Annotated in this window: 97 protein-coding genes and 1 riboswitch (2 of these 98 running past the window's edge); of the genes, 43 read left to right on the forward strand and 54 right to left on the reverse strand. The window is 61.0% G+C overall.

Annotation, left to right across the window (positions count from 1 at the left end; all coding sequences use genetic code 11):
- Both cysT and cysP read right to left on the reverse strand, forming a co-directional pair.
- Positions 1-251, reverse strand: the start of a protein-coding gene (gene cysT, locus QTL96_RS10490) for a sulfate ABC transporter permease subunit CysT (protein ID WP_112943251.1). It extends 571 nt beyond the left edge of the window; only the first 251 of its 822 coding nucleotides appear in the window; the start codon lies at positions 249-251; the stop codon falls past the left edge of the window.
- A 105-nt stretch (positions 252-356) separates the two neighbouring features.
- Complete coding sequence (cysP, locus tag QTL96_RS10495) at positions 357-1,343, reverse strand: thiosulfate ABC transporter substrate-binding protein CysP (protein ID WP_112943252.1); 987 nt, start codon at positions 1,341-1,343, stop codon at positions 357-359.
- 299 nt (positions 1,344-1,642) lie between these two features.
- Positions 1,643-1,753, forward strand: a riboswitch (TPP riboswitch).
- Between cysP and QTL96_RS10500 the strand changes: the two genes are divergently transcribed.
- From QTL96_RS10500 to QTL96_RS10540, 9 genes are all read left to right on the forward strand, one after another.
- Positions 1,746-2,354 (forward strand): YkoF family thiamine/hydroxymethylpyrimidine-binding protein, encoded by a 609-nt coding sequence (locus tag QTL96_RS10500; protein WP_289727703.1) that lies wholly within the window; start codon positions 1,746-1,748, stop codon positions 2,352-2,354. Its footprint overlaps the riboswitch before it by 8 nt.
- Before the next feature lie 33 nt (positions 2,355-2,387).
- The gene (locus QTL96_RS10505; protein WP_112943254.1) at positions 2,388-3,212 is read left to right on the forward strand and encodes an ABC transporter permease; all 825 of its coding nucleotides are present in this window, start codon (positions 2,388-2,390) and stop codon (positions 3,210-3,212) included.
- A complete protein-coding gene (locus QTL96_RS10510) occupies positions 3,209-3,997 on the forward strand; it encodes an ABC transporter ATP-binding protein (protein ID WP_289727704.1) in 789 nt (262 codons plus the stop codon). Before QTL96_RS10505 ends, QTL96_RS10510 begins: the two co-directional genes overlap by 4 nt.
- Positions 3,994-5,034 (forward strand): ABC transporter substrate-binding protein, encoded by a 1,041-nt coding sequence (locus QTL96_RS10515; RefSeq protein WP_289727705.1) that lies wholly within the window; start codon positions 3,994-3,996, stop codon positions 5,032-5,034. Before QTL96_RS10510 ends, QTL96_RS10515 begins: the two co-directional genes overlap by 4 nt.
- 442 nt (positions 5,035-5,476) lie before the next feature.
- Positions 5,477-10,987 carry a glutamate synthase-related protein gene (locus QTL96_RS10520; RefSeq protein ID WP_289727706.1) on the forward strand — a complete coding sequence of 1,837 codons (5,511 nt, stop codon included), beginning with the start codon at positions 5,477-5,479 and terminating at the stop codon, positions 10,985-10,987.
- Between the two features lie 2 nt (positions 10,988-10,989).
- Complete coding sequence (locus QTL96_RS10525; RefSeq protein ID WP_289727888.1) at positions 10,990-12,759, forward strand: sulfite reductase subunit alpha; 1,770 nt, start codon at positions 10,990-10,992, stop codon at positions 12,757-12,759.
- A gap of 254 nt (positions 12,760-13,013) precedes the next feature.
- Entirely contained in the window at positions 13,014-13,217 is a 204-nt protein-coding gene (locus QTL96_RS10530; protein ID WP_112819834.1) for a hypothetical protein, read from the forward strand.
- Between the two features lie 167 nt (positions 13,218-13,384).
- On the forward strand, positions 13,385-13,609 hold the full coding sequence (locus QTL96_RS10535) for a hypothetical protein (protein WP_113009115.1): 225 nt from the start codon (positions 13,385-13,387) through the stop codon (positions 13,607-13,609).
- 325 nt (positions 13,610-13,934) lie between these two features.
- A complete protein-coding gene (locus tag QTL96_RS10540) occupies positions 13,935-14,195 on the forward strand; it encodes a DUF982 domain-containing protein (RefSeq protein ID WP_289727707.1) in 261 nt (86 codons plus the stop codon).
- A gap of 14 nt (positions 14,196-14,209) precedes the next feature.
- On the opposite strand, the gene QTL96_RS10545 is transcribed toward QTL96_RS10540, so the two are convergent.
- The 4 genes from QTL96_RS10545 to QTL96_RS10560 all read right to left on the reverse strand — a co-directional run bounded on the left by QTL96_RS10545 (position 14,210) and on the right by QTL96_RS10560 (position 19,690).
- Complete coding sequence (locus tag QTL96_RS10545; RefSeq protein ID WP_289727708.1) at positions 14,210-14,629, reverse strand: hypothetical protein; 420 nt, start codon at positions 14,627-14,629, stop codon at positions 14,210-14,212.
- Positions 14,630-14,679: 50 nt separating this feature from the next.
- A complete protein-coding gene (locus tag QTL96_RS10550) occupies positions 14,680-15,174 on the reverse strand; it encodes a histidine kinase (protein ID WP_289727709.1) in 495 nt (164 codons plus the stop codon).
- A gap of 179 nt (positions 15,175-15,353) precedes the next feature.
- Positions 15,354-18,506, reverse strand: a complete 3,153-nt coding sequence (locus tag QTL96_RS10555; protein ID WP_112943263.1) for an efflux RND transporter permease subunit — start codon at positions 18,504-18,506, stop codon at positions 15,354-15,356.
- Complete coding sequence (locus QTL96_RS10560) at positions 18,506-19,690, reverse strand: efflux RND transporter periplasmic adaptor subunit (RefSeq protein ID WP_289727710.1); 1,185 nt, start codon at positions 19,688-19,690, stop codon at positions 18,506-18,508. Before QTL96_RS10560 ends, QTL96_RS10555 begins: the two co-directional genes overlap by 1 nt.
- 714 nt (positions 19,691-20,404) lie before the next feature.
- Here QTL96_RS10560 and bcsN point away from each other — a divergent pair.
- The 7 genes from bcsN (at position 20,405) to QTL96_RS10595 (ending at position 30,724) form a co-directional block, all read left to right on the forward strand.
- Positions 20,405-21,397, forward strand: a complete 993-nt coding sequence (bcsN, locus tag QTL96_RS10565) for a cellulose biosynthesis protein BcsN (RefSeq protein WP_289727889.1) — start codon at positions 20,405-20,407, stop codon at positions 21,395-21,397.
- Between the two features lie 59 nt (positions 21,398-21,456).
- Entirely contained in the window at positions 21,457-23,646 is a 2,190-nt protein-coding gene (gene bcsA, locus QTL96_RS10570) for a UDP-forming cellulose synthase catalytic subunit (protein WP_112943266.1), read from the forward strand.
- Positions 23,646-26,222 (forward strand): cellulose biosynthesis cyclic di-GMP-binding regulatory protein BcsB, encoded by a 2,577-nt coding sequence (locus tag QTL96_RS10575; RefSeq protein ID WP_112943267.1) that lies wholly within the window; start codon positions 23,646-23,648, stop codon positions 26,220-26,222. Before bcsA ends, QTL96_RS10575 begins: the two co-directional genes overlap by 1 nt.
- Entirely contained in the window at positions 26,219-27,271 is a 1,053-nt protein-coding gene (locus QTL96_RS10580) for a glycosyl hydrolase family 8 (RefSeq protein ID WP_112943268.1), read from the forward strand. The genes QTL96_RS10575 and QTL96_RS10580 overlap by 4 nt, the downstream gene beginning before the upstream one ends.
- Positions 27,268-29,631 carry a cellulose synthase gene (locus QTL96_RS10585; RefSeq protein ID WP_289727890.1) on the forward strand — a complete coding sequence of 788 codons (2,364 nt, stop codon included), beginning with the start codon at positions 27,268-27,270 and terminating at the stop codon, positions 29,629-29,631. The genes QTL96_RS10580 and QTL96_RS10585 overlap by 4 nt, the downstream gene beginning before the upstream one ends.
- Positions 29,632-29,758: 127 nt before the next feature.
- A complete protein-coding gene (locus QTL96_RS10590; RefSeq protein ID WP_165936891.1) occupies positions 29,759-29,926 on the forward strand; it encodes a hypothetical protein in 168 nt (55 codons plus the stop codon).
- Between the two features lie 129 nt (positions 29,927-30,055).
- Positions 30,056-30,724, forward strand: a complete 669-nt coding sequence (locus tag QTL96_RS10595) for an HAD-IA family hydrolase (protein WP_354669128.1) — start codon at positions 30,056-30,058, stop codon at positions 30,722-30,724.
- 70 nt (positions 30,725-30,794) lie between these two features.
- On the opposite strand, the gene QTL96_RS10600 is transcribed toward QTL96_RS10595, so the two are convergent.
- The 6 genes from QTL96_RS10600 to QTL96_RS10625 form a co-directional block, all read right to left on the reverse strand.
- Entirely contained in the window at positions 30,795-32,120 is a 1,326-nt protein-coding gene (locus QTL96_RS10600; protein WP_026282913.1) for an extracellular solute-binding protein, read from the reverse strand.
- A gap of 82 nt (positions 32,121-32,202) precedes the next feature.
- A complete protein-coding gene (locus tag QTL96_RS10605) occupies positions 32,203-33,054 on the reverse strand; it encodes a carbohydrate ABC transporter permease (protein WP_018898041.1) in 852 nt (283 codons plus the stop codon).
- Positions 33,051-33,986, reverse strand: coding sequence for a sugar ABC transporter permease (locus QTL96_RS10610; RefSeq protein ID WP_289727711.1), 936 nt, complete (start codon positions 33,984-33,986; stop codon positions 33,051-33,053). The genes QTL96_RS10605 and QTL96_RS10610 overlap by 4 nt, the downstream gene beginning before the upstream one ends.
- Positions 33,979-35,079: a sn-glycerol-3-phosphate ABC transporter ATP-binding protein UgpC gene (ugpC, locus tag QTL96_RS10615; protein WP_112943271.1), complete on the reverse strand. Its 1,101-nt coding sequence runs from the start codon at positions 35,077-35,079 to the stop codon at positions 33,979-33,981. Before ugpC (QTL96_RS10615) ends, QTL96_RS10610 begins: the two co-directional genes overlap by 8 nt.
- Positions 35,080-35,326: 247 nt before the next feature.
- The gene (locus tag QTL96_RS10620) at positions 35,327-36,838 is read right to left on the reverse strand and encodes an alpha-N-arabinofuranosidase (protein ID WP_113168168.1); all 1,512 of its coding nucleotides are present in this window, start codon (positions 36,836-36,838) and stop codon (positions 35,327-35,329) included.
- Positions 36,839-36,945: 107 nt separating this feature from the next.
- Positions 36,946-37,872 (reverse strand): helix-turn-helix domain-containing protein, encoded by a 927-nt coding sequence (locus QTL96_RS10625; protein WP_112819868.1) that lies wholly within the window; start codon positions 37,870-37,872, stop codon positions 36,946-36,948.
- A gap of 193 nt (positions 37,873-38,065) precedes the next feature.
- Here QTL96_RS10625 and QTL96_RS10630 point away from each other — a divergent pair, with 193 nt between their 5' ends.
- Positions 38,066-38,431 (forward strand): hypothetical protein, encoded by a 366-nt coding sequence (locus QTL96_RS10630; RefSeq protein ID WP_289727712.1) that lies wholly within the window; start codon positions 38,066-38,068, stop codon positions 38,429-38,431.
- A 58-nt stretch (positions 38,432-38,489) separates the two neighbouring features.
- Here QTL96_RS10630 and QTL96_RS10635 read toward each other — a convergent pair whose 3' ends face one another.
- The 6 genes from QTL96_RS10635 to QTL96_RS10660 all read right to left on the reverse strand — a co-directional run bounded on the left by QTL96_RS10635 (position 38,490) and on the right by QTL96_RS10660 (position 47,494).
- Positions 38,490-39,860: an alpha-glucosidase/alpha-galactosidase gene (locus QTL96_RS10635; protein ID WP_112820139.1), complete on the reverse strand. Its 1,371-nt coding sequence runs from the start codon at positions 39,858-39,860 to the stop codon at positions 38,490-38,492.
- Positions 39,861-39,881: 21 nt separating this feature from the next.
- Positions 39,882-41,549, reverse strand: a complete 1,668-nt coding sequence (locus QTL96_RS10640; protein WP_289727713.1) for an ABC transporter ATP-binding protein — start codon at positions 41,547-41,549, stop codon at positions 39,882-39,884.
- Positions 41,550-41,563: 14 nt separating this feature from the next.
- Positions 41,564-42,697, reverse strand: a complete 1,134-nt coding sequence (locus QTL96_RS10645; protein ID WP_289727714.1) for an ABC transporter permease — start codon at positions 42,695-42,697, stop codon at positions 41,564-41,566.
- 1 nt (position 42,698) lies between these two features.
- Positions 42,699-43,706 (reverse strand): ABC transporter permease, encoded by a 1,008-nt coding sequence (locus QTL96_RS10650; protein ID WP_113168170.1) that lies wholly within the window; start codon positions 43,704-43,706, stop codon positions 42,699-42,701.
- Between the two features lie 108 nt (positions 43,707-43,814).
- Positions 43,815-45,902 (reverse strand): ABC transporter substrate-binding protein, encoded by a 2,088-nt coding sequence (locus QTL96_RS10655; RefSeq protein ID WP_113168171.1) that lies wholly within the window; start codon positions 45,900-45,902, stop codon positions 43,815-43,817.
- A 125-nt stretch (positions 45,903-46,027) separates the two neighbouring features.
- Complete coding sequence (locus tag QTL96_RS10660; protein WP_289727715.1) at positions 46,028-47,494, reverse strand: alpha-glucosidase/alpha-galactosidase; 1,467 nt, start codon at positions 47,492-47,494, stop codon at positions 46,028-46,030.
- Between the two features lie 201 nt (positions 47,495-47,695).
- Here QTL96_RS10660 and QTL96_RS10665 point away from each other — a divergent pair, with 201 nt between their 5' ends.
- A complete protein-coding gene (locus QTL96_RS10665) occupies positions 47,696-48,586 on the forward strand; it encodes an AraC family transcriptional regulator (protein ID WP_113168173.1) in 891 nt (296 codons plus the stop codon).
- Positions 48,587-48,602: 16 nt separating this feature from the next.
- Here QTL96_RS10665 and QTL96_RS10670 read toward each other — a convergent pair whose 3' ends face one another.
- Both QTL96_RS10670 and QTL96_RS10675 read right to left on the reverse strand, forming a co-directional pair.
- A complete protein-coding gene (locus QTL96_RS10670) occupies positions 48,603-49,046 on the reverse strand; it encodes a YbaN family protein (protein WP_289727716.1) in 444 nt (147 codons plus the stop codon).
- A gap of 85 nt (positions 49,047-49,131) precedes the next feature.
- Entirely contained in the window at positions 49,132-51,210 is a 2,079-nt protein-coding gene (locus tag QTL96_RS10675) for an FUSC family protein (protein ID WP_289727717.1), read from the reverse strand.
- Between the two features lie 149 nt (positions 51,211-51,359).
- Between QTL96_RS10675 and QTL96_RS10680 the strand changes: the two genes are divergently transcribed.
- The 4 genes from QTL96_RS10680 to QTL96_RS10695 all read left to right on the forward strand — a co-directional run bounded on the left by QTL96_RS10680 (position 51,360) and on the right by QTL96_RS10695 (position 56,974).
- A complete protein-coding gene (locus QTL96_RS10680; RefSeq protein ID WP_289727718.1) occupies positions 51,360-51,821 on the forward strand; it encodes a MarR family transcriptional regulator in 462 nt (153 codons plus the stop codon).
- A 338-nt stretch (positions 51,822-52,159) separates the two neighbouring features.
- Entirely contained in the window at positions 52,160-53,461 is a 1,302-nt protein-coding gene (locus tag QTL96_RS10685) for an HlyD family efflux transporter periplasmic adaptor subunit (RefSeq protein WP_289727719.1), read from the forward strand.
- A gap of 64 nt (positions 53,462-53,525) precedes the next feature.
- Positions 53,526-54,827: a hypothetical protein gene (locus QTL96_RS10690; protein ID WP_289727720.1), complete on the forward strand. Its 1,302-nt coding sequence runs from the start codon at positions 53,526-53,528 to the stop codon at positions 54,825-54,827.
- Positions 54,812-56,974, forward strand: a complete 2,163-nt coding sequence (locus QTL96_RS10695; RefSeq protein WP_289727721.1) for a glycosyltransferase — start codon at positions 54,812-54,814, stop codon at positions 56,972-56,974. Before QTL96_RS10690 ends, QTL96_RS10695 begins: the two co-directional genes overlap by 16 nt.
- 84 nt (positions 56,975-57,058) lie before the next feature.
- On the opposite strand, the gene QTL96_RS10700 is transcribed toward QTL96_RS10695, so the two are convergent.
- From QTL96_RS10700 to QTL96_RS10725, 6 genes are all read right to left on the reverse strand, one after another.
- The gene (locus QTL96_RS10700) at positions 57,059-58,081 is read right to left on the reverse strand and encodes an LLM class flavin-dependent oxidoreductase (RefSeq protein WP_113198607.1); all 1,023 of its coding nucleotides are present in this window, start codon (positions 58,079-58,081) and stop codon (positions 57,059-57,061) included.
- A gap of 628 nt (positions 58,082-58,709) precedes the next feature.
- Entirely contained in the window at positions 58,710-60,326 is a 1,617-nt protein-coding gene (locus QTL96_RS10705; protein WP_289727722.1) for an FGGY-family carbohydrate kinase, read from the reverse strand.
- 61 nt (positions 60,327-60,387) lie between these two features.
- Positions 60,388-61,116, reverse strand: a complete 729-nt coding sequence (locus QTL96_RS10710) for an SDR family oxidoreductase (protein WP_112943285.1) — start codon at positions 61,114-61,116, stop codon at positions 60,388-60,390.
- A 22-nt stretch (positions 61,117-61,138) separates the two neighbouring features.
- The gene (locus tag QTL96_RS10715) at positions 61,139-62,401 is read right to left on the reverse strand and encodes a sugar ABC transporter permease (RefSeq protein WP_112819898.1); all 1,263 of its coding nucleotides are present in this window, start codon (positions 62,399-62,401) and stop codon (positions 61,139-61,141) included.
- Complete coding sequence (locus QTL96_RS10720; RefSeq protein WP_289727723.1) at positions 62,398-63,219, reverse strand: ATP-binding cassette domain-containing protein; 822 nt, start codon at positions 63,217-63,219, stop codon at positions 62,398-62,400. Before QTL96_RS10720 ends, QTL96_RS10715 begins: the two co-directional genes overlap by 4 nt.
- Positions 63,220-63,288: 69 nt before the next feature.
- Positions 63,289-64,335 (reverse strand): sugar ABC transporter substrate-binding protein, encoded by a 1,047-nt coding sequence (locus QTL96_RS10725; RefSeq protein ID WP_112943287.1) that lies wholly within the window; start codon positions 64,333-64,335, stop codon positions 63,289-63,291.
- A gap of 263 nt (positions 64,336-64,598) precedes the next feature.
- On the opposite strand from QTL96_RS10725, the gene QTL96_RS10730 reads away from it, so the two are divergent.
- Entirely contained in the window at positions 64,599-65,609 is a 1,011-nt protein-coding gene (locus QTL96_RS10730; protein WP_113198604.1) for a LacI family DNA-binding transcriptional regulator, read from the forward strand.
- 79 nt (positions 65,610-65,688) lie between these two features.
- On the opposite strand, the gene mnhG is transcribed toward QTL96_RS10730, so the two are convergent.
- The 6 genes from mnhG to QTL96_RS10760 are packed head-to-tail and all read right to left on the reverse strand — an operon-like array spanning position 65,689 to position 71,650.
- Positions 65,689-66,045 carry a monovalent cation/H(+) antiporter subunit G gene (gene mnhG, locus QTL96_RS10735; RefSeq protein ID WP_183794294.1) on the reverse strand — a complete coding sequence of 119 codons (357 nt, stop codon included), beginning with the start codon at positions 66,043-66,045 and terminating at the stop codon, positions 65,689-65,691.
- The gene (locus tag QTL96_RS10740) at positions 66,042-66,323 is read right to left on the reverse strand and encodes a K+/H+ antiporter subunit F (protein ID WP_112819904.1); all 282 of its coding nucleotides are present in this window, start codon (positions 66,321-66,323) and stop codon (positions 66,042-66,044) included. The genes mnhG and QTL96_RS10740 overlap by 4 nt, the downstream gene beginning before the upstream one ends.
- Positions 66,320-66,796 carry a Na+/H+ antiporter subunit E gene (locus QTL96_RS10745; RefSeq protein ID WP_112943288.1) on the reverse strand — a complete coding sequence of 159 codons (477 nt, stop codon included), beginning with the start codon at positions 66,794-66,796 and terminating at the stop codon, positions 66,320-66,322. Before QTL96_RS10745 ends, QTL96_RS10740 begins: the two co-directional genes overlap by 4 nt.
- Positions 66,796-68,415 (reverse strand): monovalent cation/H+ antiporter subunit D, encoded by a 1,620-nt coding sequence (locus QTL96_RS10750; protein ID WP_289727724.1) that lies wholly within the window; start codon positions 68,413-68,415, stop codon positions 66,796-66,798. Before QTL96_RS10750 ends, QTL96_RS10745 begins: the two co-directional genes overlap by 1 nt.
- A complete protein-coding gene (locus QTL96_RS10755; protein WP_112943290.1) occupies positions 68,412-68,747 on the reverse strand; it encodes a Na+/H+ antiporter subunit C in 336 nt (111 codons plus the stop codon). The genes QTL96_RS10750 and QTL96_RS10755 overlap by 4 nt, the downstream gene beginning before the upstream one ends.
- Positions 68,747-71,650, reverse strand: coding sequence for a monovalent cation/H+ antiporter subunit A (locus QTL96_RS10760; RefSeq protein WP_113198602.1), 2,904 nt, complete (start codon positions 71,648-71,650; stop codon positions 68,747-68,749). The genes QTL96_RS10755 and QTL96_RS10760 overlap by 1 nt, the downstream gene beginning before the upstream one ends.
- A 139-nt stretch (positions 71,651-71,789) precedes the next feature.
- On the opposite strand from QTL96_RS10760, the gene QTL96_RS10765 reads away from it, so the two are divergent.
- Positions 71,790-72,047: a helix-turn-helix transcriptional regulator gene (locus QTL96_RS10765; RefSeq protein ID WP_112819912.1), complete on the forward strand. Its 258-nt coding sequence runs from the start codon at positions 71,790-71,792 to the stop codon at positions 72,045-72,047.
- Positions 72,048-72,098: 51 nt separating this feature from the next.
- Here the strand turns inward: QTL96_RS10765 and ugpC (QTL96_RS10770) are convergent, their stop codons facing one another.
- The 18 genes from ugpC (QTL96_RS10770) to QTL96_RS10855 all read right to left on the reverse strand — a co-directional run bounded on the left by ugpC (QTL96_RS10770) (position 72,099) and on the right by QTL96_RS10855 (position 90,750).
- Positions 72,099-73,169: a sn-glycerol-3-phosphate ABC transporter ATP-binding protein UgpC gene (gene ugpC / locus QTL96_RS10770; protein ID WP_289727725.1), complete on the reverse strand. Its 1,071-nt coding sequence runs from the start codon at positions 73,167-73,169 to the stop codon at positions 72,099-72,101.
- 11 nt (positions 73,170-73,180) lie between these two features.
- Positions 73,181-75,271, reverse strand: a complete 2,091-nt coding sequence (locus QTL96_RS10775; RefSeq protein WP_289727726.1) for an ADP-ribosylglycohydrolase family protein — start codon at positions 75,269-75,271, stop codon at positions 73,181-73,183.
- Positions 75,272-75,284: 13 nt separating this feature from the next.
- Positions 75,285-76,118: a carbohydrate ABC transporter permease gene (locus tag QTL96_RS10780; RefSeq protein ID WP_047511710.1), complete on the reverse strand. Its 834-nt coding sequence runs from the start codon at positions 76,116-76,118 to the stop codon at positions 75,285-75,287.
- Complete coding sequence (locus QTL96_RS10785) at positions 76,115-76,960, reverse strand: sugar ABC transporter permease (protein ID WP_289727727.1); 846 nt, start codon at positions 76,958-76,960, stop codon at positions 76,115-76,117. The genes QTL96_RS10780 and QTL96_RS10785 overlap by 4 nt, the downstream gene beginning before the upstream one ends.
- A gap of 98 nt (positions 76,961-77,058) precedes the next feature.
- Positions 77,059-78,369, reverse strand: a complete 1,311-nt coding sequence (locus QTL96_RS10790) for an extracellular solute-binding protein (protein WP_112820151.1) — start codon at positions 78,367-78,369, stop codon at positions 77,059-77,061.
- Positions 78,370-78,394: 25 nt separating this feature from the next.
- On the reverse strand, positions 78,395-79,423 hold the full coding sequence (locus QTL96_RS10795) for a LacI family DNA-binding transcriptional regulator (RefSeq protein ID WP_289727728.1): 1,029 nt from the start codon (positions 79,421-79,423) through the stop codon (positions 78,395-78,397).
- A gap of 521 nt (positions 79,424-79,944) precedes the next feature.
- A complete protein-coding gene (locus QTL96_RS10800) occupies positions 79,945-80,091 on the reverse strand; it encodes a DUF1127 domain-containing protein (RefSeq protein ID WP_113198688.1) in 147 nt (48 codons plus the stop codon).
- Positions 80,092-80,218: 127 nt separating this feature from the next.
- Positions 80,219-81,187, reverse strand: a complete 969-nt coding sequence (locus QTL96_RS10805; RefSeq protein ID WP_112943295.1) for a 3'-5' exonuclease — start codon at positions 81,185-81,187, stop codon at positions 80,219-80,221.
- A gap of 193 nt (positions 81,188-81,380) precedes the next feature.
- On the reverse strand, positions 81,381-83,060 hold the full coding sequence (locus QTL96_RS10810; protein ID WP_112943296.1) for an iron ABC transporter permease: 1,680 nt from the start codon (positions 83,058-83,060) through the stop codon (positions 81,381-81,383).
- A gap of 11 nt (positions 83,061-83,071) precedes the next feature.
- Complete coding sequence (locus QTL96_RS10815) at positions 83,072-84,034, reverse strand: ABC transporter substrate-binding protein (RefSeq protein WP_289727729.1); 963 nt, start codon at positions 84,032-84,034, stop codon at positions 83,072-83,074.
- 28 nt (positions 84,035-84,062) lie between these two features.
- A complete protein-coding gene (locus QTL96_RS10820; protein ID WP_289727730.1) occupies positions 84,063-85,136 on the reverse strand; it encodes an ABC transporter ATP-binding protein in 1,074 nt (357 codons plus the stop codon).
- Between the two features lie 193 nt (positions 85,137-85,329).
- The gene (gene pqqE, locus QTL96_RS10825; RefSeq protein WP_289727731.1) at positions 85,330-86,391 is read right to left on the reverse strand and encodes a pyrroloquinoline quinone biosynthesis protein PqqE; all 1,062 of its coding nucleotides are present in this window, start codon (positions 86,389-86,391) and stop codon (positions 85,330-85,332) included.
- A 65-nt stretch (positions 86,392-86,456) separates the two neighbouring features.
- The gene (pqqD, locus tag QTL96_RS10830) at positions 86,457-86,750 is read right to left on the reverse strand and encodes a pyrroloquinoline quinone biosynthesis peptide chaperone PqqD (protein WP_289727732.1); all 294 of its coding nucleotides are present in this window, start codon (positions 86,748-86,750) and stop codon (positions 86,457-86,459) included.
- The gene (gene pqqC, locus QTL96_RS10835) at positions 86,750-87,511 is read right to left on the reverse strand and encodes a pyrroloquinoline-quinone synthase PqqC (protein ID WP_018896844.1); all 762 of its coding nucleotides are present in this window, start codon (positions 87,509-87,511) and stop codon (positions 86,750-86,752) included. Before pqqC ends, pqqD begins: the two co-directional genes overlap by 1 nt.
- Complete coding sequence (gene pqqB / locus QTL96_RS10840; protein ID WP_289727733.1) at positions 87,504-88,418, reverse strand: pyrroloquinoline quinone biosynthesis protein PqqB; 915 nt, start codon at positions 88,416-88,418, stop codon at positions 87,504-87,506. The genes pqqC and pqqB overlap by 8 nt, the downstream gene beginning before the upstream one ends.
- 44 nt (positions 88,419-88,462) lie before the next feature.
- Positions 88,463-88,558: a pyrroloquinoline quinone precursor peptide PqqA gene (gene pqqA, locus QTL96_RS10845; protein WP_018896842.1), complete on the reverse strand. Its 96-nt coding sequence runs from the start codon at positions 88,556-88,558 to the stop codon at positions 88,463-88,465.
- Between the two features lie 145 nt (positions 88,559-88,703).
- Entirely contained in the window at positions 88,704-89,534 is an 831-nt protein-coding gene (locus tag QTL96_RS10850; protein ID WP_113009087.1) for an aldo/keto reductase, read from the reverse strand.
- A 22-nt stretch (positions 89,535-89,556) separates the two neighbouring features.
- Complete coding sequence (locus QTL96_RS10855) at positions 89,557-90,750, reverse strand: MFS transporter (RefSeq protein ID WP_113009086.1); 1,194 nt, start codon at positions 90,748-90,750, stop codon at positions 89,557-89,559.
- 130 nt (positions 90,751-90,880) lie between these two features.
- Here QTL96_RS10855 and QTL96_RS10860 point away from each other — a divergent pair, with 130 nt between their 5' ends.
- Positions 90,881-91,774: a LysR family transcriptional regulator gene (locus QTL96_RS10860; protein ID WP_112819939.1), complete on the forward strand. Its 894-nt coding sequence runs from the start codon at positions 90,881-90,883 to the stop codon at positions 91,772-91,774.
- Between the two features lie 75 nt (positions 91,775-91,849).
- Here QTL96_RS10860 and QTL96_RS10865 read toward each other — a convergent pair whose 3' ends face one another.
- Positions 91,850-92,839: an aldo/keto reductase gene (locus QTL96_RS10865; RefSeq protein WP_112943300.1), complete on the reverse strand. Its 990-nt coding sequence runs from the start codon at positions 92,837-92,839 to the stop codon at positions 91,850-91,852.
- Between the two features lie 356 nt (positions 92,840-93,195).
- Between QTL96_RS10865 and QTL96_RS10870 the strand changes: the two genes are divergently transcribed.
- Positions 93,196-93,483 (forward strand): hypothetical protein, encoded by a 288-nt coding sequence (locus tag QTL96_RS10870; RefSeq protein WP_112819943.1) that lies wholly within the window; start codon positions 93,196-93,198, stop codon positions 93,481-93,483.
- A 34-nt stretch (positions 93,484-93,517) separates the two neighbouring features.
- Here QTL96_RS10870 and QTL96_RS10875 read toward each other — a convergent pair whose 3' ends face one another.
- Positions 93,518-94,423, reverse strand: coding sequence for a LysR family transcriptional regulator (locus QTL96_RS10875; RefSeq protein ID WP_112943301.1), 906 nt, complete (start codon positions 94,421-94,423; stop codon positions 93,518-93,520).
- Between the two features lie 366 nt (positions 94,424-94,789).
- Between QTL96_RS10875 and QTL96_RS10880 the strand changes: the two genes are divergently transcribed.
- The 3 genes from QTL96_RS10880 to QTL96_RS10890 are packed head-to-tail and all read left to right on the forward strand — an operon-like array spanning position 94,790 to position 98,386.
- Positions 94,790-96,160 (forward strand): cytochrome c, encoded by a 1,371-nt coding sequence (locus tag QTL96_RS10880; RefSeq protein WP_289727734.1) that lies wholly within the window; start codon positions 94,790-94,792, stop codon positions 96,158-96,160.
- A 50-nt stretch (positions 96,161-96,210) separates the two neighbouring features.
- Complete coding sequence (locus QTL96_RS10885; RefSeq protein WP_112819947.1) at positions 96,211-96,738, forward strand: sugar dehydrogenase complex small subunit; 528 nt, start codon at positions 96,211-96,213, stop codon at positions 96,736-96,738.
- Between the two features lie 13 nt (positions 96,739-96,751).
- Positions 96,752-98,386: a GMC family oxidoreductase gene (locus tag QTL96_RS10890; RefSeq protein ID WP_289727735.1), complete on the forward strand. Its 1,635-nt coding sequence runs from the start codon at positions 96,752-96,754 to the stop codon at positions 98,384-98,386.
- A 117-nt stretch (positions 98,387-98,503) separates the two neighbouring features.
- Here QTL96_RS10890 and QTL96_RS10895 read toward each other — a convergent pair whose 3' ends face one another.
- Entirely contained in the window at positions 98,504-99,214 is a 711-nt protein-coding gene (locus QTL96_RS10895) for a transcriptional regulator NanR (protein WP_018896831.1), read from the reverse strand.
- A 190-nt stretch (positions 99,215-99,404) separates the two neighbouring features.
- On the opposite strand from QTL96_RS10895, the gene oiaX reads away from it, so the two are divergent.
- From oiaX to dhaL, 13 genes are all read left to right on the forward strand, one after another.
- The gene (gene oiaX / locus QTL96_RS10900) at positions 99,405-100,664 is read left to right on the forward strand and encodes a 3-oxo-isoapionate-4-phosphate decarboxylase OiaX (protein WP_289727736.1); all 1,260 of its coding nucleotides are present in this window, start codon (positions 99,405-99,407) and stop codon (positions 100,662-100,664) included.
- A 4-nt stretch (positions 100,665-100,668) separates the two neighbouring features.
- Complete coding sequence (locus QTL96_RS10905; RefSeq protein ID WP_113168189.1) at positions 100,669-102,003, forward strand: four-carbon acid sugar kinase family protein; 1,335 nt, start codon at positions 100,669-100,671, stop codon at positions 102,001-102,003.
- Between the two features lie 2 nt (positions 102,004-102,005).
- Positions 102,006-102,764 (forward strand): triose-phosphate isomerase, encoded by a 759-nt coding sequence (locus tag QTL96_RS10910; protein WP_289727737.1) that lies wholly within the window; start codon positions 102,006-102,008, stop codon positions 102,762-102,764.
- Positions 102,765-102,819: 55 nt separating this feature from the next.
- Positions 102,820-103,257: an RpiB/LacA/LacB family sugar-phosphate isomerase gene (locus tag QTL96_RS10915; protein ID WP_018896827.1), complete on the forward strand. Its 438-nt coding sequence runs from the start codon at positions 102,820-102,822 to the stop codon at positions 103,255-103,257.
- Between the two features lie 76 nt (positions 103,258-103,333).
- A complete protein-coding gene (locus QTL96_RS10920) occupies positions 103,334-104,161 on the forward strand; it encodes a phosphogluconate dehydrogenase C-terminal domain-containing protein (RefSeq protein WP_112943306.1) in 828 nt (275 codons plus the stop codon).
- Between the two features lie 76 nt (positions 104,162-104,237).
- Positions 104,238-105,179, forward strand: a complete 942-nt coding sequence (locus QTL96_RS10925) for a D-ribose ABC transporter substrate-binding protein (protein ID WP_018896825.1) — start codon at positions 104,238-104,240, stop codon at positions 105,177-105,179.
- Between the two features lie 84 nt (positions 105,180-105,263).
- On the forward strand, positions 105,264-105,908 hold the full coding sequence (locus QTL96_RS10930) for a DUF2291 domain-containing protein (RefSeq protein ID WP_112943307.1): 645 nt from the start codon (positions 105,264-105,266) through the stop codon (positions 105,906-105,908).
- A gap of 2 nt (positions 105,909-105,910) precedes the next feature.
- Positions 105,911-107,455 (forward strand): sugar ABC transporter ATP-binding protein, encoded by a 1,545-nt coding sequence (locus QTL96_RS10935; protein WP_112435306.1) that lies wholly within the window; start codon positions 105,911-105,913, stop codon positions 107,453-107,455.
- Positions 107,452-108,516: an ABC transporter permease gene (locus QTL96_RS10940; protein ID WP_018896822.1), complete on the forward strand. Its 1,065-nt coding sequence runs from the start codon at positions 107,452-107,454 to the stop codon at positions 108,514-108,516. The genes QTL96_RS10935 and QTL96_RS10940 overlap by 4 nt, the downstream gene beginning before the upstream one ends.
- Positions 108,517-108,519: 3 nt before the next feature.
- Positions 108,520-109,554 carry a Gfo/Idh/MocA family oxidoreductase gene (locus tag QTL96_RS10945; RefSeq protein WP_289727738.1) on the forward strand — a complete coding sequence of 345 codons (1,035 nt, stop codon included), beginning with the start codon at positions 108,520-108,522 and terminating at the stop codon, positions 109,552-109,554.
- On the forward strand, positions 109,551-111,428 hold the full coding sequence (locus tag QTL96_RS10950; protein ID WP_289727739.1) for a hypothetical protein: 1,878 nt from the start codon (positions 109,551-109,553) through the stop codon (positions 111,426-111,428). The genes QTL96_RS10945 and QTL96_RS10950 overlap by 4 nt, the downstream gene beginning before the upstream one ends.
- 58 nt (positions 111,429-111,486) lie before the next feature.
- Complete coding sequence (locus QTL96_RS10955; protein ID WP_289727740.1) at positions 111,487-112,503, forward strand: dihydroxyacetone kinase subunit DhaK; 1,017 nt, start codon at positions 111,487-111,489, stop codon at positions 112,501-112,503.
- A complete protein-coding gene (gene dhaL, locus QTL96_RS10960; RefSeq protein ID WP_289727741.1) occupies positions 112,503-113,147 on the forward strand; it encodes a dihydroxyacetone kinase subunit DhaL in 645 nt (214 codons plus the stop codon). The genes QTL96_RS10955 and dhaL overlap by 1 nt, the downstream gene beginning before the upstream one ends.
- 27 nt (positions 113,148-113,174) lie before the next feature.
- Here the strand turns inward: dhaL and QTL96_RS10965 are convergent, their stop codons facing one another.
- On the reverse strand, positions 113,175-114,374 hold the full coding sequence (locus QTL96_RS10965; RefSeq protein ID WP_112943311.1) for an ROK family transcriptional regulator: 1,200 nt from the start codon (positions 114,372-114,374) through the stop codon (positions 113,175-113,177).
- Positions 114,375-114,606: 232 nt separating this feature from the next.
- On the opposite strand from QTL96_RS10965, the gene QTL96_RS10970 reads away from it, so the two are divergent.
- Positions 114,607-115,343, forward strand: partial view of an extracellular solute-binding protein gene (locus QTL96_RS10970; protein WP_289727742.1) — the 5' portion only. The gene runs 502 nt beyond the window's last position; the window shows 737 of its 1,239 coding nt (coding positions 1-737); it begins with the start codon at positions 114,607-114,609; its stop codon lies beyond the right edge, outside the window.

Consider the following 115,343-nt stretch of genomic DNA (forward strand, 5'->3'; position numbering starts at 1 on the left):
TAGCGCGTCAGCACCCAGGCAAGCGCGAAGCCGAAAAACAAGTTGAAGATCGTGGCGCCGAGCGCGGAAAACACCGTCACCCGGTAGCTGGCCAGCGCGCGCGAGGATGACACGATGCGCCAGTAGTCCTCTGGCCCAAGGCTTGCGGCCTTGAACACCAGGGCAGCCAGAGGCAAGACGACGATAAGGCCGACATAGAGAAGGGTCACACCCAGCGACAGGCGTAATCCGGGCAGGACATTGCGTCTCAAGCGGTCATTCCCTGTTTCATAAGTCCTGCTCTATAAGCACGATGACGAAAGTGGCCCGGCAGGCAAAGGCCAGCCGGGCCAAGCGATGTGATATCCAGTTAGTGCTTACCGGCTGCCATAAAGCTTGTCGAGAATTCCGCCGGAGGCGAAGTGTTCCTTCTGGATCTTTTCCCAGCCGCCGAACGTATCGTCGACATTTACGAGACGGATCGCTGGAAACTGATCTTTGAACTCGCCGATCACCTTCTCATCGCGAACGCGATGGCCGAACTGCGCGGCAATCCGCTGGCCTTCCTCGGTGTAGAGGAAGTCGAGATAGGACTTCGCAAGCGTCTCGGTGCCATGCTTGGCGGCGACCTTGTCGACCACAGCGACAGGAAACTCGGCAAGCAGGCTGACGGACGGGATCACGCCCTGAACCTTGTCGGAACCGTACTGCTTCTCGATGCCGCGCGTCTCCGCTTCGAAGGTGATCAAGACATCGCCGGTCTCGCGCTCGACGAAGGTCGTCGTGGACGCGCGGCCGCCGGTGTCGAAGACCGGCACGTTGTCGAAGATCTTGGTGATGTAGGCTTCGATCTTACCTTCGTCGCCCTTGTAGGCTTCCTTGGCCCAGGCATAGGCGGCGAGATAGGTGTAGCGCGCATTGCCCGATGTCTTGGGGTTCGGGAAGACCGCATGCACGTCGTCACGCGCTAGATCGTCCCAGTCCTTGATGTTCTTCGGGTTGCCGGCGCGCACCAGAAAGGATGGAAAGGAGTAGAATGGCGAAGCGTTGTTCGGGAAAGCCTTGGTCCAATCCTTGGAGACGAAACCGTTCTTTGCCAGGAAATCGATGTCCGTCGACTGGTTGAAGGTGACGACGTCGGCTTCCAGCCCTTCAATGATCGAGCGCGCCTGCTTGGAAGTGCCGGCATGCGATTGATCGATGGTCACACCGGGATGCTGCTTGATGAAGGCTTCGTTCTCGGAGGCGAAAAGCTCGCGCGAGACGTCATAGGATGCGTTCAGAAGCTTCGTAGGCTCTTCGGCACGGACCTGAACGGAAAAGAGGGCGGCAAGCGCTGTGCCGAGAATGAGAAGGCGTTTCATCTATCGCTCCGGTGTTTTGCTGTGCGGTGAAACTAATCGCAAGGCGACCTGATCGCGAGGAACCACCGCCCCCGGTTGCGGACCGGCTTAGAAATTCTGTCCTTTTTTCGCCATATTTCGCGTCGGTTTTACTTCATCGACGTTCCGCCCTTCTCGCGACGTTTTCCTAAGCCTCTGCCAATAAAACGCTTTTCGAGTATCGGGCACTTGAGCCTGCCGCATGACGATCGGCGGGGGGGGGCATGGCTCAACGGCCCAATACATAGCCCTTGCGCTCGGTCAGGCTTTGGCGTATCACCCCGGCATCACAGGGGTGCTCCGTAATGCCGGGGCTGAGATACGGTCGCATGATCGTGGACCCTCAAGCTGATCTGGATAATGCCAGCGGAGCGAGGTAGAGCGATGTTTTCCGGCGCGCAGATTTCACTATATCCCATGACCGACGATTTCGTCGGTGTCATCACCCATGCGCTTTCTGCGCTCGATCCCCATCGTGACAGACTGCGGATCGAGACGGACGACATTTCGACGCTGATCATCGGCACGCCCGACGTCGTCTTCGCCGCCATGCGCGATCTGTTTGCGGCAGCCGCCAGCAGCGGCAAGCATTGCGTCCTGCACGCGACCATTTCGCGCGGCTGCCCCGGCGAGCCTGACGATCCGATCTGCCAGACGCCCGAACTGACCGGCCCCATGGCGCCGCTTGATGAGCGCAAGGCCCGCGCACACCAGGCGGTCAAGGACGCGCCTGTTATCGGCCAGGAAACGGCCGCGCAGTTTTCGCTCTATACGCTCGGGATCGACGGCCACATGGACGAGATTTACGGCTGCATCGACTTCCTGAAGAATTCCGGTGTCTTCGAGAAATCGAAGAACTTCTGCACGAAGCTGCGCGGCGACACCGGTGCGGTTTTCGCGACCGTGCATGAGGCGCTGGTGCGGTTTGGCCCGCCGGCGGGCCATGTGACGATCGACCTTACCGTCGCGGCAAACAGCCCGTCCAAGCGCTAAGCGCCGACCCAGGCTCGCCCAAACGGTTGCTCCATGTCGATATCACGCCCGCCTTCACGGCAGGTCTTTCACGGCCTGCAACACAACATCCGCTCCGCTCTGAGCCGGGCCCTGCCGGCAATCGCGGCCGTCTGCCTTTTGGTGGCAGCTTGGGAGGCCTATGTCCGCCTGTCAGGCATCTCGCCCACGACCTTGCCCGCGCCGTCCCGCGTGCTTGCGCAGACCTTCCAGTCCCGGCAGGCCCTGTTCGACAATACGCTCCCGACATTGAGGGCCACGCTTGCCGGTTTCGGCTGCTCGCTTGCGGGCGCCTTCACCCTGTCGGTGCTGATCGACTTCTGCAAGTCCCTGCGTCGCGCACTGTTTCCGCTCTTCATCATCAGCCAGACGCTGCCGCTGGTCGCCATCGCGCCGTTGATCGTTCTGTGGTTCGGCTTCGGCCTGATGCCGAAGATCCTGCTGGTCGCGCTCGTTACCTTCTTCCCGATTCTGGTGGCGCTTTGCCAGGGCTATCAATCGACCGAGGACGAGCTGCAGCAACTGGTTGCCTCGATGGGCGCGCCGCGCTGGAAGCAGTTCCTGCTTACCCGCCTGCCGTCCGCCCTGCCCTTTTTCTTCGCTGGGCTGCGTATATCCATCACCTACGCCGTCGTCGGCGCGATCTTCGCGGAATACGCGGGTGCTGCCAAAGGGCTCGGCATCTACATGCTGAACGCCAAGAACAATTTCCGACCCGACCTGGTACTGGCCGCAGTGTTCGTCAGCGCCGCGCTGACCCTCACGCTGTTTTCCCTCACCGTCATCGCCGAACACCTAGCCATGCCATGGGCGAGACGCGGAAAGGGAAGCGGCCGATGACCGTGCTGCGCTTGGAACTCGATCACATCACCTGCCGCTACGACGAAACCCCAGTGCTGTCGGACATCTCTCTGACAGTCAAACCCGGCGAATTCGTCTCCATTCTCGGGCCCTCGGGCTCTGGAAAATCCACGCTGTTCAAGCTGCTCACCGGCGCTCGCAAACCCGATGGCGGCAGCATGCGCTTCGACGGCCATATGCTAAACGGAACAATCCGCCCCTTTGCCTTCATGCCACAGCGCGACGCTCTGATGCCATGGCGACGCATAGTCGACAACACCACGCTCGGTCTCGAGGTTAAAGGCATACACCGCGCCGAGGCGCGCCGGCGGGTGCTGCCGCTGTTTTCCGAGTTCGGCCTCGACGGCTTCGAGCAACATTATCCGGCGGAGTTGTCCGGCGGCATGCGGCAGCGCGCGGCACTGCTGCGCACCGTGGTCCAGGACAAGCCGATGCTGTTGCTCGACGAACCGTTCGGCGCGCTCGACGCATTGACACGCGCGGGCATGCAGCGCTGGCTGGAAGAGATGTGGTCGCAGCATGACTGGACCGCGATGCTCGTCACCCATGATGTGCGCGAAGCGGTCTATCTCTCCGACCGCATCTATATCTTTTCGCCCCGCCCGGCCTGCGTTATCCGCGAGATCACCGTCGATCTCCCACGCCCGCGCATACTGGACGGCGCGGCGCGTGCGCGCGCGACCGAGATCGAGGCCGACATTCTCAACACGCTCTTCAATGCCCCGAACGACGCCACAAGGACCAACTTGGAGGAACCACGATGAAAAACGCGATGCTGACCCGCCGCGCAGCCTTGGCTTCGGCCGCAGGGCTTGCTCTGACGCTGCCAATATCGCCGCTTCTGTCGAAGCCGGCCCGCAGCGAGGAGAAGCGCCCTGTCAAGGTCGCCCTGGACTGGACGCCGAATACCAACCACATCGGCCTCTTCGTGGCCCGCGACAAGGGATTTTACCGCGATGCGGGCCTCGACGTGGAGATCCTGCCCTACACGGACACTTCGGCAGGTACGCTCGTCGCCAACCATGTCGCTGATTTCGGAATTGTCGGCACCATCGGCCTCATGGCCCAGCGCACGGCAGACGCCGATCTGGTGGCGACCTACGCCGTCGTCCAGACAGAGACCGGACGTCTCGTCTTCAATGCCGATCGCGACGACATTCGCAGCCCCAAAGATCTCGACGGCAAGACCTATGGCGGCTTCGGCAGCGCCTGGGAGAACGCGCTGATCGGCTCGCTCATCCGCCATGACGGCGGCAAGGGCGAATTCGAGACCGTGACGCTCGGCACCTCCGCCTATCAGGCGCTCGCCAACGGCAGCGTCGATTTCACGCTTGAGGTTTACACCTGGGAGGGCGTGCAGGCGGAACTCGAGGGGATGAAGCAACGCGCCTTTCGCTACTCCGATTATGGCGTTCCGGACGAGCACACGACGCTACTTGCCTCCAGCCAGGCATTTCTGGACGAGAAGCCGGACCTCGCCCGCGCCTTCCTGGGGGCGACGCGCAAGGGCTTCGAGTTCGCGGTGGATCATCCCGACGACGCGGTCGAGCTCATGATCGCGGCCAATAGCGACGCACTGACCAATCCCGCGTTGGTCAAGGCCTCGTTGAAGGCGCTAATCGACGGACACTACTTCCGCACACCGGATGGCATCACCGGCCGCATCGATCCGGCCAAGATGACGGCGATCGGCGACTATCTCTTCAAGTCGAAAATACTGAAGGATGCCAATGGCAAGGCGCTTACAGCAGCGCCGGATTTCGCACAGTATTTTAGCAATATCCCACTCGACGCTGCATGATTTAGAAATTGACCAGAAGGCTTTCGCGAGATCTCGCGGCAGAACCTTCACTGTATAGAAAGAGGCGGCGTTTTTGAAACGTCGCTTCTTTTTGTTTCACCTGCCGGTGCCGCAGGCAAGCAGGCCGTGAGGAAAATCACGCCCATGTTGGAGTCAAACTTGACTCCGATGATCAAGATAAGTAAGCAATGCTGACGTAATGAGAGGTCAGCCATCGGCGACCGTTACGTGGGTCGATTTTGACGATGACAGCACGCGGCAATAGCAAAGTGACGGTCCTCACGGCAGCGATTGCGCAGCCGGCCGCCACGCGTGCGTCCACGCATACCGCCAATAAAAAACGCCTTTAAATCGCCAGCGGAGGAGCGTGCCAGGTCACCTGCGGCTCCGCCTGCGGGACTGAAACGACACGCGCCAAGGCGCGACCAAGGGAGACGGGCAGATGAGCGCACAAGATCGGGTTACTGGCCTCTACGACATCAGTGAAGACAAGAGCAGCTGTGGTGTCGGCTTCATTACCCGCAAGGACGGCGTTCAGACCCACGACGTGCTGAAGAGGGGCCACGAGGCGCTCTGCGCCGTCCCGCATCGTGGCGGCATGTCGGCGGAGGGCGTCGGCGATGGCGCCGGCATCTCTGTTGATCTCTCCCTCTCCTTCTTCCGCGGCCTCACCGGCAAGCAGGATCTCGCAGCCGGTCGTTTCGGCGTCGGCAACTTCTTCCTCCCAAATAACCCGAATGAGCACCAGCGCGCGGCCGATATCATCGGGGCGGCGTTGGCCGATGAGGGCTTACCCGTGCTTCTCGTTCGGGACGTACCTGTTGACAATGACGCGATCCGCCCGATCGCCATGCGCTACCAGCTGCCGATCCGCCAATGGGTGTTCGCAGCTCCTAAGACGGCGAAGACGCCGGCCGAATTCGACTGGCGCATCCACAAGGCACTGCTTGCCATCGAAGCCGTTGCCTATACCGATCCGGCTCTGGCCGGCTTTTATCCCCTGTCGCTCAGCGCCCGCACCCAGGTCTTCAAGGGTCGGCTGAACTCCAACGAAGTTCTGCCCTACTTCCGCGACCTCGTGGATCCCGCGCACGAAATCCACACCATGTATTTCCACACACGCTTTTCCACCAACACCGACCCGCACCCGTCCATGGCCCAGCCCTTCCGGCTGATGGCCCATAATGGCGAACTGAATACCGACAAGAAGAACCGCCTCTCCGAGGCCGCAATCGCGCTCGCCCGCAATTCCGCGATCATCCGCCCGAAGGGCCAGTCCGACAGCTGCCGTCTCGATCAGACCCTGCAGAGCCGCGTCATGGAAGACGGCCTCGACCTCGTCACCGCCGTCGTCTCAATGATGCCACCGGCCTGGGAGAACGACGACACGCTGTCTAAGGACGTCAGGGCAATGTTCGAGTATTTCTCGCTATACGAGGAGAAGAACGACGGCCCGGCCGCGTTGATCTTCGGCAACGGCACGATCGTCGGCGCCAGGCTCGATCGGCTCGGCCTGCGGCCACTGCGCACCGTCGAGACATCCGACTATCTCTGCGTCATGTCTGAAGCGGGCCAGATCGCCTTTCCGCCCGAGACTGTTCTCCGGCGTGGCCGGATCGAGGCCGGCGGCATGCTCTACTTCGACCACGCGGCCGGCCGATCCTTCTCGACACCGGAAGCGCTCGAGATGCTGGCGGCGCAGCGCGACTACAAAACGCTTCTCACCGAGGCCCGCATCCGCCTCGAGGACCTGCCCGAAGTCCCAGCCGACCAGCAGGGATCCCCACTCCGCTACAATGGCGATCTCGAGCGTCATCAGCGTTACGTCGCCTATTCCCACAATCAGGAAAGCTTCAAGTTTCTGATGGATCCGATGCTGGCGACGGGTGCCGAGAAGATCTCGGCAATGGGCTACGGCAATGCGATCAACGCCCTTTCCGACCAGGAAGGCGGCGTCGCCAAGTATTTCTCGCAACGTTTTGCCCAGGTCACCAACCCGCCGCTCGACAGCATCCGCGAAGCCGACGGCATGACCCTTCGCGTCGCGCTTGGCGCCAAGCCGAACATCGGCGCCAAAGCCGCCCGGCAGATCGTCGTGCGCTCGCCGATCCTTACCCATCTCGACATGCTGAAGATCCGCGAGCAGCGCGAGACGCCGTTGCGCCGCTTCGAGATGCTCTACACGCCCGTTGCCGGCGATCCCAAGGCCAACGAGCAGGCGCTGGAGGACGCGATCTCCAGGTTGTGCGACGCGGTGGAGGCCTTCGCGGCCGAAGAGGGCGGCATCGCCGTCGTCACCGATCGCCATGTGGCGCGCGACCGCGCGGCCCTGCCGATGATCATCGTCATCTCCGCGCTTAACCAGCGTCTGATCGAGACCGGCCTTCGCCTGCGGGTCTCTATCATCGCAGAGAGCGGCCAGATCTCCTCGTCTCATCATATTGCCGCTGCGCTTGGCTTCGGTGCCTCCGCCGTTTATCCGCTCGGCGTTCAGTTCCGGGCCGAGGAGAAGTTCGGCTCCGACGCCGACAAGGCGTTCAAGCGCTTCGCCAAGGCGGCGGAAAAGTCGCTGATGAAGACGATGGGCAAGGTTGGTCTTTGCACGGCCGAAAGCTACATCGCCGGTGAATTCTTCGAGCCCAACTTCCTCGACACCAACGATCCCGTGCTGCGCCGCTATTTCCCGAATGTGAAGACCCCTGTTGGTGGCGTGAACTTCACCGTCATCGCTCAGGCGGTGTGCGACTGGCACATGCGGGCGCTCACAGTCACCGGTGAAAACGCTATCCCGCTGCTCGGTCTCTTCAAGGAGCGCGCCGAGGGCGCCGGTCACTCCTACGGCACGACCGCGGTGCGTGGGTTCGTCGACATGACCGAGGAGAAGATTGATTTCGAGCGGATGGCCAGCGACACCGACCAGTCCGAATTCTTTCGGCTCCTGCCGCTCAACCGGCTGGAAGATGCCTTCGGCCTCAACGATGCCGCCTATTACAGCACCAGCTTCGAAAAGCTGACACCCGAGGCGATCGACCGCTTCGAGATCACGCCCGGCTACCGCGCCTTCGCCCGCATGATGATGGAAGAGCGCATGAGGCGCCCAGCGGCATTGCGAGATGTGCTGGATCTGCCCGCCGATGTCAGCTTTTGCAGCAATGCCGAGGATTTCAGGCGCGAGATGGGCCGATTTTCCCGCATTGGGAACAACGCTTTCATGGTGCGCGGCCTTGCCTGCGAACGGACCGGTAACGACGAGTTCCGGCTGCGGTTGACGGCCTCCAATGGCGGCCAGCTGACGCTGCTTTCTGCGCTTGCACAATCGCTGGTGAAGCGCTTCGAAAGCGACATCGTCGGCCACTGGCTGGAAGCCGGCGCTCTTGCCGTACAGGCGACAGGACAAGCCCGCGACTACCTCTCGCTGCTGCGCACCGCGCCCGCCAGCATTCCGCTTTGCGACGTCCAGAACGCAAGCGAGATCACGCCGCTGCTTGCCTCGGGCGCCATGAGCCACGGCGCGCTCGTGGCCGCCGCTCATGAAGCGGTCGCCCACGGCACCAACATGGCAGGCGGCATGTCAAACTCCGGCGAAGGCGGTGAGCATCTGTCGCGCTACGGCACGATCCGCGCGTCCAAGATCAAGCAGTTCGCCTCAGGGCGCTTCGGCATATGGGCGGGTTATCTCGCCGATCCGATGCTGGAGGAGATCGAGATCAAGATCGGCCAGGGGGCCAAGCCCGGCGAAGGCGGCCAGCTGCCCTCGCCCAAGGTGACCGTTGAGATCGCGGCCGCCCGTGGCGGCACGCCCGGCGTCGAGCTCGTCTCGCCTCCCCCTCATCACGACACCTATTCGATCGAGGATCTGGCGCAACTCATCCATGATGCGAAGGCGGCGCGCGTGCGTGTTGTCGTCAAGCTCGTCTCGTCGGAAGGGATCGGCACGATCGCCGTCGGCGTCGCCAAGGCAGGCGCCGACGTCATCAATGTCGCCGGCAATACCGGCGGCACGGGTGCCGCTGCCGTCACCAGCCTGAAATACACCGGACGCGCCGCCGAGATCGGCATCGCCGAGGTTCACCAGGCGCTTTGCGCCAATGGCTTGCGCGAAAAGGTCACGCTGCGTTGCTCGGGCGCGCACCAGACGGCCAGCGACGTCATCAAGTCTGCTTTGCTTGGAGGCGACAGCTTCGAGTTCGGCACCACCGCGCTGATGATGCTGAAGTGCGTCATGGCGAAGAACTGCAACATCAAGTGCCCGGCCGGGCTGACCACCAACCAGGAGGTCTTCAACGGCGATCCGAGGGCGCTTGCGCAGTATCTGCTCAACATCGCCCACGAGACCCGCGAGCTCCTGGCATCGCTCGGCCTGCCGTCGCTGCGCCAGGCGCGCGGGCGTTCCGACCTCCTTCATCTCCTCGATCACCCCTCGAGCGTCGGGCAGCTTGACCTCCGCGCGATGCTTTGCGTGGTCGAGGAGGTGAAGATTACCGACCCCGTCTATATGGAGAAGGACTACGCCGTCGATGATGGCTTCCTCGAGCTCGTGCAGTCGGCGTTGATCGAAAACGGGAAGGCGACCGTCGAACTCGGCGGCAACCGCTTCCTCAACAACTGCAACAAGAGCGTCGGCGGGCAGCTGGCGGTCGATATCGAGCGGATGCTGAACTACGAGATCGATGCCGCCACGGCAGCCACCCTGCCGGCCGTTCGCCGGGACGAGCGCGGCCGCCGCTTCCTCGAGCCCGGATCGGTCAATATCGCGACCTCGGGTTCGGCCGGGCAATCCTACGGCACGTTCTGCAATGACGGCATGGTGCTCACCCATACCGGCACCTGCAATGACGGCGTTGGCAAGAGTGCCTGCGGTGGCACCATCGTCGTCAAGTCGCCGGGCGGCGGCTCCGACGAGGCGGGCGGCAACGTGCTGATCGGCAACTTCGCGCTCTTCGGCGCCACCGGCGGCCGCACCTTCGTGGAAGGCCAGGCCGGGGACCGTTTTGCCGTCCGCAATTCCGGCGCGACATCAGTTGTCGAGGGCGTCGGCGACTTCTGCTGCGAATACATGACGAATGGCGCGGTTCTCAACCTCGGAAGCTTCGGCAAGGGCTTCGGCAATGGCATGAGCGGCGGCTTCGTCTATCAGTACGACCCCTATGGCGATCTGCCGAAGAAGGTCAGTCACGACTCGATCCTGCTCGGCTCGATTTCCGACAAAGGCGATGAAGCGGCAATCCATCGCCAAGCCGTGCACATGCTGCTCACCTGGCACCTGACTGCGACCGGCTCGTCCAAGGCGCGCTGGCTCTTGGAGAACTGGGAGAGCGAACAGCACAATTTCGTCTATGGCATGCCACGGGCGCTGCTGTTGTACCAGGATAGCGACGCGATCCTGAAGGCAAAGGCACGCAAGGAGCTGATCGAGGAACTGGCCTCGGCGCTGGCTGCCCATCAGGTCCGCAAGTTCAAGCTGGCCTACCGCGACCGCAAGCCGGTGCTCAACGGCCGGGTGCCCGGCTACGGGGAGACTGACACGGACGAGATGTTCGCGCTTCTCAACAATTACACCGTGCTTTCCATGGCGCAGGGGCTGGCGATGGCGCGTGTGCCCAACGCACTCGGACCATCCGAGCCAGCCGTAGAGAAGGCTGTGCGAAACCTCATCCTGACGGAGGATTTCGCCCTGATGAGCAAGCTGATGCGGCACGCACGCGACGCTATAGATGGCCACAGCGACGAACAGCTGTCGGTGATGATCGCCGCCAAGCGGCTCGCCGACTACAAGGAGGCGCTGGCGCGCCGCAACATCCTGTCGATGGATAGCCCCGGCACCTACGGCTGGATCATCCACCAGCATGCCCGCAACATCGAAAGGATCAGGCGCCTGCCGAGCTTCGAGGAGCTGTTCGCCAAGCGCGCCGTCTCCGACCTGACGACATCTGCCAGAACAAGCCGAGTGTGACGATGAAAGTGCCCTATGTCCCCGCAGACGCCCCCTTCAATGGCGACCAGCGCGCCTGGCTTTCCGGCTTCCTGGCTGGCCTCCACTCTCGCCTGGCAATGGATGGTGACGGCAGCAACGCTCTCGCGTCCGCGCCGCAGCAGCAGGCCTCAAACCTGCTGCATATCCTCTATGGCACGCTGACAGGCAATGCCGAAGGTGTCGCCATGGATGCGGCAACAGCTGCCCGCGCTGCCGGGATGCAGCCGGTGGTCGAGGCGCTCGATGATATCGACATGGCTCGCTTCGCGACGATGAAGCGGGTGATCGTGGTGGTCTCCACCTATGGCGAAGGCGAGATGCCGGATAATGCGCAACTCTTCTGGGAGGCGCTCTCGGCGGATAGCGCGCCGAGGCTGGAGGCGATGAATTTCGGCGTGCTGGCGCTCGGCGACACCGGCTATGATGGCTTCTGCCAGGCGGGCAAGCTGATCGATACCAGGCTGGAGCAACTCGGCGCCCGCCGGATGGCGGACCGCCTGGATTGCGACGTGGATTACGAGGATGCCGCATCGGCCTGGGTGGGCGAGACCCTGCCGGTCGCGGCAGCGATCGACGGCGGAGCCGCAGAGCCGGCGGAACTGGCCGAAGCGACGGCCCTGCCTGTCCGCGAGAAGTCGCAATGGAACAGGAAGTCGCCCTATCCCGCGACCCTTGCCCTCAACCGGTTGCTTTCGGGCGCCCGATCCGCAAAGGAGATCCGGCATTTCGAGTTCGATCTTGGCGATAGCGGATTGGTTTACGAAGCTGGCGATGCGCTGGGCGTCATGCCAGTAAACAATCCGGCCCTTGTTTCGGCCATTCTGGAGCGCTTGGGTGCCGACGCGGAAGCGGCCGTTTCCGGCCTCGCCCAGCCCCTGGGCCGAGAGTTGACGACCAGCTTCGAGATTTCCACGCCTTCGCGCGAGTTGATCGCGGAGATCGAAAGGCGCGCCAGCCACGAAGAGCTCAGCCATATCCTGCGCCATGGGGACAGGCAAGCGCTGGAGAACTGGCTGTGGGGCAAGGACAGTCTCGACCTCCTGCAATTGCTCCCCGAGAACGCGATGAGCGCCGCCGATTTCGTCGGTCTGCTGAAGCCGCTGCAGCACCGCGCCTACTCGATCTCCTCGAGCCCGCTTGCTGCCGAGGGACGGGTGCACCTGACCGTTGCCAGCGTGCGCTACACCACCAACGGCCGCGAGCATGGCGGGGTCTGCTCGACCTATCTGGCGGATCGAACAGAAGGCGATCTGGCCGGCATCTTCGTGTCGCAGAACAAGGCATTCCGCGTTCCCTCGGATGATTCTACCCCTGTTATCATGGTCGGCCCCGGCACTGGCATCGCCCCGTTCCGGGCCTTCCTGCAGGAGCGGCTGGCGTGCGGCGCGACGGGTCGGAACTGGCTATTCTTCGGCGACCAACACCGGGCGGACGATTTCATCTACGAAGAGGAGCTTGCTGCGATGAGCAGCGCCGGGCTGCTGACGCGGCTCGATCTGGCCTTTTCCCGCGACCAGCAGGAAAAGATCTACGTGCAGACCCGCATGCGCGAGAACGGCAAGGCGCTCTACGCGTGGCTGGAAGAGGGCGGGCACTTCTATGTTTGCGGCGATGCAACCAGAATGGCGCGCGACGTGGATCACGCCCTGCACGACATCATTGCCGTCCACGGCGGCCATTCCGCTGATGCCGCGACGACCTACGTCAACGAATTGAAGCGACAGAAGCGATACGTTCGCGACGTCTACTAGGGCCGGGACCGACTGGGCCCGTCACAATCCGAACATGCCATAGAGCGGTCGAAAACATCGGCCGCTCGAACGCGTTAATCAACACGGACCAAGTGCCGGGTAGGAAAACGTGAGCGTTCGTGCTCTCTTGGCACGGCGCGGTGTCATTTCGGCACGCTACTGGCTATAGTTTATTGGATATTAAGAACGTTGAACGAGACTCGCCTAGCCGTGACAGCGAAGCATGTAAATCGATGCAGGCAAGAATCGCTTGCATGAATGGCATGGCGGAAAACATGGAACATGAAGGTTTCGATTTACCGTTCCTCCTCAAGGAGATTGATATCCTTGCGGATGAACTCAGCAAGCTGCCCCCTTCGATGGACAGGACAGCGCTGGAACTTAGGCTGGCACAGATGCGCCAGATCGTTGAACTGCGACACAAGCGCCGCAGCATGAAGAACCTCGATCCCAACTGACGGTTCGACTGTTATCATGTGGTACACTCGCCTGCCGTGGATGTGGCAAGCGAATGCCCCGCTACCTACTCGTGACATGAGCGCGCTGTCGCCCGTATTGAGGATTGTGCTTCGAAATCCCCGGCAAAGAGGCTACTAAGCGCGCAAACCAACGAGAGGAATTGGCCATGGAACCGGAAACCGTAACGATCGACAACCGCAACGACTTCTCGCTTTGGGCGATCGAGCGCGCCAAGCTGATTGTCAGCGAACAGGGAACGGCGCTCGCGCTTGCGGCGCGAGACATGGGTGACACGGAGATCGGCCAGGCTGGCAACGCGCTCGGCCAAGCGATTGCCGACGCTATGCTGGAAGTTTTCGATGGGCTGATGAACGGCGTTGTCGAGGAATAGCAGGCCCGCAGTTGTTCTGCTGACCTGACAATGTGCAAGAATGAGCACTCGATATTCTTTGGGAACTTTTCTGCAGCTGGGGGGTTTTATCTGCGCAACGTATTGAAATCCGCGTTGCTGGATCAGCAAGCCCAATGCAGTCCAACCAAAAAGCCCGGTGCAGCCCCTCGCACCGGGTTTTTCACGTCCGCAGACAACTGCACCACGTGCACCCACGCTTGATGCATTAAGAACATGCTATATATTAAGAGCGCGCTGGCAGCCCCACACGGGCTATCGCCAACAAAATGCGCTTCGAGGGGTAGAAAGCGTTGGACACGAGACCATGGACGATCCCTGTTTTGGTCGCCTGCCGTCGTACCGGCGCCGTTTACACGGTCACCAGTTTACTCGTGAGGCGCTCAAAATGCTTTTTACCGCCTGGCCGGTCGCAGAGGGCAAGGCCTACTTTTCCGCCCTGGAAGTGTGCGACGGCGTCGCGATCGGCAAGGCATCGCCGGAAGATGCGCGCCTCGCCTTTATCGCCGCGGCCGATGAGGCCAAGGTGCCTTATGACGTGGTGCCCGCCGCACCGGTCCCGCTATAACCGCTTCAGCGCGCTCACTCCTCGACGCCTTCCTCGAACGTGTAGGACGCGCACATTTCGTCGGAGCTTTTCGGCGCATGATGACCGGTAAACACCGCGATAGCGGCCAAGCCATCTCCGGCGGACCAATCCACGACATAGGTGACCGGCCCGGATCCACAGAGACGATTACCGTTCAGTAACTCGGGGTCGGAAGGATCGGCCACTCGATAGACTGAAGCCGGTACACGCTCGCCATCGACGATGAAGTGATCGGCGACCAGATTGGAGAACGACAGCTCGTCACCCGTTTCAAAGGTGATGCTGAAGTCGTCCATCGAGATGTCGCCGGTGACCGACATGGCCGTGTTGCTGACGGCCTTGTACGCGTCGGCCCATGACGGGCTCGCGGCCGACAGCATGGAAAAAATAAGACAGGATTTGAAGAAGCGCACGGTGACCTCGGGAGCAAAGGCAGGCACGGTAGAGCCGTGCCCGCGCGATATTACTCGGCTGCTGGTTTCAGGGAGCTGATGATCGCCTGGAGTTCAGGCCCATGTGCCTCCTGTGTCCCCTGCGATCCCCAATAGGTGATGACGAGCAGCTTGCCTGGTTTCGGTGAGAGCAGCGAGAGGCCGATATTGACGGCGCCGTCATTGTCGGTGCCGGTCCAGTCGAAGTTGGTCATGTCCATGCCGTTGATCGGCTCGTCGGACTTCTTCTGTGTCGAGCCGTCAACCTTCACGCCGTTCTTTTCAAGAAAGGCGATGGCGTCGTCGATGACCTTGTCCGTGCTCTTCTCGTCGGCGACGTCGATCGAGAGATAGATGGCCGAGTCATCGGACGTCGCCTGGATGCCGGTTTCGGTTTCCTCGGGTTCCCAGCTGTCGGGAATGGCGATTTGCGCGATGGGCTCGTCGCTCGGGAATGCAAGCGTCTTGGCCTGACTGACGCCGGGTATGAGGGCGGCAAGAAGCGCCCCGACGATAATCGTCTTCATGTAAGGTCCCTGGGGGTTAGAGAACATGTGTGCGGGTGCATATTAGCGTTGCGACGTTAAGAAGATCCGCACGCAGTCGCAGCGAGTCCGCTCCACCCCAGAAATGGTTTAGGCCCAGAAACAGTTCGGGCCGGCGTGGACATCATGTCCGCGCCGACCCGTTGTTCGAAAGATCGACTTTACTCGCCGGGAACGATCGACGCGCTGTTGCCGTGAGCCGCTTGCAGGCTATCCGCAGGCTTCGGCGCCTTCCAGGCGATCAGGCGGTAGAACATCGGAATGAAGAAGGTCGCGATGAACGTTGCCGCGAGCATGCCTCCGATAACGCCCGTACCGATGGCGTGACGGCTGGCCGAGCCCGCACCCGTGCTGACGGCCAGCGGCACGACACCCAGGATGAATGCCAGCGACGTCATGACGATCGGGCGGAAACGCAGGCGGGCGGCTTCGATCGCAGCCTCGCCGGCCGTCAGTCCCTCCTGGCGCTTCAAAACGGCAAACTCGACGATGAGGATGGCGTTCTTGGCGGCCAGACCGATCAGCGTGACCATACCGATCTGGAAGTAGACGTCGTTTGTCAGCCCGCGCAGCATCGTTGCTAGCAACGCACCAAAGAGCGCGAACGGGATGGCGGTTATAACTGCCAACGGCAGCGTCCACTTCTCGTACTGCGCGGCAAGGATCAGGAACACCATGATAATGCCGAAGAGCATAGCTTGCGTTCCAGCGCCCCCCGTTGCCAGTTCCTGGTAGGCCGAGCCTGTCCAGGCGATCTGGTAGCTCGCGGGCAAGGTCTCGTTGGCAACCTCCTGCAATGCGCGGATGGCGTCACCCGACGTATAGCCGGGAGCCGGGTTACCGGTGACTTTGGCCGAGTTGAACGCGTTGAAGCGTTCGACCTGGTCCGGACCGATAATGCGGGTAACCTTCACCAGCGCATCCAGCGGGATCATGTTGCCATTGGTCGAGCGGACGAACACTTGGCGGAGATCGTCAGGCGATTGGCGGAAAGCCGATTCCGACTGCAGATTGACCTGATAGTTGCGGCCGTAGAGTGTGAAGTCGTTGACATAGAGGCTACCGAACGTCGCCTGCATGGCATCGAAGACCGTGTTGATCGGCACGTCGAGCGCCTTTGCCTTCTCGCGATCGAGATCCGCGTGGTATTGCGGAACGCTAGCATCGAAAGTGGTGCGCACGGCAGTCAGCTCGGGGCGCTTGGAAGCCGCAGCCACGAGAGCATTGGCCTGTTCGGCAAGGTTCGCGATACCGTTGCCGCCACGGTCCTGAACATAGGCTTCGAAGCCACCCGTGGTGCTCAAGCCCTGGATCGGCGGTGGATTGAAGGCGAGAACCATCCCGTCCTTGATGCCGCTATTGGCACCGATGATCGGCCCGGCCATGTTTCGGGCGTCCAGGGCCGCCGTCGTGCGCTCCTTCCAGTCATCGAGAATGATGAAGGAGACACCGGCACTGCTCTTGATGCCGCCGGCGAGGATATCGAAGCCGGAAACCGCAAAGACGTCATGAACGCCCTCGAGCCTGGAGGTGTTTTCGACCACCTGGTTCATGACAGCTTCGGTGCGCGGAAGCGCTGCGGCCGGTGGCAAGATTGCGATCTGCAGTACCCAGCCCTGGTCTTCGTCGGGAACGAGCGATCCCGGAATGGAGTAGAAGAGATAGCCTGTCGCACCGAGCAAGGCGCCGACCAGCACAAGTCCGATGGCAAAACGCTTGACAAAGAAGCGAACTCCCGCCGTGTAGCCCGACGTCAAGCGCTCAAAGGCGCGATTGAAGACGCGGAACGGCAGCGCCGGTTCGTGATGACCTGGCTTCAGGATCAGGCCACAGAGAGCGGGCGTCAGCGTCAGAGCGACGATGCCCGATAGGATCACGGAGATCGCGATCGTGACGGCGAACTGCTTGTACATCTGGCCCGCAAGCCCGCCCATGAAGGAGACGGGGATAAAGACCGAGCAGAGCACGAGCACGATGGCAACGACCGGTCCGGTCACTTCGCCCATTGCCTTGATCGCCGCGTCTTTGGGGGACAACTTGTCCACCGTCATCAAGCGTTCAACATTCTCGAGAACCACGATCGCGTCATCCACGACGATACCGATCGCCAGCACCAGGCCGAAGAGTGTCAAGAGGTTGATCGAGAACCCAAGCAGGTACATGCCCGCGAAGGTACCAATGATCGAGATCGGAACTGCGATCACCGGGATGAGCGTCGCTCGCCAGTTCTGCAGGAACAGGAACACCACGATGACGACAAGCGCGATCGCTTCGAAGAAGGTGTGGATGACTTCCTCGATCGAGACCTGAATGAACTTCGTCGTATCGTAGGGGATGCGATAGTCAATCCCATCGGGGAAGGACTTCTTCAGTTCCGCCAGGCGCGTTGAGAGCTCGTGCATCGTGTTTAGCGCGTTGGCGCCCGGCTGCAAGTAGATCGCGATCGGAACTGCCGGCGTACCGTTGAGGCTGCTCTGCACCGCGTAGCTTTTGGTGCCAAGTTCGATGCGTGCTACATCCTTCAACCTGAGCGTCGCCGCGTTGCTGGTCGAGCGCAGGATGATGTTTCCGAAGGCTTCCGGATCCGTCAAGCGGCCTTGTGTCGAGACGCTGTAGGTGAAGGGCTGGCCGGTTGCGCTCGGTTGATCTCCAAAACGACCGGCGGCGAACTGCGAGTTCTGTTCCTGGATGGCTGTCGACACGTCGCTCGGCGTTAGGCCGTACTGCGCCATCTTGTCCGGCCGCAGCCAGACGCGCATCGAATAGTCGATATCACCCAGAACGTTGACGTCGCCAATGCCGGGAAGACGCTTCAGGTCGTCGATGACGTTCAAGAGCGCGTAGTTGCCGACATAGGCGCGGTCATATTGCGCGTTGTTGGAGAACATCGCCACGAAGGCAAGAATGGAATTCGAGCGCTTAGCGACAACGACACCCTGACGGGTGACTTCCTGCGGCAAGGTCGAGGTCGCACGCTGGACACGATTGTTGACATTGATCGCGGCCTGGTCCGGGTCGGTGCCGAGCGCGAATGTCACCGTGATCTGCATGGTGCCGCTGTTGGAGTTCGTCGATTGCATGTAGAGCATGTTTTCGACGCCGTTGATTTGTTGCTCGAGCGGCGCCGCAACGGTCTGTGCGACCGTCTCGGCGCTGGCGCCGGGATAGCTCGCAGTCACAACGACCTGCGGCGGTACAAGCTCGGGATACTGTGCAATCGGCAGGGCCCGCAGGGCCAAAAGACCCGCCAGAACAATGACGATGGAAATGACCGCCGCGAAGACCGGACGGTCGATAAAGAACCTATTACCCATCAGTTTGACGCCGTCTCTTTCGTATCCTTGCCACCGTCGGCCGCGGCGGCTTCAGCCGTCGCGTTGACGGCCGAACCCGGCCGCACCTTGATGACGCCCTCGGTAATCAGCTGGTCACCGGCCTCGAGACCCGAGTTGACGATCCAGTTGCTGCCGACTTTCTGGCCGAGTGTAACCGCATTGATCTTTGCCTTGCCGTCCTTGCCGACGGTGTAGACGAATTGACCCTGCGGCCCCTGCAACAGCGCCACCTCGGGGATGACGATCGCGTCATCGGCGGTCACGCCGCTTACTGTGGCGCGTACGAACTGGCCGGGGATCAGCTGGCGATCCGGATTGTCGATGATCGCACGGGCTTGGATAGTGCCCGTGTTGACGTCAACGGTCGCGGACGTGAAGTCGACAACGCCTTCGTGGTCGTAGGTCGAACCGTCGCCGAATGTCAGCTTGACGCGCAGCTTCTGTTCCTGGCCCTTGCTCTTCATCAGATCGATGAGATGGCGGACTTCGCGCGCCTCGGAATCCGAGAAAGAGAAGTTGACGTAGACAGGGTCCAGCTGGGTGATGTTGGTCAGCAAGCTTGAATCAGTGCTGATCAGGCTGCCTTCGGACATCTGCTCAAGGCTCGTGATGCCGCTGATCGGAGCAGTCACCTTGGTATAGCCGAGATTGAGCCCGGCGGTCGTGACCTGGGCCTGAGCGGAGGCGACGGCCGCCTCGGCGAGCTCGCGCGCCGAAATCGCATCATCGCGGCTCTTTTGGCTGCCGACATTCTGGTCAAAGAGACTGATGTTGCGCTTCTCCTCGCGGATGCCCTGACTGAGCTGCGCCTGCGCCTGTTTGAGCCCGGCCTGTGCCTGCATCAGTGCGGCTTCATAGGGCGCGGGATCGATGAGAAATAGTACATCGCCCGCCTTGACCTGGGCGCCCTCGACGAAGTTGCGCTTCAACAGGATGCCGCTCACGCGGGCGCGGACCTCCGTCTGGCGAAACGCCGAGACACGCGCGGCGTATTCGTAGCTCAGCGGCACAGAGCTGGCGGCAACTTTCACGGTCGTAACGGACGGAGGAGGCGGGGAAGCAGCCTGCTGGGCCATTGCCACGGAGGACATCAATATTGATACAGCCGCCACAAGCACGCCGCTGCGAACGGTGGAAAAACGCCGCTGATTTTTATTTTGCACTATATTCGCCTTTACTTGGGCTCGGTTCACCGAGCAACCTTAATTCCCTCCTCCCCTTGGCTCCTCCGCCAAGCTTTATTCCGGTTTGAAAATTGGCCAGCGAGGTTCCACCCGCAAGCAATCAAACGAATTTCGCTTGTCGCCCGCCTTGCCTCGAAGAACCTGCGCACATCGATAAGGAAACAGCCAGCACTTTGCCTTTGCTTCCAGTTTATTCTTTTATATCCCGTATTTAACCGCCGACCGGAGCGGAGCTCGGTCTAGCCTCTACCTAACAGCTCGGTCCGAACATGTTAAGATGCCCAAATCAGCATAGGGCTATAAAGCTCGTTCATGAATGGCTTGCTGTTGACAGCAGACACGGTTTCGCCGGGAGGCTCCCGGGGTCGTCAAATAGAAGTCTTCCCATCATAAACCTACTCTAAAGCATCTTCTCATCTTCGTTATTAGCCAGGTCTAATTTCGTTGGCGCTGCGCAGCGAAAGGCCGAGCATAGCCGCTTGGGAGGCGACCTATCGACGCAAGCAACTTTTTGTGTTCACTCTCCACCGCCATCACTCCGATGACGCGCAAATTAACGATTGGTTAACCATATCCGTCGTTTAGAATGCTTAACGGCCGTCTGGTCGTTGATTCGAAGTCCGGGCGCCAAAATTGCGCCGGATACAGGGAAATACGATTGCGGCGATCGGAAACATGGGTTTGCTAAGATTGATGGCCCTTGCTGGGTTGGCTGGTCTTGCTGCCAGCTGCACATCGACTGGAAATATCAGACAACCGAGCGCCGCTGAAACGATTGCGAGCGAGAAGGCGCTTGTCCTGCCGCCACCCGGCGGGCCATCGATCGTGAGCGTAGTAGAGCAGAAGCGTGGCAACGGCGTAGATCAGTCCATCTCGCTGTTCACCTCGTCATCTGTTCCAGGCCAAAATTTCCTGAAGGTGCAGTTTCTCGGCGGGCGCGGCGAAAACCCTGGTGCCGGCAACTCATCGTATAAAATGGTCAATGAGACCGCCATTGGACGAGAGATGGCTGCCTCCATCCCCGGCGTGCGAATGGCGCGATCGGCGACCTTCCTGCAAAACAGCTACGGCCCCTTCGGCTACGCCTCCGGCACCAGCCGCAGCGGCGATACCTGCGTCTATGGATGGCAGCAGATCCGCTCCAGCCGCTCCGACCAGACACAGGCCCGCAATTTCGGCATGATCCAGGTTCGCCTGCGCCTGTGTGATGCACGCGCGACCGAACGCCAGTTGCTGGGTGTGATGTACGGATATACCGTTATCGGCACGTTCAACGGCGAAATCTGGAACCCTTACGGCATGACGCAAGGGGGCGACCCCACCATCGGGCGGCCGGGAAACCCGATCTATCCCGACGAAGGCGGTTATCGCTCCACACCGATGCCGATTGGCTACGAACCGGCGCCGACGCAGACCTTCTCGCGCCCAGCGCCGGTGCGCCGCGCAGCGGTTCGCCCTGCCGCCACGGCGCCGGCGGCGCCGACTTTGCCGCCGGCGATCGGCCCGCGCGTGCCGGGACCCGACCTTTCCGAAAACGTGCCACAGGCTCCGATGGGTGCACCCACGTTGCCCAATGCGTCCGCGCGCCAGCACGCCTCGCAACAGACGATGACAGCGACCGGCGTGAACGTGCCGTCGCCGGAATGCATCGGCAACACGGCGGCAAGTGCCGCCTGCCAGAGATGACGATCAGCTAGGCCGGCACAGGAAACGGTGCCCGGCGCAATGCCTTTGAAGGAAAGCCGATGCATAAGGCCCGCAGCATCTTGATCTGGGCAGTGGTTGCGATCTGTGTGGTCGCACTGGTGACCCTGCCGGTGAATTTGCAGGCGCAGCTGATCGCCAGCATTACCGTGGTCGCCGTGATGGCGATCATCAAGGGCTTGAAGGGTGAAGGCACATGGCGCCTGATCGCGCTCGCCTTCGGTACGGCGATCGTCATGCGCTATGTCTATTGGCGAACGACCAACACATTGCCCCCGGTTAACCAGCCTGAAAACTTCATTCCCGGCCTGCTGCTCTATCTCGCGGAAATGTATAGCGTCGCCATGCTGGCGCTCAGCCTCTTCATCGTCGCGACACCCTTGCCGCCTCGTCCTTCGCGCGTGGGAAAGCTCCAGCGTTTTCCGCACGTCGACGTCTTCGTGCCCACCTATAACGAAGATTCCCACCTTCTCGCCAACACACTCTCGGCCGCCAAGGCGATGGACTATCCGGCGGACAAGCTGACCGTCTGGCTGCTTGACGACGGCGGGACCGTGCAGAAGCGCAACTCGAACAAGCTGCTCGAGGCGCAGGCAGCCGTCGCGCGCCACAACGAACTCAAGCAGCTCTGCGAGGAAATCGGCGTCCGCTATCTCACGCGCGAACGCAACGAGCATGCGAAAGCCGGCAATCTGAACAATGGTATGCAGCATTCGACCGGCGAACTGATCGCGGTTTTCGACGCCGACCACGCACCTGCGCGCGACTTCCTGCTTGAGACCGTCGGCTATTTCGACGACGATCCGAAGCTTTTCCTGGTCCAGACGCCGCACTTCTTCATCAATCCCGATCCGCTGGAGCGCAATCTGCGCACCTTCGACAACATGCCGAGCGAGAACGAGATGTTCTACGGCATCATCCAGCGCGGGCTCGACAAATGGAACGCGGCCTTCTTCTGCGGCTCTGCGGCGGTTCTCAGCCGCAAGGCGCTGGAATCGCAGAACGGTTTCAGCGGCATCAGCATCACCGAAGACTGCGAGACAGCACTTGCACTTCACGGAAGCGGCTGGAACAGCATTTATGTCGACAAGCCGCTGATTGCCGGCCTGCAGCCGGCGACGTTTGCGAGCTTCATCGGCCAGCGCAGCCGCTGGGCGCAGGGCATGATGCAGATCCTCAGGTTCCGCTTTCCGCTGCTCAAGCGCGGGCTGACGATCCCGCAGCGCTTCTGCTACATGTCGTCGACGCTCTTCTGGCTGTTCCCCTTCCCGCGCACGGTCTTCCTGTTTGCGCCGCTGTTCTATCTCTTCTTCGACCTGGAAATCTTCACCGCCTCCGGCGGCGAGTTCCTGGCCTATACCCTCGCCTACATGCTCGTGAACCTCATCATGCAGAACTACCTCTACGGTTCGTTCCGCTGGCCGTGGATTTCCGAGCTCTACGAGTATGTGCAGACGGTGCACCTGCTGCCGGCGGTGATTTCGGTCATGCTCAACCCGCGAAAACCGACATTCAAGGTGACAGCGAAGGACGAGTCGATCGCCGTCAGCCGGCTGTCGGAAATCAGCCGCCCTTTCTTCGTCATCTTCGCGGTGCAGATCATCGCGCTGATCGTCACCATCTACCGCATCTATACCGAGCCCTATAAGGCCGACGTCACGCTCGTCGTCGGCGGCTGGAACCTGATCAACCTGATCATGGCCGGCTGTGCGCTCGGCGTCGTGTCGGAACGCGGCGAACGCGCTTCGTCGCGCCGCGTGCGCGTCAACCGTCGCGCGGAGTTCGGCATCAACGGCAAGTGGTACACGGCGTCCATCGAGGACGTGTCGGTGCACGGCGCGCGCCTGCATGTGTTCGACAAGCAGCTGGAGCAGTCCTTGGTCGGCGTCGAAGGCGAAGTTCGCTTCCGTCCGTTCAGCGGCGCCGATCTCGAAACGCTACCGCTCGTGGTGCGCAACATTCAGCCGACGGACGGACTGCTTGCGGTGGGCTGCCAGTATGTCCCGAAGAGCGCGCTGGACCACCGGCTTATCGCCGACCTGATGTTTGCGAACTCGGCGCAGTGGACGCAATTCCAGGAAGGCCGTCGCCGCAATCCGGGCCTGATCCGCGGAACGATCTGGTTCGTCGGTCTTGCGTTTTATCAAACGAGCCGCGGCCTGGTCTATTTCTTCCGCAGTATGCGGCCGGAGCGTGAAGAGCAGCGGCAAGTCTCGAAGGTGAATGGCTGATGCGGAAGATCGCCACATCCCTCGGTTTCCTGTTTGCCGCCACTGCTCTCGCCTATGCGCAGACAACGCCCTTCGACATGACTGGCGAACGTCCGCCCGAGGCAACGCCAGCGGTGCCACGCTTGACGATTCCGGCGACGCCTCCCGCTTCCGCACCAACAACAACGCCGGCGCCGACGGTCGCAACGCAGCCGCCCGCGACACCCGCACCCGCCGCCCCACCGGCAGCCGTTACGCCTCTGCAGCCTTTCGCCGTCACTCCCGCGACACCGACGGCGCAACAGCCGGCATCGCCGCCAGCGCAGACGGATGCACCTGCCACGCAGCCAAGATCAGCACCACCGCCGCCACCAGCAGGGCAGGCTGCGACACCAGCAGCACAGCCGCCGCAGAAACCGGTAACCGAAACGGCGTCCGCTCCCCTGCCTCCCGGCACATCGCGCCGCTATGTGGTGCCCTTCTCAAAGCTTGGGCTGGACGGCGAATATGACCGCAAGTCGTGGTCTGTCTACCTGACACCGGAGCAGGCCGCGGCGCAGGCGACCTTCAACTTCACCTACCAGAATGCCATCGTCGTCGCGCCCGAGAGCTCGCAATTCACGATACTGATCAACAACAGGGTGATTGGAGAGCAACCCGTCGGCTCGCCCGATGGAGCTTCGACCGTATCTTTGAGCATCCCGCCGCGCCTGCTGCAGCCAGGTGCCAACCTGTTGACGATCGAGGCGAAGCAGCGCCATCGTACCGATTGCAGCGTGCAATCGACGTATGAGCTCTGGTCGGACATCGACCCATCGCAGACCTATTTGAGCTTTGTCGGCGAAGAGGCCGCAAAATTCTCGAGCACCGATGCAATCCGCGCGATCGGCGTCGACGGCGCCGGCCAAACCGCGTTCAACTTCGTCGTTCCCGCGCTCGAGCAGCCGGGAACAACAAAACCACTTCTGAGGCTCGTGCAGGGTCTGTCGGTCCTCAGCGGCATGCCGAACCAGACCATGTCGTTTACAAGCGGCTCCCTGCCCGCCTCGTCTCCTGGCCGGATGACGGTCGTGGTCGGCACGCCCAGCGAATTGCAGCCACTGTTTGCCGTTCCCGTCGCCGCGCAGACTGCTCCTCTTGCAACCTTTGCAACCGATCCACGGTCTGGCCAGACTGTGCTCTTGATTACCGGACCATCCTGGCCGGCGATCGCCACGGCAATAGAAACGATCGTCTCGACAACCGACCGCGCCGTCACCGTACGTCGCGACGCGCTCGCCACGCAGCGCTGGACCGCGCCCGATGCGCCACTGATTTTCGCCGACAAGACGATTTCTTTCTCCCAGTTGGGTGTAAAATCGACCGAGTTCTCAGGACGGCGCTTCCGTACGACCTTCAACATCGCCGTACCGGCCGACTTCTACGCCAACGCCTATGGCGAGGCGACGGTGCTGCTCGACGCCGCCTATACTCAGAATGTGCTGCCGGGCAGCCATATCGACGTCTACGTCAACGGCAACATTGCCTCGACCCTACCAATCACCACGAAGGGCGGCGGCATCTATCGACACCTGCCAATCCGCGTGACGATGCGACACTTCAAGCCCGGCTTGAACTCGGTATCGATCGAGACAATCCTGCAGACGGATGAGGACAATGTGTGCGTGCCGGGCACGGCTGCCGGCGCGGGACCACGCTTTGCGCTTTTCGACACCAGCGAGTTTCACATGCCCGACTTCGCCCGGGTCGGCCAACGCCCCAATCTGGCGGCACTCGCCGGAACGGGTTACCCCTACAGCCGCGCTGCATCTCCGACACCGCTCTTCATCGACCGCGTGGACCCCGACACGCTCTCCGCCACGGCAACCGTGCTCGGCCAGATGGCCTTGATGGCAGGTCGGCCGATCGACGTCGAACCCGCCGCCTCGCCGGGCGCGATCGGCGAACGCGACGCCATGTTCGTCGGCTCCATTTCGCAGATGCCTCAGGCGGTGCTTTCGCAGCTCAACATCGCGACGACCAGCCAGGCGACATGGCGGCCGCTAGCCGCGACGCAGACGACGCCGAGCGAGACCAACGTAATGTTCGACGAATGGCGCTCCAAGGTGAGCGGCGGCGTCTGGCAGGGACAGATTACCTCGTTCCAGGAATGGCTGCGTCGCAACTTCGATATTTCGCTGAGCACGCTGCAGTTCATTCCCGGTGCCGAGCAGGTGTTTACGCCCTCCAACACGAACAGCTTCCTGATCGCGCAAGGCGCGAATACGGCGGGCAACGGGACCTGGACGATCGTGACCGCGCCATCCGCCAAAGATCTCAGGGAAGGTGCTGATGCCATGACGTCACAGCTGAACTGGCCCGAGATCGAGGGACACGTGACAACCTATTCGGCCGTGACCGGCAAGATCGATACTGTCCCGGTCAGCCGTTTCGATTTCATCGCGACGGAGACCTGGACCTTCGCCAACTATCGCCTGATCGCGGCGAACTGGCTCTCGACCAATGTCCTGTCCTACGCGGTGCTGCTCGTCGTGCTGTCGCTGCTGATCGGCGTCGCCACAGCCGGCATGCTTGGCCGACTGGGCCGTCGCGAATGAGGGGGTGGCTGACCATAATGGTGGCGGTCGCGTTCGCATCGCTGCTTGGCTTGCAGCAGCCCGCATCCGCGCAGACGGCGAAGATCGATGCAGCGTCGTGGAGTGCCTACAAGGCAAAGTTCCTCGACCCCACCGGCCGCATCATCGACAATGCCAACGGCAATATCAGCCATAGCGAGGGCCAGGGCTACGGCATGTGGCTCGCCTACCTAGCAAACGACCAGGCCGATTTCGAGCAGATCTGGTACTTTACCCGGACAGAACTACTGCTGCGCGACGACGGCCTCGCGGTCTGGAAGTGGGACCCATCGGCCAAGCCGCATGTGACCGATGCCAACAATGCATCCGATGGCGACATGCTGATAGCCTATGCCCTGGCGCTGGCGGGATCCGCCTGGAAGAACAACGATTATCTGGAGGCTGCCGCCAAGATCGCGAACGCGCTTCTGGCCCATGCTGTCGTAAAATCGGGGGGGCGAACAATCCTGCTCCCTGGGGTCGAGGGCTTCACCGTTCCCGATCGCAAGGATGGCCCGGTCGTCAACCCCTCCTACTGGATCTACGAAGCCATTCCCGTCATGGCCTTGCTTGCTCCATCCGATGCGTGGGGTTCGCTGACCGAGGACGGTTTGACTTTGCTGCGCTCCATGCAATTCGGACCACGCAAGCTTCCGTCCGATTGGGTGAGCCTTCACCGGCAGCCGCAGCCGGCCGAGGGTTTCGATGTGGAGTTCGGCTACAACGCCATACGTATTCCTCTCTACCTCGCCCGGGCGGGAGTTTCGGACAAGGAACTGCTCTTACGATTGTCCTCGGGAATGACCGCCGGCAATGGTGCGCCGGCAACGATCAACTTGAAAGACGGCCAGCCGAAACAATCACTTGATGACGCTGGTTATCGAATTGTTAACGATGTTGTGGCCTGTGTAGCACAAGGAACGAAGCTGCCCGCGTCGTCCCGGCAGTTCGCGCCATCGCTCTACTATCCATCAACCCTTCAACTCCTGGGGTTGGCCTTCGTCGCGGAGAAACATCCAGAGTGCCTTTGAAATCCTCGCTTGTCGCAGTGTCGGTCGCAGTGGTGGTGGCAGGTCTTGTCACCGCGCTGAAGGATCGCGCCGCCATTCAGGATATGCTCGGCCTCAACCAGCCCGCAGCACCCCAACTAATGCTGATGGGGCGGATCAGTGGGCCTGACAGTCCACCCAAGCAGCCGGCTGACATGCAGTCGATCGCCGAGCAGATACAGGCAACGGCAGGCGCGCAAGCCCCAATCAACGCACAGCCGCAAGGCGAACTCGCCGCCCCGCAGCCAGACGCCGTCGCCCAAGCACAGCCGCAGCCACAACAGCCGGCAGCGCAGAGACCGGCAGCCGCGCCGACAAACCCGCAGCCTGCGGCGCCAAAGGTCGACGAGAGCGCGCTTCGCTATTTCGCGAGCCGTGGCGACAAAGCGAGACTACAGGCCGAGATATCGCGACTTCAGGCGCTCTATCCGAACTGGGTTCCGCCGGCGGATCCGCTCGCGGTTCCCCAGAGCGGCGACAAGCAGCTTGAGGCGATGTGGCAGCTCTATTCCGAGGGCCGCTACGCCGAGCTTCGCAAGTCGATCGCCGACCGACAGGGCGCTGAAGCCGGCTGGCAGCCACCAGCCGACCTCCTTGACCGGCTGGACGTCGCGGAAGCGCGTGCACGCCTGGTGAACGCCTCTGATCTGAAACAATATGCGACCGTTGTGCAGATCGGCGCGGCGACGCCAAGCCTGCTCACCTGCGCCGATATCGACGTGCTGTGGCGCGTGGCAGAAGCCTTTGCCCGCACGGACCGTACGCAGCGGGCGCAAGATGCTTATACCTACATTCTGAAGACCTGCACCAACCCGCAGGAGCGTCTGGCGACCATGCAAAAGGCGTCCGGCTTGTTGCCCTACGCGCCGATGCAGGTCCTGCTTGGCCTTGAGCGTCCGGATGGAAACGGCGGTCGGGAGTTCGACAGCATTCGCGACGACCTCGCGCGCAATTTCGTCGCCGCCGGCAACGCCAATCCCGACCTCGCGGTCTCTCCAGATTACCTGACCCTGGTGCAGCGGTTGGCCGAGACGCAGGGGCTGGCTTCCGACAATCTCCTGCTCGGCTGGTATCACCTGCGCCGCGAGAACTATGCAGACGCGGAAAAGTGGTTCCGCGCCGCACGCGCAAAGGAAGATTCCGCCAGCGCTTCGCAGGGCTTGGCACTGGCTCTGATCGCGGAAAAGAAGGAACAGGAAGCCGAAGACGTCATGTACAAGTGGCGCAGCGATTCCAAGGACGCAACCGCAACCTATCTCGCCGCCACCGCCAACCTCATGGCGCTGCAGCCGCCGGCGAATATTCCCGAGGAGGTGCTGAGCCGTATCGCGACCGAGATCATCGCGCAGAAATATGTGCCGACAGCGCAACAATTCGGCTGGTACGCACGCTCGCTCAATCAGCCGCAGACGGCTGCGCGCTGGTTTGAAACGGCGCTGCGCTGGAAACCGGATGACGAACCGTCGGCCTACGGCCTGGTAATCACCCGCGAGCAATTGAATGACCACGGCGGCGTCGCGGAAGTGCAGCGCCTGTGGGCTGGGCGCTCGACGCGCATCGCACAGCTCGGCGAGACTTCAGCGCTGACGCCGCAAGTGCGCGCGCCGCTTCCCGGACCCGGTCAGGCTCCGCAGCTTCAGCAGGTCCAGCCGCAACAGTTTCAGGCGCCGCAGACGCAGACCTACCAGCCGCAAGTGATCGCCGCGCCCGCTCCCGTGGTTGCTGCAGCCACGCCGGCCCAACGCTCGATACCGCGACAGGCAGAGCCGATACAGCAGGCGTCGCGAACCGCCCCTGCCACGCGGGGGGCGCGTCAAGCTCGCGGATGCTCGACGACCGTCGATGCCCGCCTGCTCGATCCACAAAGCGCGCTGAACCGCGGCTGGTGCCTGATGGACCTGAACCGCCCGATGGAAGCCGTCGAGGCCTTCGAGGCGGCACTCGCCAGCCCCACCCGCAAGGTCCGCGAGGACGCTGCCTATGGCCAGAGCTTGGCCTATCTGCGCGCCGGGCTTTCCAACAATGCCGCGGTCGCGGCAACCAAAGCGCCGCAGACCCGCCAGCGAGCAGCTGAACTGCAGGTTTCCATCCTCGCCGATCGCGCGCTGGCCGCCTTCACCGCGAAGCGCTACCGCGAAGCTCTTGTCTATCTGGACCAACGCGCGCAGTTGCAGCAGGAGCGCATCGATCTGATGGTGCTGCGGGGCTACAGCTACATGAACCTGCAGATGTACGGAGACGCCGAGCGCATCTTCAATGCCGCCGCAGCGGTCGGCAGCAAGGATGGATACCGTGGCCTCGCGGATCTGAAGGATGCGACGCATCCCGAAGGCAAACAATAAACCTTGTAAATCCCCGTAATCCGCGTGACGTGTCCGCAGTCACCCCCCTCAAAGCGTGCTCTAGCTTGTCGCTCTTGACGTTCTTCTAAAAATAGAACATAACAAGAACAAATAGCGAGGTAAGCGTATGACCAGAACTGAGGAAGTCATAGCAAACGCATTGGCGGTCGTGGCCGCGTCGCGAGCAGAGCGAGAGCGTGACGCCGAACGAAGACGCCGCGTTTTCGGCAAGATCGAAATCGGCCTGCCGCTGCCCAAGATCAAAGGCCAGCAGCTCAGCCTTGATCTCCACTGATCAGGCTTGCGGTGGCAGGTTTTCTCTTTCCGGGCGGTTTCAATGTCAGGGCGGATCGGGTATCCCCGCTGGCAAGAAAACGAAGACGGGCGAGCGCGTTTGTCCGTCACAGATGAGAAAGCTCGTCCATTGTCGGATACCACGCCTTCCTGCTTCGACCGCCCCTACTCCGCCTTCCTTTTCGACATGGACGGCACGATCCTGAGCTCCCTACTCGCCGCCGAGCGTGTCTGGGGCGCATGGGCCGCACGGCAGGGACTTGATGTCGAAGCGTTCCTTCCGACCATGCACGGCGCGCGCGGCGTCGACACCATCGCGAAGCTGAACCTGCCGGGCGTCGATCCGGTCGCGGAAGCAGCCGCCATCACCGAAGCCGAGATCAACGATGTCGAAGGCGTTTTTGCGCTGCCTGGCGCCGCCGCGTACCTGGCCGCGCTGCCGGTTGATCGCTGGGCAATCGTGACCTCGTCGCCGCTTCGGCTTGCGCATAAGCGCCTGGAAGCCGCCGGTCTACCGATCCCGAAATTCATCGTGACCGCTGAAGATGTGGAGATCGGCAAGCCCAATCCGCAATGCTACATCCTAGGCGCCGAGCGTCTGGGCTTCAGCCCGAGCGAATGCCTTGTGTTCGAAGACGTGCAGGCAGGTATCCTGGCAGGCGAAGCCGCCGGCTCCGATGTTCTGGTCATCACGGCGACGCAGCACCACGACCTCGAGACCTCGCATCCGACACTTCATTCCTACGAGGACGTTAAGGTCCGGATCTACGAGGACGGCAAAATCGGCCTCGGCAAGTAAACAAAAACGAAAATGCCCGCCGCGAGACCTGCGGCGGGCATCTGCTCTTCGGCTCGGGAGAGAGTGAGCCTTAGATGTTGGCAAGCAACTCGTTGATGCGCGACTCCATGTCGGTAAGCGCTGCATCGACATCCTTCTGACCGGTGATTGCGGCGCTCATTTCCTGGCCGATGATGTCCTGGATCGCGAACTGACGCTGAACGGTCGAGGGCAATGCGGTGCCGAGCGTTGCGATCGAGGCGATCGTGTCGCGATGCGGCAGGGCCTTGAACTCCTTGGAGTCGAGAACAGCCTTGACCGCCGGCAAATGACCGGTGCGCGACCAGTCGAAATCATTGTCGTGGAAGAACTTCAGGAACTTGCCAATCGCGGCGTTTTCCTCATCGGAACGGTCCTTGGTAGACACGGCCCAGCTGTGGCCATCCGCGTACTGCGCCTTCTTGCCGGCGAAGAGCTGCGGATACGGGTAGACAGCGTAGCCGCCCTTGTTGAGCGCCGTGCCTGCCGTTTCGGATGAGGCGTTGTAATCGCCGATCACCCAGGTGCCGTTCAGATGCACGCCGCCTTCGCCGGCGAGGAAGGCATTGATGCTGGCGGCGTAGTCGAGATCCTTGACCGTGTCGCCATTGTCGTAGATCGCCTTGTACATCTCGAGCACCTTCTTGGCCTCGGGCGTATTGATCTTCACCTGCTTCGGATCCGCGAAGAAGGCGGAATCCTGCTGGAAGAGATAGGTGTAGAGGTTGCGCGTGTAGAGCGCGACCTCGTTGGCGAGATTCTGAACAAAGTAAGGCTTGCCGGTCTTTTCCTTGAACTGCTTGGCCTGAGCGAGCAACTCTTCCGGGCTGGTCGGCAGCTTCGGCGTGCCGTCGGCGTTGACCAGTTCAGCCTTTTTGAAGAGGTCCATGTTGATGTGGTAGAGCATGGTCCAGTTGTCGATCGGCAGGCCGTAAATCTTGCCGTCCTTGGTCACGCCGCCGAGGCTGGCGTCGGTGAAATCGGTCGGTGCGACGCCCACGGACTTCAGCACGTCGTCGAGCGGCATGATCAGGCCCTTGCTCTGGTAATCCGCGAGAACCGACTGGTGGATGGTGACGATATCGGGCGGATCGCCAGCGGCGAACTGCGCGGTCAGCTGGTCATAGCCCGGCCATTCGACCGTGGTCACTGTAACGTGCACATCGGGATTGTCGGCGTTGAACTTATTGATCAGCGAGGTGATGATGCCGCACTCGCCGACCGCCTTGCTGACATCGGTGTTCTTGCCCCAATCGGCATCGCAGGCGCCGAAGAAGCGCTGCACCGTGAGCTCGGTTGCGGCGAATGCCGGCGACGCGCCGACGAGCGCGATCACGGACGCCGCCGCCAGCATGTATTTCCTGAAGTGATGTGTCATGCCCTTCTCCTCCTCTTTGGGGCTTTGCCCCTTTGGCTGGCCTCCTCCCCGGAAGCCGGTTGCGACGTCATCGCTTCAAGTCTCAGCGCACAGCGGCGCCGGAGACTGCCGTCACGATGTATTTCTGGAAAAACAGGTAGAGAACGAGAATCGGCGCGCTGGCAAAGACCGCCTGCGACATCAGGAAGCCGAGGCCTTCCGACTGCGCGAAGTTGGTCTGTGTCGAGGCGATGCCGACCGTCAGCGTATACATTTCCTTCTTGGTGCCCGAGATCAGCGGCCAGAAGTAATCGTTCCAGGCGCCGAGGAAGGTGAATATGCCGAGCGTCGCCTGTGCGGGAACCGTCAGCGGCAGAAGCACTTTCCAGAAGATCTTGAAGCGGCTCGCATTGTCGAGCAGTGCCGCCTCGTCGAGCTCCTTGGGGATAGCGCGGAAATACTGCGTCATCAGGAACACGCCGAAGGGCGCCGACAGGCCGGGCAGGATCAGCCCGTGATAGGTGTTGTGGAACTTCAGCCAGCTGAACAGCTGGTGGCGGGCGATCAGCACTGCCTGTTCCGGAACCGCCAACCCCAGGAGCACGATGATGAACAGCGTGTTGCGATAGGGAAAGTTCAGCCGCGCGAAACCGTAGCCTGCGAGCGACGAGAGCACCAGCGTGCCGATGGTAAGCCCGCCAGCGACGACCACGCTGTTCAGCACCCAGCGGAACACAGACGAGGTCGCCAAGATGTTGATATAGTTGTTGATCGTGTAAGGTGCGTTGAAGACGGAGTTCATATCCGCCATCAGTTCCTTGTTTTCCTTCAGCGACAGGCCGATCACCCACAGCACCGGCGCAAGCATCACCAGCGCGCAGAGGATGGCGAGGAAAAGGATCACGCGGTCGCCCAGCGAACGGCCGACCATGTTGCCACCTGTTGCGACACTCATCCTTCTTCTCCCTTCCGACGCGAAATGACGTACTGCGCCATGGCAGCGATGAGGATCAGCATGAAGAGGATTTCAGAGGCAGCAGCACCCAACCCGAGGTCCCATTTGGTGAAGGCCGCCTCGTAGATGTAGAAAACGATCGGCTTGGAGACGTTGTTCGGACCGCCCATGGTCATCAGCTTGGCCTGGCCGAACAGCTGGAACTGCAGGACGATCTGGATGATCACGACCAATGCGAAGGTGCGGCGGATGGACGGTAGCGTGATGTACCAGAGCGTGCGCCAACGGCTGGCATTGTCGAGCGCTGCCGCCTCGTAGATATCGCCCGGGATCTGCTGCAAGGCGGAGAGGAAGAGCATCATCGGCAGACCGATGCACCACCAGATGGTCGCGATCGCGATCCCGATCATCGCCAGCTTCGGATCCGAGAGAAACGCCGGCGGCGTGGCGCCGAACCAGCCGTAGATGGTGGCGAGCAGGCCGAAATTGCCGATAAAGACGATGCGCCAGATCAGCGTGACGATGGTGACCGACAAAACCGATGAGGAGAAATAGATCGTACGCAAAGCCGCAGCCGTCCGCGTCTTGCGGTTCAAGGCGAGTGCCAGCATCAGGCCGATGATGGCGAGCGCAGGCACGGTGAGCAGCACGAAATAGAAGGTGTTGCCGATCGCCTGGATGAAGATCTTGTCGCGAAACAGCCGGAAGTAATTGTCGATGCCGACGAAGCGGCCAACGCCGAAGGCATCCGCCTTGTGGAGGCTCAGCCAGATGCCCCAGAACAGCGGCACGACCAGCAATGTCACGAAGAAGAACAGATAGGGCAGAACGAAGATAGCGTTGCGCCAAAGCGGCGCATTGATGTTCTGCACCTTCAGGCGCGCGGAAGCCGTGGCGAGCGTGACGGTGCCAGACAGCGTTGTCTCAGTCATGCCCCGGCTCCTCATTGTGCCAGGCGCGCCCCTCGGCGTCGAAGAGATGCGTTCTGCTGCCATCAAGCGTCAGCCCCACCTCATCGCCGATCGCGACACGGCTGTTGCCAATATCCTCGGCGACGATGACGCTGCCATCCGTGAGCCTGGTATAGAGAAGCGTGCGGTCGCCCAGGCGCTCGAGCACGTCGACCTTGCCCGTCGTGGTGGCGGGTGCGCCGTTGGCGAGCTTCACCGCCTCGGCGCGGATGCCAAGCGCATGGCTACCGCCTTTGATGCCGGCAGCGCGGATGGCGGTCTTGAGCTGCGTGCCGTCAGGCAGCTTGGCGCTGACGAAGCCGCTCTCTTCGGAGATCCCAACGTCGAGGAAATTCATCGTCGGCGAGCCGACGAAGGTGGCGACGAAGCGGCTGGCCGGACGGGAATAGATCTCCATCGGCGAGCCGATCTGCTCGATTTTGCGGTTGTTCATGACGACGATGCGATCGGCCAGCGTCATCGCCTCGATCTGGTCATGGGTGACAAAAATCATTGTCGACTTCACGCGATTGCGAAGCTGTGCGAGTTCGACGCGGGTGCGCACGCGCAGCGCCGCATCAAGGTTCGACAGTGGCTCGTCGAAGAGGAATGCCTTCGGCTCCTTGACAATGGCGCGGCCGATGGCGACGCGCTGGCGCTGGCCGCCGGAGAGCTGGCCGGGCTTGCGCTCCAAGAGGTGCCCGATCTCCAGCATGCGGGCGGCTTCCGCCACGCGCGCCGAGATCACGTCAGAGGGGACCGCGATGTTGCGCAGCCCGAAGGCCATGTTGTCGGCAACAGTCATGTGCGGATAGAGCGCGTAGCTCTGGAACACCATGGCGATGTCGCGCTGGCCGGGCGGCAGCGTATCGATACGCTCGCCGTTGATAGAGATGGTGCCTTCATCGACACTTTCGAGCCCGGCGATCATTCTCAGAAGCGTGGACTTTCCGCAGCCGGACGGGCCGAGAAAGACCATGAACTCATTGGCCTTGATCGACAGCGACAGGCCGTCGAGCACGGTCATCGAGCCGTAGCGCTTACTGACATTGCTGATTTCGATATTGGCCGTCATCCGGCTGCTCCCAAGCTGCAGTCAGAATCCGAAAATCCGATATGAACACATGGCTGGCACGAAACGGCGCGAATAGCGCCTGCTTCGAGAAGCAGGCCGCCTTTCGTCCATGAAGGTGCCAAAACAGAAGCGGTTGCTCCCATCTTCTCCTCCCAGTGGCACGTCAAATCTGGTTCGCTGACGTTAAATCATACAATTACGATGTCAACATATCTTCGATATGTATCAGCTATCGTGATTTAATGGATCAAGCCTGCAGCCGGATCACGCGGTAGGACAAAGGCGCGATCTTCGCCGTCAGCTTGCCATCGGCGAATGCCGAACCACTCGCCTTCACCGGCACCACATTGTTCGGCTTTTCGGCCGTGTTGGTGATGGTGAGATCCGAATGGGCGACGACCTGGTCGTCGATGACGCTGAGGTTGCCGAATTCGAGGAGGCTGGCGTCGAGATCGAGCGCTTCCGTGCCGTGGCGGTTGACGATGAAGAAGGTGACCGTCTTGGCGTCCTTGTCATGGACGGCCGAGACGTCGAGGTATGGCACGCTGCCGACATCCTCGACCTCGTAGGCCGGGCTGTCGACCATCAACTTCAGCGCCGTGCCCCGGCCATAAACCGAAGCGAAGTAGTAGGGATAGAAGATCGTCTGGCGCCATGCGGCACCGCCCGGCGTCGTCATGATCGGAGCGATGACGTTGACCAGCTGCGCCAGGCAGGCGATCTTCACCACGTCTGCGCGGTTGATGAAGGTGTTCAGGATGCAGCCGACCTGCAGCACGTCCTCGAAGTTATAATCGTCCTCGAGCAGCGCCGGTGCATGCGGCCAGCCATTGGCGCCGGCGAGCGTCGCCTTGTCGCGTTCCTTGGAGTGGTACCATACGTTCCACTCGTCGAAAGAGATATAAACGTCCTTGGTCGAGCGCTTCTTCGCCTTGATGTAGTCGATGACGCCGGCGACCGTGCCAATGTAGTTGTCGAGCTCGATGCTGCGGGCAAGATAGTTGGCCGTGTTCTTGGCGCGGTTCTCAAAATACATGTGCAGCGAGATATAATCGACCTCGTTATAGGTGTGGTCGAGAACGGTCGCTTCCCATTCGGGATAGGTCGGCATGTGGGCATTGGACGAGCCGCAGACGACCAGCTCCAGCGAGCTGTCGAAGGCGCGCATGGCCTTGGCGGTCTCATGCGCCAGTCGGCCATATTCGTCGGCCGTCTTGTGGCCGATCTGCCAGGGGCCGTCCATCTCATTGCCGAGGCACCAGAGCTTCACGTCCCAAGGCTCGGCGCGGCCGTTGGCGATACGCTTGTCGCTCCACTCGCTGCCGCCGGGATGGTTGACGTATTCGAGGAAGTTGCGGGCTTCATCCAGGCCCCGAGAGCCGAGGTTGACGGCGAGCATCATCTCGGTCTTGGCCGAGACGCACCATTCGGCGAATTCGTGCATGCCGACCTGGTTGCTTTCGGAGGTGTGCCAGGCAAGGTCGAGGCGCGTCGGGCGGCTTTCCTTGGGGCCGATACCGTCTTCCCAGTTATAGGCCGAGACGAAGTTGCCGCCGGGATAACGCACGATCGGAACGTTCAGCTCCTTGACGAGATCGATCACATCCTTGCGCATGCCGTTTTCGTCGGCGGTCGCATGGTCGGGCTCGTAGATGCCGGTGTAGACGGCGCGACCGAGGTGCTCGATGAACGAGCCGTACAGGCGCGGGTCGATGTCCGAGATCGTGTACTTGCTATGCGCGGTGACCGCAGCCTTCATGATACCCTCCACTATATCATTCTTTGTGATCCATATCACAATTTGAGGTGAATAAAGCGGAAGCCTCGGCCGGGGTCAAGGGCAAAATTCAGAAAATCGGGTACAGTCTAGCGTGTTCTGATACGCAGCAGGATGTCCTGATCGTAATTGCCGAAACCACGACCGAAAATATTGATGCCGCCAGGGTGCTTTGCGTCATCGCGAACCCCGATGCGCAGGCGAATCGAGTGATGCTCGTCGAGTTTCAGATCCGAAAGCGCCACGTCGGAAATGCGCAGTCCATCAACGAAGGCGCCCTCGTCGTTGATGCGGAAGCTCTTCAGCTTGCCGTACTGCGAACCCTTCAGTTTCCACCAATCCGGCGTGAAAACCCCGCGTTTGTCGCCGAAATCGCCGGGGGACGTCCAGGTGCCAATATCGATACCATTGACCGTGAGCGTGATATCAGAGGGCCAGTCGGCGCTGGTGCCGGGCACTTCGGAGCTCAGTTCCATGACGAACTCGATCTCGCGGATGGGGGTGTTGGTCAGCCTGGCATTATTGGGAAACTGGTATTCGACATGACCCCGCGTGAACCATATCAGCGCCGTCTTCATGCGATCCGGATCAAGGAAAGTGTTGGGTACGTCGAGCAGACCGATGATCCCATCCACCGAGCAGAGACCGCAGGGCGCGGTCACATCGTAGCTGGTGTAGAGGCCAAGCGGCATAGCCACCTCGATCGCATCCGGTTCGGTTTCCTTGATTTCATTCTTGAAGACGACAAGGATCTCATCATAGACGCTATGACAGACTTTCTGGTTGCCCTTGCGCGCCTTTTGCGTCTCGGTGCGGATCAACCCCGCCTCCTCCAACATCTGCACATTGGTCGAGACGCTGGACTGCGGTAGCTCAAGAATATCAGCGATTTCGTTGACGTTGAGCGGCCCCTTTTCGTGCAGAAGCTTCAATACGGAAACCCTTGCCGGCGATGCCAGCCCCTTCAAAATGGGCATGCCCTCCTCGGGATCGACGACAAGAAAGTTGCGGCTCATATGGATCCCGTTCGCGGAAGATGAAATGCGTATTACTGTTGTATATCGAATATTTTGATTTATTCAATTGTCCGAACTGAAATCGCCTGCCTGTTCATGCACTTCCATTCCTGGCTAATTTTACCGGCTGCGTTTCCGTCGTGGTCATGATCCCATGCTATGACGGGACCATCGCAACATGGGGTCGCCGATCTTGAGAGCCACTTTCCGCACGACATTCCTGCTTCTGACCGCGCTGGCGCCGACGCTAGTGGCAGCCCAAGGCTGGCAGAACGACGGCCGGGGAACCTCCATATGGAGCGTGGCGCCGTCCGAGGGGCAGTGCAATGTCAGCCAGGCGAAGAACCTCGCGCGACGTGCCGGTATCATCCGCACCAATGTGGTCTATCAGGACAACGACACGCTGACGCTCCGGGGACTGACGGAATGGGGCGAACGGCGCGACATCATCTTCGCCAATGTTCGCGGCTGCCCCGAGATCGGTTTCCAGGATGTGCTGCCGTTGAATCAACGTCAGCAACAGCCCCAGCCACAACCGCCGCCAATTCAGAGACGCTAAAAAAAGCCCCGCGGCTGAGCCGCGGGACTTCTTGAGGCCGTGACCGGGAGAGAGTTGGTCAGGCGGCCTGAACCTTGCGCGCGGTGCGCGCCCATGCCGGCAGCCAGTCGCCATGCGCGGCCAGCAGTTCGTCCGTCATCGCCCAGATCTGGTCGAGGTCGAGTTCGGCCGCGGTATGCGGGTCCATCATCGCTGCATGGTAGATGTGCTCGCGATTTTCAGTCATCAGCGCCTGAACCGTCAGTTCCTGCACGTTGATGTTGGTGCGCATCAGAGCGGTCAGCTGCGGCGGCAGATCACCGATGAAAGTCGGCTGAATACCGGATGCATCGACAAGGCATGGAACTTCGGCGGCGCAATTCTCCGGCAGCGAGGTGATGCAGCCGTTGTTGCGGACGTTGCCGTAGATCACGGAGGGTTCGCCGGTCCAGACCGAATTGATGATCGAGGAGGCATATTCCTTCGACTGCTTGACCTCGATCTTGTCGGCCGAGCGATAGGCTTCCGCCTGGCCCTTCCAGCGCTCGATCTGCTCGATGCAGCGCTTCGGATATTCGTCGAGCGGAATGCCGAACTTCTCGATCAGGTCCTCGCGGCCTTCCTTGATGAAGTACGGCGTGTACTCGGCGAAATGCTCGGAGCTTTCGGTGACGAAATAGCCGAGGCGGGTCAGCATCTCGTAGCGCACCTTGTTCGGGCAACGCGGGTTCCAGCCCGGCTTCGGAGCGCGACCTTCACGGTAGGCGCGCACGAGATCGGGATAGAGGTCCTTGTAGGAGCCGTCGGGCTGGCGATGCTCGAACTTCAGGTAGAAGGCCATGTGGTTGATGCCGGCCGAGCGGTAGCGAATATCCTCATAGGGGATATCGAGATCGTGGGCGAGTTCCATCGCCGTGCCCTGAACCGAGTGGCAGAGGCCGACCTGCTTGATGGTGGGATACTTCTCGGCGATCGCCCAGGTGTTGATCGCCATCGGGTTGACGTATTGCAGCATGATTGCCTCGGGGCAGACCACGAGCATGTCCTCGCAGATCTTCCACAGATGCGGCACGGTGCGCAGGCCGCGCATGATACCGCCGACACCGAGCGTATCGGCAATCGTCTGGCGCAGGCCGAACTTCTTCGGAATGTCGAAGTCGGTGACCGTGCAGGGCTCATAGCCGCCGATCTGGAAGGCGACGACCACGAAGTCGGCACCTGTCAGCGCCTTGCGCTGGTCCGAATAGGTCTCGGCCTTGGCCTTTGCGCCCAGCGTCGAGATCAGCTTGTTGACGACGATGGCGCTTTCTTCCAAGCGCTGCGGATTGATGTCCATCAGGGCGATGGTCGCGCCCGACAGCGCGGGTCGCTGCAGCACGTCGCCGATGATGTTCTTCATGAAGACGGTGGAACCAGCTCCGATGAAGGTGATCTTGGGGTTTCTTGCCATAATATCCTCCGGCATTGGCAATCAGGCTACCTCGAAAGCGGCTTTGACGAGCCGTTCGGTGTAGGCGGTCTTGGGATTGGTGAGAACTTCGTTGACGGGTCCCTCTTCCATGATCTTGCCATGCTGCATGACAATCACCCGGTGGCAGAGGGCACGCACGACCTTGAGATCGTGCGAAATGAAGAGATAGCTGAGGCCGCGCTCGTCCTGCAGCTTGCGCAAGAGCTCGATGATCTGCGCCTGCACCGAAAGATCGAGCGCCGATGTCGGCTCGTCGAGCAGGATAAACTCCGGCTCGAGCGCGATGGCGCGGGCAATGGCGATACGCTGGCGCTGGCCGCCAGAGAATTCATGCGGAAAGCGCGACAGGATATTGCCGGGCATGCCCGCCGCGATCAGCGCCTCGCGCACACGGTCCAGCCGCTCGGCCTTGGTCGCGCCGAGCTTGTTGACGACAAGTCCTTCCTCGATGATTTGGCCGATCGTCATGCGCGGATTGAGCGATGAGAACGGATCCTGGAAGACGATCTGCATGCGCGAGCGCAGCGGCCGCATCTCGCTGCGCGACTTGCCGTGGATCGGCTGGCGGTCGAAATAGATCTCGCCATTGTCGGCATCGTTCAACCGCAACAGCGCCTGCCCGAAGGTCGTCTTGCCGGAACCGGATTCGCCGACGAGGCCAAGCGTTTCGTGCTTGCGCAGCGTCAGCCCCAGGCTGTCGACGGCCACGAGCTCCTTCAACTCCGGCTTGAAGAAGCTGCCGTGGCGCATCATGAAGGACACGCGCACGCCCTTGGCGTCGAGGATGACCTCGGAGCCCTCGGGCAACGGGTTCGCCTGGCCGCGCGGCTCGGAGCTCAAAAGATGCTTGGTGTAGCTGTGCTGCGGATTGGCGAAGAGCCTTTCCGTCGTGTTGTGCTCGCGCATTTCGCCATGCTGCATCACGTAGACGTAGTCGGAGAACTGCCGGACAACGGTGAGGTCGTGGGTGATCAGGATCACCGCCATCCGCATTTCCTTCTGCAGATTGCGGATGAGGTTGAGGATCTGCGCCTGAACCGTCACGTCGAGCGCGGTGGTCGGCTCGTCGGCGATCAGCACGTCAGGATCATTGGAGAGCGCCATGGCGATCATCACGCGCTGTCGCTGGCCGCCGGACAACTGGTGCGGATACTGCTTCAGGCGCGCTTCGGGATCGGGGATCTGCACCTGCTTCAGAAGCTCGAGCGCACGCGCTTCCGCCTGCTTCTTGCTCACCTTGCGGTGGACGCGGATCGCTTCGACGATCTGGCTGCCGATCGTGTAGATAGGGTTCAGCGAGCTCATCGGCTCCTGGAAGATCATCGAGATGCGGTCGCCGCGCAGCTTGCGGCGCTCGCGCTCTGGGTATTTCAGGATATTGGCGCCGTCATATTCCACGGTCGATTTCGGCGCGACGACGGCGCGCTTCGACAGGAGCCCCATGACGGTGCGGGCCGTCACGGACTTGCCGGAGCCGGATTCGCCGACGATAGCGATGGTTTCCCCGCGGTAGAGCTGGAAGGAGATATCCTTCACCGCTTCCACGGTGCCATGCTCGACCTTGAAGTTGACGCCGATATTGCGGGCATCGATGACGGGGTTTTCCTTGTGCGCATCGTGATCGAAGCGGACGGGCGGGGCAAACGAGTTGACGAGTGCGAGAGCCATGTTCTTCACCTCAATCAATAGGGATCGACCGCGTCGCGCAGACCGTCGCCGAGCGCGTTGAACGCGAAGACGGTGACGAGCACGAAGCCGACGGGGGCGAGGATCCAGGGATAGGTGCCGATCACCGAATAGTTGGCGGTGTCCTGCAGCATCAGCCCCCAGGAGATCAGCGGCGGCTTCACGGCAAAGCCGAGGAAGCCGAGGAAGGATTCGAGCAGCACGACGCTCGGGATGTGCAGCGTGACGGCAACGATGACGTGGCTCATCACATTCGGAAAGATGTGCTGGAAGATGATGCGCCGGTCGGTGGCGCCGACGGCCATTGCCGCGCGGACATAGTCGATGCGGGCGAGTGCCAGCGTCTTGCCGCGCACCTCGCGCGACATCTGCGCCCAGCCGAGCGCCGACATGACGACGATGACGAAGGCAAGGAAGACGTTGGTCGGCGCCGTCACCGGGATCAGCGAGGTCAGCGCCAGATAGAGCGGCAGCTGCGGAAAGGCGAGCACGATTTCCACGAAACGCTGCACCCAGGCATCGAACGAGCCGCCGAAATAACCGGAGACCATGCCGACGGTGGTGCCGATGACGGTGACGATGAAGACGACCGTCAGAGCGATGGTGAGCGAGATGCGCGAGCCGATGATGGCGCGCGAGAGAACGTCACGGCCGAACTTGTCGGTGCCGAGGAAATGCACCGGCTGCCCGTCGACGGAGCCGAAGAAGTGGCGGTCGGTGGGGATCAGGCCGAGAAGGTTGTACTCCGAGCCCTTGACGAAAAAGCCGAGCAGGCGCGGATTGTCGTAGTCGGGGCCGACGATCGGCTGGAACGTGACCGGATCGAGCTCCTCGGATTCGCCGAGCGCATAGACGCGCGGCGGATAGGTGAGATTGCCGTCCTTGTCGTGGAAGCTCATCATCTGTGGCGGCGCGAAGCCGGTATCGGTGGCCTTGGGGTCCATCGGCGCGAAGAAATCGGCGAAGACGGCCATCAGCAGCAGCAGGCCGACGAGCACGAGGCCCATCATGCCGGTCCAGGAACGGCGCAGGCGACGCCAGACCAGCGACAGATAGCTTTCATTGCCGTTCTGCAGGCCCTTGACGGTCTCTTCGTGCGGTGGCGGGGGAGCGGAATCGAAAGCGAGCATATCAGGCTCCTCCGTACTGGCGGACGCGCGGGTCCAGCATGGCAAGCAGCATGTCGGCGATGATGTTGCCGACGATCAGCGTCGCCGAAAGAACCATCATGAAGGTGGCGGTGACATAGACGTCGCCAATAGCCATGGAGCCGACGATGGCAGGGCCGACTGTTGGCAGCGAGAAGATGATCGCCGTCTCGATTTCGCCGGTCAGCATGTAGGGAAGCACGACGCCCTGGTACATGACGAGCGGGTGCAGCGCATTGGGCACCGCATGGCGCATCACGACCGCGCTGCCCGACAGGCCCTTGGCGCGGGCTGTCTCGACATATTGCGCGTTCAACGTATCGAGCAGATTGCCGCGCATGACGCGCATGTTGTAGGCGAGACCGCCGAAGGTGGCGATGGCGACGACAGGCCAGACGTGGCTGACGAGGTCGACGAATTTCGCCCAAGACCACGGCGCTCCGCCATATTGCGGCGAGAAGAAGCTGCCGATTTCCGAGACGTTGAACTGGAAAACGAGGAGGTAGACGATGATCAGCGCCATCAGAAAGCGCGGCACCGTCATGCCGAGGAAGGAGACGCCAGAGAGCAGGCTGTCGATCCAGCTGTACTGGCGGGTGGCTGCCCAGATGCCGAAGCCGATGCCGAGAACCGACGCAAAGATGTGACAGACAAGCGCAAGCAGCAGCGTGCGCGGCAGGCGCTCGGCCACGACGTCGGCGACCGGCTTGTTGTAGAACATGCTGTAGCCGAAGTTGCCCTCGGTGATGATGCCCTTGATCCAGGCGAAATACTGGATGACCATCGGCTGGTCGAGGCCATGGGCGACGCGGTAGGCCTGGGCCTGTGCGTCGGCGGCTTCGAAGGACGCGCCGCTCTGGTTGATCAGCTGTGATCGGATGTAGTCGGCATAGTCGCCCGGCGGAGCCTGGATGATCGCGAAGGTCACGATGCTCAGGATGATCAGGACGGGGATGGCGGACGCTATGCGCACGAGCAGGAAGCGTAACATCGGGCTCGTTTCTCCTTGCGGCCAGTCGCGCCTTTCGGTGCGGCCAGCTTGTTGATCTTGCCCGGCCGCGCATCACGCGCGGCCGGTCCGTTTCTTCGGGAGGAGAACTTAGTTGATCGGACCCTTTTCGCCGGGCTTGCCGGGCAGCTGCTCGGGGAACAGCTCGTACTTGCCCTGCTTGTCGGCGGCCACCCACAGACGTTCGCGGATGACGGAGTCTTCAGCCCAGTTGAACATGAAGATCGGAGTACCAGCCGGCACGTTCGAGAAGCGCTTGTTGATGATCAGCGCGCCCGGATATTCCGTGAGCCCGACGGTATCGACGTTTTCGGTCGCGACCTTCTGGTACTGCTTCATCAGTTCGACGCGCTCGTTGTTGTCCTGGCTCGTCTGGAACTTGGTGACGATGTCAACGAGCTTTTCTTCGTAGGGCATCAGGTCGACCTTGCCGTCCTTGCCGGCGCGGTGCTGCCAGCTGGTGCGGGGGCCAACCGGAGCAAGCTGCTCGGTGTTCTGCACCACGGAAGCCAGTTCCGGCGAGCTGCGCTGGATCAGCCAGTCGAAGCGGCCGCCGTAATGCGCGTCGTCACGCTTCGGACCGTCGAGGGCGTTCAGGATGACCTTGATGCCCAGCTTCTCCATCTGTCCGACGACACCTTCGGCAAGGCTCTTGTCGGTGGCGTAGCCGTTGTTGACCAGAAGCACGATCTCGACGTTCTTGCCGCCTTCGGTCGATGCCGGGAAGTTCACGAAGCCGTCGCCATCGGTATCCTTCAGGCCGACCTTTTCAAGCAGCGCCTTGGCGCCCTTGAGGTCGAAGGGATAGTAGACGACAGAGTTGCGGTCGTAGAAGCTCGTGCCGGACGACAGGCCACCGGGATAGATCGCCGTGAACGGACCCTTGACGAGAGAGTCGCCGATCGCCTTGCGGTCGAGCCCCATGGTGATCGCCTTGCGGAAGTCCTCGTTGCGGTTCAGCTCGCGGACCGCCTGGCTGCGGGCATCCGGTTCACCCCAGCCGTTGCCGGAGAGGTTCATGCGCATGTTGTAGCCGATCAGGCGCGGGCCGAAGGCGAGACGGGCGGGGGCCGTCTTTTCGGCAGCACGCTTCAGCGATGCCACGAAGTTTTCCGGCTGCTCGAGGTTCGAGATGTCGCCCGAGCCGGCAACGGCCTGCACGTCGCGGTCCGCCCAGGTCGAAAGCTTGTAGTGCAGCTCGTTGAGGTAAGGCAGCTGGTTGCCCTTCTCGTCGACCTTCCAGTAGTAGGGGTTGCGGCGCATCACGATGATATCGTCGGGACGATACTCGACCGGCACCCAGCCACCCATGACGGGCATGTTCATGTACTCAGGCGGGAAGGCGTTCTTGAACTGGTCGTAGGTGTTCTTCGAATATTTCGGATGCTGGGGCTTCAGGATATGCGACGGGCCGGGGCAGAAGCTCGGATAAGCCATGGTGTAGAGATACTGCTTCGGGAAGGCTTCCTTGAAGGTCCACTCGACGGTGTAGTCGTCGATCTTCTTCAGCGTGGTTCCCTCGCCGAAGGCCTCGGGCGAAGCTCCGCCGCCGAGCGGCGAGACGTTGGGATCGATGACTTCGTCTTCCCAGTAGAACATGATGTCGTCGGCGTTGAAGGCGACGCCGTCGGACCACTTGGCGCCTTCGATGAGGTGCATGGTGAGCTTATGGCCATCTTCTGACCATTCCCAGCCCTTGGCGAGGTTCGGAAGCGGCTCGGTGTCCTTGGCTTCGACCTGGAAGAGCGGTGCGGTGCGCGTCAGGCATTCGGAAAGGCCGATATCGATGCCGCCCCAGCCTTGAGTCTGGCCGGCGCCGTAGTTCCAGCCTTCCGGCCGGCCGCCGATGACATGGCGCAGCGTGTCGCCATAGACGCCGATGCCGTCGACCATATTGTCGGTCTTGAAGACCAGCGGCTCCTTGGGGAGACGGTCCTTGACCGGGGGAAGCTTGCCGGTGTCAACGAAGTTCTTCTTCACCCAATCCGGCTCGTTATACGAGGGAAGCGCCTTGAACTCCTCGATGGAATCTCTCGATACGTAATTGATCTTACCTTCCGCCGGAAACTGCGGCGGGACGGGTGGCGTCGTCGGCTCGGAGGCGTAGGCGCTCAAAGCCTGGACCGAGACGCTCAGCGCCAGTCCGGCCAGAATGCCAAGGTTGCGGTAATGTCTCATCGTCTCTCCCTTTTGTATCGGGACGCTTGTCGGCTGCCCCGGTTCTCCTCAACGATCCGGAAACGGGCTTGCAGCGATGGCATCCCCTCCTTGGAACGCCATCGCCACCCGTCCTCCGGGGAAACTTACACGGCCTGCTCGAGCGCCGCCTTCTCGGCGCGGAGCTCGTCGATCGAGCGAACGTTGCGGCGTGCCGCACCTGCCCATTCGCGGGTCTTCACCGTCGACTTCGCCAGACGTTCCTTGGCGGCCGGAACCGCATCCGCATATTGCGGCAACCAACGCGCCTGGGCGACAACCATTTCATCGACCATCTGCCAGACCTCTTCCGGCGTCGCCACCGCGCCGACCAGCGGGTCGTGGAGGACGGCGAGCTTCAGGAGATCGATGTCGCCGCTGATGGCGGCATGAACCGACATGCGCTGGACGTTGATCGAGGCCATGCAGGTCGCAGCACAGGCTTCCGGAATGGTGATGCCGGAGACCATGTTGATGCCGAAGCGATCGACGAAGCCGGGCGATTCGATGATTGCGTCAGCTGGCAGGTTCGTGATCACGCCGTTGTTCTTGAGGTTAAAGTGACCGCGATAGACACGGCCGGTCTCCAGCGCCTCGAGAATGTGGCTGGCGTGCTCGTTGGAGCGCTTGGCCGGATCGATCGGCTTTTCGGCCGAAGCGAGGAACTGCGGGAATTCCGTCTCGAACCAGTTGCGGGTTTCGGTGGAGTGGCGAAGATAGCCGCCGGTTTCGCCATGGATCCAGTCGGACATGTCGATCCATTTGGTGATTTCATCAGGCCGCTTGCGGTACCAGGGCAGGTATTCCGACAGGTGACCGTTGCTCTCCGTCGAATAAACGCCGAAGCGCTTTAGGACGTCGATGCGCAGCTTTTCCTGCTGCGAGAACACAGGATGCGCCTCGAAGGCGGCAACCAGCTCATCCTTGCCGATCTTGCGGCCGTTGAGCTTCAGATCGACGAACCAGGTCTGGTGGTTGATGCCCGAGCAGATATAGTCGAGCTCGGAGACCGACTTCGCGCCAAGCACTTCTGCGATCTGTTCGGCGCCGTGCTGGACGCCGTGGCAGAGACCAACGGTATCGACCTTGCCGTATTCGATCGCGGCCCAGGTGTTCATCGCCATCGGGTTCGCGTAATTCAGGAACTTGGCGCCGGGCTCGGCGACTTCGCGAATATCCTTGCAGAAGTCGAGGATGACTGGGATGTTGCGCTGACCGTAGAGAATGCCGCCGGCGCAGATCGTGTCACCGACGCACTGGTCGATGCCGTATTTCAGCGGAATTCTGATATCGTCGGCATAAGCTTCCAGACCACCGACGCGCACACAGCTGATGATGTAGCGAGCGCCGGTCAGCGCTTCACGGCGGTTGGTCGTCGCCGTCACCTTGGTCGGCAGTTTGTTCGATGCAACAATCGTATCGAGGATCTGCTTGATCATCTGCAGATTGTGCTCGCTCATGTCCGTGAGCGCGAACTCGATATCCCGAAATTCTGGAACGCACAGAATGTCGGTGAACAGCTTTTTCGTGAAGCCGACGCTGCCTGCGCCGATGATAGCGATTTTGAAACTCATGATCCTAGCCTCGATGCGATTAAGATGCCGGATTTGGACAGCAGGAAGAAGAATAGGCCGCGGGCTTGCGTCCGACGACGAAAAAGGCCAGAAATCCGGCTTATTCTCCCCCCCGCCGCTCCATGAGCCCGGCGGTGTTCTCTCTCTTGGGGCGGATTATGCGTAAAATCTTCAAGGCCGCCAGAGAAGGATTATGCTTTCATGGGTAATTTTGTGCTGCAGGATTTGATCGATCGTGGGCCGTCCATGCGAACGGTTTCCCTGCCGCGCGGCCGACAATCCCTGCATACCATGCCAACAAGCACCGGTTACGAAGTGCGCGAGAATGCCACCTATGACTGGGATGGACGCAAGCGCGGGCAGACGCCTTTTACCGTGTTGCAGCACACGATTAGCGGTGCTGGCAATCTACGCTACGAGAATCGCGAACTGCGGGTGAAGGAGGGCGAGACTTTGCTGGTGCTGGTGCCACACAATCATCGCTACTGGCTGGAGGACGGCGATCGCTGGGAGTTCTTCTGGATCTCGATGAACGGCGAGGAAGCACTGCGCATTCACCGATCTATCCTCGCGGTCACCGGTCCGATCTTGAAACTGCAGCCGCGGACGATCGAACATCTTGCCGATTGCAGCCTACGGCTAATCACTGGCGGCGAAACGCCTGGCTTGGCGTCGTCAATTGCCTATGAGGCGGCGATGGCCCTTTATGACGACGTGTTCGGCTCGCATCCCGTATTCAGCGAAGAGTACCGGACCATGCAGCACGTCATCGACTACATTACCGACAATCTTGAAAAGCCGCTACCGGTGGAGGACCTCGCCAGGGTGGCAGGCCTCAGCCGCGCGCATTTTTCTCGCATGTTCGCCGCCAACGAAGGCCTCCCGCCGGCCGAATATGTGCTGCAGAAGCGCTTGAAACGGGCGGTCAAGCTGTTGACGAAGACTGCCCACATGCCGGTCAAGGAAGTGGCGATCCGCTCTGGCTTTGAGGACGCCAACTATTTCTCCAAAGTGTTCCGTCGGGTCTACGGCACCAATCCGACGGAGTTTCGCACGACCGGCATGTATGCCAGCGTCGGCAAACCGCGCTGATGGCAGCCGGGCCGGTTCAATCCGAAGACTTTTGCGGTGGGGCGCCATGATCGGCGTCCGAAGGCGCGGATGGCAGCGGCCGCGACCCGACATAAAATGCACATCCCCCGATCAGCAAGCCGACAAAAAGTGCGAGCCATATGCCCGGTCTTGCCGCGAGGTAGAACACCACGTAACCCCCAGCCATGCCGGTGAGCGCCATGGCTTTGGCACGCATCGATATCGCGCCCTGGTCGCGCCACGCCCGCAGTGTGGGGCCAAACGTCGGATGGTTCAGAACCCAGGTTTCGAGACGGGGCGACGAGCGGGTGAAGCACCAGACGGCTAGGATCAGGAAGATGGTCGTCGGCATTAGCGGCAGCAACGCCCCGATAAAGGCGAGGACCAGCATCAGTATGCCAAGGATAAAATATCCTGCACGCAAAGTGAGGGCGGTGACGCGGCCGGGTTTCACAGACATCTTCCGGTTTATAGAGGGCGCAGTATCCCTTTCACGACAGCGTGGCGCAATGCAAGATACATGGTCATTTTTCCGGTAATCGCCGCTATTCTGCCGCCTCCCGCAACGCTGGCGGCTCGCTGTCCTGCAACTGGCGAGCATTGGGGAAAAGATTGTGCCGAAGACCGACTAGCGCCATCAGGATCTTGCGCACCGCCGACGACCTGGCAGGGCCACGAACCGTATCGATCGCGGCATCGAACAACTGCAGCAGCGACTGGTCCGGCTGCGTCTCGGGCGTGCGCCGTCTTTCCGCGTAGAAATACGCAACAGCATCGAGAACCTCGTCTACGGCTGCACGCTGGTCTGCGAGAAGCTGCCCCTTGCATGCCTGCAGATCGACGACGCTTGTTCCAACCCGCATATCCTTCAGCATGTCCGCCTGGGTGACAGTGGAATCCTGCGCCAACGAGGCAAGACGCGGTACCATCAGCGAAAAACGATCCAGCATCGTATATAGCAGGGCCTGGGGGTCGCGCTTCTGCGACTTGCGCGCCACAGCGGCTATGTCAGCCCATGCGGCCTTGAAGAGCCTGCGCGCGCTCCACTCCGCGCCAACTGACCTAACCACGGCTGCAATACCGATCGCCATCAGCGTTCCGAGGACCGTCGAGAGATTGGCATTCAGGAAGGAGGCGAGATCGAAACTAGGCCTCGATTGCAGTGTCAGCATCGTCGGTATGTTGGCGGACAAAGCCATTCCGAGCAGGAAGGTCGATGGGCGCGCGATCAGCACGCCAAGCGGCAGAAAGAGAAAGCTCAGCGCCAGCACGAGCGAGGAGAATCCGCTGAGAACGGGCATTACCGCGAATACAAACACGAAGCTGAGAACAATCGCGACCATGCTGAAGATCATGAACTTGCGAATAATCGGCGTCGGATTGTCCATCGCTGCAAAGAAGCAGATGAGAATGCCTGCGATCACAGGTGCACCGGCGCCGCTGCTCCAGCCTGTCATGACCCAGAAGACCGTGCCCAGCACGATGGCCAGCGCGGCCGAAAAACCGGAGAAAAGCGCCATGCCATAGTCTCTGTGAATCGGGCGCGCGCTTTTCTGCTTGAAGCCGAACGACTGCCCCTTCCAGGCAGGCCGTGATCCCGAGGCAATATGCAGCCGCAAGCCCACGCATTCGTTCCAGATCTCCAGCAGGTCGCGCAGCCGGGCTGAGAAATCCAGCACCAGCAGATCCTGCCACCCGCTTGAGCACATCGCTTCAGCCTCAAGCGCCTGAAGCGGCGCCAGCATCTCGCTGTAGCACTCCTCCGACATCGGCTCTTTTGTCCGCATCCACGCCTCGGCATCAGCAATGAGCTTCTTGACGGCGTGTGTGTGTTCGTACCCCGTCCTTGTTAGCGCGCGATCCACATCCACGAAGCCGGACACCACGGGCAGGAGCGTGATCATGTGACGTTGCAACTCGCGTGAAGCGCCGACGAGCTGACTGTGGCTTGACGTGTCGTAGGACACGTGGGTCGTGAACGTTCTGATATCGGCGGCCTCGGCCGCAAGACGGCCGGATGTGCGCATCAGTGTGGGATCCTCCGGGCGTCTGTCGAGTGCTGCCGCAATCAGAACAGATGCATCGCTCAACCAAGCATCGATGCGCGCCGTCAGTACCGGACCGGCATGACGTGGAAAAACAACTCGGTTGATGACTGCCGCGCAGATGATTGCGACAGAGATTTCTATGACGCGCGAGGTGGTATAGGTAAACACTGCCGACGGGTTGTCGACCAGCGGAAAGCTGGTGAGCGCGGCCGTGTAACCTGCCAGCATGAAACCATAGCTGCGCGGTGTGCGGTCGAGCAGGCTGATCGCGAGGCAAACCGCGACCCAAAGCGCGATCGCCAATGTCAGCAATTCCGGCGCATTCACGAGATTTGGCACGAGAATGATGCTCATCGCCCCACCCGCCGCTGTGCCGACCAGGCGATAGACCGCCTTCGAGGTGCTTGCGCCTGATAGCGGATGGGCAACGATGTAGACGGTAGTCACAGCCCAATAGGGATTGGGGAGGTCAAAGCACAAGGCAATGAACAGCGCCAGCATGGCTGCAATGAATGTCTTAATCGAGAAAACCATGTCCCACGTATCGGGGAGCCAGGTGAGCTTCTTGCTTGCCATGGGAAACCGGAGGTGTGCGCTACAGCTCGTAATTTCGATCGCTTACGTACTATTCGCATACGAATTAAAATAAAACAATATGCTTTACTGCGCGAGCGAGCGCCTTTAGCGCTCTTTCAACGAGAAACAGCAAGGGACGGACGCAGAGGATGACAAGGCAGACGAAACCCTTGAGCCGCAGAGCAGCGGTCACCTCCAGCATGCTACAGGCGGGAAGCATCTGGAAGCGCATGGCGGAGAAGGCGCTGGCAGAGGACGGAATTTCGGCGTCGCGCGCCAATCTGCTCCTTCTGATCAGCCGGTCAGGCGGCGGTGTCCGCCAGGTTCAGCTTGCCGAAAGCCTCGGCCTCGCCAGCCAATCGCTGGTCCGCCTGCTGGATGAACTCACCGCCGGTGGTCATATCGAACGCAAAGACGACCCGGACGACAGGCGTGCCAAAACAATTTGGTTGACCCCCGACGGACAGCAACTGGCAGAACGCGTCGAACGCGTCATCGCGTCATTGCGTAACAGAGTGCTTCGCAACGTCGATGATGCCGACATCGAGGCAGCCCACCGCGTCTTGAATGCCATTGTGCGGGCAAGTGTAGAAAACTCTACCGATGACTGACACCAAAAAGATATAGAAGTGTCACAAACAAATAGCCAGATTCGACGAATAGTAAACACGGCAATTAAGTGCTGCTGGCAATATTGCAACATCAACTAAATAAAAATGGAGATGCCACGCAATACATCACTTTAAGTAGATGAATTTTATTTGCTCGAATATTCTTCCTCATATAAAAGACATTACAAATAAAAAACACCACCCTGGAAACGCCCTTCACTTCACCTGCAGCATGATGATGTCAGGATTGAAAAATGAAGGCCGCAAATAACAGTATCGACCCCAAGGACCGTAAGATACTATCTGTATCGCGTATCCTAGGTTATGCGTTTGCATTTATGCTGATTTTTATCATCGCGATGGCGATGGTTCCCAACCAATTCTTCATCGTCTCGACACGGGCGGTGATCAACGCACCGGTGCAGCTGATCGCTTCTCCCATCTACGGCAGGGTAGATAAGATCTCACTGCAGGTTGGCCAGGTCGTCAATCTCGGCGACGTCATGGCAACGGTCTCAAACCCCAACCAAGATCAGACATCTCTGACGGGACTCAGGCTGGAAAAGCTCGATCTGACCGAAAAGCTCAACAACACGACCAGCGTAGCGGCCGAGCGCACCGAGCAACTTAACAAGGTCAAGACGCAGATCGACAGCGTCAAGGCGGGCGTTCTGAGTGAACTCTCGGCAGTGATCGTCAATTCTGAATTCAACGTCCAAACCTATCAGGCCCGCCTCAACGAGCAGGACGCGCTGCTGCAGCGCCAGCAGACGCTCCTTAAAAAGGGGCTGATTTCCGACAGTAGTCTTGAGCCACAGCGCCAGAAGCGCAATGCAGCCCAGGCCGAGCTTGATTCCGCCAAGGGCGAGCTACGCCGCAACGAGATTGTCCAGTCGCTTGTCGGCCGCGATATCTATACCGGCGGCACTGTTGCCGCGAACCTGCTGACGCTCGAGATGCAACGCACGAAGCTCGCCGGCGACATCGCCGAGGACAATATCGAAATCAACCAAATGACGGAGCGCAAGCAGCAGGTCGAGAACCTGATCTCGCGCGAGGAAGGACGCCTCGGCAAGACCGGTGCGGCCGAGGTCACCGCCGAGCGCCACGGCCAGATCGTCAGCGTCGACGCTTCCTTCGGCGATTTCGTCATGCAGGGCCAGCCGGTCGCCAAGTCGCTCGACTGCACCGAGGCCTTCGCCGCGGCCGTCTACCGAAGCCGTGACGTGACAGCGCTCGAGATCGGCACGCCCGCGATGGTCAACTTCCGCAGCCTTGGCGTGAAGCGCAGCGGGCACATCTACAAGATCGTCCGGTACTTTAACTCCGGCCCAGAAAACCGCTATTTCGCGAAATTCCCCGAGGCCGAGGGCCATGAGGTCTATGTTCTGGTCAAGATCGACGAGCCGACCGCCCAGGACGGCAGTGTTGCCCAGCAGAACAACGACAAGTTCTTCGGATGCCACGTCGGCGAGGATGTCATCGTCTCTCTCGGCGAGACCATCACCTCGCGTATCGCGCGGTACTCGATGGCTGTCGTTGCCGGGCTGACATCGCCGGCGATTGTTCTGTCCGCATCCACATCGCTGGACAAGGGCACCGGTCCGCAACCGCCGGCCGACAAGACTGCAACACCCTGAAGAGCCAAGCTGAACGTTTATCCGCGTATTGCGAGGGGCGAAAATGAAGGGCATGAACTCGTCAATGGGTGAGGTTTGGCGCGGGTTGATCGCATCACTCCTGGCTGCCATGCTGTTTGCAGCGGCAATCGACGCGGCGCGTGCCGATGATGAGGCGAAGACGCAGCTCGCCTGCTCGATGTGCGACGCGCTGGCCGCCAAGATGACGGGCGAGCCCGAGCAGCCATTCGTCTTTCGCAGTTTCGAGCCGGCCAATGGCGGTTCGGCGCTGCATCCGTCGCTGGAGAATACCGGCTTCACCTACGACAATGCGCTTGCGATGATGGCGCTTTACGGCTGCCAGCGTACAGCCGAAGCCCGCCGCGTTGCCGATGCGCTGGTGGTCGCGCTTGAAACCGACCGTCACTACCACGACGGTCGCCTGCGCAACGCCTATCGCTCCGGCACGGTCATTCCGGGCAAGGAAGGCATGTTGCTTCCAGGCTATTGGAGCACGGCGAGCAATTCCTGGATCGAGGACGGCTATCAGGTCGGAACTGCGACCGGCAGCACAGCCTGGGGCGCGCTCGCCCTGCTAATGGCCTATGAGGAAACCGACCAGCAGGCCTATCTCGACTCCGCCCGTAAAGTCATGGATTGGATCCACCGCAGCACGGCCGATCCGAAGAATGACGGCTATTTCGGCGGCTTTTTCGGTCATGAGCCGACGCCTGAGCGGATGACCTGGAAGTCGACGGAGCATAATCTCGACGTCTACGCCGCCGACAGCTGGCTCGCCCGGCTAGATGCGGGTGGCGACTGGACGCACCAGGGCGACAGCGCACTGCAGTTTCTCAAGACCATGTGGAACGAGCCGGAAGGCCGCTTCTATATCGGCAGCGTGCCCGACAGCAACGCTCCGAACGTGGGCATGTCGGGCCTCGACGCCGAACTCTGGCCGCTGATCGCGGTTCCGGAATTCAAATCCAGGGCCGATCGCGTGATGGAATGGACTGACCTGAACCACGGGGTGGAGGGCGGCTACGACTTCAACAACGACCGCGATGGCGTCTGGCTGGAAGGCACGGCGCAGGCCGCGCTCGTGCTTCGCGAGACCGGCCAACCCGAAAAGGCCGAACCGCTTTTTGCCACCATCGCCAAGCAGCGCGAGCCCGGCGGCCTCGTCTACGCCACGGAAAACGAGCAACTAACGACAGGCCTGCAGGTCGGGCCGAACTCGGCGCCCGGCGACTTCAAGTACTACCGACTGCCGCATATCGGCGCGACCGGCTGGGCCGTTCTTGCCGCTCTCGATATCAACCCCTTCGTCGGCCTGAAAGGCCAGATGAAGGCCAACAGCAAGGATGGTCCATGTCCCCCGAAGTAGTCACCTTGTCGGATTCAATACTGTTCTCACTGCTGGCGATCGCGCTGATCGTGGGCTGCGCCTGGCTGCTGGACGCCAATCGCGGCAAGGACCGCGTCATTTTCGGCACGATCCTGGTCGTCATGCTCCTGAACTATCTGTATTTCCGCATCACCAAGACATTGCCGGACTTCGAGTGGAGCCCCTACGCGATCTGGCCGCGCTTCTATCTCGGCTTCGAAGTGGTCGTCATCTTCTACACGGTGCTTTCGATCGTCTTCTTCTTCAAGCGGACCGACCACAGTGGCGCCGCCGACGCCAGCGAAGCGCTGATCGCGCAACATTCGCGCCACCCGGCCGTCGATATCTTCATCTGCACATACAACGAAGAACTGTCCATTCTGGAGCGCACGATCCTCGCCGCCAAGGCGATCGACTACAGCAATTTCACCGTTTGGGTCCTGGATGACGGACGCCGCGATTGGCTTGAGGATTACTGCAACGAGATCGGCGTGCGCTATCTACGCCGCAACGACAACGTCGGCGCCAAGGGCGGCAACATCAACAACGCGGTACGACGTTCCGCCGAGGACACCAACGCCCCCTTCATCCTCATTCTAGATGCCGACTTCGCGCCGCAGCGCGGCATCCTGAAACGAACGGTGGGCCAGTTCATCGACACCGAAATCGGCCTCATCCAAACGCCGCAGTTTTATTACAATGCCGATCCGGTCCAGCATAATCTGCTAGCCTCGAAGGCATGGGTCGACGATCAGCGCATCTTCTTCGACGTCATGCAGCCCTCCAAGGACGGATGGGGCGCAGCCTTTTGCGTGGGAACGTCCTGTATCGTCCGCCGTGATGCGCTCGATATGATCGGTGGCATGCCGCAGGAGACGGTGACTGAAGATATCCACCTCACCTATCGCCTGATGCAGAAGGGCCTGAAAACCCGCTGGCTCAATGAACGCCTGAGCGTCGGCCTTTCGGCCGAGAGCCTCTCGGGATATATCACACAGCGCTGCCGCTGGTGCCTGGGCACCATCCAGGTGGCGCTCCTGAAGGATGGCCCGTTTCTGGGACGCGGCTACACCTTGATGCAGCGGCTGCACTATTTCCACGGCCTGCTCTTCTGGTTCTGCCGGCCCTTCATCCTGCTCCTTATGGCCGCCCCACTTCTCTTCTACTTTCTCGGCCTGCCTGCCATTCTGATGGAGCCGGAGGCGTTCTTCCTCTATGCGCTGCCGATGGTCGCCGGCATGTGGACATTCCATTCCTGGGTTTCCGGGCGGCGGAGCCTGCCGCTTTTCACCGAGGTTTCGCAGATGGTCTCGGCCATTCCGATCACCATCGCCCTCATCCACGCCCTCTTCCACCCCTTCGGCCGGCCATTCAAGGTTACCGCCAAGGGTGAAGATCGCGGGCGTGTGGAGGTGCTTTACCCGATCGCCGCGACGTTCTTCGCCATCATTGTGCTGACCTTCGTCGGCATGCTCAACGGACCATTGCTCAGCACTTACAACGATCTCGACGGCTTCAGCGTCGCCTGGGGCATGGTCGTCATGGTCTACGCCTTCGTGTCGATGCTCGTCTGCATCGAGCTCCCCCGCCCACCCCTTGAAAAGCTTGAGCTTGCGCTTGCCCGCGAAGGACAGGTCGCCAGCGGCGGCAAGGCCGCTCCCTGCATGATCGATACGATCTCGATCGAGACGGCCAAGATCACGATGCGCGAGGAGAGCGCGCTCAGCCAGATGCGCCTTGGCGATATCCTGATCTTCGCACCCTTCGACAATTTCGACGTCGCTGGGCAGATCACCAGCATGGACCGCGCGAATTCGGGCCTGTCGCTCTCGATCGTCGCCATCAGGGACCGGCTCGACGATCACGAAATCAAGAAGGGCGCCGAGGATATCAGGCGCAAGATGGTGCAGCGCATGTTCAGCGAGATGCCGGAGGTGATGCCTGCCCGCGCCTACCCTGTGCTCGCCGTCCAGGGGCTGATGCAGCGCATGTTCGCACGGCCCGCGGTTCTGGTCGGCGACACCGAGCCTTATACGTTGAATGGGCGCCAAGCACCGCGCAAGTTCCACAAGCCGCGCGTCTTCTCGCCAAAGGTTCCGCTGCTGCAACTTGGCGGTGGTGCCACTCCGCCGGCGGCCGCCGAGTGATCGGGCCTTACTGACGCGAAGAAAAATGCCGGATCCCCTGGAGGTCCGGCATCTCTGTTAGCGGATAGCCGTTGGCGAAGCGGTTCAGCGCCAGCCCAGGGCGGGTGCGACGTGCTTCAAGATTTGCTCGACCACATGAGCGTTGTAATCGACGCCGAGCTGATTGGGCACGGTGAGCAACAGGGTGTCGGCCTCGGCGATTGCCTCATCCTTGGCCAGTTGCTTCACGAGGGCATCGGGCTCGGCGGCATAGCTGCGACCGAAGATCGCCCGCGTCTTCTCGTCGATAAAGCCGATCTTGTCGTCGCCCTGACCGCTGCCGCCGAAATAGGCCCGGTCGCGATCGTCCACCAGCGCGAAGATGCTGCGGCTCACCGACACGCGCGGCGTGCGAGTGTGACCGGCTTCCTTCCATGCTTCGCGATAGGCGCGGATCTGCGCTGCCTGCTGCACGTGGAACGGCTCGCCGGTCTCATCGTCCTTCAGCGTCGAGCTCTGCAGGTTCATTCCAAGCTTGGCTGCCCAGACGGCGGTCGCATTCGAGCCGGAGCCCCACCAGATGCGCTCCCGCAGTCCCTCGGAGTGCGGCTCCAGACGCAGCATGCCGGGCGGATTGGGGAACATCGGACGCGGGTTCGGCTGGGCGAAACCTTCGCCGCGCAGAACATCGAGCAGAACTTCTGCATGACGCCGACCGATATCGGCATCAGACCCGCCCTCGGGCGGCTGATAGCCAAAGTAGCGCCAACCATCGACCACCTGCTCCGGCGAGCCACGGCTGATGCCGAGCTGCAAGCGCCCTCCTGAGATCAGATCGGCGGCGCCGGCGTCCTCTGCCATGTAGAGCGGGTTTTCGTAGCGCATGTCGATGACGCCGGTCCCGATCTCGATACGGCTGGTCTTGGCACCAACCGCGGCAAGCAGGGGGAACGGCGATGCGAGCTGGCGGGCAAAGTGGTGAGCGCGGAAATAAGCGCCGTCGGCCCCAAGCTCTTCGACAGCAACCGCAAGATCGATGGACTGGAGAAGCGCGTCGCCCGCCGAGCGGGTTCCCGATTGCGGCGACGGTGTCCAGTGTCCGAACGAGAGGAAACCGATTTTCTTCATGATGTAGCACCGTGAAAGCGTGATTGACGAATTCATGGTTCATCGCACAGTTCCGGCCGCGGATACAGCGGTGCGGGTGTGACCACAGTGTCAACGCTTCATCTCATCGAGCGTCAACTTCACGTCAAAAAGCTGCGGCCCAGAATCGAAAAAGCCTGCCGCGGGAGGAGGTGCGGCAGGCTTTCGAAAAGAACCGAACAACAGCTGGGAGGAGGAGTGCTGTTGTTCCCTCAGGCGACCCTGGGAGGAGGAGTGGGGCGCCCGAACCACGAAGCTTTGCGGGAGGAGGTGCATCGCTTCGTTAAAAATGAATATAACCGATATCTGTTCATTTTCTAGGCACTATTGTGCAGTGCAGCTATGCATTTTCCGCATGGAATAAAACGGAGATACCGATTGTTCACGAACATGCCTGTCCGAGTGGCTCACTCATTCCGGCATCGCTGTCTCGACGGCATAGTCAGGACCACATGCGATCAACAACTGGAACCTGCCGTTCAGGGGCTTCGAGGTGATGTTCGGCGCACGAGATCCGGTAAAGGCGCAGAGGTCGGCCCGTGAAACGCCGGAGTTTGGCACCCAGATGCAAGCCGACCATACAAGCTTTCACGTCTTCTTCGACGTGTCATCAACAACCACGCACTTTCTGGCCCAACTGCTGTAGCGCCTTGAAAGCATCATACCGTCTCAGATGGCTTTCAGCGGTTCGCCCTGCCGAAGGCATGAACGTTTCATCGACCTTGGTCAGCATAACCATCGCCTCTCGAACATCGAGATAACAGCCACTGGCGACCGCGCCCAGGATCGCCGCGCCTAACAATACCGGTTCGTCGGCAATCGTTGCGACGATGGGCTTACCGCATGCATCCGCCAAAAGCTGACGAACAAAGCTTTGCTGGCCAGCCCCGCCGCTGATGACGACGGAACTGATCTCGACGCCCGCCTGCGTCTGGGCGTCGATGATCTGCCTGAGGCCATAGCCGATGCCATAGAGGCCTGCTACATACAGTCGAACGAGGCTGTCGATATCGCGTTCCATGTCCATGCCCGCTATCAGCCCGCGAGCGTGTGGATCGGCAAGCGGTGCGCGGTTACCCAAGAACTCAGGGACAACATGAAGGCCCTGAACGAGCGAGGTTGGGTCGGTTCCTGCCTTGCTGGCAGCAATGTCGGCAAGCATCACGGGAAGCGACTGGCCTTTTTCTTTTGCACTCTGCAACGCCTGCGCGGCAGCGGGATGAAATGAAATCAGCTGTTCTATTGCTGCGCCGGCAGCGCTCTGACCGCCTTCGTTGAGCCAAAGCCCGGGAACCATCGCCGAATAATAAGGCCCCCATACGCCCTGCACGAAGGCCGGTTCGACGGTCGATGTCATCGTGCACGATGAGGTACCGAAGACATAGCCAAGGTTCGCCGTCGGCCCGTCGCCGAAGCCAACCGTCCCGATCCCGCCGGCATGAGCATCGATCAGTCCAGCAGCGACCGCCGTCCCCGGTAGCAGCCCGAGTTCCGCTGCCGCCGCCGGCGTCAGGCCGCCGCCGAGTGCCGAGCCCGGCTCGACGATCGCCTGGCCGATGCGCGCAAAGCCCTCATCCGCTAGCGTGCCGAGGCCGATCTCTTCGAAATATGTCGGATCCCAGCGCTTCTCGTGCGCGAGATAGGTCCACTTGCAGGTCACGGTGCAGGTGGATCGCGAAAGGTCGCCTGTGGCCCGCCAAGTCAGGAAATCGGCAAGGTCGAAGAACTGCCATGCCGCCTCGAACACCTCGGGGCGGCACTCCTTCAACCAGAGCAGCTTGGGCGTCTCCATCTCTGGAGAAATGCGGCCGCCGACGTAGCGCAGGACCTCGTGGCCGAGCGCATTGATCCGATCCGCCTGGGCAACCGCTCTGTGGTCCATCCAGACAATAATATTTCGCTGCGGATCTTCCGATGGGCCAACCGGCAAGGGCTTTCCCTGGTCACCGAGGACGACAAGCGAGCAGGTGGCGTCGAAGCCCAATCCTACGACATTTTTCGCCGCCACCCCGGCATCGCGAACGGACTGACGCACGGCTTCGCAGACTGCCTGCCAGATCTCGTTACTCGACTGTTCGACGATTGAGCCGGCTTCACGGTAAAGCGAGATGTCACGCTTGGCGCTGGCCAGCATTCGTCCGCCGAGATCGAACACCCCGGCGCGAGCGCTTCCGGTGCCGACATCAACGCCGATCACGTAGCGCGGTGTTTGGACTTCTTCGCTCATTGTCTCTCATCTTTCTAGCATAAATGGCTGATGCCCGCGCATTGCGCGGGAATCACTTTCGTTAGAGGTCGACACTATTGGGAAGGATCACGAGGTCACGAATGGTGACGTTGCGCGGCCGCGACAGCATGAAGAGTACGCAATCGGCAACTTCCTTGGGCTGCATCAGGCTGCCATTGGCGAGCGCTTCTTCCATCTTCGCCTTCGGCCAATCATCGAGTAACGCGGTGACGACAGGACCCGGCAAGACAGCTCCGACCCGCACACCGTGCTGCGCCACCTGACGACGTGTCGAATGTACGAATGCCTGTACGGCGAATTTCGAGGCGGTGTAGATTGGCTCCCAGACAACCGGGACAACACCTGCGATCGAGCTGGTGAACAGGATGTCGCCCGACTTCTGAGCGATCATGTGCGGCAGCACGGCGTGAACGGAGCGGAAAGCTGCGTTGATGTTCAGATTGAGCATCCTGTCCCAGGCATCGGGATCGCCGTCGGCGACCTGCCCGCCTATGTAGGCGCCGGCATTAGCGTGGAAGATGTCGAGTCTGCCGGCGACCTCCAGAATTCTGGGAAGGATGCCCGAGAGTTGCTTGCCGTCGAGAAGATCGACGACAAGCGGGAATGCGCGCTCGCCGAACGCCTCGCAGATTTCATCCAGCTTGTCCTTGGCGCGATCGATGAGGACGACGGTCGCGCCTTCGGCGTGTAATGTGCGGGCGCATTCGAGCCCAATGCCCGACGCCGAACCGGTTATGGCGGCGACTTTGCCTTTCATGAGGTCGGTCATGAATTTACTCCTTAAATTTAGATCAAGCGCGTCCGTGGCTGACGCGGGAACGGCGGGCGAGCGAATCGACGATGACGGCAATGGCGAGAACGCCGCCTGTGATCATGTAGCGCAACGAAGAGCTGAGGTTGAGTAGTGTCAAGCCGTTGGAAATCGCTTGGATGACGATGATCCCGAGCAGTGCGGAATAGGCGCTGCCGCGACCGCCGAAGAGGCTCGTCCCGCCGATCACGGCAGCGGCGATGGCGTTGAGGTTGACGTCACCCGTGCCGGCCTGCTGGCTCGACGACGCAAGACGCGAGGCGGACAAAATGCCGCCGATGGTCGCAAGCGTTGAGCAAAGCACGAAGGCGCTCAGATAGATGCGGCGAACATTGATGCCAGCGCGACGCGCAGCTTCACGGTTTCCGCCGACGGCGAACATCGAGCGTCCCCATTGGGTGCGCGTCAAACCATAATTCAGGATCACCGCGATGGCGACGAATAGACCGAACATCCACGGAATGCCTCGGCCGAGGTTGAGATAATAGACCGCGAACTCGAGTGCTGCGGTCAGCACAACGGCCTTGATAGCGGTAGCGGCAAAAGGCTGCGAGGATAGATTGACCGCCGCGCGCTGCTGACGCGTCCGCAGACCCTTGGCGATGATCACTGCACCCGGAAGCAGAGCCAGGAGGTAGGACAGCCAATCGGGCATGACCAGGATCTGGCCGAAGCGGACGAGCGGGGATGCATAGGGAAGGTTAATGCTGCCGCTCGGGCCCAAGATATAAAGCTGCATACCGAGCAGCGCCAGAAGGCCGGCAAGCGTCGCCACGAAACTTGGCATTCCAAGCCGGTTGTAAAGTACGGCGTAAACGGTTCCGATGAGCGCGCCAGCGGCAATGGCAGCTATGATCGCAACGACGAAGGGGACACCGTTGTTCACCCAGAGCACACCTAGGATGGCGGATGACAAGCCGCTCATCGAACCTACGGAAAGGTCGATCTCGCCAAGCATCAGCACACAAACGATGCCGAGCGAGATGATGCCGACGGTGGCGCAGTCAAAGAGCAGGTTAACGAGATTGTTGGGTGCGAGAAACACCGGATTGAGGAGCGAGAAGACTGTGGAGATGACGATCAGCCCGACAGCGACCGGAAGCATGCCCAAGTCGCCGGATTTAACCCGATCGATAAAGGCCCCGACCATCGCCATCATGCTGTCGTCATGGCGGACGCGTTCGTCGCTGCGATCGAGCGTTGTGACGGGTGCGACTGTTGTATTGGATGGTTTCTGGCTCATGCCGGTCTCCCACTGTTTTCCTGCGCCGTGCCTGTCTTGCGCTCGATACGGCGCGAGACTGAGTTTTCCGTGGCGCCCGTGATCGAGGCGACAAGTTCCTGGTTGGTTGCATCAGGCGTGAAGACGCCGTTGTTCCGGCCCAACCGCAATACGACGATGCGATCGGCCACGGCGCGTACGTCTTCCATGTTGTGGCTGATGATGATGACGCCCAACCCGCGGTCACGGACACGCTCGATGAGATTGAGAACTTCGGCGGTCTGCGCGACGCCGAGTGCGGCCGTCGGCTCGTCGAGCATGATGATTTTCGGGTTGAGGAGGAGTGATCTGGCAATTGCCACCGTCTGGCGCTGGCCGCCCGACAGCGAGGCGATCGGCTCCCTGACGGACGGGATGCGCGCGGCCAGCTCCCGAAGCAGCGTCCAGGCGCGGACTTCCATCGCCACCTCGTCGAGCGCCCAGGGCGAGAGCTCATGCCCGAGGAATAGGTTGGCCACGACGTCGAGGTTCTCGCAGAGCGCCAGATCCTGAAACACGGTTGCAATACCGAGCTCCAGCGCCTTGCCGGGGCTGTCGAGCGAGACACTCTGGCCGCAGAACTCGATCGAACCGGAAGAAGGCTGGTGCACGCCAGCCAGGACCTTTACCAGGGTTGACTTGCCGGCGCCATTGTCTCCCACCAGGGCCACGACTTCGCCCGCCTTGACGTCCAGTTCGATATCGGTCAGCGCCGAGACGGCACCGAAGTTCTTCGACACATTTCGCAGTCGCAGGATGGGCTGTCCGCGCTCCGGTACATTGCTTGCTGTGGTGCTCATAGCTAAAGGCCTTTGTGCGTCCTTGAGAAACCGGCCGCACGCAGTGCGGCCGGAATGGCTGATTGGCTCTTAGTTGCCGATGCCGAGCTTCTTGCAGCCTTCGGCATATTCGCCGGTGCAGATCTGCTCAGCCGTCTGGATCTTCTTGTCGAAGATCTCCGCCTTGATGTTCTCGGCGGTGACGACGGCCGGGATGAAGAGCTGCGACGGCGTGTTGTAGAGCGTCGTCTTGGCTTCCGGCTTCTCGCCCTTGATGAGCTGGACAGCCACCTGTGCGGCTGCGGCCGCTACGATCTCGGAAGGCTTGGAGATCGTGTTGTACTGGTCGCCCGAAATAATGAGCTGCAGGGCTGCGATCGTCGCGTCGTTGCCGGTGACCGGCGGAACAGGGTTGACGCCGGCTGCCTTGAACGCCGCGATTGCGCCGCCGCCGGTGCCATCATTGGCGGCAACCACGCCCTTGATATCGGCGCCGAAGCGCGTGATCTGGCCGGCCGCCCACTCCTGAGCCTTCGGCGGCGCCCATTCTGGCGTATCGAATTCGGCAAGCGTCTTGTATTTGGATTCCTTCAGGCCGCGATGGATGCCGTCGCGAATGAGGCCGGCGGCCGCATCGGTCGGCGAACCGTTGATCTCGAGCACACCGGCTCCGTCTGGCACGCCTGCCTTTTTCAAATGCTCGACCAGCGACTTGGCAATCGCGTAGCCGATACCTTCATTGTCGAAGGAAACGTAGAAATCAGCAGGCTTGTCCGGGATCGGACGGTCATAGGCGATGACCTTGACGTCCTGTGACTGGGCGAGCTCAACGAGACCCGCGGCTGCGGCGGAATCGACCGGATCGAGGACCACGACCTTGGCGCCCTGCGCAATCACCGAGTTGAACTGTTGCTGCTGCAGCGATGCGTCGCCATTGGCGTTCTGGTAGACGACGGTGCACTTGGCACACAGCTTTTCCATCTCGGCCTTGAAGCCCGGAAAATCGTGCTGCTCATAGCGGGTCGACGCCTGATCAGGCATCAGGAACGCCACCGTCGACGCTTCCTGGGCGAGTGCTGCTCCGCCGAGCGCCACCAGCATGGTCGCCGACATCAGGGAAAGTTTGCGATAGGTCATGTTCTCCTCCTTAATTGACCAACAGCAAGGTTCGGCCATTGCCGCAACATTGACCTGACGCGCGATGCGCCAGTGCCCCCAAGCCGCGGCTCGACGAGCCGCACGGCAAAGAGGACCACCAATAGCTGCGAAATCACCTCCCGGTGCCAGCCTCCTAGCTGGCACGTATCATCGATTGAGCGCATTTGCTCAATCGATGACGCAAGATTTGCCACTTCTCTCGTTTGATGTCAAGTTAGCGCCCGACACAGGAGATGAGAATTTTGAAATTGGACAGGCAGCAGAAGCGAACCACGATTTACGACCTTGCGGAACTCGCCGGCACCTCTGCGAGCGCGGTCAGTGCTGTCTTGAACGGGAACTGGAAGAAGCGCCGTATCAGCAAGCAGCTTGCCGAGAAGATAACGCGAATAGCCGAGGAGCAGGGTTACGCGCTCAACATGCAGGCAAGTCTGCTGCGCCGTGAAAAGTCGCACATCATCGGCATGATCGTTCCCAAGTACGATAACCGATATTTCGGTTCGATCGTGGAACTCTTCGAGACCATGGCTCGCGACAAGGGCTTCTTTCCGCTTATCACATGCACGCGACGCGACCCTGCGCTTGAGATTGAGGCCGCTCGAGCGATGCTCTCCTACCAGGTGGATTGCGTGATTGCGACAGGTGCTACGGACCCCGACAGGGTCACCGAACTATGTGCCGCTGCAGGCGTGCGGACGATCAACCTCGATCTGCCCGGCAAACTTGCACCCTCCATCATTTCCGACAACTTCGCAGGCGCTCGAGAGCTGACGCGAAGAATACTCGATAGTTGCCAACACCGATTTGGCTCGATGGAACCACTGATGTTCGTCGGCGGTCGTGGCGGCGATCACAACACGATGGAACGTCTAAGGGGATTTCGCCAAGCACATGCGGATCACGGTATCGACCTTGATGACGACAGGGTCATCGCCTGTGGTTACGCCCCCGAAAAGGCGCAGAGCGCGCTAATGGAGCGCGCTACCAGCGGCTTGCCCTTTTCCAAAGGCATGTTCGTCAACTCGACAATTACACTTGAAGGCGTGCTCCGCTGGGTGCGGCTCGCAGGACCTGTCAGCGAGCAGGAGTTCGCACTCGGATGCTTCGACTATGATCCCCTCGTCGCCCTACTCGGCGACAACATCGAGATGGTTCGCCAGGACGTACCGGCAATGCTTGCCAGAATGTTCGAGCTGATCGAGCACGGAAACTTTGAGCCGAACGTGTCAGAAATCCCGCCCGTTCTTCGTTAAGCGTGCGGGCCGCAGGATAAGCGATACCGGTATTGCGCGGAAGACTTCAGCACCAATTTGGCGCTTACGCGTTCGTATCTCACTCCTTGGCGTGCTTTGGTGGCGCTTCTCGATTTCCCTCTGCCCGGTCTCTGTGCAAGGCAGCACGTGCCAGCATCATCAGAGTTACCGGTGTCGTCACGGTCACGAACACGCCGATCAAAATCTCGTGGACCGCAAAGCGAGAGGACACAGCGGAAAAGAAGATCATCGAGCCGAGCATAACCCCGCCAATCCCCCAGCTGGTTCCGAGGGTCGGAGCGTGGATACGTTGGTAGAAACTTGGTAGACGGAGAAATCCGATCGCACCGATCAGAGCCAGCAGCGCTCCGAGAACGAGGAAGAAGGCGACAAGCGACGCCACCCAGACCGGCAGATCCACGGCAGCGTGCATCATTCGATTACCTCCCCGCGCATCAGGAACTTCGCCAGTGCCACGGTTGCTACGAAGCCTATCATTCCTATGACCAATGCGGCTTCGAAATAGACCACCCTCCCCGTTCCGACGCCGAAGGTTACCAAAAGCAGCATGGCATTGATGTAAAACGTGTCGAGGCCGATGATGCGGTCTTGCGCGCGGGGGCCGACGAACATGCGGACCGAAACGATGGCCATGGCCGCAACGAGCATGACCTGAGCGACCGACACGGCCGTGAAGAGGATGATTGCACTCATGCGAATATCTCCAGCAACAGCGCCTCGTATCGGTTCTTGATAGTATCGCGCCATACGGCTTCGTTCTGTATGTCGAGAACGTGCAGCAACACCGTGTGATCGTTGGAATCATACTCCAGCCATGCGGATCCTGGCGTGCTAGTCAAGATCACGGCCAGCACGGCAAGCGCGAACTGGCTGCGGAGTTCCAAGTGTATGGTGATAAAGCCGGGGTTGTGCCGTCGTTTCCCGCTGCGCAAAATGATCCACGCGACGTCGATGTTCGACTTGACGATATCACCGAACACCAAACCGAAGAGCTTCGGCAGGAGATACCATTTCTTCAGCCGTACCGGTTCCGACTTAAGAGAGGCCATCGCCCAGCCCGCGAAGACCGCAACGACGAGGCCTAGGATGAAATGGCCGAGGGTGAAGCCGTTTAGCAGCAACCACATGATGAGCAGGCACGTCGCAAGAATGGGATAGGGAAGCATCACTCGCCCTCCGTTCCAGCTTTGACGCCCTTGATCGGCAGCGCGTTGTTGACCGCGTCGATATAGATCGACGGCTTGCTCAGCGTGCGGATCGTCGTGTCCATGTATTGCATCGCCGGCCCGGCCTGCACGGTGAGCGCGAGCGTCAGCGCCAAGAGGAACATTACCGGCACGATCTCGATCACCAGCACGCGGGGCACAGTTCCTTCGATCGAGCTCCAGAAGGTGCGGATGCCGACGCGCGTCATGGAAATCAGCGCGGCTATGCCGGAGAGAATAACGAGAACGACCAAAGCCCAGATCGCCGCAGTTGGCGGCACGCCAATGGAGCCGGTGCCCATCATCGCAGAGAGCATGGCGAATTTGGCGACGAAGCCCGAGAGCGGGGGAAGGCCGGAGAGCAAGATGCCGCAGGCCGCGAAACAAATGCCGAGAACAGCCATGGTCCCCGGCATGGTGACGCCTTCTTCCTCGTTTTCGGGCTCTTCGTCGGCCTCGCCATAAGCCTCCATAGTCACGGCAAGCACGTTTGCGCCCGCATCCTGGCCGCGTTCGACGAGTTCGATGAGCATGAAGAAGGCGCTGATCGTCAATGTTGAGCTGACGAGATAGAGCAGCGCGCCGGAAGAGACCGCGCCGTCGTTGATACCAAGCACCATCAGCAGTGTCCCCGAGGAGACCAATACGGAAAAGCCCGCAAGCCGTCCCAGCGCCTGCGACGCAAGCACGCCGACGATGCCGAAGATCAACGTGGCCATGCCGCCATAAAGCAGAACCGGCGCGCCGAACCCGGCCGAGGGGCCCTCACCGAACAGCAGCATCGTCAGCCGCAGGATCACATAGATCCCAAGCTTGCTCATGATCGCGAAGATACCGGCCACCGGTGCAGATGCGGCGCTATAGGCGGTAGGGAGCCAGAAGCAAAGCGGCCACATGCCAGCCTTGATAAGGAAGACGACACCCAATATGCCGGCGCCGGCCTCCATCAACATGCGCCGGTCGGGCTCGATCTCGGGGATGCGGGCGGCAAGGTCGGCCATGTTGAGCGTCCCCGCCGTTCCGTAGATGAGGCTGACGCCAATCAGGAACAGCAGCGCGGCCACCAGGTTGACCGCGATGTAATGCATGCCAGCCTTGACGCGCAGCGGGCCCGAGCCATGCAGCAGAAGACCGTAGGAGGCTGCCAGCATGACCTCGAAGAAGACGAAGAGGTTGAACAGGTCGCCCGTGAGGAAGGCCCCGTTGACCCCCATGAGGAGCAGCTGGAACATGCTGTGAAAATGCGCGCCCACCGCATGCCAGCGCGCCAGCGAGAAGACGAGTGCCGGCACGGCAAGCAGTGCGGTCAAAAGCAGCATCATGGCCGATAGCCCGTCGAGAACGAGCACGATGCCGAAGGGTGCCGACCAGTTGCCAACGAGATAGACGCCCTCGAACCCATTCGGGCCGCTTTCGATCCTGAACAGGATGAAAGCGATTACGGTGAGCAAGATTGCGGAGGCGAGGCTGACCATCGCCTTGGCGAGGCGGCGCCGCTCGTCGATGAACAGCAAGAGGGCACTGGCGATCAGCGGAATGAGGATGGGCGCTACGATGAGGTGATGGGACCAACCGCTCATTTCGGCTCGTTCCTTCCATCGACATGGTCGCTGCCCGTCAGCCCGCGCGACGCCAGGAGGACCACGAGAAACAGCGCCGTGGTCGCAAAGCCGATGACGATGGCGGTCAGCACGAGGGCCTGTGGTACCGGATCGGCGAGAATGGACGGATCGTCGCTTCCCAGGATCGGCGGAACGTTGGCCTTCACGCCGCCGACGCCGAAGATGAAGAGGTTGACGGCATAGGAGAGGAGCGAGAGCCCGATGATTACCTGATAGGTGCGCGGGCGCAGGATAAGCCAGACCCCGCAGCTCGTCATGATGCCGATGGCGATCGACAGAACCAGTTCCATCACCGCTCCTCCGATTTGGCCGCGTCGATCGTGCGCAGGCGGTTGATCCGCAACGATTGGTGGGCAAGGGCGACAAGGATCAGCACGGTCGATCCGACAACGAGCGAAAAGACGCCGAGGTCGAAGAGCAGTGCCGTCGCCGCCGGCACCTTGCCGATCAGGGGAAGTTCGAGATAGCGCGAATGCGAGGTCAGGAACGGATAGCCGAGCAACCAAGCACCGGCGCCCGTCAACACCGCCGTCAACAATCCCGCGCCCATCCACCGCAGCGGCAGAATGCGGACGCGGTCCTCGGCCCAGCGCGTACCGCCGGCGAGATATTGCAGGAGAAAGGCGATCGAGAGCGTCAATCCCGCCGAGAACCCGCCGCCCGGCAGGTCATGCCCGCGCATGAAGAGGTAGACGGAGAAGGTGATGATGACTGGGAACATCCACTGCATGATGACCGATGGTACGAGCAAATAATCGCGCACCGTGTCGCCAGCCGAGCGCTCCGGCCGCTCCTCGTCGAAGCGGTTTTGCACCTGCTGCTGCTCCGGCATTCCCATGCTGTCTTCAGCCGGGCGGAAACGACGCAGCAAGCCGTAGACAGTCAGCGAGACGACCCCTAGCACCGCGATTTCGCCCAGCGTGTCGAATCCGCGGAAGTCCACGAGAATAACATTGACGACGTTTCGTCCGCCGCCGAGCGAATAGGCATGCTCGAGGAAATAGTTGGCGATCGCGTCAGGTACCGGCATCGTCATCACGGCATAGGCGATGGCCGACATGGAGACGCCGCAGAGGACGGCGAGCGCGAAGTCGCGGAAGCGCCGGAACCGGGCGCGGATCGTCATGGACTCGCGAATGTCTTCAGATCGTTTCGGCAACCACCGCAGCCCCAACAGAATGAGAACGGTGGTAACGATCTCGACCAGCAACTGGGTGATCGCAAGATCAGGTGCCGAAAGCCATACGAAGGTGATGCACACGATCAGGCCGACGCCGCCGAGCATGACCAGCGCGGCCAGTCGATGGTATTTGGCCGTGTAGGCGGTACCGATCGCCAGACACACCCCGATCAACCAGAGCGCGGTGAAGACAGGATCGACGCCGGAATAGGCAAAAGGACGATGTTCGAAGCCGCGGAGATAGAGCGGCAGGGCACCCGCAAGCAGTCCAGCGACCACCAGCCACCGCAACTGCGGCTGCAGCTTGCGTGTCCCAAGCCGCCGCTCGGCAACGCGCGCCCAGCGCCAGGAGACTTCCACGAGGATACGTTCGAAGATGCGCTGCCCCTTCAGCCGCCGGATAAAGGGTGGACCGTCGTCGCAACGTGACAGATAACCTTTCAACGCCCAGTAGATCGCGGTTCCGGCGATCAGCGCTATGACGCTCATGATCAGCGGGAGATTGATCCCGTGCCACAGCGAAAGGCTGTACTCAGGCGTGTCGTCTCTTAAAACACTGATCACCGCGCTGTGGAGAAATGGTCCAATCGATAGTGCCGGCACGATACCGACCACCAGGCACAGCACGACGAGAAACTCGATCGGAAAGCGCATCCAGCGTGGAGGTTCGTGCGGATGCGCGATCGGCAGGTCGGTCGGCGCGGGGCCGAAGAAAACGGTGTGGATGAAACGCAGCGAATAGGCAACGCTGAAGGCACCAGCAAGCGTCGCGACATAGGGCAGAATTCTATCAAGGATGGAATCGGCGTGCGTCTCGACCGCTTCCGCGAAGAACATTTCCTTCGAAAGGAATCCGTTCAGCAGTGGTACGCCGGCCATAGCGGCGCTGGCGACGACGGCAAGGGTCGCCGTGATCGGCATGAACCTGTACAAGCCGCTAAGCTTGCGCATATCGCGCGTCCCGGTCTCGTGGTCGATGATGCCCGCCGCCATGAACAGCGACGCCTTGAACGTCGCGTGATTGAGCATGTGAAAAATCGCAGCCACCGTTGCCAATGGGCTTCCGAGGCTGAGCAGCGTCGTAATCAATCCAAGGTGGCTGATCGTCGAATAGGCAAGGAGCCCTTTCAGATCGCGCTGGAATATGGCGAAGTATGCGCCAAGCAGCAAAGTGATCATTCCCGCGGCGCCGAGGATCCAGAACCACTCGTAGGTTCCAGACAAGACTGGCCAGAAGCGCACGAGCAAGAAGACGCCCGCCTTCACCATCGTTGCCGAATGCAGGAATGCCGACACGGGCGTCGGTGCCGACATGGCATTGGGCAGCCAGAAGTGGAATGGAAACTGAGCGCTTTTCGTCAGAGCTCCAAGCAGAATGAAAATCAGCGCGGGCACATAGAGGCTGTGATTTCGGATCAGGTCACCTGAGTTCAGGATCTTGTCCAGATCGTAGCTGCCGACGATCTTGCCAAGCAAAATCAGGCCGATCAACAGGCAGAAGCCCCCGATCCCAGTGATCGTCAGGGCCATTCGAGCGCCGTCTCGGGCGGCAGCATTGTTGTGCCAGTAGCTGATCAACAGGAACGAGAAGATGCTTGTCAGTTCCCAGAATACCGACAGCAGGATGACATTCCCTGAAATGACAATGCCGACCATCGCTCCCATGAACGCAAGCAGGAACGAGAAGAATCGCGGGACCGGATCGTCTTCCGACATGTAATAGCGGGCGTAGAGGATGACCAGAAAACCGATGAAGGTTATCAGCATGGTGAAAATCCATGCAAAGGCATCCATGCGCAGAGTCAGATCAAGACCGAGCTGCGGCAACCACTCCGCGTTGAAGCGAATGACACCCCCGTCAGAGACCTGCGGGTAGAGACTGGCGCTAAGCAAAAGGGCGAGGAAGACGACAATACCAGCAAGGCTGGAAGGCAGGCGACGTGATACCGTTCTCAGGAAAAAGACCGACAGAATGCTACCCACGAACGGAAGAAGCAGCAGGGCAACGAGCATGAAGGGTCCGGCTGTTATCCCAATGCGTCTGTCCTTTTCGAATTGTGATTAGAGGCATCGCATATTCAGCAACGACCTAGAAATCACTTTTAAATTAGCCTATATGATCTATATCAACCAATATGGGCGATAGTCGAAGATGGGTCAAGCTTACGACCATAAGATTTTGTCGCCGGCCCTATGTAGAGCGGCACGCGGTCTCGTGGACTGGACACAGGCTGAACTGTCAGCACGGGCGGGCGTGTCGCGAAGCACAGTTCGCGACTACGAAGGCGGGCGCCACGATGTTCACCGCGCAACGGCTGCACAATTGAAAATCGCGCTTGAGAGTGGCGGTGTAACCTTCGTCAATCTGGACGACGGCAAAATAGCTCTTTGCTCCAGCAACGAGCAGTGACGCCGAGCTGACTAGCCGCCACGCCTGTCACGCGCCAAGCTGTTCGGCGCGCTATGGGGACACAATCCGTCGTCCCGTCTCCTGGTCGAAAAGATGCAGATTTCCCTGAGAAAGTGAAAGACGCTGTCGGCTGGCGACGTCGAACTGGGGCCGTTCGCGCAATACAATGGAAACCAGTTGCTCCCCAAGACGTGCCTCGACGAAAGTCTCCGCTCCCGTCGGCTCGATATTCGCGACGATGGCTTCAAGCTCGCCAACACCAGCGCTAACAAGTGCGATTTCTTCGGGACGCTTGCCAATCAATATCGACTGCCCATCGCGTACGCCTCCAGGAACCTTCAATCCGGTCCCCTTCCCGGTTTGCAGAACAAACTCGCCGGATCGGGCGACGGCCGGAAACAGGTTCATCGCAGGAGAGCCGATAAATTGCGCCACAAAAGAATTTGCGGGGCGATCGTAAAGCTCAAGTGGCGAGCCAACCTGCTCGATCTTGCCCGCCTGCATGACGACGATGCGGTCGGCCATGGTCATTGCCTCAATCTGATCGTGGGTAACATAGATCATGGTCGTTCCAAGACGGCGATGTAGCGACTTGATCTCGCCTCGCATTTGCACGCGCAGCTTGGCGTCAAGATTGGAAAGCGGCTCGTCAAACAGGAAGACTTGTGGCTTGCGCACGATCGAGCGCCCCATGGCCACACGCTGACGCTGGCCACCCGATAGAGCCTTCGGCTTGCGCTGGAGGAGCGGAACCAGGCCCAGGATTTCCGCCGCCTCACGTACCTTTTTGTGCTTCTCTTCCTTGCTGGCGCCGGCCAGCGTCAGGGAAAATGCCATATTCTCCTCGACGGTCATATGCGGATAAAGCGCATAATTCTGGAAGACCATCGAGATGTCGCGGCTCTTCGGGGGCAGGTTGTTCACCACCTTGCCGCCGATCGATATTTCACCACCGGAGATCTCTTCCAGACCCGCGATCATTCGCAAAAGCGTTGACTTCCCGCAGCCCGACGGGCCGACGAGGACGACGAACTCGCCCTCATTGAAGTTTGCCTCAATGCCGTGAATGACCTCAGCGCTTCCATAGCGCTTGACGACCTTATCGATTGTTACGCTGGCCATATTGTCACCCCTCACGCCGCGCCAATTGCGATGCGCGTGGCCGACAATGCACCCTCATGGATGATGAGACCGGCCGAACCGCCCTGAAAAGCCGTATCGTCGGCTTCGACGGTGGTGTCGCCAATGCGCGCTTCGAAATGCCCGCCCTTCGCCGACACCTTCAGCGTAAATGCCTTCTCGAATTCCACGTCGAGTGCGACGGAGGCAAGCACCTTGCGATCCTCGTCCTTGCACCTGACGATTTGCAACTCGCCGGCGCGAGTGACCAGCGCGGCATAATACCGGCGCTGACCCTGCGAACGGAAGACCAGACCGCCGTAATCGCCGAGATGGAGCATGAGATCGGCGTCGATCGCGTAATCCGTCCAGTCACGCGTGCCCTGCATGATCATGCCGTCGCCGCGGTTCTGGCTGATGCGGAAATCCTGCGGGAAGTGCTTGGAGAAAAAATGCACATTGCTCACCCAGGCACGCCGCCAGAAATCACCGGCACCCTCGGGCCGGCGAAATGTCACCGCCGGGCAGCCGTCCCAGGTCAGGCTGTCGATGACGACACGACCGTTTGCCCTGCCGTCGGCCGTCTTCAGCACCAAGCCGACCTCGGCGATCGGCTGGTATCCGGTCTCCGGCACAGTCCATGAGAGCGAGGCAGATGCGCCGGCTGCCAACAATTCGCCATTTGGCATGTCGATGGCGACGAGGTTGTCCGTCCCGTCATAGTGACGAATGCGCAGTTTGGCTTCGACGATACCCTTGTTGCCTGCATCAGCGCTGACGCGCGCCTTGAGCACCTGGCCGGCATGAATACGCGGGCTGGCCATCAGATCATAGGTGCGCATCTTCGTTACTTCGGCCGGGGTAAACACGGGCGTGGTGGTTGCCGCCTCGCGGCCCGGAGCAAGCGCGGAAAAATCGATCGCCAGACCATTGCCGGTGCCGCTCACCTTGAGATCGGCGAGCGCGCTATCGGCCGCTTGCGCACGGAAGCCTTGAACAGACCCCGGCAGTGAGAAGTGGAACTTGGCACCGTCCTTGGGCGCCGGTTCGTGGGCCTGACCAGCAAGCTTGCGGCCGAGATTGGCAAGCCAGAGAGCAACATCGACGGCATCGGCGATCGAGCGACCACCGTCGGCCGTCGACATGTAGAGCCGGTCGGCAACCGGGCCGCGCCAATCCGGGCCGGCGTCCAGTCCCTCGAGACCAAGCATGATGCCGTGCAGGCAACCGAGATTGCCGGCATTGCAATCCGTATCCCAGCCGGACGTGTTGACGATCATCTGGCCGCGCTGGAAATCATGCGGTGCATGTAGGAGCGCCATGATCATCAACGCATGGTTCGGAACGACATGGCAATTGCCCGGATATTTGTCGTAGCCGTAGTTATCTTCGATCCTTTGGCGGGTTTCCTCCCAATCCTCGTTACCGGATGTCCAGTGGCGGATATCAGCGACAAGCTTAGCGATCAGGCTGTCCGCCGGAATATAGGACAGGCCGGTGTCCAGCAGATGATTAACATCCTTGCTGACGAAAGCCTCCGCTTCCATTGCCGCCCAGAGCACTGCGGCATGGACCGCTTCACCGTCGTGGCTGACGGAACCAGCCGCACGCGCGAGCTTTGCAGCCTGCGCCGGTTTGCCGGGAGACACGAGCGCCCAGCCGTCGATGAAGATCTGCGCGCCGATCTGCTCAGCGACCGTTGCGCCATTGGTTTCGATCGAACCGGAGGCGGGTGCGGAAATACCGCGTTTCAGGTTGAGCCAGGCCGTGTGTTCGGTAGAGTTTCCGGCTCCGCCCCACCAGAGGATCGAGCGTTCCTCGATTATATAGTTGAGCCAAGCCTTACCGATATCCTCGGCGGAAAGGTCGGGCGAGATGCCGTAGTCGTCGAGCGCGCGCGGGAAGGCGAAGGTGCCGCCGACGTCGTCGTCAGTGACGACAAGCGGATCGCCCAGCCGTTCGTGGACGTAGTAGGTGATCGGTCCGAGCTTCTGGAGAATATCCTTGTAGCGCCAGTTTTCGAATGGGCGGCCGAGATAGACGCCGATCAGCTTGCCGAGAACGCCGGCGTAGACACGGTTGTTGTAGTCTGCAGGTATGGACATCAGAAGCTCCTTGTCAGCCCTTCACCGAACCGCCTGCCATTCCTTCGATGAAATGGCGCTGCAGCAGGATGAAGAGAATTACGATGGGTAGAATAATGATGAGGGCCGCCGCCATGATCTCGCCCCAGTCGGACGAGTACTGGCCGGACAGCAGGAAGAAGGAAACGACGGCCGTCAGCCTGTCCTGATCCTGCAGGAAGGTGGTTGCGATCAGGAACTCGTTCCACGAGTAAAGCCCGATGATCAACGCGACGGTGAGGATGCCCGGCGAGACGATCGGCAGGAAGACGCGCCGGAAAACCTGCCAGTGCGTCGCCCCGTCGATCAAAGCGGCTTCCTCAAGCTCCTTGGGAACAGCGAGAAAATAGGTGCGCAGAAGCATGATGGCGAAGGGCGAGTAGACCGCCGTGTAGATGAAGGACACGGCTATCGGATTGTTGATCAGCCCGAAGCGCGCGAAGCCGAAGTAGAGGGGAAAGAGGAAGAGCTGGATCGGCGCCGTGGTGCTTGCCAGGAGATAGAAGGTGAGGATCTTCCACGTCTTGATCTTGCGCCGGGCAAGAACGTAGGCCGTCAGCGAACCCGTCGTGCAGACGAGGATGATCGTCATGCCGGTCAGCACCGCCGAATTGAGGAGTGTGCGGCCGAAATTGGCGTCCGACCATGCGCGGGTAAAGTTGTCCCAGCGCAATTCCGACGGCCAGGCGAGCGGATTTTGCACGATTTCGGCGGACGCCTTCAGCGAATTCAGCACCATCAGCACGATGGGAAACAGCGTGATGATCAGCAGCAACGATAGCGTCGCATAGACGAGCGTCAGTGTGATGCGGCTCTCGGTCATGTTCATTGTTCGAACTCCGATGCTTGCGCGCGGATATAGAGGACAGTGGCAGCCAGCCCGAAGAGGCTGATGACGACGGAAACAGCGGCCGCCTTGCCGACGGCGAGATCGTAGAAGGCCGAACGATAGGCAAGCGTCGACAGCACTTCGGAGGAATAGGCGGGGCCGCCCTGCGTGAGGATGTAGACGAAGTCGAAGACGAGGAACGACCAGATGACGGTCATGATCATCATCAGCGTGATGGTCGGCATGATGCCCGGAAGCAGCACGTAGCGGATCATCTGGAAGAAGGTCGCGCCCTCGATGCGGGCCGCCTCGATCTGCTCGGCCGGCACCTGGCGAAGGGCGGCAAAGAAGATGACGCACAGGAAACCCCACCAGTGCCACAGATCGACGACGGCAATGCCGTAAAGCGCGCTCGACGTCTCTGTCAGTGGGTTGGCAATTTCGATACCCAACCGCTGGAGAAGGCCCGTAACACCCGTCACCGGCGAGTAGATCATGCCCTGCCAGACACGACCGGTAATGGCCGTGGCGATGATAACAGGGAGGAAGTAGATGACCTGGAACGCGTTGGAGCCACGACGGGCGACCAAAAGCATTGTGGCCGCCAGCAGACCCATGCCGATCGGCACCGTCAGGAAGATGATCGTCCAGATGATGTTGTTGGTAAGCGCCGTCCAGAACACGCTGTCGCCCCACAGCGCCGCGAAATTGTCCAACCCGACGAAAACAGGTGTGCTGATGCCGTCCCATTCGAAGAAGGCAAGGGCCACCGTCAGCAGCGCCGGAATGGCGATGATGACGATGTTTATGATGAGGGTCGGCAGAACATAGAGTCTGTGCATGGTATTACCTTTTCGGGCATGGTCCGGCCTGCCCCGCCACCGGCACCGGTGGAAGGCGGGCGGGAGGCGCGCGCTGAGCGCGCCTCGCAAAGTCCTGATCAGCGAGCCGGGACGGCAGGCGCCTTTCCGGCCTTGGATTCCTTCTGGAAGGACTCGTCGAGCTTGGTCAGATAGTCCGTCGGCGAGATCTTCTTCAGCCAGACTTCCTCGATGCCATTGATGATGTAGCTGTCGGTCGCTGGCGGCAGGAAGGTCCAGGTGGTGTAGCCGTATTTCCCGTCGGCAACCGAGGCGGAGAGGTTCTTCATCGTCTCGGTAAACAGCGGCGTGACTTCACTCGCCATCTTGACGCTCGATATATCCTTGAGCGGGATATTCCATTCGCCCTGCCAGGCGGAGTTCATCGTGCCGTAGACTTCCGGCGAGAAGACGTAGTTGATCACCGTGGCGGCACCTTCGGGGTTCTTCGCCTTGGTCGCGATCGAGAAGGTCGAGCCGATCCCGAGCGGGAAGATCGGATCGCCGGACACGCTCGGGAAGCCGACGAAGCCCGCCTCGGAGCCAGCCTTCTTGCCGTAGGTCGCAACGTTCTGGAACTGCCATGTGCCGGTCGGCATCATGCCGGCTTTTCCGGAGGCCATCGCGTCAGCCGCCTGCTCGCTGCTGGTCAGCGAGAAGTAGTTCTTGCCGAAATAGCCCTTCTGCCACCAGGAGTTCAGGCGATCGATCGACTTGACGAAAGGCTCGGCCGTCCAGGGCATTTCGCCACGCAGCGCCTTGTTGAGATTGTCGGGGCCGGCGACGGAATTGAGCGCCAGCGTCACGAACCATTCATTGGCGCCACGCCAATCGGCATTGCCGGCGGCGAAAGGCGTGATGCCTTCCTTCAACATGGCATCGGCGAGCGTTTCCATCTCGTCGAGCGTTTTGGGCGCCTGCCAACCATGCTTTTCAAACAAGGTCTTGTTGTAGAAAAGACCGACGGTCTCGTAAGTCTTCGGCAGCGCGTAAAGCTTGCCGTTATACTCACCCATTTTCAGGAAAACCGGCAGGATGCGATCCTGCCACTTGTACTTGGCGGCATAATCGTCGAGCGGCATGAGCTGGCCCGACTGGGCCATCGGCGCGACGTAGCTCGGGCCCGCCGTGTAGACGACATCGGGACCATTGCCGGACAGCATGGCAACGCGCAGCTGCTTGTCGAGTTCGGTGCCGCGGTAATCGATCTTCAGGCTCTGCTCTGGATTGGCCTTGTCGAAAGGCTCGACGATGTTCTCCTTGATCAGCTTCTGCTGATCGGGGGTTGCCTGCTCGTACCACCAAGTCACCCGATCCTGGGCGGCGGCGATCTGAGCGGCGCCGATGACGATGGCGGCAGCGGCAAGCAGTTTCGTCTTCATCTTGGTCATGTTCATTCCTCCCTTGTTCGATGGATTAATTCTTTACGTCCGGCGGTGGAGCGACCGATGCTCGGATGACGAGTTCAAACGGCATCTCCTCGGGCTGGGCCGGCTCGGTTTCGCGGGAAATCAGGCGCGAGAGAAGTTTTTCGGCAGCGCGCGCGCCGAGGCGATCCTGAAATTGCGCCACCGTTGTGAGACCCGGAGTGACGAGTGCCGATGCCATGATATCGTCGAAGCCAGCGACGGAAATATCCTTGGGGACCGACAATCCGTTTCGCAGCAGGCTCTTAATAACGCCAATCGCCATCAGGTCATTGGCGGCAATGACGGCGGTGACCCGCCGGCGGCTCGCGACGATGCGATCGGCCATCTCGCTGCCTGCTTCCACAGTAAAATGCGTCGCCTCAAGCACGATCGGCTCTGCGTGGCTCGATGCCATAGCGTCTAGATAGCCCTGTAGGCGAACGCTTTGCGGGCCACCGCGGGCGGCGACCATGGCGATGTCGCGATGACCAATACCTAGAAGATGCGTGGTAACAGCACGCGCGGCCGCCTGATTGTCGATAAACAGATCGTCTATCGGAAGCGAACCGCCCGATTTGCGTCGCACTTCGATGCGCACGACCGGCACGCCATTCTTTCCGAGGGGCGCGAGATCACGCGCTGACAGATTGAAGAACACCCCTACGACGCCGTCGTAGCGCCCCTGCAATGCGGCCGCGACCACTTGGCGTTCATTTGCGATTTCACCTTCCGTATCAATCGTGATGACCTCATAGCCGGCATTGCGAACCACCTTCTGAACCGCGACGACAAGCGAGGGATAAAACGGGTTCGTCAGATCTGGGACAACGCATGCGATGACATGAGACCGGCTTGTGCGCAGTGCCTGGGCAAAGCGGTTGGGCTGGTAGCCCAGCTGGGCGATTGCGGCCTCGATGCGGTCAGCGGTTTCAGGTGCGACCTTGTCCCTGCCTCCGTTCAAAACAAGCGATACGGTTGCCTGCGCTACGCCGGCCTGCTCCGCCACTTCCTTCTGCGTGATCCTACGGCCAGCCACCACAAATTCCATCGTTGATACGTATCGATTGAGTATTGATACGTATCAACGCAGGAGTCAAGCGTGTTACTGTCAGTTTGGTTGGCTCCTCCGGACGCGCCCGCCAGTTGTCCGCGGGTGCCAGGCGACCGGACGAACGCGCAGGAATTTCGTTAGCCCACGTAGCGCTGGATTTGCCCGATTGACCTGCGAGACCCATGCGATATCAGCTGTTCGACGGATAGGAAGGAGATTGGGCTGCCGATCCCGTTTAGACAGGGCGAACGTCCAAACTTGCGGTGCAAGGTCCCTCCTTTTGACGATCAACGAACAATACCGGCCGTCACCGATATGTGCTCTCCTTCGTTCAAGGCAACGACCCCTGCCAATCATGTCAACCGTCAACGACCTGCGGCTTTGGCAAGGTTATGAGGACGGCATCGCCTAGCGCGCCGGCCCGCGCTGGAGGCTGGCGCCCGGCGCGAAACGAACAAACGCCTGCTAGGAGCGAGCGTTGTGACTTCGAATGCTCTACTGAGAGCCTAGAGGACTGCGGAAGCACGAGCAACAGCACGGATGCCGCTGCGGTCAACGCCCCGGTCGTCCAGTTCACGACTGCTCGTTCGGCCGGGTTCGACGGTTAGGTAAAATCTGCGGCAGTTGCTCAAGCTGCATGCTGTATTCTGGATGATCCACGTTCTTGAGGTACGGTTGACGTCTGCAACCGTGATCGACTCAGGTGACATTTGATGTCGCTAAAACGGCGTTGTTTATTGCGCGAGAAAGCGACAGTGGATCACACCGCCATGCACGGAGTTACGCTCTGAAACGATCGAAGGCCGTCAGGCGACGGGTTGGCGGATCGGCGTCCGGCCAGCGGTAGATATCCAACCGGAGAAAGGAGAGCTCATCCTCGAAGGCGTTCTCATCGACCTCGACCCACCACGACTTGGGACGGCCGTCGCTTCCGTCCGACCAGCGGTAACCGCGAGCTTTCAAATGATCCTTCATGTCGAAAGGACTATTTTCGGCATAGATGCGCACGCGCGCATGCTGGCTGGCCGCATAGAGCTCCGAAAACGCGGTGCCGGGGCTCGCACTCTGGCCAAGCACCTCGAACAACGCGAAGCAGTCGTCGACCGCGCGGTGGCCATCGTGGAAATAACCCGCCTGTCCGACAAGGTAGCCAAGCTTCGTCCCTTCGAAGCCGCGGGCCGACCAGTCGATTTCGGCATTGGAGCAGGCCCAGGCCTTGCCGGCGAAAATCTGCGAGAAGGCTTCACAGAATGGCCGGTCGAAGCCGGCATTATGGGCGATGATCAGGTCGGCCGGCTCAATCAGGGCCTTCAACGCCGCAAGATCGATCTCCTGGCCTGCGACCATCGTGTCGGTGATACCCGTCAGCTTGGTGATCTCGGCCGGTATCGTCACCGTTGGCTGTTGCATGCCGCCGTAAACGCCCGTGACGTCGCCGATATTGCCATCGTGGTCGAAGCTGAACGCGATGACGCCAATCTCGATGATCTCATCCTTGCGGTGACTGAGACCTGTGGTTTCAGTGTCGAGGATAACGCCACGGAGCGGAAAGCCGGCGCGCGGCATCGCGGCCACGGTGCGCGGCTCAAGCTTCTTCAAAATCCGGTAACGACCCGTCTCGACCAGGCGATCGACCATCGTCTGCTCGCTGATTTCGCCAGCAGCATGGCTCTTCAGCGGTCCCTTGCGCGGGGTCTGTCCGGAGGACTGGCTTGCGCCGCCCGAGAACATGTCGAACTGTTCTGCCATTGTCCCTGATCTTTGCCATCGCCCCCGTTCCGCCGCCAAAACGAACGAATCGAGTTGATATACCCGTAAGAGCAATGGGGAAATTGCACCGATCGGCAAGAATAAACAGCAACCGAAGCCGATTGATGCCGACGTAGCTCACGAAGGCTGTGGAAAAAATCTCGCGCACCAAAGGACCAGGCACAATGCCCATTTACTCCGCCACAAGCCCGCTGCGCCTTAGAAGCGACAGCAGAACCAGCGGGATCAGCGTGGTCAGCACGACGGTGACGAAGGCCATTGCCATGCCGAGACCGATCGACCCCTGCTCGAACTGCCGCCAGATAAATACCGAAATCGTCTGCATACCGACAGGCGCGACCAGGATCGACGCGACGAGCTCGCGGGTGGCGACAGCGAACACAAGCAGCATAGCCGTGACCAGGCTCGGCGCGATCAGCGGCAGCAAGATGCGGCGAAACGCCGTGAAGGCGCCAGCGCCGCAGACGCGCGCGGCGGCTTCGAGATTGTCGCCGATCTGATGCAGCGCCGCGGTGGTGTAACGCATCGGCTGCGGGAGCAGTATGCAGCAGTAGGCAAGAAGCAGTATAAGCGGTGTATTGTAGGGCGTGATCGGTAACACCGGCTGGTTCCACGCCAAAATAAGGCCCACGGCGACGACCACGCCGGGTAAGGCGTTCGGCAAGGCTGTTAGAAAATCCAGCATCATTCGGCCGCGGAACCGGGTTTTTGCCACCGCATAGGCCGAGACGGCGCCGAGGATACCGGTGAGCAGCGCCGTGCCCAATCCGAGCGCGAAGCTGTTGCCAAGCGCCCGCAAGGCACCGGCGCTGTTATCGGCGATCGCGGCAAAATTGGAGAGGCCGAGATTGCTGACGGCCAGACCGCCGGAGATAGTATTCGATAGCGCGGTCGCCAGGATGGCCAGAAGCGGGATCACGGTGGCAAGCAGCGTTACGAGACCGAAAAGGATGAGAACCGGAATGGTCAGAATTCCGAGCGGGCGCTTATCCTTGGCTTGCGGCTTGCCGCCCGTGGTCACATAGGAGCGGCGGGCGAGGATCCACCGTTGCGCCATGAAGGCGGCAAGCGACAGTATCACCAGCATCAGCGAAAAGACGGCGGCGCCCGCAAGATCGATGGGCCAGTCTGAAATGCGCAGATCGATCTCAGTTACCAGAACGTCGAAGCCGGATCGCCGCCCAAGCGCTGCCGGCGTACCATATTCCTCGATCGCCGCCGCGAAGACGAGGAGCAGGCTGGCGGCCAGCCCCGGCGTCGAAAGCGGCAGCGTAATGCGCCAGAAGGCGCGCCAGGAAGAGGCGCCGAACACGCGGCCCACGTCGGCATAACGCGCTCCGACAGCTTCAATTGTGCGCGAGACCGCGAAGTAGACCAGCGGAAACGTGTTGAGCGCCATCACCGTCGTCATCCCCGCCAGGGAAAACAGAAAGGGGGCGAGGTGAAAGCCGGTCAGCTGCTGCAGATAGCCGCGCGGCTGCAATGTCATGATCCAGCCGAGCGTCGCGATATAGGGCGGGATCATGAAGGGAACGAGCAGCGCCACGTCCCAAAAGATCGCAAAGGGCACCTTGAACAAGGCGCGGAAAACCGCAAGCGGCACGGCCAGCAACGCGGCTGCCATCATGACGCAGATGCCGAGAATGACCGAATTGCCCCCCATTCGCAAAAGCTTGGGATCGGATAGCATCTCGGGAAGGTGCAGGAACGGGGCGGCGAGAGAACTCCGCCCCAGTTCAGGGAAAATCGCCTGGAGGACAATGAAGACGAACGGCACGGCCACGACGATAATCAAACCCGATGTCGCCACCCATACTATCGGCCCGGTGCCGGCTGCGCCGTTCGCTTTCATGCTCTTCAGTCTCAGTTGCCGGCGGCGAAGATCTTGCCAAATTCCTTCAGCGTCTCGTCGCGCTTGCCGTAAACTGCAGCGGCATCGATCTGGAGTACCTTGAGATCGGCAACCAGCGGACGGTTGGCCGGGATGTCGCTGCGGGCGGGCATCAGGTAGGTGGCGGCGACCAACTTCTGGCCTTCGTCGGACAGCATGTAGTCGATGAACTGCTTGGCTTCATCCTGATGCTTCGACCAGTTAAGGATCATTGCTGGGCGCGGCGCGACGACGGTGCCCGAAGCCGGGAAGATGGCGTCGATCGTTTCGCCCTTTGCCTTGCCGGCGAGCGAGATGTAATCGACCGCGCCGAATACGGCTGCCTTGGCACCCTGCAGAACCGGGTTCAGCGCTTCGGCATTGGCGCCGGCGACAACGGCGCCGTTGGCATTCAGCTTGGAGAAGAGGTCCCAGCCCTGGCTACCGGCAAGCGCAGCCACCAGTTCGAAGCTTGCACCCGACTGCGCGGGATCCGGCAGGTTGACGAGATCCTTGTATTCCGGCTTTGCGAGGTCGGCCCATTCGGTCGGCTTAGGCGTATTGCTTGCGGGGTTCCAGGCGATACCGAGCGCGGAAACGCCTTGGGCAACTGCCGTCTCGGACTTGAGGAAGTCAGGAACCTTGGCAGCGTTCGGGCTCGTGTAGGAAACCAGCCAGCCGCGCTTGGTAAAGTCGGTCGCCGTATCCCAAGATGCCGAAATCAGCACGTCGACAACCGGATTGGCTGCTTCGGCTTCAATGCGCGCCATGATCTTGCCCGTCGTCGCCTGGAACACCTCGACCTTGTGGCCGGTTTGCTTGGTGTAGCCTGCAGCAAGCTTCTCGATCAGGCTACCCGGACCGGCAGAGTAGACGGTGATGTCGGCGTGGGCGACGCCTGCCGCGAGTATGCCGGCGATGAGGGCGAAGCCCGCACCAAGAAATGATCTGCTCATATGTGCCTCCATAAGCGTTTGATATGCTTCAGTTATGCGTGAACCAGCGCATGTTCGCGCTATCGATGGCGAGGTTGACCACCTCACCTGTGACAGCGCGCTGGCGCGCCAGGAATGTGAGTTCGCTTGCAGCCGGCCCGGCGCCCAGCGTAACCGTGGTCAGATAGCCATCGCCACGAAACTGCGAGTGGACGACCTCGGCGGGCAATCCCTCCCCCGATGTCAGGCGAACGGCCTGAGACGGCAGCAAGACATGGGTCGCGCCAGCGGGGGCATTGTCATCCTTGAGGACGATACCGGTTTGGTTGAGACGAAGGCCGCTCTCCTCGCGAAAAACAGGAACAACGCAGCCTAAGCGCAGGAACTCAGCGACTTCAGGCGTCGCCGGCGCGCTCACCAGTGTCTCGGGCGACGCCATCTGCTCGATGACGCCACCGCGCATCACGGCAACCTGATCGGCCAGTGAGAACGCCTCGCTCTGATCATGGGTAACATAGATTGCGGTAAGGCCGAGATCCGACATCAGCGCGCCGATTTCGCGCACCATGGTCTCGCGAAGCTCGCGGTCGAGGTTCGACATGGGCTCGTCGAAAAGGACGAGTGCCGGCTCCGCGACGATGGCGCGGGCGATTGCAACGCGCTGCTGCTGCCCGCCCGACATGTCGCTGATGCGCCGGGCGCCGAAACCGCCGAGGCCGACCCGTTCAAGAGCTGCCGCGACACGCCGCTTACAATCCTTGCGACTGACACCGCGCATCTCCAGCGGGAAGGCGATATTGTCCGCGACACTCAAATGCGGCCAGAGCGCATAGTCCTGAAACACCATGCCGAGGCCGCGCCTTTCCGGCGGCACGAACAGGCCGCCAGCGGCATCGGCCACCACACTTCCGTTAATCTTTACGCTGCCCTTGTTCGGCGCCAAGAGGCCGGCCACCAGGCGCAGAAGCGTGGTCTTGCCGCAACCGGACGGGCCGAGCAGCGCGAGAACCTTGCCCTTCTCAAGCGAGAGATCGACGTTGTTAAGTACCGTGTTTGAGCCAAAATGGAGGCTGAGACCCGACACCGACACGGCGGCTGGTTGTGCAGAAAAATTGGTTATCATGACTATCAACAGAAAGAAATTTAGCCGCTTATAGTCAGACGGAATGACACTTTCGTGACACAATTGTTAACGTGGGATGTATGACATCACAGAGTTGTGGGACGGCAAACCGCCCGTATTCCAGCGGGCAGTCGCGATCCGCGCCGCCGGTTTTCCGACGGCGTGTGATTTCGCAAAGCTTGAGGTCAACCCTCTATCGACCGCGATAGACGAACTCGCCAGGGATAGCCGCCGCATCCTTGTCGGCCTGCAATGTCAGTGCGTCGCGCAGCGGCGAGCGAATGCAGACGGGGTCGGTTGCGCTGGCATCGCCGGCAAGCGCCATTGCCTGGCAGCGGCAGCCGCCGAAGTCGATCGCCTTGCGGTCGCAGCTTCGGCAAAGCTCCGGCATCCAATCTTCGCCGCGATAAGCGTTGAAGGCGGAGCCGTGATACCAGATATCGGACAGCGACTTCTCGCGAACATTATCGAAGGTCAGCGAGGGGATCGTCTCCGCTGCGTGGCAGGGGAGAACCCGGCCAGACGGCGTAACATTCAGGCCGATCCGTCCCCAGCCACCCATGCATGCCTTGGGATAGGACGAGTGGTGGTCGGCCGGCACATAGTCGATGACGAGAATGCCTTCCAGCCGCTTGCGGGCCTCGATGACGGTCTTGTTTGCCCGCTCGACTTGCTCTCGCGTCGGCATCAGTGCGGCGCGGTTTCTTTCGGCCCAGCCGTGAAACTGCACGGTGGCGATCTCGATACGCCGGGCGCCGAGCTTCACCGCGAGATCGAGCATGTCGTCCAACTGATCCATGTTCTGTTTGTGGCAGACGGCATTGACCGTGAGCGGTATGCCGCTTGCCTTGACCCAGGCGGCGACGGCCATCTTGCGATCGTAGCCGCCCTTATAGCCGCCGACGCGATCGGCGCTCGCGGGGTTCGTTCCCTGCAGCGAGAGTTGCACGTGGTCGAGACCAGCATCGGCGAGCTCGAGCAGGCGCTTCTCGGTCAGGCCGACACCCGATGTGATGAGATTGGTATAGAGACCGGCGGCTGCACCCGCTGCCGTCAGCTCGACCAGATCGCGCCGCGAGGCCGGCTCCCCGCCAGAGAGATGCAGATGCAGGACGCCCATTTCGGCAGCCTGCTGGAAGACCCGGATCCACTCTTCGGTCGACAGTTCTTCCTTGATGCCCGTGAGTTCCAGCGGATTGGAGCAATAGGGGCAGGCAAGCGGACAGCGATGCGTTAGCTCTGCGAGCAGTGCCATCGGCGGCGGCGCTACTGAAGATAGCGGAGCAACCGTTTGCTTGACGACCCTTGCCTCGACGCCCATCACAACACCTGCAGCATGCGACGATTGGCGAGCTCGCGGATGAATGCCAGGACATCGGTCGCGATCTGCTCGCGCGGCGCCTGGAATTCGGCGGCGAAGTCGTCGGCAATCGTGTCAAGATTGCGCTCGCCATCGAGCGCTTCGATGATTTTCACGGCGATCTCATCCACCGCCATCGCCAGTTCAGGTGCAAGCAGAACGGTCTGCCCGCGCACCGAATCGTGGCGCAAACGCACGCCACGGGCCAGCTTGACGACCATGCTGCCGGTTATCGCGACCGTGTCTTCGCTCATCACGCGATCTCCTCGAGCTCGCCGATCACGCCCTCGCGACCGTCCCAGCCACCCGGTGGGATCAGGCCCGGCGTAACATAGGCGAAATGTAGCGCATCGAGCTGCGCCCACAACACCTCGGTCTTGAACGTCAACGCCGCTGCCGCCGCGTCCTGCTTCTCCAGCGTGTTCGCATTGTCGAGCACATAGGCGAGGCCGAAAGCGACATCGACGGGCGCCTCGTTCAGCCGCTGACGGAAATAGGAGAGCGCCTGATCGTCAGCGAAGGCGTAATGCTGCAACAGCCCGGCGATACGATCGGCATGGATCTTCGGCGCGAAAAGCTCCGTCAACGATGAAGCGACGGCCTCAAGCAGCGGCTTTTCGCGCACGAAGTGAACATAGGCTTCGACGGCAAAGCGCGTGGCGGGCAGGATGCCGCGACCGGAAGCCACATAGTCAGGATCGAGGCCGACGGCTTCAGCGAGCTTTAGCCAGCGCCGGATGCCGCCACCTTCGGTGAGCCCACCATCGTGATCCTCGATGCGGGAGCGCCAGGCGCGGCGCATGTCGGCATCCGTGAGGCGCGACATGAAGGCGGCGTCCTTCATGGGGATATGGCTCTGGTAGCAATAGCGGTTGATCACCCAGGCGCGGACCTGCGTCATGGTGCACTGGCCGCCATGCAGCATTTTGTGGAACGGGTGCTTGTCGTGATAACGATCCGCGCCGATCGCCATCAGGCGCGCTTCGAATGCCTGCCGGTCAGGTGCTTCAGTCAAAGTCGATCTCCATACCGTCATGGCCAATCTGGAAGCCGCTCGCCTCGAGCATGTCGCGCTCGGGCCCGGCCCGCCAGATCGGATTGGTGTTGTTGATGTGGACGTATATTTTCTTGGCGATATCGACCTTCGACAGGGCCGCTAAGCTGCCATCGGGGCCGCTGATCGCCATATGGCCCATGCGCTGCCCGGTCTTCTGGCCGACGCCGAGCGTGATCATCTCATCGTCGGTGAACACGGTGCCATCGAAGAACAAGGCGTCGGCGCCGTCGATCCGCTCGATGAGGCCATCGCTGATGTGGGCGCAGCCTGGAATGTAATAGACGCGCTTGCCCTTTGCGATCAGCTCGACGCCGACAGTCTGCTCGCCTTCCAGCTTCAGCTCGGGTTCGCCGTTTTCCATGAACAGCGGCACCTTGCCGGGGACAGCGAACAACCGGGCCTCAATGTCCGGAAGTAGCGAAAACGGCTGCTTGAGCGTTATCGTGTGACGTTTCACAAAGGCGGGATCAAGGGCGCGGAAGACGGGGTTGTCGTCGATGATCCCGGCAATCGCCGTCGTCACGAAGATGTCCAGCGGCTGCTTCTCGCGCAGAATCAACAGGCCGGCCAGATGGTCGATATCGCCGTTTGTGATCAGCACGCTCTTGATCGGACTGTCGCGCAGCGCCTTGGGATGCAGCGCGCTATTGTCGATGATCTGCTGCCTGATATCGGGAGAAGCGTTTAAAACCGCCCAGCTGTGGCCATCGAGACTGACGGCGAGCGATGATTGCGATTGTGGCCTGACACCGGATGCCGGATCGCGCGCAAGGCGGCAATTCTGGCAACCGCAATTCCATTGCGGAAGGCCGCCGCCCGCGGCGGCCCCAAGAACCAGACCGCGAAAGCCAGATGAATCTGTCACGCGCGGACCTCAAACATTACAAGTCAAATTGGATTTAGCCGACCTTAGAAGAGGATCGGTTCGTTGCCGTCGGCAGGAGCGTAACGGTTGATTTCCATACCGCAGCTGACTTCGATGAACTTAGGGGCGTGCCAAGACATGTGTGTCTCCATTCATGCTGGTTTGTCTTACAAGGGTTCACCTAGGCCCACTCATGCTGCACTGCAATAGCGTTTTCAGCATGGCTGCCCGCCCAATGTCGCAAGGCCATCACAATCGCGAGATCGGGCGGGCAAAGCGGCCAGATTAGGCTGCCGGGTCCCATTCAGGCGCCAGACCGTCGGGGCTGACGATGCGGCCGTCGGCCTGAGCAAGCGCATGGATGCGCGCCATGTCCTCATCGCTCAGAGCGAAATCGAAGATCGCGGCGTTCTCTGCAGCGCGCGCTTCCGAGACGGTCTTCGACAGCGTAACGAAGCCCTGCTGCACGATCCAGCGAAGCACGATCTGCGCGATCGAGCGGCCATGCGCTGAGGCGATGTCGGCTAGAACATGGTCGCTCAAAACTTTGCCATCGGCCATCGCGTAATAGGCGGTAAGCGACAAGCCCACCTCGCGCGCGGCCTCGATGACCGGACGCTGATCGAGATACGGATGATACTCGACCTGGTTGTTGGCAAGCGGCCGTTCGCTGAGACGCGCGGCATCCCTCATCAGCGTCGTATTGAAATTGGAGACGCCGATGTGGCGCGCCTTGCCTGCCTTGGCGACGTCATTCAACGAGGCGATCTGCTCTTCCAGGCTGACGACGGTGTTCGGCCAATGCAGCAGCAGGAGGTCGACATAGTCGGTCTTCAGCTTCGACAGACTTTCATCGACGGAGGCCAGGAAGGCGCTGCGCTCGTAGTTCGCAACCCAGACCTTGGTGGTGAGAAAGATATCAGCGCGGGCGACACCCGACGAGACGATCCCTTGGCCTACGGCAGCTTCGTTGCCATAGATCTGCGCGGTGTCGACGTGGCGGTAGCCGGTCTTCAGCACATTGGAGACCATCCGTTCGGTATCGGCGGCTTCCATGCGGAACGTGCCGAATCCGAGCGCGGGGATGGAAGCGCCATTGGCGTTGACGAGTTTCATGAGGATTTTCCTTTCGATAGTATCAGGCCGCGGAAGCGACGGTATTGGTTGAAGCAAGCGCGCGGCGGTCGAGCGAGCCGCTCCAGAGCGTGAGAATGAGGGCGCCGACGACGAAGATGGCGCCGACCCACGGCGTGGCCCCAAGGCCGAGCGAAGAGGCAACCACGAGGCCGCCGACCCAGGCGCCCGCCGCGATGCCGAGATTGAAGGCGGCGATGTTCAAGGCCGAGGCGACATCGACCGCTGCCGGACGGACCACGCCGGCAAGCTTCACGACGTAAATCTGCAGGCCAGGCACATTTGCGAAAGACAGGAAACCAAGGGCGGCCAGCGTCGGGATCGTCAGCCAAGGCGACACGGCGGTGAAGCTGAAGATGGCGAGAACGATGGCCTGCGCGGTGAAGAGCCAGGCAAGAGCCTTGATCGGATCACGGTTGGCGAGGCGTCCGCCGGCGATATTGCCGATGGCGATCGCGATGCCGTAGAGCACCAGGATCAGACTGACGGCCGAGGCCTGGAAACCGGTGACCTGCTCGAGGATAGAGGCCAGGAAAGTGAAGGTGACGAAGGTACCGCCGTAGCCGAGAGCAGTCATGGCGAAGACGATCAGCAGACGGCCGCTGCCGAGAACCTTGACCTGCTCGCCGATCGTTGCCGCCGGCGCCTTCTTGAGGTTTGCCGGCAGAAGGATCCATAGACCCGCGAAGGCAATGACGCCGAGACCGGCGACAGCCGCAAATGTCGCGCGCCAGCCGAAGGTCTGACCGATGAGCGTGCCGAGGGGAACGCCTGTCACGATCGCGACCGTCAAACCCATGAACATCATGGCAATCGCCGAGGCGCGCTTATTCTCGGGAACGAGATCGGCGGCGATGGTCGAGCCGACGGAGAAGAAGACGCCGTGCGCGAAGGCAGAGAGAACGCGGGCGACAAGCAGAGGCGCGTAGCCTGGGCTGAGCGCTGCCATTGTATTGCCGAGAATGAACAGCGCCATAAGGCCGAGAAGCAGCAGCTTGCGATCGAGGCGACCGGTGAGCGCGGTCAGAACAGGCGCACCGAAGGTAACGCCGAGCGCGTAAACGCTGACGATCAGGCCAGCGAGCGGCAGATCGATGTTGAGATCATTGGCGACGGTGGGCAGGAGCCCAACGATGACGAATTCCGTCGTGCCGATCGCGTAGGCCGCGACGGTTAAGGCAAACAGGGCAAGGGGCATTGTTAATCCATCCAGTGACGATGCCGGACAAGCGGCGATTTGGGATGGCGGCAATATGGACCACTAACATTATCTCGATAAGCAGCTACATTGCCTCAATAGTTATGAATTGAATTCACAGGAGTGAGCAGTGGATAATACCGTCGGCGAGATGGAGGTCTTCGTGCATACAGCGAAACTGCAGAGCTTTTCGGCGGCCGGACGCCTGCTGCGCATGTCGCCTTCGGCGGTCAGCAAGCTTGTGAGCAGGCTGGAAGAACGCTTGAAGACCCGCCTTATCGTCAGAACCACGCGCAGCCTGCAACTGACGCAGGAAGGCGAGGTCTATCTCGAGCGCGCGCAGCGCATTCTCGAGGATATCAAGGAAGCCGAGCAGATCGTTTCGACAGGCGGCGAGGCAGCACCGCGCGGACGTCTGCGGGTGAGCGCCTCGGTCGCCTTCGGCGTTCGTCATGTGGTGCCGTTGATCCCGGAATTTCTGACCCGCTATCCGAACGTCCAGCTCGACCTTTCACTGACCGACGGGATCATCGACATCGTCGAGGAACGCGCCGATGTCGCGATCCGCTCAGGCAATCTTCGCGACACCTCGATGAAGGCCCGCAAGCTGATGGACAGCCGGCGCGTGGTCGTGGCGGCACCGAGCTATTTCGAGCGCATGGGCAATCCCGAAAAGCCCGCCGATCTCGACCGGCACAACTGCATGACGTTCAACTTCCGGCAAACCTGGGAAGAGTGGCCGTTTCGGGACCCCGCAACAGGGCAGACCTTCCTGAAAGCGGTCCACGGTAATGTCGAAGTGAATAACGGGCCGACCATTCGCAGTCTCTGCCTCGCGGGCGTTGGGCTGATCCGGGTGGGCGCATTTCACGTGCAGGAGCATATCGACGAAGGCCGTCTGGTGCCGGTGTTAGAAGCGTTCAATCCCGAGGATATCGAGCATATCCACGCCGTCTATCCCGGCCACCCGCATCTCGCGAGTCGGATCCGGGCCTTGATCGACTTTCTCGCCGAGCGGATCTAGCCGCGAGCGTCAGCCAACTTGGAAACGGCGCACCCGAGGCACGCCGTTTCCAAGTTCCAATTCCGGGCTCGTATCTTAAAGACCGGTCGTCTTCATCAACTGCTCCGGATAACGCTCGCCCTCGACCTGGATTGCGGCGGCAGCCGTCTCGATCTGCGCGAGATCGTCGGCGCTCAGTGCCACCTCGGCCGCGCCGAGGTTTTCCTCAAGGCGATGCAGCTTCGTCGTGCCGGGGATCGGCACGATCCAGGGTTTCCGGGCCAGCAGCCAGGCCAGTGCGATCTGCGCCGGCGTAGCCTTCTTGTCCTCGGCGATGCGCTTCATGAGATCGATCAGCGCCTGGTTCTTCTCCATCGCCTCCGGCGTGAAGCGCGGCAGCATCTTGCGGAAATCGCCTTCGCCGATCTTCGTGTCCTTGTTCATCGCGCCGGTGAGAAAGCCCTTGCCGAGCGGGCTGTAGGCAACCAGCGCGATGCCAAGCTCCTCGCAAGCTTCGAGAATGCCGTTGGTCTCCGGCCCGCGCGTCCACAGCGAATATTCGTTCTGCAGCGCGGCGACCGGCTGCACCGCATGGGCGCGGCGGACCGTCTGTGCGCCCGGCTCGGACATGCCGAAATGCTTCACCTTGCCTTCCGCGATCAGATCCTTGACCGTGCCGGCGACGTCCTCGATCGGCACGTTGGGGTCAACGCGGTGCTGGTAGAGCAGGTCGATGACATCGACCCCGAGGCGCTTCAGCGAACCTTCGGCCGCCTTGCGGATCTGCTGGGGGCGGCTGTTGACGCCGGCCATTTTGCCATCAACGATATTGAAGCCGAACTTCGTGGCGATCACCACCCGGTCACGCATCGGCCGGAGCGCCTCGCCGACGATCTCTTCATTCGTATAAGGTCCATAGACCTCGGCGGTGTCGAAAAACGTCACGCCGCGCTCGACGGCCTGGCGCACCAATGTCACGCTCTCCTGGGTGCTCAGCGCATGGCCATAGCTGAAGTTCAGGCCCATGCAGCCAAAGCCGAGGGCAGAGACTTCCAGTCCGCTTTTTCCAAGTATCCGCTTTTCCATATTACGCTCCTTCAGGACGGCGCTCGCCGTCTCACGTCGGTATTAAACAGGAGTGCCTCCGGCAAACGAGGAGCTTCATTCTCACTGTCCGGGCATTCCAGATATTCCTGCACCCTAAAAGTACCACCGAACCCGCGACCGCATTAGACCATGATCTCCGCATGGACTTATATCTGCGGCTCATGAGTACGCATGGAAGAACCGATGAGGAAGCAGGGACCGCAGCTGGGTTGCCCAGTCGGAGCCAACGCGTGCAAGGAGAAACGGTGGCACATTGATGAACCGACGATTGCGCCTACATCAAGCATTATTGGCTGCAGTAACCGCACGCCTTTCAGAAGGGAGGGTCGTCCATCATGAAGGGATCCAAGACGATTGTGCAGATGAGTGTCCGCGAACGGCGGGACATATTGGCCGCTGTTGCCGATGCGCTGGAGACAAGTGCCAAGGAGGCATTAATCGAAGGCAACGCAAGTTTTGCGGCGAGCTCAGGTGACCTTGCTTCGACAATTCGCGGCAGCGTGCATGGCCTTGCGAACACCGATCTCAAGGCAGCCGAGTTCCTGCTGCAGCAAGCCATGACACTGATCGAGCAATTCCGATTCCGCGACCCACATCGCCCAGAGACGCTGACGCTCCACTGAATCTGGCATAGCTTCGAAGATATGACGGCAACTTTCAACGGCCATCATCAAACGTTTGCACGTAGTGTTTCAGATGCGCCAGTAACATCCTCGCATAGCCTGGAAGCTGCATTTCGTTTCTGACGCAAACGTATAGTTCGCGATCCGCCCAAGGCTCCGAGATTGGCACGACCTTGAGATTCATGAAGTGTGCGTAGCGTCGTGCAGCACTCTCTGGAATGATCGACACACCAGCTCCCTGTTCGACAACCCGGCACGTCGCTTCAAATCCTGCAATCAACAGCCGGAAATGCGGTGTGCGTCCGAGCTCGTTCGCTTGACGCCCTAGAAACTGCATCAAGGCCGGATTGCCTTGCTGGCCAACTAGCTTGAAATCCAGGATGCGCGGAAACGCGACAGCATCGAACGGCACGTCGAGATCGCGCGGCGCGATCAGCACCAGCCGGTCGGGAACGAAACGAAACCGCTCGAGCCCGGTCATATCGGCCGAGGAGGCAACAATCGCGATATCGGCCTGGCCCTGCTTCAGTAGGTTCACCGCCTCGAGGCTCGGTTTGTCCTCGACGCTGACACTGATATCCGGGCTTGCTGCAAGAAAGGCGCCAAGCGCCTGCGGCAAATGCTCTGCAAGCATATTGGTGTTTGACAGCAACCTGACATGACCGCTGCGGCCATCGGCGAAAGCGTCGAGGTCGGCCTCGATCCGGCGGGCGTCGTCCAGTATCTGACGGGCATGACTTGCCAGCATTTCGCCCGCCAAGGTCGGCTTGATCCCCCGTCCAGTACGTTCGAAGAGCTCGAGATCGAACGCCTCCTCAAGACGCCTCAGGCGCGCACTTACGGCCGCCACGACGACATTGTTCTGACGAGCGGCGGCTGTCAGACTACCGCCGTCGACCGCAGCCAGGAATATGCGTAAGTCAATCAGGTCGAATTTCACGGTTCCGCTTTCATTTTCTGTGAAAACTGTTTGTATGACAAATTGATTTTCAAACGCAGCATAGCGCGGTTATGACGATTGCCAAGTCGCGAGCGTGACACGTCGACGCATAAAGCCATATCCTCATTTAGAGCGATTTAGCAAAGCAAGTTCAGTGATTTGCTTTTCTTACATTGGCTTGAATCGACGTTTTTCACATATGTCCTCGCGGCGACGTGGATCGGCTACGCTCGTGGGAGGTGATGCAAAGCCTGTTGTCGTTTATTCATGCTTGATGAAAGCACGTCGATAATGCATTTGCATACCGCCATCTCTCGGCCTCACTTTAAACGCCTGCGATCAATCGCACTCTGTCTCTCCGCGCTGGTGTCCATCACTGGCGCAGCCTCCGCGCAAGATCAGACGGCGACGCCAACCGACCTGATCACCAAGGGCCGCTACCTGGCGACCGCGGCCGATTGCGCCGCGTGCCATACCGCGCCCAACTCCGGGCAGCCCTTTGCCGGCGGCTATGCAATCGAATCGCCGCTCGGCAAGATTTTCTCGACCAACATCACGCCATCCAAGACCGACGGCATCGGCACATACAGCGAGGAAGACTTCGCTCACGCCGTTCGCAACGGTGTCGCCAAGGATGGCAGCCATCTCTATCCGGCGATGCCTTACACGGCCTACGCCAAGCTCTCCGACGAGGACATCTCCGCGCTCTACGCCTACTTTATGCAGGACGTGAAGCCGATTGATCACGCGCCGGAGAAGACGGCGCTGCCATTCCCGTTCAGCATCCGCGCCTCTATGTCGGTGTGGAACCTGCTCTTCCTCGACAAGGATCGCTTCCAGCCGGATGCATCCAAGTCCGCCGAGTGGAACCGTGGCGCCTATCTGGCCGAGGCTCTCGAGCACTGCAGCACCTGCCACACGCCACGCAATCTCCTTATGGCGGAAAGCGGAAGCCGGGCGCTTTCGGGCGCGTCCATCGGCTCTTGGTTCGCACCGAACATCACCTCCGACAAGGTTGATGGCATCGGCGGCTGGTCCGACGAGGAACTCGTGCAGTATCTGCGCACAGGCCATGTCGTCGGCAAGGCGCAGGCAGCCGGCCCGATGGCGGAAGCCATCGAGCACAGCATGCAGCACTTGACCGAGGCGGACCTCAAGTCGCTCGTCGTTTATCTGAAGGATACGAAGCCGATCACCACCGGCGAAGCCACGCCGCGCTATGATGTCGGCAAGCCCTCGACAGCCGAACTCGATCTACGTGGCCTGCCTGGCCAGGCCGTGACCGAGAAGGGCTTCCATATCTTCAGCGGCTCCTGCGCCGCCTGCCATCAGGTCGATGGCGAGGGCAACGACCACTATCCGTCGCTCTTTCACAATACCGCAACCGGCGGCAATAACCCGGACAACCTGATCGCAACGATCCTTTTCGGCCTGTCGCGCACGATCGACGGCATACCGACATTCATGCCGGCCTTCGGCGAGAACGCGTCTTACACCGATCGCCTCTCCGACAAGGACGTCGCCGATGTCAGCAACTATGTGCTGAGCCATTTCGGCAACGGCAAGGTGACCGTCACCGCAGCAGATGTCCTGCGTGTCCGCGAGGGTGGAGAAAAGCCGGTATTGGCAGCGGTTGCACCGTTCATCGTTCCGGCGTTTGCCGTGGCGTTGATCCTCGCTGCACTCGTCATCGCGCTACTCGTTGCTCGCCGCAGGCGGCAGCCGGCCCACGCCTGACCATTTCACCCTTTTTCCCAGTTCTGACTACCTCATCGAGGATATCAGCGATGCCAATCGACCCGAACAATGCGGGCTCTCTCATGAGCCGGCCCCTCCACCGCCGAGACCTCCTGCGCGCCACCGTGGCCGTCGGGGGACTGGCCGCCCTCTCCTCCTTTGCAGCACCAGTATCGGCGTTCGCGGCCGACGATGACGTCCAGGGCTTCACCAAGCTTTCCGAATTCCTGACCGGCTACGAACTCGACCCCGTGCTCGGCGCACGCTTCCTTGCAGCACTCTCCAAGCGCAGCAAGACGCTGAAAGCAGACATCGCCGCCCTGCAGCAGGCCGTGAGCCAGTCCGGCGCCAAGGACATGGATAGCTTTCTCGCGACAAAGCCCGCCGAGCGCGAGATGAAGACTTCAGCGAAGATCGTCTCCGCCTGGTATCTCGGCGTGGTCGGCGACCCAGAGGACGCGGAACTCATCACCTACGAGAAATCGCTCATGTACCGCCCGACCAAGGGCCTCCTTCCCATTCCGACCTACGGTCCCGGCCCGAACGCCTGGGGACCGAAGCCCGGCAGCAAGATCTGACAGGATATAGACAATGGCAAACGACGCATATGATGCGGACCTGATCGTCATCGGATCGGGTGTCATGGGCGGCATCGTCGCCGCACAGCTCGCCAAAGCCGGCAAGAAGGTGATCATTCTCGAAGCCGGTCCGCGTGTCGATCGCCGCGAGATCGTTGAGACCTTCCGCAACGCCCCGGTCAAGCTCTCGCTGGCGAACGCCAAGCTGCAGGGCGCCGGATCCCCCTTCCCCAGCATGCCCTGGGCGCCATCCACCTATGGCGACTATCTGCAGTATGAAGGCTCGGTCAAATACAACACCTCCTACCTGCGCGTTGTCGGCGGCACGACCTGGCACTTCGGTTCGGCGCTCTGGCGCATGATCCCGAACGACTTCAAGATCCAGTCGCTTTACGGTCGCGGCCGCGACTGGCCGATCGGCTATGACGATCTGGAAGACTACTACAACAAGGCCGAGCTGGAGCTCGGCGTCACAGGCATGGACGGCCAGGACGAAAGCGGCCAGGGCGGTGGTCCGATGCCGCCGCGTTCCATGCCCTTCCCGATGAAGCAGCTGAATTCCAGCTACATGTTCACGACGCTGGCTGAAAAGCTCTCGGTAGGCGGCTTCAACCCGGTACTCGAGCCGCATGGCCGCGCCTCGCGCCCCTACGGCAACCGCCCGGTCTGCGCCGGCAACAACAACTGCAATCCGGTCTGTCCGATCGGCGCCAAGTATGACGGCTCGATGCACATCGACGAAGCCGAACGCCATGGCGCCAAGCTGCTCGACAACTCGCCAGTCTACAAGGTGGAAGCGGGCGACGACGGCAAGATCACTGCGGTCTGGTACAAGAAGCCCGACAATTCCGAGCACCGGCTGACGGCGCGCTATTTCGTGCTTGCCGCCTACGGCATCGAGTCCGCCAAGCTGCTGCTCATCTCGACCTCGGACAAGTATCCGAACGGCATCGCCAATTCGTCGGATCAGGTCGGCCGCAACCTCATGGACCACACCGGCATCAGCATGAACATGCTGACCAAGGAGGACATGTGGCCGGGCGAAGGCCCGACCGAACTGCTGGTCTATCTCAACCAGCGTGACGGCGCCTTCCGCAAGGATTACCCGAGCTACAAGATCAAGGTGCGCAATACGGTACCGACAGCCCAGATGACCGAAGGCTTCATCAAAAAGGGCATCATGGGCTCCAAGCTCGACGAGCAGATCCGCAAGTACTCGGCCCGCTCGCTGAACTGGGCGATCGATTTCGAGCCGCTGCCGCTGGCCGAAAACCGCGTCACGCCGTCGAAGACCAAGTTCGATGCGCTCGGCATCCCGGTTCCGGTGCTTTATTACTCGGTCACCGACTACTGGAATGCCGGCCGCGATCGTGGCCTGGAAGATTTGAACAAGATTGCCCAGCTGCTCGACGCCGAGGTCCTGTCGACCGACGTGAAGTGGCAAAACCGCCAGCACGTCATGGGCACGACCCGCATGGGCGACGATCCGAAGGACTCAGTCGTCGACCGCGATTGCCGCACCCATGACCACTCGAACATGTTCATCGCCGGCACCAGCGTCATGCCGTCGGCCTCTTGCATGAACCCGACACTGACGGGTGCGGCGCTCAGCGTGCGTATTGCCGAGCAGCTGATCAAGGAGATCTGATTTCAGCACTCAAAAAGGTCTCGGCCGCAATGGTCGGGGCCTTTCGCATCTCAAAACGAAAACAGCGACCGCCTGGCAGGCAGGTCGCTGTTTTCGTATTCGCCGATGGAAGCGACGTCAGTCGCGGTTGGTATAGAGCGCGCTAGAGCGCTCAAGGTGTTTCAAGATCGCCGCTTCCGCACCATTCGCATCGTTGGCAGCGAGACAGTCGAGGATCTGCTCATGCTCCACCAGCGTGAACTTCTCCTTGCCGGTCCAGATCAGCATGTCTGTGTGATAGGCCTTCAGCCATGCCAGCATCGCTTCGCTAACGGCAACGAATATCGGGTTACCCGAGATTTGCGCGATCCGCGTATGGAACTGCATATCGGCGGCGATGAAGTCTTCCGCGTTGCCGAGCGAGCGACGCTGCTCCTCGATGATATCGCGAAGATCGGTGATATCGGCAGGCGTGGCCTTGACCGCCGCCTCGCGCGCCATCCCGCGCTCGAAAAAGATGCGTGAGCTCTTGAGGTGATCGAGCGAGTCGGCCGATTGCGCGAGCATGATCTTCGCCGTCAGGTCCACCTGGCGGAAAATCGATCTTGCGGTCAACTGCAGAACTTTGGCGCGCTCTCCGTGCGAGATGTTGACCAGGCCCATATTGGCCAGCGACTGCATCGCCTCGCGGATAGCAGGCCTTCCAACCCCGAAGCGCTCCATCAGCACCCGCTCCGAAGGCATTTCGTCACCGGGGCGAAGCTCGCCCGAGGTGATCATCCTCTCCAGCCGATCGAAAACCTCATCGGATAGTTTGCGACGCACGATCTGTTCGATTGGCTGGTTCATGGTGTCTCGCTGGCTCACAATATCCCTCCTTTATGCATGCTAGCGTCCCGGCACGAAAGGCCGTCGTCGGAAATCGGTATGTGCTCTTTCAAAAAATTTTCGTTGCAGAAATTGGAATACTCATTATACCAGTTCATGAGTTGACGCCATGGCAAACTTTCGGCCTAGGCAGGAGGAGCAACGAAACCTCATGATGATCACAGTTACCTACCGCATCGAAACGACCGGCAACGTCGAGGCCATGGCCGCCAAGATCGCCAGCGATCAGTCGACCGGCACGTTCGTCCCTGTTCCCGGCGAAACGGAAGAGCTGAAGGCACGCGTCGCGGCACGTGTTATCGCCATTCGCCACCTGCCCGATGCGGAATACCCGACCTGGCCGGAAGTTGCACCCGGCAGCGGCCCCATCCACCGCGCCGATGCCGATATCGCCTTCCCGATGGACGCGATCGGTACGGATCTCTCCGCCTTGATGACCATTGCCATCGGCGGCGTATTCTCGATCAAGGGCATGAGCGGCATCCGCATCGTCGACATGAAGCTGCCTGAGGCCTTCGCCACCACCCACCCCGGCCCGCAATTCGGCCTGCCCGGCAGCCGCCGGCTGACCGGCGTCGAAGGTCGGCCGATCATCGGCACGATCGTCAAACCGGCGCTCGGCCTGCGCCCGCATGAGACGGCGGAACTTGTCGGCGAACTCATCGAGTCCGGCGTCGATTTCATCAAGGACGACGAAAAGCTGATGAGCCCGGCCTATTCGCCGCTCAAGGAGCGCGTCGCGGCCATCATGCCAAAGATCCTCGATCACGAGCAGAAGACCGGCAAGAAGGTCATGTACGCCTTCGGCATCTCGCATGCCGATCCAGACGAGATGATGCGCAATCACGATCTCGTCCTTAAGGCCGGCGGCAACTGCGCCGTCGTCAACATCAATTCGATCGGCTTCGGCGGCATGAGCTTCCTGCGCAAACGTTCGGGCCTCGTGCTGCATGCCCATCGCAACGGTTGGGACATCCTGACCCGCGATCCGGGCGCCGGTCTCGACTTCAAGGTCTACCAGCAGTTCTGGCGCCTGCTCGGTGTTGACCAGTTCCAGATCAACGGCATCCGCATCAAGTATTGGGAGCCGGACGAGAGCTTCGTCGAATCCTTCAAGGCCGTCAGCACGCCGCTGTTCAGCAAGGCCGACTGCCCGCTGCCAGTCGCTGGCTCCGGTCAGTGGGGTGGCCAGGCGCCGGACACATATAACCGCACCGGCCGCACTACCGACCTGCTCTATCTATGCGGCGGCGGGATCGTCAGCCATCCTGGTGGCCCGGCGGCCGGCGTACGCGCCGTGCAGCAGGCCTGGCAGGCGGCGGTCGCCGACATCCCGCTCGACGAATACGCCAAGGATCACCCGGAACTCGCGGCCTCGATCGCGAAGTTCGGCGACGGCAAGGCAGCTTGAGACCATGACCAAACCTCTGCTTACCTATTACGGTGACGATTTCACCGGTTCCGCCGACGTCATGGAAGCGCTCGCCTCCAACGGCGTGCCGACCGTGCTCTTCCTCGGCATCCCCAGCACCGAGACGGCAAAGCGTTTCGCCGATTACCGCGCCTTCGGCATTGCCGGCACCAGCCGCAGCGAAACGCCGGAGTGGATGGAAAAGCATCTGCCGGCGATCTTCGAATGGTTGAAGGCGCTCGATGCCGACATCTGCCATTACAAGGTCTGCTCGACCTTCGATTCCAGCCCTGCGGTTGGCAACATCGGCAAGGCGATCGAAATCGGCAAGGCACTCTATGGCCAGCCGGTCGTACCTGTGGTCGTCGGCGCGCCGCAGCTGAAGCGCTTCACCGCTTTCGGCAATCTCTTCGCCGCCTACCAGGATCGCTACTATCGTATCGATCGCCATCCCGTCATGAGCCGTCATCCGGTGACGCCGATGGCCGAAGCCGACCTGACGCTGCATCTGGCAAAACAGACGGCACTGCCCGTAGCGCTCGCCGATCTCGTCACCACGGCGGCGCCCGATGCCGACCAGCGCATCGACGAGACGATCGCGGACTTCGATGGCATCCTGCTGATCGACGTGGACAGCGCCCAGTCGCAGGCTCTCGCCGGCCGTCAGGTCTGGCGGGCCAAGCGCGACGGCGGCCTGTTCACAGCCGGCTCGTCAGGCGTCGAATACGCATTGCTGCAGGCATGGAAGGCCGAAGGGCTGCTTGGCGAACCGACAACCTTCGCCGAGCCCGGCAAGGTCGATCGCCTTGCCGTCGTGTCCGGAAGCGTCTCGCCAACCACCGAACGGCAGATCCGCAACGCAACGGAAAACGGCTTTGACGGCATAGCCGTCGATCCGCTCGATCTCGTCGGCGAAAGCGGTGACCGCGCCATCGAAACGGCTGTCACTGAGGGCGTCCAGCGCCTGAAGGAAGGCCGCAGCGTCATCCTGCACACGGCGCTCGGCTCATCGTCAGACAAGGGAACCGATATCGATCGTATTCCCGGATCCCGCCATCGCCTCGGCTCAGCTCTCGGCACGATCCTGCGCCGGTTGATCGAAACCGAAAAGCTGCCCCGCGCGGTCATTGCCGGCGGCGACACGTCGAGCCACGCGCTGCAGGAACTGCGTGTGGACGCTCTGACGACCTTGCTGCCACTGCCGCAGACCCCCGGCTCGCCACTCTGCACCGCGCACGGCAACTACGCGCCGACCAACGGACTGCAGATCGCGCTCAAGGGCGGCCAGGTCGGAACCGACGGCTATTTCGCACAGATCCGCGACGGACGGAGGGCTTGAACATGCGCTACTGGGTTGGCACTAGCTTCAAGATGAACAAGACGCTTGGCGAGGCTCTGTCCTTTGCCGAAAAGCTGGCAGTCGCCGATGGCGATCGCCACGCGGACATCCAGCGCTTCGTCATCCCGCCCTTCACGGCGGTGCGCGAGGTCAAGAACGCTCTCGCGGACAGCTCGGTGAAGGTCGGCGCGCAGAACATGCATTGGGAGGCCGCCGGCGCCTGGACCGGCGAAATCTCGGCTCCGATGCTGAAGGATTGCAACCTCGACATCGTCGAGCTCGGCCACTCCGAGCGTCGCGAGCACTTCGGCGAGACTGACGAAACCGTCGGCCTGAAGGTCGAAAGCGCCGTCAAGCACGGCCTGATCCCGCTGATCTGCATCGGTGAGACGCTTGCCGAGCGCAACGCGGGTGATGCCGACGCGGTGCTGAAGCGGCAGGTTGAGGGCGCGCTGGCGCGCGTCGCCACCTCAGGCAAGGACGCGGAAATTCTGCTTGCCTACGAACCCGTATGGGCGATTGGCGTGAACGGCATTCCGGCCACCGCCGACTATGCCGACGAACGCCACGCGCGCATCGCCGACGTGGCCTCCAAGGCGCTTGGTCGCGCGGTTCCCGTTCTCTACGGCGGCAGCGTCAATCCAGGCAATTGCGAGGAATTGATCACGCAGCCACACATCGACGGCCTGTTCATCGGCCGCTCTGCCTGGGCCGTCGAAGGCTATCTCGACATTCTGAAGCGCGTTGCCGCGGTCATCTGATCGCAGCCACCAATTCCATTCATCCAGCCCCCGAATGATTGAAAGGACACGGACCATGAAAATCGCCATCGGAGCGGATAGCGCCGGCAAGCCATTGCTTGACGTGATCGCCGCCCACCTCGCCACCAAGGCGGGCCTCGAAGTGCATGACCTCAGTCAGGCCGGCTTTTACGCCGACCTGTCGCAGAACCTCGCGCAGACCATCGTCGACGGCCAGCATGAGCGCGGTATTCTCATCTGCGGCACCGGCATTGGCGTTTCGATCTCGGCCAACAAGGTTCCGGGCATCCGCGCCGCGCTGACGCACGACACCTACTCGGCCGAGCGCGCCGCGAAGTCCAACAATGCACAGATCATCACCATGGGCGCACGCGTGATCGGTCCGGAACTTGCCAAGTCGATCGTCGACACCTGGCTCGCCTCCGAATTCGACCCGAAGGGCGCTTCGGCAGGCAACGTCGACGCCATCAACAGGCTCGACGCGGTTAAGTAATACTTATTCTGGGGTGGTGATTGACTCATCATACCAGCAACGTTAACAATTCCAGCAAAACACGAAGTGAGGAAACATGACTTCCATTGCTCTGTTCGGCGCCGGCGGCAAAATGGGCTACCGGCTTGCAAAGAACCTTAAGGGTTCGCGCTACGACGTTCGCCACGTCGAAATCAGCGATGTCGGCAAGGCACGCCTGAAGGACGACCTCGGCCTTTCGACCGTGGACGTAGACGCAGCGCTTGACGGCGTCGACGTCGTCATCCTGGCCGTTCCGGACACGCATATCGGCAAGGTTGCCGCCAGCATCAACGACAAGCTCAAGGCCGGCACCATGGTTGTTGCGCTTGACGCCGCCGCGCCATTCGCTGGCCACTTCCCGGAGCGTCCTGATCTGACGTACTTCGTCACGCATCCGTGCCATCCGCCGATCTTCAACGACGAAACCGACATGCAGGCCAAGAAGGACCACTTCGGCGGCCTCTTCGCTAAGCAGCACATCGTTTCGGCTCTCATGCAGGGTCCGGAAGAAGCCTACGCCGTCGGCGAAGAAATCGCCAAGACGATCTGGGCACCGGTCATGCGCTCGCACCGCGTCACCGTCGAGCAGATGGCGATGCTGGAGCCGGGTCTCTCCGAGACCGTTGCCGCTTCGCTGCTCGTCGTCATGAAGCAGGCCATGGATGAGTGCGTCGCACGCGGCGTTCCGGAAGAAGCTGCCCGCGACTTCCTGCTCGGCCACCTGAACGTACTCGGCGCCGTCATCTTCGGCGAAGTCCAGGGCGTGTTCTCGGACGCTTGCAACAAGGCTATCGAATTCGGCATTCCCGCCCTGATGAAGGACGATTGGAAGCGCGTGTTCGAACCGCAGGAGATCGCTGACAGCATCAAGCGTATCACCTGATACCGATCCCGGGAGGGGGCAACCCCTCCCCTTTCACCGCCCTGCTGGGAACAGGGCTTCTTTTGGGAGGAAACCAATGAGACTGACACGTAGACTGACCGTCGCTGCCTTTGCCAGCGCGCTCGCATTTGGCGTTGCCATGCCCGCTTTTTCGGCGGACCTGATCGCCATCATCACCCCCGCACACGACAACCCGTTCTTCAAGGCTGAAGCCGTAGGTGCTGAAGCCAAGGCGAAGGAACTGGGCTATGAAGCGCTCGTGATGACGCATGACGACGACGCCAACAAGCAATCCCAGATGATCGACACCGCCATCGGCCGCGGTGCGAAGGCCATCATTCTTGACAACGCCGGCGCTGATGCGACCGTTGCCGCCGTCAAGAAGGCCAAGGACGCGGGCATTCCGTCCTTCCTCATCGACCGCGAAATCAACGCCACGGGCGTTGCCGCCGCGCAGATCGTTTCCAACAACTACCAGGGCGCCCAGCTGGGCGCGCAGGAATTCGTCAAGCTGATGGGCGAGAAGGGCAATTATGTCGAGCTCGTCGGCAAGGAATCCGACACCAATGCCGGCATCCGCTCGCAGGGCTACCATGACGTCATCGACGACTATCCGGATCTGAAGTCGGTCGCCAAGCAGTCGGCCAACTGGAGCCAGACGGAAGCCTACGCCAAGATGGAAACCATCCTGCAGGCGAACCCGGATATCCAGGGCGTCATCTCCGGCAACGACACGATGGCCATGGGCGCGATCGCCGCTCTCCAGGCCGCCGGCCGCAAGGACGTGATCGTCGTCGGCTTCGATGGCTCCAACGACGTCCGCGACTCCATCAAGTCCGGCGGCATCAAGGCCACCGTTCTGCAGCCTGCCTACGCACAGGCGCAGATGGCTGTCGAACAGGCCGACGCCTACATCAAGAACAAGACTCTTCCCAAGGAAGAGAAGCAGTTGATGGATTGCATTCTCATCAACGCCGACAACGCCTCCAAGCTCGAAACCTTCGCGATCGCCAAGTAACGACAGCTTGAGACCACTGGCGAAGAGCGCGATCATCCGCGCTCTTCGTTTCTTATCCTATTCCATAAGATTGGAGTTTCGTGGATGGCGAGGGTCAGAAGCGCGGTTGTGATCGCATTGCTTGCGATGGCACTGCCGGGCTGCAAAATCATCAAAACGCCGACGGCGGAAGAAAAGGCTGCGGAAACCGCAAAGAGCGCCTTCGATCCCGCGGCAAAGGTCGAGGCCATCTGGCAGTCGCAGGCAATTCCTTATCTGCAAAAGCGGGCCGGCGATTTGAAGGACGTCGTGGCGCTTGCTGCCTCCAGCCCGGATCAGGCCGGCGAGAAATACGGCAATCCCCGCAAGCAGGCGAGTGCGCCCTGGACCTATGCGGTCAAGCTGAGCGGTAAGGTTGTCGCCGCCGATACCGCGTCGCGCGCCGCCACGATCGATCTGGACGCCGATGGCGATGGAAAGGCCGACGCCAAGGTGCAGATTGGCCCCGCCGTGCGCGGAACGGCGCTGCGCGATACGCTTGAGTTCGTCAATTTCAACGAATTCAAGAACCAGATCGAGTGGGCCCAGTTCGGCAAGGCGTTCAACGAGAAGATCAATGCCGCGCTCCTGGGGCCCCTGCCGCGCGACGGCCTGACTGGCAAGACCGTCACGGTCACCGGCGCCTTCCCGCTGCCGTCATCCGGCCAGTTGCCGCTGGTGACCCCGGCCGAACTGACGGTAGGGCCGTAGTGATGAGCGAAACGATCGAACACGACGTTATCCTGCGCCTCGAAGAGGTGTCCAAGGTTTATTCCGGCATCGTGGCCGTCAAGCGCGCCGACCTCGAGCTCCGGCGCGGCGCGGTCAACGTGCTGGTCGGCGAGAACGGCGCTGGAAAGTCGACGCTGATGAAGATCATCGCCGGCGTCGAGCGGCCAACGCTTGGACGCATCGTCCTCGATGGCGAAACGGTCTCCTTCGACAGCCCTGCCGACGCCCAGGCGCACGGTATTGGCATGATCTTCCAGGAGCTCAACCTCTTCGCCAACATGACGGTGGCCGAAAATATCTTCGCCACCCGCGAGATCACCCGCGGCATTCGCGGCATCGATCACAAGGCGCAGATCGAAAAGGCAAACGCCTTTCTGAAGCGCCTGGATGCCGGCATCAATGCCGAAACCATGGTCGAGGACCTGCCGATCGGCCAGCAGCAGCTTGTCGAAATTGCCAAGGCGATGTCGCTCAACGCCCGCATCCTGATCATGGACGAGCCGACATCGGCGCTATCGGCCGCCGAGGTCGAAATCCTGTTCAAGGTCATCGCCGAACTGAAGGCGCAGGGTGTCGCCATCGTCTATATCTCGCACCGGCTGGAAGAGCTGATGCGGATCGGCGATTACATCACCGTGCTACGAGATGGCCAGATCACCGGCCATGCGATGGTCCGCGACATCGACACCAAGTGGATCGTCCGCTCGATGATCGGCTCGGATGCCAAGGATTTCGCCAAGGCAGCCGACCATGAGCTCGGACCGGAAGCCTTTCGCGCCGAGGAGATCAGCCTGCCGCGCAGGACCGGCGGTCTGGCCGTCGATCACGTCTCGCTTTCGGTCCGCGCGGGCGAGATCCTCGGTATCTACGGCCTGATGGGCGCGGGACGCAGCGAGTTCTTCGAATGCGTAATCGGCCGCCACAAGCACTCAACCGGCAAGATCTTCATCGACGGTCAGGAAGTACGCGCGCAGGATACGACGGGGCGGATCAGGAAGGGGCTTGCCCTCATCCCCGAGGATCGTCAGCGCGAAGGGCTGGTGCAGGTGCTCTCCATCGCCAGCAATCTGACGCTCGCCAGCCTCGATCACTTTACGCGGATCTTTCATATCAAGGCAGGCGCCGAAAGGCAGGGCATCAACGACATGATCCGCGATCTTTCCATAAAAGCGCCAAACCCGGAATTCGAAGTCACCTCGATGTCCGGCGGCAACCAGCAGAAGGTGGTTATCGGTAAGGCACTGATGACCAACCCGAAGGTTCTCCTGATGGACGAGCCCAGCCGCGGCATCGATGTCGGCGCCAAGGCGGACGTGTTCCGCACCATGCGCAGACTGGCCGCCAAGGGCCTTGCAATTTTGTTTTCAACCTCAGACCTTGAAGAGGTCATGGCCCTTTCCGACCGCATCGCCGTTCTCAGCAACGGCAAGCTGGTCGCCGTCTTCGACAGAAGCGAAGCAACGGAAGAGGCTATCATCGCGGCATCTGCCAAAGGTCACGGACACCAAGGAAAGCTCGCGTCATGACGGCGGACACCTCTTCCACATTCGGGGCCAAGCGGTCGAGCGGCTCCATTCTCCTCACGCTGATGAAGCTCAGAACCTTCATCGCCCTTTTTGCCGTGATCATCTTCTTCGCGATCTTCGCGCCGAATTTCACATCCACGGCCAACATGATCTTGATGTCGAAGCACGTCGCGCTCAACGCGTTCCTCGCCATGGGCATGACCTTCGTCATTATCACCGGCGGCATCGACCTTTCGGTCGGCTCGATCGTCGGCCTGTGCGGCATGGTCGCCGGCGCCTTGATCCTCAACGGCGTGGAACTGCCGATCGGCTACACGATCTTCTTCAACATCTATGAGATCGTGCTGATTACGCTGGCCGTCGGCCTGGCGATCGGCCTGATCAACGGCTTGTTGATCACCAAGCTCAACGTCGCGCCGTTCATCGCGACGCTCGGCACGCTTTATATCGCACGCGGCCTCGCGCTGCTCTCCTCCGACGGTCAGACCTTCCCCAATCTCGTGGGCAAGCCGGAATACATGACGACGGGCTTCGACGTCTTCGGCGCCGGCCGCATGCTGGGCCTGCCGGTCTCGATCTGGATTCTGATCGTGCTCGCCCTAATTGCCGCCTACGTGGCGCGCTCGACGCCGATCGGCCGGCATATCTTCGCCGTCGGCGGCAACGAGCGTGCAGCGCGCATGTCCGGCATCCGGGTCGATGTGGTGAAGATCTTCGTCTACATGTTCTCGGGCCTGTGCGCGGCGATCGTCGGCCTCATCATCTCGTCCGAACTGATGGCCTCGCATCCGGCCACCGGAGAAAGCTTCGAGCTCAACGCGATCGCCGCGGCGGTCCTCGGAGGCACCTCGATGTCGGGGGGACGCGGCACGATCGGCGGCACGATCATCGGCGCCTTCGTCATCGGTATCCTGTCCGACGGATTGGTCATGATGGGCGTATCGTCCTTCTGGCAGATGGTCATCAAGGGGCTGGTCATTATTATCGCGGTTGTGGTGGATCAGGCGCAGCGCCGTCTGCAACAGCGCGTGACTCTCATGCAAATGGCAAAGGCAGGATAAGCAATGACGGAATTGAATGGCGCACTCATCGGCTGCGGCTTTTTCGCGGTCAACCAGATGCATGCGTGGCAGGACGTTGCCGGGGCTTCGATCATGGCGATCTGCGATCGCGACCCCGAGCGGCTGAAAATCGTCGGCGACCAGTTCGGCATCGACAGGCGCTATAGCGATGCAGCCCAGATGTTCGCCGATGGCGGCTTCGATTTCGTCGACATCGCCACCACCGTCCAGAGCCACCGCGCTTTGGTCGAGATGGCTGCCGCACACAATGTGCCGGCGATCTGCCAGAAGCCATTCGCAAAGACGCTCGACGACGCCAAGGCCATGGTCAAGGTTTGCGCCGATGCCGGGCTGCCCCTGATGGTACACGAAAACTTCCGTTGGCAGACGCCGATCCAGGCCGTGAAGAAGGTTCTGGAATCCGGCGCGATCGGCCAGCCTTTCTGGGGCCGCTTCTCGTTCCGTTCGGGCTACGACGTCTTTTCGGGTCAGCCCTATCTCGCGGAAGGCGAGCGCTTCATCATCGAAGATCTCGGCATCCATACGCTCGATATCGCCCGCTATATCCTGGGCGACGTGGCAGCGCTCAGCGCCCGCACGAAGCGGGTCAACCCCAAGATCAAGGGCGAGGACGTCGCCACCATCCTGCTCGACCACGAAGGCGGCGCGACCTCGATCGTCGATGTCAGCTATGCCTCCAAGCTCTCGACCGAGCCTTTCCCCGAGACGCTGATCGAACTCGACGGCACCGAAGGCAGCATCCGCCTGTCGCAGGGCTACAAGCTCGAAGTAACAGGCAAGAACGGCACCGAGATCTCTGACGTGTCGCCGACGCTGCTCTCCTGGGCATCGCGCCCCTGGCACAATATCCAGGAAAGCGTCTACGCCATCCAGCAGCACTGGGCCGAGCGCCTAGCCTCCGGCGGCGAAACCTCGACCTCGGGCGCCGACAACCTCAAGACCTTCGCGCTCGTCGAGGCAGCTTATGACAGCGCCGCCAGCGGCCAGACGGTCGATGTCAAGGCGATGCTGCGATGAGCACGCCTTCAGAGGGCTTCCGGATCTACGGAACGCATGCGGTTGAGCAGGAGCCTGTCCGTCTCACCGCGGGCAGGCTGACCGCTGATCTCAGCGACGGCAATCTGCGCACGATCGCCTATGACGGTGTGGAGGTACTGCGCGCCGTCTCCTATCTCGTGCGCGATCGTGATTGGGGCACCTACGCCCCCGAAATCGCCGACCTGACCATTGAGCAAGGGGACGATGCCTTTTCGGTCCGCTACACCGCCCTTTGCAAGGGAACGAATGCGACCGAGCTGTCGATCGGCGTGCGCATCTCGGCGCAAGCCGGCTCGCCTCTGGTTTTTGAGGCCGATGCGATCTCCGGCACAGGCTTTGAGACGAACCGCTGCGGTTTCTGCATTCTTCACCCGATCGTCGGCGTTGCCGGCGCGCCGGTCACCGTCGAGCATGCCGACGGACAGCGCGTCGAGACGCGGTTCCCTGACCAGATCGAGCCGTGGCAGCCGTTCATGAACATGAGCGCGATCACCCACACCGTCATGACCAACGTGACGGCGCGGTGCGGCATGGAAGGCGATGTCTTCGAGATGGAAGACCAGCGCAACTGGTCGGATGCCTCCTACAAGACCTATGTGCGCCCGCTCGCTTTGCCCTGGCCCTACCAGATACCGGCCGGTGAAACGGTCAAGCAGCGCATCGTCCTCGATATTGCCGACAAGCGCCAGAAGCCATTGGCTGCGACGACAAATGGCCATTCGTCGCTGACGACACTGACGCTCGGCGAGCGTCGCGGGCGCATGCCAGCAATCGGCATGATCGTAACGCCGGAAGAAGCGGGCGCCGTAGTCACGGCGAGCGCCGTGCTTGGCGAGATCAAGCCACAGGAACTGCTCTTTCATTTCGACCCTGCGGCCGGACATGGTGCGGAAGCCTTCAAGCGCTTCGCCGAGGTGGCCGGGCTTCATCCCGGCACATCAACGCTCGAGATCGCGCTGCCGTGGAAGCAGCTGCTCCTTGAAGAAACGACGCTGATCGCAACTCAGATGCGCGATGCCGGCTTCAAGCCGGACGCGATCATCATCTCGCCATCGGTCGATCGCCAATCCACTCCGCCGGGCAGCAAGTGGCCGGAATGCCCGCCGCTCGAAGATGTCTACGACGCCGCGCATGCGGCATTCCCGGATATCCGCATCGGCGGCGGCATGCTCAGCTATTTCACCGAGCTCAACCGCAAGCGTGTGCCTTCCGCTCCGCTTTCCTTCATCAGCCATTGCACTAACCCGATCGTCCATGCCGCCGATGACCTCAGCGTCATGCAGACATTGGAGGCCCTGCCCTTCATCACGCGATCGGTCCGCGCAATCTATGGCGACAAGCCTTATCGCATCGGCCCATCGACAATTCCCATGCGGCAGAATCCTTACGGAAGCCGAACGATGGACAACCCGAAGGGCGGCCGGATACCGATGGCCAACACCGATCCGCGTCACAACGCTCTTTTCGCGCAAGCCTTTGCGATGGCCTATGTGGCAAAGGTGCTGGACGCCGAGCTGGAATGCCTGACTCTCTCGGCTGTGACCGGAAGTTTCGGCCTCCTTGCCGGACAGGATGAGCCCTTCACCGCCGATGGACGCCGCCCGCTCTTCAACGCGGTCAAGACGCTCGCCGGTCTCGCCGGCACCGAGTGGAGGGAGTGCCTGTCTTCCAACCCCTCGCGCGTTCTGGCGTTCGCGACGAAGGCGGCGACGTGCGCAACACTCTGGATCGTCAACATCACCGGCCGAGACCAGGAGGTTGATCTCGGATCGCTCCGGCTCTCCGACGCGTTGATGGGCGGCGTGCTCACTCTTTCCCCATATCAGACGACCTCCGTCGCGCTTTCGGATTGATCTTGCGTCTGGAAGGCGTAGCTATAGCCTTCCAGACGCGTCAATCGGGAGGACCAGCGTGAAGACCAAAAAGCTTATCAATGACGGCGGCGCGGCGGTCGATGAAATGCTCGAGGGCATCCTCGCGGCGCATCCTGACCATCTCTACGCCATCGACGGATCGCCGCGATCGATCGTTGCGAAGCGCGGCCCGCGCGATGGCAAGGTGGGGCTGGTGATTGGCGGCGGTTCCGGCCATGAACCGAGCTTCCTCGGTTTCGTTGGCAAGGGGCTGGCGGATGCTGCGGCTGTCGGCAACGTTTTTGCCTCGCCTCCGCCCGATCCGATCATCGAATGCGCAAAGGCGGTTGATCACGGCGCAGGCGTTCTCTTCATGTACGGAAACTACGCGGGCGACGTGATGAACTTCGACATGGCGGCGGAAATGCTTGCCATGGACGATATCGACGTACGCACCGTGGTGACTACCGACGACGTCGCCTCCGCACCGCGCGACCAGCGAGAAAAGCGCCGTGGCGTCGCGGGCAACGTCTTCGTCTTCAAGGCGGCCGGTGCTGCCTGTGATCTGATGTACTCGTTTGACGAGGTCGAGCGTGTCGCGCGCAAGGCCAACGACCACACCTTCACCATGGGTGTCGCCCTATCCCCCTGCTCGCTGCCGCAGACGTTGCGGCCCAACTTCGAGATCGGCGGCGATGAGATGGAGGTCGGCATGGGCATCCATGGTGAGCCCGGCGTCTCGCGCGAAACGCTGAGGCCGGCCGACGCTGTCACCGACGAACTGCTCGATGCGATATTGAAGGATGCAACTATCGCGCCGGGAACCCGCTTGGCCGTCCTGATCAACTCGCTCGGCTCCACGCCGCTGATGGAACTCTACATCATAATGCGCCGGGTGAAGGCGCGGCTGGACGAGGCTGGTCTTGTCATTCACACCTCGCTCGTCGGCAACTATTGCACCTCTCTCGAAATGGCTGGTGCATCAATCACGCTCATGGCGCTCGATGACGAATTGCAGGCTCTGATCGATCATCCATGCGATTGCGCAATGTTTCGCAGTGGGAAGGCGATCTGATGGGTGAGATGACGACGAAGGACCTTCAGCGCCTCTTCCAGGATATCGCCGACGTGATGACCGCAGAGCGGGACAATCTGTGCCAGCTGGACGGCGTCATTGGCGACGCTGATCACGGGATCGCGATGGAGCTCGGTTTTACCGCTGCAGCCAAAGCCACCGACGCACTTGACCCTGCCGAAACAGATCCGACGACGCTGTTCAACACGGCTGCCAAGGCGTTCCTGAATGCTGTCGGTGCCTCCTCCGGCCCGCTTTACGCAACCGCCTTCATGCGGGCTGGCACAGCAGTGAAAGGCAAGGCGACACTTGGCGACGATGATCTGCTCGATGTCTTTGCCGCCCTTGCCAGGGGCATCCAAGACCGCGGCAAGGCCGAGATCGGCGAAAAAACGATGGTGGATGCCTGGGCACCGGCCGCAGCGGCCTGCGAGGAGGCCAGGGCACGCGGAGACGGTTTGCGACAATGCTTTTCACAGGCACTGGAAGCGGCCGAACAGGGACGCGATGCGACCAAGGATATGGTTGCCAGCAAGGGGCGCTCCGCGCGGCTCGGCGAGCGATCTCTCGGCCATATAGACCCCGGAGCGGCGTCCGCCACCATGGTCATATCGAGCATCCGAAACGCCCTGACGTCGGAATAGGCCTCCTCCAAACTGCCGATTCGGCACTCAGGATACAGGCGACGCTTCGTTGGTGATGCGTCCGTGTTGCCGCAACACGAGCGCCACTGCGCCCATGACCGTGTCGTCGTTGCCCCGGAACGTGCCGACGACGAAGCGAGGCTTGCGCTTTTGCGGCGAGTGCGCGGGCGGCGCGACGGAGTGGCGGGCGAAACTTCGCTCCAGTCCACCGATAAAACTCTCGCCAACCTCGGCCAGCTTGCCTGCGATGATGAACAAGGGGGGATTGAGGATGGTGAAGGCAATCCCCATTCCCCAGCCCGCCATCTCGGCCGCGTCATCGACAAGTCGCGCATATCCTGGATCGCCATTGCGCGCGCGTTCGACAAACTGTTCGATGCTGACGGGCTCACGCAAGGATTGCTCGGCATATCTCAGCAGCTGGAAGCCGCCAGCGAAGGTCTCGAGACAGCCGCGATTGCCGCAGCGACACAGCGGTCCGCGCGGATCGAGCGACATGTGGCCGAACTCGGCGGCATATCCATGGGCGCCGCGCTGCACCGTGCCGTCGATGACGATGGCGCCACCGATGCCGAGGTCGAACTTGAAGAGGACGAAGTTGGTTTCCCCAACCGCCGCTCCCCAGGTCATTTCCGCTAGAGCGCCGCAATGGCTCTCGTTTTCGACATGGATTGGGCAACCGAGCTGCTCGAAAAACACATCGGCGATATTGGTGCCGCACCATGTCGGCAAGATGGAGCCGTTGAGGATTTCACCGTCATATGAAACCGGCGCGGAAATCGCCAACCCCACGCCCAGCAGTTCGGACATTTCCACACCAAGGAGAGCACATTGCTCCTCAAGGCTCGCCCGCACACATCGCGCGGCGTCCTCAGGCGTATAGTCCGTGTCCATCGCGAACCAGATATCCGACAGTACGGTGTGGGCGAGGTCGCAGATCGCGATGCGGATTTCGCCAAGCCCAAGGAGCACGCCAGCGCACCGTCCCGCCGCCGGATTCAGAGACAAAAGCTGTGATGGCCGCCCAAAACCGTTGCTCTTCGTATCGACGTCGAGAACGACGCCGCTATCTTTCAGCTCGGTGAGTAGCGTGGACACGGTCGACCGCGCCAACCCTGTCGACTTCACCAGTTGTGTCGCGGTCGCGGATCCGATCGCCGCAATCGCGCGTACGATGCGCCCCGCCGGCGCGGTTTGATCCTCGAAAAGTTCCCTTATGCCAACCATTCACAGCTCCTCTCCATGAAATAGCGCTGACTCGCCGCTCGGCCGCAAGATATTTCTGAACAGAAATTAATAGCGCCTATCCCACGCGTAAAATCTCCTGTTTCGAAAATTAAAGCCCGAGCTTTAGCATATATGCAACCTACTTTGTTCATATACGAAATAAGTCTTGACTTCAGTCGAAATTTTCGAGAGTGTAAACATTAGCGGAGAGGACCGCACAAGGGAGGGTTTAATGACGATCAAGACTACACTCATGGCCACGCTATCCGTGCTCGCGATCACCGCGACGAGCCTGAAAGCGGAAGACCTGACGCTCTGGACGCTGAACTTCGACAACAACGCTGCCAACGTCGCGCTCAAGAAGGTCGCAACCGACTTCGAAGCTGCAAATCCCGGCACCAAGGTTGAAATCGTTCAGCGCGCCATCGATGAGCACAAGACCGCGCTGCGTGTCGCGGCCGGCTCGAACAAGGGCCCCGACATCTACTTCAGCTGGGCAGGCCTTGGCCTGGGCGGCGAATATGTGAAGGCCGGCCTTTCAGCACCGCTCGACAAATATTACACCGAATACAAGTGGACCGATGAGCTGCTTCCGGCTGCAGCCGCATTCGCCGACCTCTATCCCGGTGGCAAGCATGGCGTTCCCTTCACCTTCAAGGGCGAAGCCGTCTATTACAACAAGAAGCTGTTCCAGCAGGCCGGAATCACCGAAGAGCCGAAGACCTATGAAGAGTTTCTGGCCGACGCGGAAAAGCTGAAGGCATCAGGCATTCCCGCCTTCACCTTCGGCGGATCGGTCAACTGGCACGTCATGCGCCTGATGGACGTCATCTTGGAAACGAAGTGCGGCGCCGAAAGGCACGACGCGCTGAAGGCCATGAAGGCTGATTGGTCTACCGAGCCTTGCGCCACCGACGCCTTCACCGAGTTCGCCAAGTGGACGAAGGATTATACGCTGCAGCCTTTCAT

The organism is Rhizobium sp. S163 (assembly GCF_030380805.1).
Classification (GTDB): domain Bacteria; phylum Pseudomonadota; class Alphaproteobacteria; order Rhizobiales; family Rhizobiaceae; genus Rhizobium.

Excerpts from the sequence above, each read along its gene's own strand:
- cysP (WP_112943252.1), bottom strand. The coding sequence starts at position 1,343 with ATGAAACGCCTTCTCATTCTCGGCACAGCGCTTGCCGCCCTCTTTTCC.
- QTL96_RS10500 (WP_289727703.1), top strand. The coding sequence starts at position 1,746 with ATGTTTTCCGGCGCGCAGATTTCACTATATCCCATGACCGACGATTTC.
- QTL96_RS10505 (WP_112943254.1), top strand. The coding sequence starts at position 2,388 with ATGTCGATATCACGCCCGCCTTCACGGCAGGTCTTTCACGGCCTGCAA.
- QTL96_RS10510 (WP_289727704.1), top strand. The coding sequence starts at position 3,209 with ATGACCGTGCTGCGCTTGGAACTCGATCACATCACCTGCCGCTACGAC.
- QTL96_RS10515 (WP_289727705.1), top strand. The coding sequence starts at position 3,994 with ATGAAAAACGCGATGCTGACCCGCCGCGCAGCCTTGGCTTCGGCCGCA.
- QTL96_RS10520 (WP_289727706.1), top strand. The coding sequence starts at position 5,477 with ATGAGCGCACAAGATCGGGTTACTGGCCTCTACGACATCAGTGAAGAC.
- QTL96_RS10525 (WP_289727888.1), top strand. The coding sequence starts at position 10,990 with ATGAAAGTGCCCTATGTCCCCGCAGACGCCCCCTTCAATGGCGACCAG.
- QTL96_RS10530 (WP_112819834.1), top strand. The coding sequence starts at position 13,014 with ATGAATGGCATGGCGGAAAACATGGAACATGAAGGTTTCGATTTACCG.
- QTL96_RS10535 (WP_113009115.1), top strand. The coding sequence starts at position 13,385 with ATGGAACCGGAAACCGTAACGATCGACAACCGCAACGACTTCTCGCTT.
- QTL96_RS10540 (WP_289727707.1), top strand. The coding sequence starts at position 13,935 with ATGGACGATCCCTGTTTTGGTCGCCTGCCGTCGTACCGGCGCCGTTTA.
- QTL96_RS10550 (WP_289727709.1), bottom strand. The coding sequence starts at position 15,174 with ATGAAGACGATTATCGTCGGGGCGCTTCTTGCCGCCCTCATACCCGGC.
- QTL96_RS10555 (WP_112943263.1), bottom strand. The coding sequence starts at position 18,506 with ATGGGTAATAGGTTCTTTATCGACCGTCCGGTCTTCGCGGCGGTCATT.
- bcsN (WP_289727889.1), top strand. The coding sequence starts at position 20,405 with ATGGCCCTTGCTGGGTTGGCTGGTCTTGCTGCCAGCTGCACATCGACT.
- bcsA (WP_112943266.1), top strand. The coding sequence starts at position 21,457 with ATGCATAAGGCCCGCAGCATCTTGATCTGGGCAGTGGTTGCGATCTGT.
- QTL96_RS10575 (WP_112943267.1), top strand. The coding sequence starts at position 23,646 with ATGCGGAAGATCGCCACATCCCTCGGTTTCCTGTTTGCCGCCACTGCT.
- QTL96_RS10580 (WP_112943268.1), top strand. The coding sequence starts at position 26,219 with ATGAGGGGGTGGCTGACCATAATGGTGGCGGTCGCGTTCGCATCGCTG.
- QTL96_RS10590 (WP_165936891.1), top strand. The coding sequence starts at position 29,759 with ATGACCAGAACTGAGGAAGTCATAGCAAACGCATTGGCGGTCGTGGCC.
- QTL96_RS10600 (WP_026282913.1), bottom strand. The coding sequence starts at position 32,120 with ATGACACATCACTTCAGGAAATACATGCTGGCGGCGGCGTCCGTGATC.
- QTL96_RS10605 (WP_018898041.1), bottom strand. The coding sequence starts at position 33,054 with ATGAGTGTCGCAACAGGTGGCAACATGGTCGGCCGTTCGCTGGGCGAC.
- QTL96_RS10610 (WP_289727711.1), bottom strand. The coding sequence starts at position 33,986 with ATGACTGAGACAACGCTGTCTGGCACCGTCACGCTCGCCACGGCTTCC.
- ugpC (WP_112943271.1), bottom strand. The coding sequence starts at position 35,079 with ATGACGGCCAATATCGAAATCAGCAATGTCAGTAAGCGCTACGGCTCG.
- QTL96_RS10620 (WP_113168168.1), bottom strand. The coding sequence starts at position 36,838 with ATGAAGGCTGCGGTCACCGCGCATAGCAAGTACACGATCTCGGACATC.
- QTL96_RS10625 (WP_112819868.1), bottom strand. The coding sequence starts at position 37,872 with ATGAGCCGCAACTTTCTTGTCGTCGATCCCGAGGAGGGCATGCCCATT.
- QTL96_RS10635 (WP_112820139.1), bottom strand. The coding sequence starts at position 39,860 with ATGGCAAGAAACCCCAAGATCACCTTCATCGGAGCTGGTTCCACCGTC.
- QTL96_RS10640 (WP_289727713.1), bottom strand. The coding sequence starts at position 41,549 with ATGGCTCTCGCACTCGTCAACTCGTTTGCCCCGCCCGTCCGCTTCGAT.
- QTL96_RS10645 (WP_289727714.1), bottom strand. The coding sequence starts at position 42,697 with ATGCTCGCTTTCGATTCCGCTCCCCCGCCACCGCACGAAGAGACCGTC.
- QTL96_RS10650 (WP_113168170.1), bottom strand. The coding sequence starts at position 43,706 with ATGTTACGCTTCCTGCTCGTGCGCATAGCGTCCGCCATCCCCGTCCTG.
- QTL96_RS10655 (WP_113168171.1), bottom strand. The coding sequence starts at position 45,902 with ATGAGACATTACCGCAACCTTGGCATTCTGGCCGGACTGGCGCTGAGC.
- QTL96_RS10660 (WP_289727715.1), bottom strand. The coding sequence starts at position 47,494 with ATGAGTTTCAAAATCGCTATCATCGGCGCAGGCAGCGTCGGCTTCACG.
- QTL96_RS10665 (WP_113168173.1), top strand. The coding sequence starts at position 47,696 with ATGGGTAATTTTGTGCTGCAGGATTTGATCGATCGTGGGCCGTCCATG.
- QTL96_RS10670 (WP_289727716.1), bottom strand. The coding sequence starts at position 49,046 with ATGTCTGTGAAACCCGGCCGCGTCACCGCCCTCACTTTGCGTGCAGGA.
- QTL96_RS10675 (WP_289727717.1), bottom strand. The coding sequence starts at position 51,210 with ATGGCAAGCAAGAAGCTCACCTGGCTCCCCGATACGTGGGACATGGTT.
- QTL96_RS10680 (WP_289727718.1), top strand. The coding sequence starts at position 51,360 with ATGACAAGGCAGACGAAACCCTTGAGCCGCAGAGCAGCGGTCACCTCC.
- QTL96_RS10685 (WP_289727719.1), top strand. The coding sequence starts at position 52,160 with ATGCTGATTTTTATCATCGCGATGGCGATGGTTCCCAACCAATTCTTC.
- QTL96_RS10690 (WP_289727720.1), top strand. The coding sequence starts at position 53,526 with ATGGGTGAGGTTTGGCGCGGGTTGATCGCATCACTCCTGGCTGCCATG.
- QTL96_RS10695 (WP_289727721.1), top strand. The coding sequence starts at position 54,812 with ATGTCCCCCGAAGTAGTCACCTTGTCGGATTCAATACTGTTCTCACTG.
- QTL96_RS10700 (WP_113198607.1), bottom strand. The coding sequence starts at position 58,081 with ATGAAGAAAATCGGTTTCCTCTCGTTCGGACACTGGACACCGTCGCCG.
- QTL96_RS10705 (WP_289727722.1), bottom strand. The coding sequence starts at position 60,326 with ATGAGCGAAGAAGTCCAAACACCGCGCTACGTGATCGGCGTTGATGTC.
- QTL96_RS10710 (WP_112943285.1), bottom strand. The coding sequence starts at position 61,116 with ATGACCGACCTCATGAAAGGCAAAGTCGCCGCCATAACCGGTTCGGCG.
- QTL96_RS10715 (WP_112819898.1), bottom strand. The coding sequence starts at position 62,401 with ATGAGCCAGAAACCATCCAATACAACAGTCGCACCCGTCACAACGCTC.
- QTL96_RS10720 (WP_289727723.1), bottom strand. The coding sequence starts at position 63,219 with ATGAGCACCACAGCAAGCAATGTACCGGAGCGCGGACAGCCCATCCTG.
- QTL96_RS10725 (WP_112943287.1), bottom strand. The coding sequence starts at position 64,335 with ATGACCTATCGCAAACTTTCCCTGATGTCGGCGACCATGCTGGTGGCG.
- mnhG (WP_183794294.1), bottom strand. The coding sequence starts at position 66,045 with ATGATGCACGCTGCCGTGGATCTGCCGGTCTGGGTGGCGTCGCTTGTC.
- QTL96_RS10740 (WP_112819904.1), bottom strand. The coding sequence starts at position 66,323 with ATGAGTGCAATCATCCTCTTCACGGCCGTGTCGGTCGCTCAGGTCATG.
- QTL96_RS10745 (WP_112943288.1), bottom strand. The coding sequence starts at position 66,796 with ATGCTTCCCTATCCCATTCTTGCGACGTGCCTGCTCATCATGTGGTTG.
- QTL96_RS10750 (WP_289727724.1), bottom strand. The coding sequence starts at position 68,415 with ATGAGCGGTTGGTCCCATCACCTCATCGTAGCGCCCATCCTCATTCCG.
- QTL96_RS10755 (WP_112943290.1), bottom strand. The coding sequence starts at position 68,747 with ATGGAACTGGTTCTGTCGATCGCCATCGGCATCATGACGAGCTGCGGG.
- QTL96_RS10760 (WP_113198602.1), bottom strand. The coding sequence starts at position 71,650 with ATGCTCGTTGCCCTGCTGCTTCTTCCGTTCGTGGGTAGCATTCTGTCG.
- QTL96_RS10765 (WP_112819912.1), top strand. The coding sequence starts at position 71,790 with ATGGGTCAAGCTTACGACCATAAGATTTTGTCGCCGGCCCTATGTAGA.
- ugpC (WP_289727725.1), bottom strand. The coding sequence starts at position 73,169 with ATGGCCAGCGTAACAATCGATAAGGTCGTCAAGCGCTATGGAAGCGCT.
- QTL96_RS10775 (WP_289727726.1), bottom strand. The coding sequence starts at position 75,271 with ATGTCCATACCTGCAGACTACAACAACCGTGTCTACGCCGGCGTTCTC.
- QTL96_RS10780 (WP_047511710.1), bottom strand. The coding sequence starts at position 76,118 with ATGAACATGACCGAGAGCCGCATCACACTGACGCTCGTCTATGCGACG.
- QTL96_RS10785 (WP_289727727.1), bottom strand. The coding sequence starts at position 76,960 with ATGCACAGACTCTATGTTCTGCCGACCCTCATCATAAACATCGTCATC.
- QTL96_RS10790 (WP_112820151.1), bottom strand. The coding sequence starts at position 78,369 with ATGACCAAGATGAAGACGAAACTGCTTGCCGCTGCCGCCATCGTCATC.
- QTL96_RS10805 (WP_112943295.1), bottom strand. The coding sequence starts at position 81,187 with ATGGCAGAACAGTTCGACATGTTCTCGGGCGGCGCAAGCCAGTCCTCC.
- QTL96_RS10810 (WP_112943296.1), bottom strand. The coding sequence starts at position 83,060 with ATGAAAGCGAACGGCGCAGCCGGCACCGGGCCGATAGTATGGGTGGCG.
- QTL96_RS10815 (WP_289727729.1), bottom strand. The coding sequence starts at position 84,034 with ATGAGCAGATCATTTCTTGGTGCGGGCTTCGCCCTCATCGCCGGCATA.
- QTL96_RS10820 (WP_289727730.1), bottom strand. The coding sequence starts at position 85,136 with ATGATAACCAATTTTTCTGCACAACCAGCCGCCGTGTCGGTGTCGGGT.
- pqqE (WP_289727731.1), bottom strand. The coding sequence starts at position 86,391 with ATGGCACTGCTCGCAGAGCTAACGCATCGCTGTCCGCTTGCCTGCCCC.
- pqqD (WP_289727732.1), bottom strand. The coding sequence starts at position 86,750 with ATGAGCGAAGACACGGTCGCGATAACCGGCAGCATGGTCGTCAAGCTG.
- pqqA (WP_018896842.1), bottom strand. The coding sequence starts at position 88,558 with ATGTCTTGGCACGCCCCTAAGTTCATCGAAGTCAGCTGCGGTATGGAA.
- QTL96_RS10850 (WP_113009087.1), bottom strand. The coding sequence starts at position 89,534 with ATGAAACTCGTCAACGCCAATGGCGCTTCCATCCCCGCGCTCGGATTC.
- QTL96_RS10855 (WP_113009086.1), bottom strand. The coding sequence starts at position 90,750 with ATGCCCCTTGCCCTGTTTGCCTTAACCGTCGCGGCCTACGCGATCGGC.
- QTL96_RS10865 (WP_112943300.1), bottom strand. The coding sequence starts at position 92,839 with ATGGAAAAGCGGATACTTGGAAAAAGCGGACTGGAAGTCTCTGCCCTC.
- QTL96_RS10870 (WP_112819943.1), top strand. The coding sequence starts at position 93,196 with ATGAAGGGATCCAAGACGATTGTGCAGATGAGTGTCCGCGAACGGCGG.
- QTL96_RS10885 (WP_112819947.1), top strand. The coding sequence starts at position 96,211 with ATGCCAATCGACCCGAACAATGCGGGCTCTCTCATGAGCCGGCCCCTC.
- QTL96_RS10890 (WP_289727735.1), top strand. The coding sequence starts at position 96,752 with ATGGCAAACGACGCATATGATGCGGACCTGATCGTCATCGGATCGGGT.
- QTL96_RS10895 (WP_018896831.1), bottom strand. The coding sequence starts at position 99,214 with ATGAACCAGCCAATCGAACAGATCGTGCGTCGCAAACTATCCGATGAG.
- oiaX (WP_289727736.1), top strand. The coding sequence starts at position 99,405 with ATGATGATCACAGTTACCTACCGCATCGAAACGACCGGCAACGTCGAG.
- QTL96_RS10905 (WP_113168189.1), top strand. The coding sequence starts at position 100,669 with ATGACCAAACCTCTGCTTACCTATTACGGTGACGATTTCACCGGTTCC.
- QTL96_RS10910 (WP_289727737.1), top strand. The coding sequence starts at position 102,006 with ATGCGCTACTGGGTTGGCACTAGCTTCAAGATGAACAAGACGCTTGGC.
- QTL96_RS10915 (WP_018896827.1), top strand. The coding sequence starts at position 102,820 with ATGAAAATCGCCATCGGAGCGGATAGCGCCGGCAAGCCATTGCTTGAC.
- QTL96_RS10920 (WP_112943306.1), top strand. The coding sequence starts at position 103,334 with ATGACTTCCATTGCTCTGTTCGGCGCCGGCGGCAAAATGGGCTACCGG.
- QTL96_RS10925 (WP_018896825.1), top strand. The coding sequence starts at position 104,238 with ATGAGACTGACACGTAGACTGACCGTCGCTGCCTTTGCCAGCGCGCTC.
- QTL96_RS10930 (WP_112943307.1), top strand. The coding sequence starts at position 105,264 with ATGGCGAGGGTCAGAAGCGCGGTTGTGATCGCATTGCTTGCGATGGCA.
- QTL96_RS10935 (WP_112435306.1), top strand. The coding sequence starts at position 105,911 with ATGAGCGAAACGATCGAACACGACGTTATCCTGCGCCTCGAAGAGGTG.
- QTL96_RS10940 (WP_018896822.1), top strand. The coding sequence starts at position 107,452 with ATGACGGCGGACACCTCTTCCACATTCGGGGCCAAGCGGTCGAGCGGC.
- QTL96_RS10945 (WP_289727738.1), top strand. The coding sequence starts at position 108,520 with ATGACGGAATTGAATGGCGCACTCATCGGCTGCGGCTTTTTCGCGGTC.
- QTL96_RS10950 (WP_289727739.1), top strand. The coding sequence starts at position 109,551 with ATGAGCACGCCTTCAGAGGGCTTCCGGATCTACGGAACGCATGCGGTT.
- dhaL (WP_289727741.1), top strand. The coding sequence starts at position 112,503 with ATGGGTGAGATGACGACGAAGGACCTTCAGCGCCTCTTCCAGGATATC.
- QTL96_RS10965 (WP_112943311.1), bottom strand. The coding sequence starts at position 114,374 with ATGGTTGGCATAAGGGAACTTTTCGAGGATCAAACCGCGCCGGCGGGG.